At 73.6% G+C, this 108,544-nt stretch carries 95 protein-coding genes, 1 tRNA gene, 2 pseudogenes and 1 riboswitch (1 of these 99 only partly in view); of the genes and pseudogenes, 56 read left to right on the forward strand and 42 right to left on the reverse strand.

From position 1 onward, the window contains the following. On the forward strand, positions 1–393 hold the 3' portion of the coding sequence (locus tag ACFW6A_RS19710) for a TetR/AcrR family transcriptional regulator (protein WP_351844120.1). It extends 387 nt beyond the left edge of the window; the window shows 393 of its 780 coding nt (coding positions 388–780); its start codon lies off the left edge, out of view; it ends in the stop codon at positions 391–393. A 7-nt stretch (positions 394–400) separates the two neighbouring features. Here ACFW6A_RS19710 and ACFW6A_RS19715 read toward each other — a convergent pair whose 3' ends face one another. The 4 genes from ACFW6A_RS19715 to ACFW6A_RS19730 all read right to left on the reverse strand — a co-directional run bounded on the left by ACFW6A_RS19715 (position 401) and on the right by ACFW6A_RS19730 (position 3,575). Then, positions 401–1,837, reverse strand: a complete 1,437-nt coding sequence (locus tag ACFW6A_RS19715; protein ID WP_386641651.1) for an MFS transporter — start codon at positions 1,835–1,837, stop codon at positions 401–403. Between the two features lie 163 nt (positions 1,838–2,000). Then, the gene (locus ACFW6A_RS19720) at positions 2,001–2,486 is read right to left on the reverse strand and encodes a MarR family winged helix-turn-helix transcriptional regulator (protein WP_351844116.1); all 486 of its coding nucleotides are present in this window, start codon (positions 2,484–2,486) and stop codon (positions 2,001–2,003) included. Positions 2,487–2,731: 245 nt separating this feature from the next. Further along, on the reverse strand, positions 2,732–3,145 hold the full coding sequence (locus tag ACFW6A_RS19725; RefSeq protein ID WP_351844114.1) for a VOC family protein: 414 nt from the start codon (positions 3,143–3,145) through the stop codon (positions 2,732–2,734). Between the two features lie 10 nt (positions 3,146–3,155). Continuing rightward, positions 3,156–3,575, reverse strand: coding sequence for a helix-turn-helix transcriptional regulator (locus ACFW6A_RS19730; protein WP_351844232.1), 420 nt, complete (start codon positions 3,573–3,575; stop codon positions 3,156–3,158). A 110-nt stretch (positions 3,576–3,685) separates the two neighbouring features. Here ACFW6A_RS19730 and ACFW6A_RS19735 point away from each other — a divergent pair, with 110 nt between their 5' ends. The 3 genes from ACFW6A_RS19735 to ACFW6A_RS19745 all read left to right on the forward strand — a co-directional run bounded on the left by ACFW6A_RS19735 (position 3,686) and on the right by ACFW6A_RS19745 (position 5,301). Continuing rightward, positions 3,686–4,096, forward strand: coding sequence for a helix-turn-helix domain-containing protein (locus ACFW6A_RS19735; protein ID WP_386477637.1), 411 nt, complete (start codon positions 3,686–3,688; stop codon positions 4,094–4,096). 117 nt (positions 4,097–4,213) lie between these two features. Next, complete coding sequence (locus ACFW6A_RS19740) at positions 4,214–4,858, forward strand: hypothetical protein (RefSeq protein WP_386641654.1); 645 nt, start codon at positions 4,214–4,216, stop codon at positions 4,856–4,858. A gap of 95 nt (positions 4,859–4,953) precedes the next feature. Continuing rightward, positions 4,954–5,301: a DUF2516 family protein gene (locus ACFW6A_RS19745; RefSeq protein ID WP_351844108.1), complete on the forward strand. Its 348-nt coding sequence runs from the start codon at positions 4,954–4,956 to the stop codon at positions 5,299–5,301. A gap of 56 nt (positions 5,302–5,357) precedes the next feature. Here ACFW6A_RS19745 and ACFW6A_RS19750 read toward each other — a convergent pair whose 3' ends face one another. The 3 genes from ACFW6A_RS19750 to ACFW6A_RS19760 form a co-directional block, all read right to left on the reverse strand. Then, positions 5,358–6,641 (reverse strand): PP2C family protein-serine/threonine phosphatase, encoded by a 1,284-nt coding sequence (locus ACFW6A_RS19750; protein ID WP_386641657.1) that lies wholly within the window; start codon positions 6,639–6,641, stop codon positions 5,358–5,360. Positions 6,642–7,051: 410 nt separating this feature from the next. Further along, positions 7,052–8,110, reverse strand: a complete 1,059-nt coding sequence (locus ACFW6A_RS19755) for a C40 family peptidase (protein ID WP_386477632.1) — start codon at positions 8,108–8,110, stop codon at positions 7,052–7,054. 280 nt (positions 8,111–8,390) lie between these two features. Then, the gene (locus tag ACFW6A_RS19760) at positions 8,391–9,194 is read right to left on the reverse strand and encodes a class I SAM-dependent methyltransferase (protein ID WP_386477629.1); all 804 of its coding nucleotides are present in this window, start codon (positions 9,192–9,194) and stop codon (positions 8,391–8,393) included. 823 nt (positions 9,195–10,017) lie between these two features. Here ACFW6A_RS19760 and mshA point away from each other — a divergent pair. Further along, positions 10,018–11,388 (forward strand): D-inositol-3-phosphate glycosyltransferase, encoded by a 1,371-nt coding sequence (gene mshA / locus ACFW6A_RS19765; RefSeq protein WP_351844100.1) that lies wholly within the window; start codon positions 10,018–10,020, stop codon positions 11,386–11,388. Then, positions 11,381–11,947, forward strand: a pseudogene (locus ACFW6A_RS19770) (YbjN domain-containing protein); the annotation flags it as partial. The gene mshA and the pseudogene ACFW6A_RS19770, both read left to right, overlap by 8 nt. On the opposite strand, the gene ACFW6A_RS19775 reads toward ACFW6A_RS19770, so the two are convergent. Next, positions 11,928–13,358 (reverse strand): MDR family MFS transporter, encoded by a 1,431-nt coding sequence (locus ACFW6A_RS19775; protein WP_386641660.1) that lies wholly within the window; start codon positions 13,356–13,358, stop codon positions 11,928–11,930. The pseudogene ACFW6A_RS19770 and the gene ACFW6A_RS19775 sit on opposite strands and share 20 nt — an antisense overlap. Positions 13,359–13,483: 125 nt before the next feature. Between ACFW6A_RS19775 and ACFW6A_RS19780 the strand changes: the two genes are divergently transcribed. After that, positions 13,484–14,242: a phosphoglyceromutase gene (locus ACFW6A_RS19780; RefSeq protein ID WP_351844096.1), complete on the forward strand. Its 759-nt coding sequence runs from the start codon at positions 13,484–13,486 to the stop codon at positions 14,240–14,242. A 67-nt stretch (positions 14,243–14,309) separates the two neighbouring features. Here ACFW6A_RS19780 and ACFW6A_RS19785 read toward each other — a convergent pair whose 3' ends face one another. Both ACFW6A_RS19785 and ACFW6A_RS19790 read right to left on the reverse strand, forming a co-directional pair. Then, positions 14,310–16,589, reverse strand: a complete 2,280-nt coding sequence (locus ACFW6A_RS19785; RefSeq protein ID WP_351844094.1) for a VCBS repeat-containing protein — start codon at positions 16,587–16,589, stop codon at positions 14,310–14,312. A gap of 253 nt (positions 16,590–16,842) precedes the next feature. Beyond that, the gene (locus ACFW6A_RS19790) at positions 16,843–17,376 is read right to left on the reverse strand and encodes a hypothetical protein (RefSeq protein WP_351844092.1); all 534 of its coding nucleotides are present in this window, start codon (positions 17,374–17,376) and stop codon (positions 16,843–16,845) included. 133 nt (positions 17,377–17,509) lie between these two features. Here ACFW6A_RS19790 and ACFW6A_RS19795 point away from each other — a divergent pair, with 133 nt between their 5' ends. Further along, positions 17,510–17,977, forward strand: coding sequence for a GNAT family N-acetyltransferase (locus tag ACFW6A_RS19795; protein WP_351844090.1), 468 nt, complete (start codon positions 17,510–17,512; stop codon positions 17,975–17,977). Positions 17,978–18,049: 72 nt separating this feature from the next. Here ACFW6A_RS19795 and ACFW6A_RS19800 read toward each other — a convergent pair whose 3' ends face one another. Both ACFW6A_RS19800 and phoU read right to left on the reverse strand, forming a co-directional pair. Further along, positions 18,050–18,202, reverse strand: a complete 153-nt coding sequence (locus tag ACFW6A_RS19800; protein WP_351844088.1) for a hypothetical protein — start codon at positions 18,200–18,202, stop codon at positions 18,050–18,052. 183 nt (positions 18,203–18,385) lie between these two features. Further along, positions 18,386–19,066, reverse strand: a complete 681-nt coding sequence (phoU, locus tag ACFW6A_RS19805; protein ID WP_189950981.1) for a phosphate signaling complex protein PhoU — start codon at positions 19,064–19,066, stop codon at positions 18,386–18,388. 287 nt (positions 19,067–19,353) lie between these two features. On the opposite strand from phoU, the gene ACFW6A_RS19810 reads away from it, so the two are divergent. Further along, a complete protein-coding gene (locus ACFW6A_RS19810; protein WP_351844230.1) occupies positions 19,354–20,583 on the forward strand; it encodes an ATP-binding protein in 1,230 nt (409 codons plus the stop codon). Further along, positions 20,580–21,260, forward strand: a complete 681-nt coding sequence (locus ACFW6A_RS19815) for a response regulator transcription factor (protein WP_043226173.1) — start codon at positions 20,580–20,582, stop codon at positions 21,258–21,260. Before ACFW6A_RS19810 ends, ACFW6A_RS19815 begins: the two co-directional genes overlap by 4 nt. Positions 21,261–21,387: 127 nt before the next feature. Here the strand turns inward: ACFW6A_RS19815 and ACFW6A_RS19820 are convergent, their stop codons facing one another. Then, positions 21,388–22,026, reverse strand: a complete 639-nt coding sequence (locus ACFW6A_RS19820; protein ID WP_351844086.1) for a DUF461 domain-containing protein — start codon at positions 22,024–22,026, stop codon at positions 21,388–21,390. Positions 22,027–22,705: 679 nt separating this feature from the next. On the opposite strand from ACFW6A_RS19820, the gene ACFW6A_RS19825 reads away from it, so the two are divergent. The 6 genes from ACFW6A_RS19825 to ACFW6A_RS19850 all read left to right on the forward strand — a co-directional run bounded on the left by ACFW6A_RS19825 (position 22,706) and on the right by ACFW6A_RS19850 (position 28,895). After that, positions 22,706–23,188, forward strand: a complete 483-nt coding sequence (locus ACFW6A_RS19825) for a CarD family transcriptional regulator (RefSeq protein WP_003953493.1) — start codon at positions 22,706–22,708, stop codon at positions 23,186–23,188. Positions 23,189–23,474: 286 nt separating this feature from the next. After that, positions 23,475–24,224: a 2-C-methyl-D-erythritol 4-phosphate cytidylyltransferase gene (gene ispD, locus ACFW6A_RS19830; RefSeq protein ID WP_351844084.1), complete on the forward strand. Its 750-nt coding sequence runs from the start codon at positions 23,475–23,477 to the stop codon at positions 24,222–24,224. Next, on the forward strand, positions 24,214–24,729 hold the full coding sequence (gene ispF, locus ACFW6A_RS19835; RefSeq protein WP_351844082.1) for a 2-C-methyl-D-erythritol 2,4-cyclodiphosphate synthase: 516 nt from the start codon (positions 24,214–24,216) through the stop codon (positions 24,727–24,729). Before ispD ends, ispF begins: the two co-directional genes overlap by 11 nt. Before the next feature lie 73 nt (positions 24,730–24,802). Beyond that, a complete protein-coding gene (gene cysS, locus ACFW6A_RS19840) occupies positions 24,803–26,200 on the forward strand; it encodes a cysteine--tRNA ligase (RefSeq protein ID WP_351844081.1) in 1,398 nt (465 codons plus the stop codon). An 89-nt stretch (positions 26,201–26,289) separates the two neighbouring features. Then, positions 26,290–27,246: a 23S rRNA (guanosine(2251)-2'-O)-methyltransferase RlmB gene (gene rlmB, locus ACFW6A_RS19845; protein WP_351844079.1), complete on the forward strand. Its 957-nt coding sequence runs from the start codon at positions 26,290–26,292 to the stop codon at positions 27,244–27,246. 107 nt (positions 27,247–27,353) lie between these two features. Next, positions 27,354–28,895: a DoxX family membrane protein gene (locus ACFW6A_RS19850; protein WP_351844077.1), complete on the forward strand. Its 1,542-nt coding sequence runs from the start codon at positions 27,354–27,356 to the stop codon at positions 28,893–28,895. An 80-nt stretch (positions 28,896–28,975) separates the two neighbouring features. Here ACFW6A_RS19850 and ACFW6A_RS19855 read toward each other — a convergent pair whose 3' ends face one another. From ACFW6A_RS19855 to ACFW6A_RS19865, 3 genes are all read right to left on the reverse strand, one after another. Further along, entirely contained in the window at positions 28,976–29,692 is a 717-nt protein-coding gene (locus tag ACFW6A_RS19855; RefSeq protein WP_351844075.1) for a nucleotidyltransferase family protein, read from the reverse strand. Positions 29,693–29,738: 46 nt separating this feature from the next. Beyond that, the gene (locus tag ACFW6A_RS19860) at positions 29,739–30,155 is read right to left on the reverse strand and encodes a hypothetical protein (RefSeq protein WP_351844073.1); all 417 of its coding nucleotides are present in this window, start codon (positions 30,153–30,155) and stop codon (positions 29,739–29,741) included. Between the two features lie 213 nt (positions 30,156–30,368). After that, a complete protein-coding gene (locus ACFW6A_RS19865; RefSeq protein ID WP_351844070.1) occupies positions 30,369–31,466 on the reverse strand; it encodes a sn-glycerol-3-phosphate ABC transporter ATP-binding protein UgpC in 1,098 nt (365 codons plus the stop codon). A gap of 266 nt (positions 31,467–31,732) precedes the next feature. On the opposite strand from ACFW6A_RS19865, the gene ACFW6A_RS19870 reads away from it, so the two are divergent. Further along, positions 31,733–31,806, forward strand: a tRNA-Thr gene (locus ACFW6A_RS19870). 107 nt (positions 31,807–31,913) lie between these two features. Beyond that, entirely contained in the window at positions 31,914–33,632 is a 1,719-nt protein-coding gene (locus ACFW6A_RS19875) for a VCBS repeat-containing protein (protein ID WP_351844067.1), read from the forward strand. 66 nt (positions 33,633–33,698) lie between these two features. Here ACFW6A_RS19875 and ACFW6A_RS19880 read toward each other — a convergent pair whose 3' ends face one another. Further along, positions 33,699–35,108: an FAD-binding oxidoreductase gene (locus tag ACFW6A_RS19880; RefSeq protein ID WP_351844064.1), complete on the reverse strand. Its 1,410-nt coding sequence runs from the start codon at positions 35,106–35,108 to the stop codon at positions 33,699–33,701. 141 nt (positions 35,109–35,249) lie between these two features. Between ACFW6A_RS19880 and ACFW6A_RS19885 the strand changes: the two genes are divergently transcribed. Genes ACFW6A_RS19885 through ACFW6A_RS19900 form a run of 4 tightly spaced genes read left to right on the forward strand, consistent with a single transcriptional unit; the run spans position 35,250 to position 37,558 of the window. Next, positions 35,250–35,801, forward strand: a complete 552-nt coding sequence (locus ACFW6A_RS19885) for a hypothetical protein (RefSeq protein WP_351844062.1) — start codon at positions 35,250–35,252, stop codon at positions 35,799–35,801. Positions 35,802–35,811: 10 nt separating this feature from the next. Then, positions 35,812–36,699 carry an aminoglycoside phosphotransferase family protein gene (locus ACFW6A_RS19890; protein WP_351844059.1) on the forward strand — a complete coding sequence of 296 codons (888 nt, stop codon included), beginning with the start codon at positions 35,812–35,814 and terminating at the stop codon, positions 36,697–36,699. Between the two features lie 4 nt (positions 36,700–36,703). After that, entirely contained in the window at positions 36,704–37,186 is a 483-nt protein-coding gene (locus ACFW6A_RS19895; protein WP_351844057.1) for a GNAT family N-acetyltransferase, read from the forward strand. 9 nt (positions 37,187–37,195) lie between these two features. Further along, positions 37,196–37,558: a hypothetical protein gene (locus ACFW6A_RS19900; protein ID WP_351844054.1), complete on the forward strand. Its 363-nt coding sequence runs from the start codon at positions 37,196–37,198 to the stop codon at positions 37,556–37,558. 6 nt (positions 37,559–37,564) lie between these two features. On the opposite strand, the gene ACFW6A_RS19905 is transcribed toward ACFW6A_RS19900, so the two are convergent. Then, positions 37,565–38,563, reverse strand: coding sequence for a zinc-binding dehydrogenase (locus ACFW6A_RS19905; RefSeq protein ID WP_351844051.1), 999 nt, complete (start codon positions 38,561–38,563; stop codon positions 37,565–37,567). A 148-nt stretch (positions 38,564–38,711) separates the two neighbouring features. Here ACFW6A_RS19905 and ACFW6A_RS19910 point away from each other — a divergent pair, with 148 nt between their 5' ends. Continuing rightward, entirely contained in the window at positions 38,712–39,389 is a 678-nt protein-coding gene (locus tag ACFW6A_RS19910) for a pentapeptide repeat-containing protein (RefSeq protein ID WP_351844049.1), read from the forward strand. On the opposite strand, the gene ACFW6A_RS19915 is transcribed toward ACFW6A_RS19910, so the two are convergent. Genes ACFW6A_RS19915 through ACFW6A_RS19930 form a run of 4 tightly spaced genes read right to left on the reverse strand, consistent with a single transcriptional unit; the run spans position 39,382 to position 42,940 of the window. Further along, entirely contained in the window at positions 39,382–39,882 is a 501-nt protein-coding gene (locus tag ACFW6A_RS19915) for a hypothetical protein (protein ID WP_351844047.1), read from the reverse strand. The genes ACFW6A_RS19910 and ACFW6A_RS19915 overlap by 8 nt on opposite strands. A gap of 28 nt (positions 39,883–39,910) precedes the next feature. Further along, the gene (locus ACFW6A_RS19920; protein ID WP_351844228.1) at positions 39,911–41,125 is read right to left on the reverse strand and encodes an FAD-dependent monooxygenase; all 1,215 of its coding nucleotides are present in this window, start codon (positions 41,123–41,125) and stop codon (positions 39,911–39,913) included. A gap of 58 nt (positions 41,126–41,183) precedes the next feature. Then, on the reverse strand, positions 41,184–41,804 hold the full coding sequence (locus ACFW6A_RS19925; protein WP_030495583.1) for a response regulator transcription factor: 621 nt from the start codon (positions 41,802–41,804) through the stop codon (positions 41,184–41,186). Next, on the reverse strand, positions 41,801–42,940 hold the full coding sequence (locus ACFW6A_RS19930; RefSeq protein WP_351844226.1) for a sensor histidine kinase: 1,140 nt from the start codon (positions 42,938–42,940) through the stop codon (positions 41,801–41,803). The genes ACFW6A_RS19925 and ACFW6A_RS19930 overlap by 4 nt, the downstream gene beginning before the upstream one ends. A 393-nt stretch (positions 42,941–43,333) precedes the next feature. On the opposite strand from ACFW6A_RS19930, the gene ACFW6A_RS19935 reads away from it, so the two are divergent. Together ACFW6A_RS19935 and ACFW6A_RS19940 are read left to right on the forward strand one after the other, a co-directional pair. Beyond that, positions 43,334–43,876, forward strand: coding sequence for a heme-binding protein (locus ACFW6A_RS19935; RefSeq protein WP_351844044.1), 543 nt, complete (start codon positions 43,334–43,336; stop codon positions 43,874–43,876). A 98-nt stretch (positions 43,877–43,974) separates the two neighbouring features. Then, complete coding sequence (locus tag ACFW6A_RS19940) at positions 43,975–45,393, forward strand: M1 family metallopeptidase (RefSeq protein ID WP_351844041.1); 1,419 nt, start codon at positions 43,975–43,977, stop codon at positions 45,391–45,393. Here the strand turns inward: ACFW6A_RS19940 and ACFW6A_RS19945 are convergent. Together ACFW6A_RS19945 and ACFW6A_RS19950 are read right to left on the reverse strand one after the other, a co-directional pair. After that, positions 45,390–45,914, reverse strand: a complete 525-nt coding sequence (locus ACFW6A_RS19945) for a GNAT family N-acetyltransferase (protein WP_351844038.1) — start codon at positions 45,912–45,914, stop codon at positions 45,390–45,392. The two genes, ACFW6A_RS19940 and ACFW6A_RS19945, sit on opposite strands and share 4 nt — an antisense overlap. Before the next feature lie 76 nt (positions 45,915–45,990). Then, on the reverse strand, positions 45,991–46,566 hold the full coding sequence (locus tag ACFW6A_RS19950; RefSeq protein ID WP_043226150.1) for a TerD family protein: 576 nt from the start codon (positions 46,564–46,566) through the stop codon (positions 45,991–45,993). Between the two features lie 124 nt (positions 46,567–46,690). Between ACFW6A_RS19950 and arfB the strand changes: the two genes are divergently transcribed. Further along, positions 46,691–47,119, forward strand: coding sequence for an alternative ribosome rescue aminoacyl-tRNA hydrolase ArfB (arfB, locus tag ACFW6A_RS19955; protein ID WP_386641672.1), 429 nt, complete (start codon positions 46,691–46,693; stop codon positions 47,117–47,119). 28 nt (positions 47,120–47,147) lie between these two features. On the opposite strand, the gene ACFW6A_RS19960 is transcribed toward arfB, so the two are convergent. After that, entirely contained in the window at positions 47,148–47,711 is a 564-nt protein-coding gene (locus ACFW6A_RS19960; protein WP_351844033.1) for a flavin reductase family protein, read from the reverse strand. Positions 47,712–48,097: 386 nt separating this feature from the next. Here ACFW6A_RS19960 and cdgB point away from each other — a divergent pair, with 386 nt between their 5' ends. Then, a complete protein-coding gene (gene cdgB, locus ACFW6A_RS19965; RefSeq protein WP_351844031.1) occupies positions 48,098–49,780 on the forward strand; it encodes a diguanylate cyclase CdgB in 1,683 nt (560 codons plus the stop codon). 83 nt (positions 49,781–49,863) lie between these two features. After that, positions 49,864–50,826, forward strand: a complete 963-nt coding sequence (locus ACFW6A_RS19970) for a CBM35 domain-containing protein (RefSeq protein ID WP_351844028.1) — start codon at positions 49,864–49,866, stop codon at positions 50,824–50,826. Between the two features lie 3 nt (positions 50,827–50,829). Here ACFW6A_RS19970 and ACFW6A_RS19975 read toward each other — a convergent pair whose 3' ends face one another. The 3 genes from ACFW6A_RS19975 to ACFW6A_RS19985 form a co-directional block, all read right to left on the reverse strand. Continuing rightward, complete coding sequence (locus ACFW6A_RS19975) at positions 50,830–51,753, reverse strand: 1-phosphofructokinase family hexose kinase (RefSeq protein ID WP_351844026.1); 924 nt, start codon at positions 51,751–51,753, stop codon at positions 50,830–50,832. Between the two features lie 108 nt (positions 51,754–51,861). Further along, positions 51,862–53,031 carry an N-acetylglucosamine-6-phosphate deacetylase gene (gene nagA / locus ACFW6A_RS19980; RefSeq protein WP_351844024.1) on the reverse strand — a complete coding sequence of 390 codons (1,170 nt, stop codon included), beginning with the start codon at positions 53,029–53,031 and terminating at the stop codon, positions 51,862–51,864. Beyond that, complete coding sequence (locus ACFW6A_RS19985) at positions 53,031–53,981, reverse strand: ROK family protein (protein ID WP_351844021.1); 951 nt, start codon at positions 53,979–53,981, stop codon at positions 53,031–53,033. Before ACFW6A_RS19985 ends, nagA begins: the two co-directional genes overlap by 1 nt. A gap of 240 nt (positions 53,982–54,221) precedes the next feature. Here ACFW6A_RS19985 and ACFW6A_RS19990 point away from each other — a divergent pair, with 240 nt between their 5' ends. From ACFW6A_RS19990 to otsB, 3 genes and pseudogenes are all read left to right on the forward strand, one after another. Beyond that, on the forward strand, positions 54,222–55,505 hold the full coding sequence (locus ACFW6A_RS19990; protein WP_351844019.1) for an extracellular solute-binding protein: 1,284 nt from the start codon (positions 54,222–54,224) through the stop codon (positions 55,503–55,505). A 266-nt stretch (positions 55,506–55,771) separates the two neighbouring features. Next, a pseudogene (locus tag ACFW6A_RS19995) lies at positions 55,772–55,993 on the forward strand (DUF3263 domain-containing protein); the annotation flags it as partial. A 74-nt stretch (positions 55,994–56,067) separates the two neighbouring features. After that, positions 56,068–56,910: a trehalose-phosphatase gene (gene otsB / locus ACFW6A_RS20000; RefSeq protein WP_351844014.1), complete on the forward strand. Its 843-nt coding sequence runs from the start codon at positions 56,068–56,070 to the stop codon at positions 56,908–56,910. Positions 56,911–56,948: 38 nt separating this feature from the next. Here otsB and ACFW6A_RS20005 read toward each other — a convergent pair whose 3' ends face one another. Continuing rightward, positions 56,949–59,258 carry an immune inhibitor A domain-containing protein gene (locus ACFW6A_RS20005; RefSeq protein ID WP_386641677.1) on the reverse strand — a complete coding sequence of 770 codons (2,310 nt, stop codon included), beginning with the start codon at positions 59,256–59,258 and terminating at the stop codon, positions 56,949–56,951. A 226-nt stretch (positions 59,259–59,484) separates the two neighbouring features. Here ACFW6A_RS20005 and ACFW6A_RS20010 point away from each other — a divergent pair, with 226 nt between their 5' ends. Further along, the gene (locus ACFW6A_RS20010; protein WP_351844012.1) at positions 59,485–60,063 is read left to right on the forward strand and encodes a Uma2 family endonuclease; all 579 of its coding nucleotides are present in this window, start codon (positions 59,485–59,487) and stop codon (positions 60,061–60,063) included. Positions 60,064–60,178: 115 nt separating this feature from the next. Here ACFW6A_RS20010 and ACFW6A_RS20015 read toward each other — a convergent pair whose 3' ends face one another. After that, positions 60,179–61,063: an NAD(P)-binding domain-containing protein gene (locus tag ACFW6A_RS20015; protein WP_351844009.1), complete on the reverse strand. Its 885-nt coding sequence runs from the start codon at positions 61,061–61,063 to the stop codon at positions 60,179–60,181. A gap of 95 nt (positions 61,064–61,158) precedes the next feature. Between ACFW6A_RS20015 and ACFW6A_RS20020 the strand changes: the two genes are divergently transcribed. Continuing rightward, positions 61,159–61,518 carry a helix-turn-helix domain-containing protein gene (locus ACFW6A_RS20020; protein ID WP_351844007.1) on the forward strand — a complete coding sequence of 120 codons (360 nt, stop codon included), beginning with the start codon at positions 61,159–61,161 and terminating at the stop codon, positions 61,516–61,518. Between the two features lie 34 nt (positions 61,519–61,552). Here ACFW6A_RS20020 and ACFW6A_RS20025 read toward each other — a convergent pair whose 3' ends face one another. The 3 genes from ACFW6A_RS20025 to ACFW6A_RS20035 form a co-directional block, all read right to left on the reverse strand. Then, on the reverse strand, positions 61,553–63,001 hold the full coding sequence (locus tag ACFW6A_RS20025; RefSeq protein WP_351844004.1) for a trehalose-6-phosphate synthase: 1,449 nt from the start codon (positions 62,999–63,001) through the stop codon (positions 61,553–61,555). 95 nt (positions 63,002–63,096) lie between these two features. Continuing rightward, positions 63,097–63,564 (reverse strand): hypothetical protein, encoded by a 468-nt coding sequence (locus ACFW6A_RS20030; protein WP_351844002.1) that lies wholly within the window; start codon positions 63,562–63,564, stop codon positions 63,097–63,099. Between the two features lie 38 nt (positions 63,565–63,602). Next, on the reverse strand, positions 63,603–64,544 hold the full coding sequence (locus tag ACFW6A_RS20035; protein WP_351844222.1) for a glucosyl-3-phosphoglycerate synthase: 942 nt from the start codon (positions 64,542–64,544) through the stop codon (positions 63,603–63,605). 121 nt (positions 64,545–64,665) lie between these two features. Then, positions 64,666–64,810, forward strand: a riboswitch (SAM riboswitch). Positions 64,811–64,827: 17 nt separating this feature from the next. On the opposite strand from ACFW6A_RS20035, the gene thrC reads away from it, so the two are divergent. The 4 genes from thrC to groL all read left to right on the forward strand — a co-directional run bounded on the left by thrC (position 64,828) and on the right by groL (position 69,136). Continuing rightward, positions 64,828–66,138 (forward strand): threonine synthase, encoded by a 1,311-nt coding sequence (thrC, locus tag ACFW6A_RS20040; RefSeq protein WP_351843999.1) that lies wholly within the window; start codon positions 64,828–64,830, stop codon positions 66,136–66,138. 18 nt (positions 66,139–66,156) lie between these two features. Then, a complete protein-coding gene (locus ACFW6A_RS20045; RefSeq protein WP_351843997.1) occupies positions 66,157–66,435 on the forward strand; it encodes a MoaD/ThiS family protein in 279 nt (92 codons plus the stop codon). A gap of 424 nt (positions 66,436–66,859) precedes the next feature. Continuing rightward, positions 66,860–67,063, forward strand: a complete 204-nt coding sequence (locus ACFW6A_RS20050) for a cold-shock protein (protein WP_030498267.1) — start codon at positions 66,860–66,862, stop codon at positions 67,061–67,063. A 450-nt stretch (positions 67,064–67,513) separates the two neighbouring features. Then, positions 67,514–69,136: a chaperonin GroEL gene (groL, locus tag ACFW6A_RS20055; protein ID WP_031012284.1), complete on the forward strand. Its 1,623-nt coding sequence runs from the start codon at positions 67,514–67,516 to the stop codon at positions 69,134–69,136. Positions 69,137–69,251: 115 nt separating this feature from the next. On the opposite strand, the gene ACFW6A_RS20060 is transcribed toward groL, so the two are convergent. Both ACFW6A_RS20060 and ACFW6A_RS20065 read right to left on the reverse strand, forming a co-directional pair. Further along, positions 69,252–69,584 (reverse strand): deoxyxylulose-5-phosphate synthase, encoded by a 333-nt coding sequence (locus ACFW6A_RS20060; RefSeq protein WP_351843993.1) that lies wholly within the window; start codon positions 69,582–69,584, stop codon positions 69,252–69,254. A gap of 62 nt (positions 69,585–69,646) precedes the next feature. Then, positions 69,647–70,390: a class I SAM-dependent methyltransferase gene (locus ACFW6A_RS20065; protein WP_386641682.1), complete on the reverse strand. Its 744-nt coding sequence runs from the start codon at positions 70,388–70,390 to the stop codon at positions 69,647–69,649. Between the two features lie 354 nt (positions 70,391–70,744). On the opposite strand from ACFW6A_RS20065, the gene ACFW6A_RS20070 reads away from it, so the two are divergent. Then, positions 70,745–71,734 (forward strand): oxidoreductase, encoded by a 990-nt coding sequence (locus ACFW6A_RS20070; protein WP_351841261.1) that lies wholly within the window; start codon positions 70,745–70,747, stop codon positions 71,732–71,734. Between the two features lie 102 nt (positions 71,735–71,836). Here ACFW6A_RS20070 and ACFW6A_RS20075 read toward each other — a convergent pair whose 3' ends face one another. The 4 genes from ACFW6A_RS20075 to ACFW6A_RS20090 form a co-directional block, all read right to left on the reverse strand. Next, positions 71,837–72,562 (reverse strand): transporter substrate-binding domain-containing protein, encoded by a 726-nt coding sequence (locus ACFW6A_RS20075; RefSeq protein WP_386641685.1) that lies wholly within the window; start codon positions 72,560–72,562, stop codon positions 71,837–71,839. A 241-nt stretch (positions 72,563–72,803) separates the two neighbouring features. After that, on the reverse strand, positions 72,804–74,375 hold the full coding sequence (locus tag ACFW6A_RS20080; protein ID WP_351841257.1) for a PTS transporter subunit EIIC: 1,572 nt from the start codon (positions 74,373–74,375) through the stop codon (positions 72,804–72,806). A gap of 47 nt (positions 74,376–74,422) precedes the next feature. Beyond that, positions 74,423–75,349 carry an N-acetylmuramic acid 6-phosphate etherase gene (gene murQ, locus ACFW6A_RS20085; RefSeq protein WP_351841255.1) on the reverse strand — a complete coding sequence of 309 codons (927 nt, stop codon included), beginning with the start codon at positions 75,347–75,349 and terminating at the stop codon, positions 74,423–74,425. 38 nt (positions 75,350–75,387) lie between these two features. Then, positions 75,388–76,320, reverse strand: a complete 933-nt coding sequence (locus tag ACFW6A_RS20090; RefSeq protein ID WP_351841253.1) for a MurR/RpiR family transcriptional regulator — start codon at positions 76,318–76,320, stop codon at positions 75,388–75,390. 171 nt (positions 76,321–76,491) lie between these two features. On the opposite strand from ACFW6A_RS20090, the gene ACFW6A_RS20095 reads away from it, so the two are divergent. Continuing rightward, the gene (locus ACFW6A_RS20095; RefSeq protein ID WP_031015735.1) at positions 76,492–76,848 is read left to right on the forward strand and encodes a hypothetical protein; all 357 of its coding nucleotides are present in this window, start codon (positions 76,492–76,494) and stop codon (positions 76,846–76,848) included. 36 nt (positions 76,849–76,884) lie between these two features. Beyond that, entirely contained in the window at positions 76,885–77,157 is a 273-nt protein-coding gene (locus tag ACFW6A_RS20100; protein WP_386641690.1) for a DUF4031 domain-containing protein, read from the forward strand. Between the two features lie 80 nt (positions 77,158–77,237). On the opposite strand, the gene ACFW6A_RS20105 is transcribed toward ACFW6A_RS20100, so the two are convergent. Then, the gene (locus tag ACFW6A_RS20105) at positions 77,238–78,452 is read right to left on the reverse strand and encodes a Cmx/CmrA family chloramphenicol efflux MFS transporter (protein ID WP_351841488.1); all 1,215 of its coding nucleotides are present in this window, start codon (positions 78,450–78,452) and stop codon (positions 77,238–77,240) included. 406 nt (positions 78,453–78,858) lie between these two features. On the opposite strand from ACFW6A_RS20105, the gene ACFW6A_RS20110 reads away from it, so the two are divergent. Then, positions 78,859–86,295, forward strand: a complete 7,437-nt coding sequence (locus tag ACFW6A_RS20110; protein ID WP_386641693.1) for a polymorphic toxin type 27 domain-containing protein — start codon at positions 78,859–78,861, stop codon at positions 86,293–86,295. A 15-nt stretch (positions 86,296–86,310) separates the two neighbouring features. After that, positions 86,311–86,724, forward strand: a complete 414-nt coding sequence (locus ACFW6A_RS20115) for a hypothetical protein (protein WP_351841248.1) — start codon at positions 86,311–86,313, stop codon at positions 86,722–86,724. 77 nt (positions 86,725–86,801) lie between these two features. Here the strand turns inward: ACFW6A_RS20115 and ACFW6A_RS20120 are convergent, their stop codons facing one another. Further along, positions 86,802–87,521, reverse strand: coding sequence for a hypothetical protein (locus ACFW6A_RS20120; protein ID WP_386641696.1), 720 nt, complete (start codon positions 87,519–87,521; stop codon positions 86,802–86,804). Positions 87,522–87,896: 375 nt separating this feature from the next. Between ACFW6A_RS20120 and ACFW6A_RS20125 the strand changes: the two genes are divergently transcribed. Together ACFW6A_RS20125 and ACFW6A_RS20130 are read left to right on the forward strand one after the other, a co-directional pair. Then, entirely contained in the window at positions 87,897–95,132 is a 7,236-nt protein-coding gene (locus ACFW6A_RS20125) for a hypothetical protein (protein WP_386641699.1), read from the forward strand. A 27-nt stretch (positions 95,133–95,159) separates the two neighbouring features. Further along, positions 95,160–95,450, forward strand: a complete 291-nt coding sequence (locus ACFW6A_RS20130; protein ID WP_351841242.1) for a hypothetical protein — start codon at positions 95,160–95,162, stop codon at positions 95,448–95,450. Positions 95,451–95,512: 62 nt separating this feature from the next. Here ACFW6A_RS20130 and ACFW6A_RS20135 read toward each other — a convergent pair whose 3' ends face one another. Next, a complete protein-coding gene (locus ACFW6A_RS20135) occupies positions 95,513–96,193 on the reverse strand; it encodes a hypothetical protein (protein ID WP_351841240.1) in 681 nt (226 codons plus the stop codon). A gap of 164 nt (positions 96,194–96,357) precedes the next feature. Here ACFW6A_RS20135 and ACFW6A_RS20140 point away from each other — a divergent pair, with 164 nt between their 5' ends. From ACFW6A_RS20140 to ACFW6A_RS20195, 12 genes are all read left to right on the forward strand, one after another. Further along, a complete protein-coding gene (locus ACFW6A_RS20140; protein WP_351841238.1) occupies positions 96,358–97,797 on the forward strand; it encodes an MFS transporter in 1,440 nt (479 codons plus the stop codon). Positions 97,798–97,880: 83 nt separating this feature from the next. Beyond that, complete coding sequence (locus ACFW6A_RS20145; protein ID WP_386641702.1) at positions 97,881–99,077, forward strand: trans-sulfuration enzyme family protein; 1,197 nt, start codon at positions 97,881–97,883, stop codon at positions 99,075–99,077. Between the two features lie 73 nt (positions 99,078–99,150). Beyond that, complete coding sequence (locus ACFW6A_RS20150; RefSeq protein ID WP_351841234.1) at positions 99,151–99,693, forward strand: MaoC family dehydratase; 543 nt, start codon at positions 99,151–99,153, stop codon at positions 99,691–99,693. Between the two features lie 117 nt (positions 99,694–99,810). Beyond that, positions 99,811–100,662 (forward strand): SAM-dependent methyltransferase, encoded by an 852-nt coding sequence (locus ACFW6A_RS20155; RefSeq protein WP_351841232.1) that lies wholly within the window; start codon positions 99,811–99,813, stop codon positions 100,660–100,662. Continuing rightward, complete coding sequence (locus ACFW6A_RS20160; RefSeq protein WP_386641706.1) at positions 100,659–101,702, forward strand: class I SAM-dependent methyltransferase; 1,044 nt, start codon at positions 100,659–100,661, stop codon at positions 101,700–101,702. Before ACFW6A_RS20155 ends, ACFW6A_RS20160 begins: the two co-directional genes overlap by 4 nt. Before the next feature lie 23 nt (positions 101,703–101,725). Continuing rightward, positions 101,726–102,619: a diiron oxygenase gene (locus ACFW6A_RS20165; protein WP_351841228.1), complete on the forward strand. Its 894-nt coding sequence runs from the start codon at positions 101,726–101,728 to the stop codon at positions 102,617–102,619. A gap of 37 nt (positions 102,620–102,656) precedes the next feature. Next, entirely contained in the window at positions 102,657–103,511 is an 855-nt protein-coding gene (locus ACFW6A_RS20170) for a hypothetical protein (protein ID WP_351841226.1), read from the forward strand. Between the two features lies 1 nt (position 103,512). Further along, a complete protein-coding gene (gene acpS / locus ACFW6A_RS20175) occupies positions 103,513–103,956 on the forward strand; it encodes a holo-ACP synthase (protein ID WP_051842807.1) in 444 nt (147 codons plus the stop codon). 11 nt (positions 103,957–103,967) lie between these two features. Then, positions 103,968–104,225 carry an acyl carrier protein gene (locus ACFW6A_RS20180; protein WP_351841223.1) on the forward strand — a complete coding sequence of 86 codons (258 nt, stop codon included), beginning with the start codon at positions 103,968–103,970 and terminating at the stop codon, positions 104,223–104,225. Beyond that, entirely contained in the window at positions 104,222–105,430 is a 1,209-nt protein-coding gene (metK, locus tag ACFW6A_RS20185) for a methionine adenosyltransferase (RefSeq protein ID WP_351841221.1), read from the forward strand. The genes ACFW6A_RS20180 and metK overlap by 4 nt, the downstream gene beginning before the upstream one ends. A 5-nt stretch (positions 105,431–105,435) precedes the next feature. Further along, on the forward strand, positions 105,436–106,419 hold the full coding sequence (locus ACFW6A_RS20190) for a carbohydrate kinase family protein (RefSeq protein WP_351841219.1): 984 nt from the start codon (positions 105,436–105,438) through the stop codon (positions 106,417–106,419). 65 nt (positions 106,420–106,484) lie between these two features. Continuing rightward, a partial coding sequence (locus ACFW6A_RS20195) for a homocysteine S-methyltransferase family protein (protein WP_386641711.1) occupies positions 106,485–108,544 on the forward strand: 2,060 nt, incomplete at its 3' end.

A 108,544-nucleotide genomic window follows, 5' to 3' on the forward strand; every position in this document is an offset into this window, starting at 1 on the left:
CTGCTGCGGATCCCCGTCTCCGGCCCGCCCGCCACGCCGAACTCGGTGGCCTGGTGGGAGCGGGCGCTGGTGGCCCTGAGCGGCACCGGCCTCGACGAGGGGGCGAAGCTGGGGGTGGCCATGCTGGTGGGCGGCTTCGTGAAGAACGACGCCCTGATGGCCGTCGAGCTGGGGGAGGCGATGGCGGCCGGCGGGGACGCCCCCGAGGAGGCCATGCGCCGGTACAGCGCCACCCTGCGGCGGCTGGTCGATCCCGGCGTGTACCCGCAGGTGGCGCGGGTGATCGAGTCCGGGGTCATGGACCGGGCCGACGACCCCGGCGAGGAGTTCCGCTTCGGCCTGGCCCGGATCCTGGACGGCGTCGCGGCCCTCGTGGAGGGCCGCGCGTCCTGAGCCCGCGTCAGGCGGCCGCCGCCACCCCGGACTTCGCGGCCCCCGGCCGGGCCGGGGCCTTCGCGCGGAGCACGGTCGCCGCGACCGCGAGGGCGGCGAGCAGCAGCCCCGTGCCGACGGCGAAGGCGAGGCGGTAGCCCCCGGTCAGGGCCTCGGCCGCGCCCGCGCCCGCCGCGCCGAGCGCCTCGGTGCGGGCGGCGGCCAGGGTGGTCAGGACGGCCACGCCGAGCGCCATGCCGATCTGCTGCGTGGTGTTGAAGAGCCCGGAGGCCAGGCCCGCGTCGGCCCCGTCGGCCCCCGACATGCCGAGCGAGGTGAGGGCCGGCAGCGCCAGGCCGAAACCGGCGGCGAGCAGCATCACCGGGAGCAGGTCGGTGGCGTACGAGACGTGCACGGGCAGCCGGGTCAGCAGGCCCAGCACGCCGACCAGCAGCGTGATGCCGGTGAGCAGCACCGCGCGCTCGCCGAAGCGGGTGACGAGGCGGGCCGAGACCCCGAGCGAGACGGCGCCGATGACGAGGGCGGCGGGCAGCATGGCGAGGCCGGTCGCGGTGGCGCCGTACCCCTGGACCTTCTGGAGGTAGAGGGCGACCAGGACCTGGAACGAGAACAGGGCGGCGACCATGAGGAGCTGGACCAGGTTGGCGCCGGCGACCGAGCGGTTGCGGAGGATCCGCAGCGGCATGAGGGGCGTCGCGGCCCGGCGCTGGCGGACCAGGAAGCCGGCCAGCAGGGCGACGGCGAGGGCGCCGAGGCCGAGGGTGTGGGCGGAGCCGGCGCCGTACTCCTCGATCCGCACGACCGCGTAGATGCCGGTCATCAGGCCCGCGGTGACCAGCAGCGCGCCGAGCGCGTCGGCCCCGGCGCGCAGGCCGAGGCCCCGGTCGGCGGGCAGGACGCGGGCGGCGAGGGCGATCGCGGCGGCCCCGACGGGCAGGTTGACGAAGAAGATCCAGTGCCAGGAGAGGGCGTCGGTGAGGAGCCCGCCGAGGACCTGGCCGACGGAGGCGCCGGCGGCGCCGGTGAAGCTGAACACGGCGATGGCGCGGGCGCGTTCGCGCGGTTCGGTGAAGAGCGTGACGAGGATGCCGAGGCTGACGGCGGAGGACATCGCGCTGCCGGCGCCCTGGAGGAAGCGGGCGGCGATCAGGACGGCGGGGGAGGTCGCGACGGCGGCCAGTGCGGAGGCGGCGGTGAAGACGCCGGTTCCGGCGAGGAACATCCGCTTGCGCCCGATCAGGTCGCCGAGCCGGCCGGCGAGCAGCAGGAGCGAGCCGAAGGCGATCAGGTAGGCGTTGACGACCCAGCTCAGCCCGGCGGGGGTGAAGCCGAGGTCAGCCTGGATCGCGGGCATGGCGACGGTGACGATGCTGCCGTCGAGGACGGTCATGAGCATGGCGCTGGCGAGCACGGCGAGCGCGAGGGAGCGGGGGTGGGCACGCATGGGGACCTCTCCTGTCCGTGGAGGCGACAGGAGAGACGTTAGCAGAAGGTTTTGTTGCAGACTATTTTTTACGGACCTTAATGGGTGGGGAGGGGGTGGCCGGGTGTGGGGGAGGAGCGGGGGCGCGTGCGGGTACGGGTGCGGGTGTGGGCCAGTGGCCCCGTCAGTTCTTCTGGCGGGCCCGGCGGGCGGTCGCCGGACCCTCGGCGGGCGTCTTCAGGTGGTCCTCGGCCAGCCGGCCGAGCGCGCGGACCAGTACCTCCCGCTCCTCCTCGGGGAGCGAGCCGAGGGCGCCCGCGTGGACGCCGTCCACGATCCGCCGGCTCTCCGCGGCGACCCGCGCGCCCGCCTCGGTGACCGCGATGATCCGGGCCCGCCGGTCCGTGCTCGACGGCCGCCGCTCGGCGAGCCCGGCCTTCTCCAGGGCGTCCACGGTGACGACCATCGTCGTCTTGTCCATGTCCCCGATCTCGGCCAGCTGCGCCTGGGTCCGCTCCTCCTCCAGGGCGTGGACGAGGACGCAGTGCATCCGGGCGGTGAGCCCGATCTCCGCCAGCTCCGCCGCCATGCGGGTGCGCAGGACGTGGCTCGTGTGGTCGAGGAGGTAGGAGAGGTCGGGCTCGCTGCGGCGGGGCGTCATGGCGGTCATGCCGCCAGGATAGCGAGGGTCGATCCGTCGCGGATTATCGAGAACAGGATGACCCGCGGAGGGTGCCGGCCCGGCGACGGCCCGGTGCGGGCGGGTGGCCGGCGGAGGGCCGGTCGCCGGACCGCGGGGGTCTCCGTCCTGGGGCGGTCGCCGGACCGTGGGGGCTGCCGGTCCGTGGCGGACGACGCCGGTCCGTGGCGGACGACGCCGGTCCGTGGCGGACGTCCGCCCGTGGCGGTCGCCGGTCAGGACAGGGGCTGCTGGAGGACGATCTGGTTGCCCGCCGGGTCGAGGAAGGCGCACTCGCGGACGCCGTACGGCTGGTCCACCGGCTCCCGGAGGACGTCGGCGCCCGCCGCGGTGATCCGCTCGAAGGCCGCGTCGCAGTCGTCCGTGCCGAAGATCGCCGCGCGCAGCAGGCCCTTGCGCATGAGGTCCGCGACCGCCCGGCGGTCGTCCTCGGAGGCGGCCGGGTCGGCGAGCGGCGACTCGAGGACGACCGACACGTCCGGCTGCGCGGGCGACCCCACGGTCACCCAGCGCATGCCCTGGTAGCCCACGTCCTTGCGGACCTCCAGGCCCAGCGCGTCGCGGTAGAAGCCGAGCGCCTTGTCGTGGTCGTCGACGGTGATGAAGGTCTGGGAGAGGTTGATGTCCATGCCCTCCACGCTAGGGAGCCGTGTCGAGCGGCGCTTCTCCGTTCCTGACCGGTCGCGAGGCCACCTTGGCGACGCAGGCGGGCAGGGCGGCGTCGGCCCCGTGCGCGCGGGCCCGGTAGGCGCTCGGCGTCTCGCCGACCAGCTGGGTGAACCGCGAGCTGAACGAGCCCAGCGACGTGCACCCCACCTCCATGCAGACGTCCGTCACCGACAGGTCGCCGCGCCGCAGCAGCGCCTTGGCCCGCTCGATCCGGCGGGTCATGAGGTAGCCGTACGGCGTCTCCCCGAAGGCGCTGCGGAAGCTCCGCGCGAAGTGCCCGGCCGACATCAGTGCCGTCTGGGCCAGCGCCGCCACGTCCAGCGGCTGGGCGTACTCCCGGTCCATCCGGTCCCGTGCCCTGCGCAGGCGCCGGAGGTCGTCGAGCGGTATGCGGGTGTCACGGGTCACACGGCCACCGTACCGGGCGTCGCCGACACGCGGGCACCACTCTTGCAAGCATCTGCTTGCAATAGTTAGCAAGCGGTGGCAGGGTACGGACCATGGCAACGCTCAACGTCGGCAATCTCGGCAGCCTCGGCGACTACCTGCGCGAGCAGCGGCGCACCGCGCAGCTCTCGCTGCGGCAGCTCGCCGACGCGGCCGGGGTGTCGAACCCGTACCTGAGCCAGATCGAGCGCGGGCTGCGCAAGCCCAGCGCCGAGGTGCTCCAGCAGGTCGCCAAGGCCCTGCGGATCTCGGCCGAGACGCTCTACGTGCGGGCCGGGATCCTCGACGAGAAGGACCTGGAGGAGCTGGAGACGCGGGCCGTCATCCTGGCCGACCCCTCGATCAGCGAGCGGCAGAAGCAGGTGCTGCTCCAGATCTACGACTCCTTCCGCAAGGAGAACGCGGCGGAGAGCGCCGCGGAGGCCGCGGCCCGGCCCGCGGCGGAAGCGGAAGCCGCCGGTTAGCGCGTCCACGCCGGGCCCGCCCGCCGGCGCCGGCCCGCGCACCGGCGCCGGCCCGCACGCCCACGTCAGCCCGCACGCCAACGTCAGCTTGTACGACCCACCGGGAGGACCACCAGCATGCCCCTCATCGACGAACTGCGGACCCCCCTCTACTTCGCCGCCGGCACCGCCGACCTCGCCGTGCGCCAGGCCCGCAAGGTGCCCGGCCTGATCGAGCAGCTGGCCGCCGAGGCGCCCGGCCGGATCGAGGCCGTGCGGAACGCCGACCCGAAGGCCGTGCAGGAGAAGGTCCAGGAGAAGGTGCAGGCCACGGTCGCCGAGGTCGTCGGCGTCGTCGGCGGTCTCGACACCGACCTCAAGAAGCTCGGCGAGACCGCGCAGGACCTGGCCCTGCGGGGCGTCGGCGTGGCCGCCGAGTACGCCGTCAAGGCGCGCGAGAAGTACGAGGAGGTCGCCGCCCGCGGCGAGGAGACCGTCCGCGCCTGGCGCGGCGGGACCGCCGGGCCGACGACCGAGATCACGGTCGTGGTCGAGCCGGAGCCGGTCGTCGAGCCGGAGCCGGTCGCCGCCGAGGAGTCCGCCTCCGTGGCCGAGGCCGCGCCGGCCCCCGCCCGCAAGCCCGCCGCCCGCAAGGCCCCCGCCAAGAAGACGGCGGCCGGGACCGGCGCGAAGGCCGACGCCAAGGCCGGTGCGAAGACGGATGCCAAGGCCGGGACGAAGGCCGGAGCCGGGGCCGGCTCCGCCGAGGGCGCGGCCGAATAGCGGAGCCGGGCACCATTCCTGGGGCCCGGAGCGTTGGAACGGGTACCTTGACCGCGAGGCGCACGTACCCCATGACCCCCTAGGCGGTGTTCAGCATGCTGATGGACCGGTTCGACAACACCCTCAACCTGCTGATGTTCCTGGTCTTCACCGGCTTCGCCGTCGTCTCGTTCGTCATCGCGGCGATGGTCCGGGAGGACGCCTACCGGGCCGCGGACAAGCAGACGAAGAAGTTCTGGCTGATCCTCCTCGGGGTCAACCTCGCGCTGAACCTCTTCCTCCCCGGCCTCCTCTTCCTCCTGATCGCCGGCCTGATCGCCGCGATCGTCTTCATGGTGGACGTCCGGCCGGCCCTCAGGCAGGTCATGGGCGGCGGCGGTGGAGGCCGGCGCGGCGGCTCCAGCAGCGACGGCCCCTACGGCCCGTACAACGGCGGGCGGTAGCGGTAGCGGCGGCGGGGACGCGGAACGCGGAAGCGCACGGGCGGGGCCCGGGGACTCTATCCCCGGGCCCCGTCCCGTTCCAGGGCCAGCAGGGCCACGTCGTCCGTCAGCTCGCCGCCGTTCAGCGCCCGGGCCTCGGCCATCGCCGCCTCCAGGAGCGCCTCGCCGCGCAGGCCGCCGGTCAGCTGCCGGTTGATCATGTCGACCATGCCGTCCTGCCCGAGCCGCGGTGAGGCCGGGCCCGCCGTCCGGCCCTCGATCAGACCGTCCGTGTAGAGCAGCAGGCTCCACGCCCCGCCGAGCTCGACCTGCCGGCGCGGCCAGCGGGCGCGCGGCAGCAGTCCGAGGGCCGGGCCGCCGTCCTCGTACGGAAGGAGCCGCGCGGCGCCGCCCCGCTGGGCGACGAGCGGCGCCGGGTGGCCGGCCAGGCACAGGCCGGCGCGGCGGCCGTCGGGCGCGATGTCGACCGTGCAGAGGGTCGCGAAGATCTCCTCGCTCTCCCGCTCGTGTTCCAGGACCTGCTGGAGGGTGGAGAGCAGCTCGTCCCCGCACAGCCCGGCGAAGGTCAGGGCGCGCCAGGCGATCCGCAGCTCGACGCCGAGGGCGGCCTCGTCGGGGCCGTGGCCGCAGACGTCGCCGATCATGGCGTGGACGGTGCCGTCCGGGGTGCGGACGACGTCGTAGAAGTCGCCGCCGAGCAGCGCGCGGGACCGGCCGGGGCGGTAGCTGGCCGCGAAGCGGAGGTCGGAGCCGTCCAGCAGCGGAGTGGGCAGCAGGCCGCGCTCCAGGCGGGCGTTCTCCTGGGCGCGCAGCCGGGACTCGGCGAGCTTCACCTTGGCGGCGTCGTTGCGCTTGCGCTCGACCGCGTACCGGATGGCGCGGCTCAGCAGCCGTCCGTCCAGCTCCTCGCGGAAGAGGTGGTCCTGGGCCCCGACGCGCACCGCCTCGGCGGCCAGTTCCGCGTCGGCGGAGGGCGCGAGGGCGAGGACGGCGTGGCGGGGGGCGAGGCGCAGGATGTGCCGCAGCGGGGCGAGCGGGTCCTCGTCGGCCGCCGTCCGGGGCACGGGCAGCGAGAGGTCGACGAGGACGCAGTGGACGTCGTCGGTGAGGAGCCGCTCGGCCTCGGTGAGGTTGCGGGCGGTACGGATGCGTATCCGGGTGCCGGCGGCGCCCGCGGCGTCGAGCAGTTCGGGCACGGCGAGGGCACCCGCCGGGTCGTCCTCGACGACCAGGAGGGTGAGGTCGGTGCGGTCGCGGTCGGCCGCCGGCGCGGGGGCCGCGGCGGGGCCTGTGCCTGTTCCTGTGCCTGTTCCTGTGTCTGTCACAGCGGTGGCGTCCATGGCGGTGGTCTCGCCTTGCCCCGCAGCAGAGACGATTCTCTGGCGCGGTACGGATACGGGCATCGGTTCGGGTTTCCTTCCCTCCCCCGAGGGTGCGCCGGGCGCCGGGTGGCGTCCCGCCCGTCCGGGACCATAGCGGCAGTGCGGCGCCCGGCGGAATGGCGATCACTCCGCGGGCGCCCGCGGCTTCCTTGGCATATGCCGCGGAAGGGGAGGTAGTTGCGCCTCCGACGGGCGCGGGCGCCCCCCGGCCCCATGAGAAAGGTCACTCGGCCCGGATGTGTCAGGTCGGGACGGGGAGTGGGGGCGGGGGGCGGGCCCGCCGTCCCGCTCCGGGTGGCGGGCCCACCGCCCGGCTTCGGGGGCGAGTGGTGGCGCCGCCGCCCGGGGTGGGCGGTGGGAGGGCGGGGTCAGCGGGGGCGGACGATGCCGAGGATCTCCATCGAGCCGGCGCCGGCGACGGTCACGTTCCGGCCGGGCCGGGGTGCGTGGACCATCTTCCCGTCGCCGATGTACATGCCGATGTGGCTGGCGTCCTTGTAGTAGACGATCAGGTCGCCGGGCCGCATGTCCTTCGGCTGCACGCGGGGGAGGAGCCGCCACTGCTCCTGCGAGGTGCGCGGGATGCGCTTGCCGGCGGCGGCCCAGGCGGACTGGGTCAGGCCGGAGCAGTCGAAGGAGTCGGGGCCCTCGGCCCCCCACACGTACGGCTTGCCGACCTGGGCGAGGGCGGACTCGATCGCCTTGCGGCCCTCGGGGGTGGCCTCGGCGCTGAGTTCGGCGAGGATGCCGGATCCGACCCACTTCGTCTGCGCCCGCTGCCGGGCCAGCTCCTCCAGGCGGCGCAGCCGCTCGCGCTCCTCGGCGGCGAGCTCGCTCTCCAGCTTCTTCGCCGCGTCGATCTTGGCGTTGATCTCCTTCTTCGCCTCGGCCTGCCGGACCCGGTCGGCCTCCAGCTTCGTCCAGTTGTCGCCGGCCTCCGTGGCGTAGGTGTTCAGCTCGGCCTGGGCGCGGGAGAGTTCGCCGATGAGGTCGCTGGTGGCCTTGGCGCCCTCGTGGAGCCGGCCGGCGGTGTCGAGGAAGAGCTGAGGGTCGCCGGTGAGGGCGAGTCGGGCGCTCTCGGGGATGCCGCCGTTGCGGTACTGGGCGCGGGCGGTGGCGCCGGCCTGGGCCTTGAGGGTGTCGATCCGCTCGCGGCCGCTCTCGATCATGCGGGCGAGCCGGACGATCTCGGCGGACTGCGTCTCGGCGCGCTCCTCCGCGAGGTTGTACGCGTCGGTGGCGGCGGCCGCCTGGCGGTACAGCGCGTCGATCTCCGTGCGGACCTGTTCGAGGGTCTTCTTCGGCGGGGGCGGCGGCAGCGGGGCGGCGCCGGCCTGGAGGGTGAGCGCGGGTGAGGCCAGGAGGGCCAGGGCGCAGGCCGCGGTGAGCGCGGCGGCGGCGTACGGACGTCGGCGTCGTCGGTTCACTGGAGTCCCCCTCGTGGCCCGGGCGTCCCTCCCTGGCCACTTTCTGATTTACCGTCAGTAACTTGTGTGGTCCTGGCGATAGTGCCACGTGGAAACGGAAAACGACAGGTACCCCACCAGAGTGACGGTCGGTGAGGTGCTGACGTTCCCGTTCCACGGTGACGGGGGAGAGAGGCGGGCCGCCGGAGTTCCCTCGGAGTCCTCCCGGAGTCCTCCCGGAGTCCTCCCGGACACGCGCCCGTCACCCGCCCCGGGGGCCGGAGCCTTCCGGTCCCGCCCGTCACCCGCCCCGGGGCGCCAGCGCCTCCCAGCGGACCGTGACCTCGCCCTGGCGCCAGCGCTTCGGGCCGTCCGCGACCGGCCAGTCCGCCGCCAGGTCGCGGACGGAACGGATCCAGCGCTGCCGGGCGCTCAGGGAGGCGTACGGGGCGGCGGCCGCCCAGGCGCGGTCGAAGTCCCGGAGGAAGGCGTGGACGGGTTCGCCCGGCACGTTGCGGTGGATCAGCGCCTTCGGGAGGCGCTCGGCCAGGTCGGAGGGGCGGTCGAGGGAGCCGAGCCGGGTCGCGAGGGTCACCGTGCGGGGCCCGTTCCGGTCGAGCGCCACCCAGACGTGCCGCCGCCCGATCTCGTCGCAGGTCCCCTCGACGAGCAGCCCGCCGGGGGCGAGCCGTCCGCACAGCCGCGCCCACACCGCCGCGACCTGCTCCTCGTCGTACTGGCGCAGCACATTCGCCGCCCGGATCAGCGCGGGCGCGCCCGGCACCGGCACCTCGAAGCCGCCGTGCACGAAGGCGAGCCCCTCGTGCCGCTCCTCGTACGGCTTCGCCGCCTCGACCCGGGCGGGCTCGATCTCGATCCCGTACAGCAGCGTGCGGGGCTCGGCGGCGCGCAGCCGGGCGAGGAGCTCCACGGCGGTCCAGGGAGCGGCGCCGTACCCGAGGTCGACGGCGACGGGCGGCTCGGGGGAGCGGCGCAGGGCGGGCCCGTGGACGGCGGCGATCCAGCGGTCCATGCGGCGCAGCCGGTTCGGGTTGGTGGTCCCGCGGGTCGGGGTGCCGACGGGGCGGGTGGTGCGCGGGGCCATGCGAAGAGGATACGGAGGGGCGCGCGGCGGCGGAGGAGGGGAGCGGGCGACTCCCGCCCGGGCCCGCTGCGCCGCCCGGGCCCGCTGCGCCGCCCGGGGCCGGCGGCGCTGCGCGGGGCAGGCGGCGCTGCGCGGGGCGGGCCCTGCGTGAGGCGGGCCCTGCGTGAGGCGGGCCCTGCGTGGGGTGGGCCCTGTATGGGGCGGCTGTCCCGTGTGGGGCGGCCCCTGCGTGAGGCGACCCCTGGCGCGGCCGTCCCCGGCCCGGGAGGACGGGCGGCTCGTGTGCGGCGGGCCCTGCGTGAGGCGGCCCCTGCGTGAGGCGGGACCCGCGTGGGCTCGCGGCTCCGCGTGGGCTCGGGCGACCTCCCGGGCGGGCCCGGCGGTCCTGTGTGCGGTCGGCTGACCCCGAGTGGGCCCCGTGGTCCTGCACGGGCCCGACGGCTCCGCGTAGGGCCGGGGTCCCGTGTGGACCCGACGGCGCCACGCACACCCGGGGCCCGCGTGAGCCCGGTGGCGCCGCGTGCGGCCGGCCGATTCCCGCCCTGGGCCTGGTGGCCTCGCCGTACGCGCCCGCTCCCGCCGTACGCGCCCGCCCGCCCCCCCCCCCCGCACACCCACGCCCCGCCCCACACGCCCCACCCCCCCCCGCACACCCCACCCCCCGTACACCCCCGCGTGGCACTCGCGTAATGAATTGGCAAAGCGCCGGGCGTGGCGGAAATGAAAGGGGGCGTTCCGGTGTTGTGCGGGGTGGAGGACGTGTACCGCGTCCTCCGCCTGTCATGTCCGCACGCCAGGCCCCTCTCGCGGAAGGACCGCCGACGTGAGCCAGTACGTGTCCCGGTTCGCCGGCACCCGGCACCGGCACCCGGCAGCGCCCTCCCGGCTCCGGCTGCCGGGGCGCCACCGGACCCCCCGCCGGGTGGCGATGCTCTCCGTGCACACCTCCCCGCTCCACCAGCCGGGCACCGGCGACGCGGGCGGCATGAACGTCTACATCGTCGAGCTGGCCAAGCGGCTCGCCGCCATCGACATCGAGGTGGAAGTCTTCACCCGGGCCACCACCGGCGGCCTCCCCCCGGTGGTCGAGCTGGCCCCCGGCGTCCTGGTGCGGCACGTCGACGCGGGCCCGTACGAGGGGCTGGCCAAGGAGGAGCTGCCGGCCCAGCTCTGCGCCTTCACCCACGGCGTGATGCAGGCGTGGGCGGGCCACCGCCCCGGCCACTACGACCTCGTCCACTCGCACTACTGGCTCTCCGGCCACGTCGGCTGGCTCGCCGCCCAGCGGTGGGGCGTCCCGCTCGTCCACGCCATGCACACCATGGCCAAGGTCAAGAACGCCTCGCTCGCCGAGGGCGACACCCCCGAGCCCGCCGCCCGCGTGATCGGCGAGACGCAGATCGTCGCCGCCGCCGACCGGCTGATCGCCAACACCACCGAGGAGGCCGACGAGCTGGCCCGCTTCTACGAGGCGGACCCCGGCAAGATCGCCGTCGTCCACCCCGGGGTCAACCTCGACCGCTTCCGGCCGGCCGACGGCCGGGCCGCCGCCCGCGCCCGCCTCGGGCTGCCGCGCGACGCCTTCGTGCCCGTCTTCGCCGGCCGCATCCAGCCCCTCAAGGCCCCCGACGTCCTGCTGCGCGCCGCCGCCCTGATGGTCGACCGCGACCCCTCGCTGCGCTCCCGGATGGTGGTGCCGGTCGTCGGCGGCCCCAGCGGCAGCGGCCTCGCCAAGCCGGAGGGGCTCCAGAAGCTCGCCGCGAAGCTGGGCATCGCCGACCTGGTGCGCTTCCACCCGCCGGTGGGCCAGGAGCGGCTCGCGGACTGGTTCCGGGCCGCGTCGGTCCTCGTCATGCCCTCGTACAGCGAGTCCTTCGGGCTGGTCGCGATCGAGGCGCAGGCGGCCGGCACCCCGGTCGTCGCGGCGGCGGTGGGCGGTCTGCCCGTCGCCGTACGGGACGAGCGGACCGGCTTCCTGGTGCAGGGGCACGACCCCGCCGACTACGCACGCGTGCTGGACCGTTTCGCCGCCGATCCCGAACTCACCGCCCGGATGGGCGCGGCGGCCGCCCGCCACGCCGGGTCCTTCGGCTGGGACACGGCCGCGTCGGCCACCGCCGACGTGTACACGGCCGCCATGCACGACCACCGGCAGCAGGCGCAGCACCGTCGCGTACGCTCCCACCATGGCTGACCCCCAGGACGCTCAGGACGCCCAGAAGGCCCAGCAGGCCCCGACCGCACCCCGGACCGCCGAGGGCACGCCCACCGAGGCGGAGCGGGCCAGGCGGATCGTCGAGGGCACGTTCGACGACGCCGAGCTGGAGTGGGAGAGCCCCGAGCCGGGTTCGTACGTGGTCAAGCTGCCCGGGACGCGCAAGCTGTTCACCACGCTGTCGCTGAAGGTCGGCCGCCACTCCCTCTCCCTCAACGCCTTCGTCGTCCGCCACCCCGACGAGAACGAGGCCGGCGTCCACCGCTGGCTCCTCGAACGGAACCTCAGGCTGTACGGCGTGGGGTACGCGATCGACCCCCTCGGCGACGTCTACCTGGCCGGCAGGCTTCCGCTGGCCGCCGTCACGCCGGAGGAGCTGGACCGGCTGCTCGGCTCGGTCCTGGAGACGGCGGACGGCGACTTCAACACGCTGCTCGAACTCGGCTTCGCGTCGGCCATCCGGCGGGAGTACGCCTGGCGGGTCTCCCGGGGGGAGTCGACGCGGAACCTGGACGCGTTCAGGAGCTTGACGCGGGAGACGGCTTCTCCTGAGCCTGCGCCTGCATCTGATCCTGCATCTGTGCCTGCATCTGGGGCTGCGCCTGCACCTGAGGCCGCGTCGGCGCCTTCGCCGCAACGGGACTGACGTCCTCCCCGGCCCCGACCACGGCCCCCACCACAGCCCCGGCCCCGGTCGTCGTCCCCGCCTCCGCCTTCCTCTCCGTCTCCGGCTCCTCCTCGCCCAGCGCCCTGCGCAGCCGCAGGGTGTAGCCGACGGCGGCGAGGGCGCCGATCGTGAAGGTGCCGGCCCACAGCACGTCCGAGCCGGGCCCGTCGACGATCGCGCCGGCGAGGATCGGCGCGACGAAGCCGGCCACCGCCCACGACATGCCCATCACGCCCTGGTAGCGGCCCCGCGCGTGCTCCGGCGCGAGCCGGGCGGTGGCGGCGGCGTTCGTCGGCACGTGGACCATCTCGCCCACCGTCCACACGACGACGGTCGCGGCGAAGGCGACGGACGAGCCGGCCAGCGCGGTGGCGCCGGTGCCGACGGCGAAGAGCAGCGAGGAGACGGTCAGCAGGACGACCGGCGACCGCCGCTCGGTCACCTTGTTGACCAGCAGCTGGAAGCCGACGATCACGATGCCGTTGACGGCGATCACCATGCCGTACGAGGACGGCGGGAGGCCCTGCTCGGCCATGGTCAGCGGCAGGCCGATCCAGGGAGCCGTGAAGACCACGCAGACCAGCAGGTTGAGCAGGACGAGGGTCCGGAAGGGCGCGTCGCGCAGCACGTCGAGCATCGACACCCGCTCGTCGGCCGGCTTCCCCCCGCCCTTCGCCGCCGCCCGCTCCGGCCGCGTCTCCGGCAGCCGCAGGAAGACGATCACGGCGCACAGGGTGGTGGCGACGGCGTCGACGAGGAAGAGGGTGCGGTAGCCGAGGAAGGCGGCGGCGCCGCCCGCGATGGAGGCGACGGCGAAACCGAGGTTGAGCGCCCAGTAGTTGAGGGCGAAGGCGCGGCGCACGTCGTCGGCGGGCACCATGTCGGAGATCGTCGCGTTGATCGACGGCCGCACGGCCTGCATCGCGACGCCCATCAGCAGCACGACCAGGGCCACGCCCCAGGCGCTGGTGACGAAGGCGAGCGCGGCGGCGCAGGAGGCGGCCGCCAGGTGCATGGTGATCATCGTGGGGCGGCGGCCCCAGCGGTCGGTGAGGACGCCGCCGAGCGGGGAGCCGGCGACGCCGCCGAGACCGTGCAGGGCGACCACGAGGCCGGCGAACCACGCGGAGTGGCCGAGTTCGATCGTCAGGTAGAGGGAGAGGAAGGTCAGGACGAAGGCCCCGGTCCGGTTGACCAGGGTCGACAGCCAGAGCCACCAGAAGCCCTGCGGGAGGCCGGAGACGGTGGCCCGCGCCGATCGTCTGAGCGAAGCGATGGACATGTGTGGCCGGCCCCCTGCGTGTGTAAGTCCCTCTGGCAGCCCTCGAAACTTACGCATCTCGGCTGGCGGACGCCAGCGAATTGACGACGCGCGTCAATCGTCAGCGGTCCATTAGGCTCGTACGCATGGCCGACGCACCGTACAAGCTGATCCTCCTCCGCCACGGCGAGAGCGAGTGGAACGAGAAGAATCTGTTCACCGGATGGGTGGACGTGAACCTCACCGCGAAGGGTGAGAAGGAGGCGACGCGCGGCGGCGAGCTGCTCAAGGACGCCGGCCTGCTCCCCGACGTGCTGCACACCTCCCTCCAGAAGCGCGCCATCCGCACCGCGCAGCTCGCGCTGGAGTCCGCGGACCGCCACTGGATCCCGGTCCACCGCTCCTGGCGCCTGAACGAGCGCCACTACGGTGCCCTCCAGGGCAAGGACAAGGCCCAGACCCTCGCCGAGTTCGGCGAGGAGCAGTTCATGCTGTGGCGCCGCTCGTACGACACCCCGCCGCCGCCGCTCGCCGACGACGCCGAGTACTCCCAGGCCGACGACGCCCGCTACGCGACGATCCCGCCGGAGCTGCGCCCGCGGACCGAGTGCCTCAAGGACGTCGTCGAGCGCATGCTCCCGTACTGGTACGACGGCATCGTCCCGGACCTCCTCGCCGGCCGCACGGTCCTGGTCGCCGCCCACGGCAACAGCCTCCGCGCCCTGGTGAAGCACCTCGACGGCATCTCCGACGCCGACATCGCGGGCCTCAACATCCCCACCGGCATCCCGCTCTCCTACGAGCTGGACGAGAACTTCAAGCCCCTCAACCCCGGCGGCACCTACCTCGACCCGGAGGCCGCCGCGGCCGCCATCGAGGCCGTCAAGAACCAGGGCAAGAAGTAACCCCGACCCACGAAAGGGCCCCCCGCCGGCGGAACGGTCGCTGGTGGGGGGCTCTTTGGGGTTCGGGTCAGGAGATGTGGTTGTAGGCGGGCTGGTCGGTCAGGACGGGGCTGGCGACGCGGGGGCCGAAGGGCTTCCGGTAGTCGCCGGTGCCGGCGTAGAAGTAGGCCGTCTTGTTGGGGCCGTACGCGAACAGGTCGGGCCGGCCGTCCTGGTTGGCGTCACCGATGCCGATGGTGTCGGTGTACGCGCCCCAGCCGCCGCCGATCTGCTTGCGGGCGGTGAAGGTGCCGTCGCCCTTGCCGAGGTAGAGCCAGAGGACGCCGTCCTTGTCGCGGGCGATCAGGTCGCCGCCGGCGGCGCCGCCGATGTCGCCGGTGAGGGTGATCTGGTTGTAGATCCCCCAGCCGCCCGTCCCGATCTTCTTCCGCGCGGCGAAGGGGGTGGAGACGTTCCCGGTGCCCTTGTAGAACCACAGGGCGCCGGCCTTGTCGGTGGCGACCAGGTCGGGGCGGCCGTCGCCGTTCAGGTCGCTGCCGCCGGTGAGCTGGGCGTACGTGTTCCAGCCGCCGCCGATCTGCTTGCGGCCCGCGATCTTCGTCGTGTAGCCGGTGCCGGTGACGTCGTACAGCCACAGGTAGCCGTTCTTGTCCCGGGCGACGAAGTCCGCCGCGCCGCCGCCGACGCCGCCGATGGTCTCGATCCGGTCGTAGATCCCCCAGCCCGGGCCGATCTGGGCCGTCCTGTCGAGCACGAGGGTCTTCCGGTCGGCGGCGTACTCGGTGTCGGCCCGCCACAGCACGCCCGCGGTGTCACGGGCCAGCAGGTCGGGGCTGCCGTCCCAGTCGAGGTCGTGCGGGGAGGAGGCGTTCTTGACGGCGGTGAAGCTGCCGGAGGCCTTCAGGTCCGGGCCGACGCCGTTCTGCGGACGGGCCGTGAACGACCAGTCGTACGCGCCGACTTCCGCGTCCTTGCCCATCGGGGACTCGGCCGCGATCTGCGCCCAGGTGATGCCGAAGGTGTCGTCGCCGTAGTAGTACTCGCTGCCCGCGGACTCGCTGTAGAGGTGCAGCGTCTTCGAGAAGGACTTGCCGGTCGCGCGGTGCGTGATCGTCAGGTCGACGTCGGCGTTCTCCCGGGTCAGCTTCCACTTCAGCGGGACGGGGGAAGCGACGTCGAAGGGCTGCGGGATCTGCGCACCGAGGTAGCCCAGCGCCACCGGGAGCCCGGTGACGGCGACGGCCTCGGCGGCCGGCGTGCCGTCGGCGCCGATCGAGATCCGGAAGAGCCCGTCGCCCTGCTCGACGGTGCCGCCGCGCACGAACACCGTGTTGTCGGGGCCGGGCTGGGCCTCCCCGTAGGCGTAGTCGAGGAGCTTGACCGTCCGGCCCGTGGTGAGGGACTTCGCGGTGAGGGGGACCTGCGGCCTCGAGTCGCCCGTCCCGCTGCCCTCCAGGGTCCCCCAGGTCCCGTACAGCTGCCACGAGTCCAGCAGGCCGACGACCATGCCCCGGTCCTCGTCGAGACCGAAGTCGATCATGGTCTCCGCGCCGGTGGCGCGGTCCCGGGCGTAGACCTTGCCCCCGGCCAGGTCGTGCTCCCAGACCAGGTGCGTGGCGGAGAACGCGGGCTGGCCGGCGTAGTAAGGGAGCCGGTGGACGGGGACGGCCTCGGCGGCGGCGAGGTCCACCATGGCGAGCTCACGTTCCCACGACGTTCCCTCCTTCAGGGAGTACGACAGGAGGACCGATCCGTCGCGGGCCGGGGTGGAGCGGATGCTCTGGGCCCCTGCCGGGACGCCTTCGACCTTCCGCTGGGTGAGGGCACCGCCGGTGCTGGTGACCAGGCGCAGCTCCACGGTGCCGTCCGTCTTCGTCGCCTGCGCCAGGATCGTGTCCTTGGAGACGGCCTTGACGTAGGTGGCGCCGATCGGGCGCAGGTCCATCGTGACGGTCCCGCCGCCGGGGGCCATGTCGTGGAGCTGGATGACCAGGGACCGGGCGGGGGACGTTCCCCGGCCGGTCATGATCACGTCGGTCCCGGTGGAGTCGCCCACCGGCGCGTCGATCGTGGTGACCGATCCGTCCGCGAACCGGGTCCACCGGAGCACGTACTTGCTGTCCACCCTCGCGGAAAGCAGGAAGCCGGTCTTCCCCACGGCGACGGGAAGTCCGGTGCCCGCCGAGTACGCGACGGGCGCCGTCGCCGTCCCCGCCTCGGCCGTCACGGCGGCGGGCAGGGGGGCGGCGGTGGCCGGGACGGTCAGGGCGCCCGCGCCGAGGGTGACGGCGAGGACGGTGGTGATCGCGGCGGAGACACCCCGACGGCTCGTGCTGACGGAGATCAAAGGTTCCTCCTGGAAGATCGGGTCGACGCCCGTCGCAGCAGGCGCCGACCGGTCAGACTCCCGTTCGAATCGAAGGGTTGTACGGGGAGCGAAGAGGAGGGGACGGGGAGGGAACGGGGCGGGGGTGGGTGCGGGGGGAGGAGGGGGAGGGGAGAGGCGGGGGAGGAGCGGCCCGGGGGATGGACGGGCGACGGCCCGGAGACCGCCCGGAGACCGACTGGGGGCGGTGGGGGACCCGGGAAGGGGCCGGGGCTCAGTGCTCCTGGCCGCCGCCCGCCGCCTCGTCGCAGGCGCGGTCGCGGAAGTCGTCCAGGGAGCTGGTGTGGGTCTCGTCGTCCAGGGTGTAGCGCACCTGGCCGGGCTTCAGACGGGCCAGGTCCTCCGGGGTGAAGCGGACGGGGGTGGCCGACCAGGAGCCGTCCTCGGTCCAGCCCGCGAGGCGGTAGCCGCGGCCCTTCTCCAGGCGCTCCGCCTGCGTCTGGGGCGTCCACCGCTCCGCCGCAGGCGCGCCCGCCGTCTGGAGGAGCGGCCAGGAGGTGAAGCCGGTGACCGGGCCGTCGTGCCGCCAGTCGCCGGTGACCTCCCGGGACTCCTTCGGCGCGTCGTCGGGGTAGAGCATCGCGCCGTCGACGTGGTCGTGGCACATCAGGAGCACGCCGAGCGGCGTGCCGTCCTCCGCCACCGAGACCCCCGCGAGCCCCGCGGGCGCGGGCGAGCAGCCCGTGAGCAGCAGCGCGGCCGTCCCGGCCGCCGCCGCTGTCAGGAGGGTCGCTCGCGCGGAGGGCATGGCGGCAATTCTGGCGGGCGGAGACGGCGATGCCCAGGGGTGACCCACGGTAATCCGAGGTGGAGGGGGGCCGGGGGCGTACGGGGGGATATCCGCGCGCGCCGGAGCCGGGCCGCTCGCTACCGTCCCGCACATGACACGATCACCGCGCCTGGAGCCGGTCACCCCCGCCACCGTGGACGCCGCCCTCGCCCTGCGCGTCCACCCCCACCAGGAGAAGAACGTCGCGCCCGTCGTGAAGTCGCTGGCGGAGGCGTACGCGTACGGAGAGACCGCCTGGCCCCGGCTGGTCTTCGACGGTGACCGGCTCGTCGGCTTCCTCATGGCCTTCCTCGACGTCGTCTGGGACGAGGAGGGGGACCCCGCCGACCGGCGCAGCGGGCTGTGGCGGCTGAACATCTCCGCCGACGCCCAGGGCGAGGGGTACGGACGCTTCGCCGTGGACGCCCTCGCGGAGGAGCTGCGCCGGCGCGGGGCCGGACGGATGTACGTGACCTGGGAGCCCGGCGAGGACGGGCCCGGCGACTTCTACCGCCGGCTCGGCTTCCGCACCACCGGCGAGCGGAGCGGCGGTCAGGTCGTCGGCGTGCTCGACCTGTGAGGACGCGCGTGCTGTGAGGGCGCGCGTGAGGGAGGGGAGGGGCCGCCGGCCCCTCCCCTCCCTTCCGCTCCGTCAGCCCGAGCAGCCGCCGCACTGGCACGGCGCGCCCGACTGGCAGCCGCAGCCGCAGCCCGAGCCGCAGCCGCACGCGCCCAGCACCGGAAGGTGCGCCGGCTCGTGCGGGGTCTGCGCCGGGGACTCGTTCGTGGTGGGGGAATCGGCCATGGGGTCCCTCCCTGACGGGACGCGGATCGTCCCTCGTCCCCCATTCCATGCCCACCGGGACCGGCGCATCAACGGCGCACGGGAGCCCCGCGCGCCAAAGCGCCCCCGTGCGCCCTGCGCGCCCCCTCCCGCCGGGGCACCCCGCGACCGCGCCCCCTCGCGCCGGTCCGCCCGGCTCCGCGCCTACGCGCCCTCGACCGGGGCGTCCTGCGGCTGGAGCTCGTCCGCGTGCTCGCCCGTCACCAGGTAGACCACGCGCTTGGCCACCGACACCGCGTGGTCGGCGAACCGCTCGTAGTAGCGGCCCAGCAGCGTCACGTCGACGGCCGTCTCGATGCCGTGCTTCCACCGGTCGTCCATCAGGTGCTGGAAGAGCGCCCGGTGCAGCAGGTCCATCTCGTCGTCGTCCTGCTCCAGCTGCATCGCCAGGTCGACGTCCTTGGTGATGATCACCTCGGCGGCCTTGGCCATCAGGCGCTGCGCGAGCTGGCCCATCTGCAGGATGGTCGCGTGCAGGTCGTTGGGGACCGCGCGGTCCGGGAAGCGCAGCCGGGTCAGCTTGGCCACGTGCTGGGCGAGGTCGCCGGACCGCTCCAGGTCGGCGCTCATGCGCAGCGAGGTGACCACGATCCGCAGGTCCGTCGCCACCGGCTGCTGGCGCGCGAGCAGAGCTATCGCCCGCGCCTCCAGGTCGTGCTGGAGGTCGTCGACCTTCTGGTCCGCGGCGATCACGCTCTCCGCGAGCTTCAGGTCCGCGTCGAGCATCGCCGTGGTGGCGCGCCCGATCGCCGACCCGACCAGGCGGGCCATCTCGACCAGGCCCTCGCCGATCGAATCAAGTTCCTCGTGGTACGCGTCCCGCATGGATGTCCCTCTCTCCGGCAGTGCTCGTCTTCTACACAGGGTTCTTCAACAGGGGATGGCCGCTCTCCGGCCCCCACGCTCCCACGTTCGGCCCCCTGTGCGTCCGGCTCCATCCCCTCGTGTGAACCGCCCCTGGCCTCCAGGTGAACTCTGGGCGACGCGGGCCCCCGCCCCTTCCGGGGCAAGTGAACCGGCCCCGTCCCCAGGGTGAACTCTGAGCGACGAGTGTTCGAGCAGCCACTCGGACGGCTGGGAGAGTGTCCGTGACCACGCATAACCTGGACGGCATGGACGTGAACGCGGCGGTCGCCGCATTGGCAGCGATCGCCGGAGTGTGCACCGGCGTGATCGCCATGCTGGCGTTCCGCTGGAGCGAACGCGACCAGGCGCGACCCACCCGTACCTCCCTGCACACCGACGCCGTGCTGCCGCCCGGCGTCGACACCGTGCTCTCCGTGCTGCGCTCCTCCGCGGTCGTGCTCGACGAGAGCGACTCCGTGGTGAAGGCCAGCTCGGCGGCGTACGCCCTCGGGCTCGTCCGCGGCGGGAAGCTGGCCGTGGAGCCGATGCTCAACATGGCCCGGGACACCCGCAGGGACGGGGAGATACGGCAGGTCGAGCTGGACCTGCCCCGGCGCGGCGGCGGGCGCGGCGAGGCCCTCGCGGTCTCCGCGCGCGTGGCCCCGCTGGGCTCCCGGCTCGTGCTGCTCCTGGTCGAGGACCTGACGGAGGCCCGCCGCATCGAGGCCGTGCGGCGCGACTTCGTCGCGAACGTGAGCCACGAGCTGAAGACGCCGGTCGGGGCGCTCTCCCTGCTCTCCGAGGCCGTCATGGACGCCTCGGACGACCCCGAGGCCGTCATGCGCTTCGCGGGCCGGATGCAGATCGAGGCGACCCGGCTGACCAACCTGGTCCAGGAGCTCATCGACCTCTCGCGGGTGCAGAACGACGACCCGCTGGAGGACTCCGAGCCGGTGTCCGTGGACGAGCTGGTCGCCGAGGCGATCGACCGCTCGCGGCACCCGGCCTCCACCAAGCAGATCACCATGGCCTCCGGGGGCTCGCCCGACCTGTTCGTCTGGGGCAGCCGGGGCCAGCTCGCCGCGGCCCTCGGCAACCTGGTCGAGAACGCCGTCAACTACTCGCCGGCCCGGACCCGCGTGGGCATCGCAGCCCGCCGCGTCGCGGCCCCCGGCGGGGACCTCATCGAGATAGCCGTGACCGACCAGGGCATCGGCATCCCGGAGAAGGACCGCGAGCGGATCTTCGAGCGCTTCTACCGCGTCGACCCGGCACGCTCGCGTGCCACCGGCGGTACGGGGCTCGGGCTCGCGATCGTCAAGCACGTGGCCGCCTCGCACGGCGGAGAGGTCACGGTGTGGAGCACCGAGGGTCAGGGCTCCACCTTCACCCTGCGGCTGCCCGAGGCGGGCTCCGCCAGGGACCGCCGGACCCCCGCCTCCCTCACCCCCGATCTCATGACCGAACCGCTTCCCGCACCGGAGGTCCTTCCGTGACCCGAGTCCTTGTCGTCGAGGATGAGGAATCCTTCAGCGACGCCCTGTCGTACATGCTCCGCAAGGAGGGCTTCGAGGTCGCCGTGGCGGCGACCGGGCCCGACGGCCTCGACGAGTTCGAGCGCAACGGAGCGGACCTCGTCCTCCTCGACCTGATGCTGCCGGGCCTGCCCGGCACGGAGGTCTGCCGGCAGCTGCGCGGGCGCTCCAACGTCCCGGTCATCATGGTGACCGCCAAGGACAGCGAGATCGACAAGGTCGTCGGGCTGGAGATAGGAGCCGACGACTACGTGACGAAGCCCTTCTCCTCCCGCGAGCTGGTCGCCCGCATCCGCGCGGTGCTCCGCCGGCGCGGCGAGCCGGAGGAGGTCACCCCGGCGGCCCTGGAGGCCGGCCCGGTCCGCATGGACGTCGACCGTCACGTGGTGACCGTCGGCGGCGGCAAGATCGACCTCCCCCTGAAGGAGTTCGACCTCCTGGAGATGCTGCTGCGCAACGCGGGCCGCGTCCTCACCCGCATGCAGCTCATCGACCGGGTCTGGGGCGCCGACTACGTCGGCGACACCAAGACCCTCGACGTCCACGTCAAGCGCCTGCGCGCCAAGATCGAGCCGGACCCGGGCGCCCCGCGCTACCTGGTGACGGTCCGCGGCCTGGGCTACAAGTTCGAGCCGTAGAGAGCGGCGGAGAGCCGTGGAGTGCCGTAGAGAGTAGAGAGCGGCCGTATGCGGGAAGGGGCGCCCCCGGGTGGGGGCGCCCCTTCCGGGCGTTTCGGCGGCTCGGCCGCTCGGCGTTCCGGCAGGCTCAGTGGCCGGCCGTCGGGCTCGCCTCGCCGGCCTCGGTGCCGTGCTCGCCGGAGCCCTCCGCGCCGTGCTCGCCGGCCTCGGCCGTGGCCTCGGCGGTGGGGGAGGCGGACGGCGGGAGCGGGATCTCGGACGGGCCGAAGTCCTTGAAGTAGCTCGTGGAGGGGACCACGAAGGCGCTCAGGGCGACGTCGCCGGTCTCGCTCAGCTTGAAGACGACCTTCTGCGCGTCGCCGTTCTTGGCCGCCTCGTGGCCGTTCTCGATGGTGGCGGTGGCGTTGCCCTCGCCGCCGATGACGACGGAGCCGCCGGCGGGGACGACGACCGGGCCGGCGCCCTTCGCGGACTTCAGGACGACCGACGCGTTGCTGCCGGGCAGGCTGATCGACTCCAGCGTCTGCGGGGCGCGGCCGTTGTTGAAGACGGTGGCCGAGACGACGGCCGGGCCCTTGGCGCCGGGCGTGGGCTGGGTGATGACGAGCGCGTTCTGGATCTTGACGTCGTCCACCGTGACGGCGGCGTTGTCCGGCCGGATGCCGAGCGTCTGGGCGTCGTTGCCCGCACCGCAGGCGGACAGCGCGGCGATCGAGAACACGATGGCGGTGGCGGCGAGAGCGCCGCGTCGAAGGCTGCGGCTCACGGCGGCGGCAACTCCTAGGACGTACGGACGGAAGAAGGACTAAGGACCAGCTAAAGGTGCGTCAGCGCGCTTAGGTTACCGAGCCTGACTCTCCGTCCCGCACCCGACCCGCCCCTTAGCGCCCGGCACCCCGCCGGACGCCGCCCCCGGCACCCCGCAGGGAGCCGTGCCGGACGCCGCGCCCGGCACCCCGCCGACCGCCGTGCCCCCGGATCCGTGGGACACGCCCGCGCGCGGTCCGCGCGTGGCCGGAACACATCCCATTGGCCCGGCGTTCACATAACCGACGTGATCAATTCCGGCGGTCGCGTCGCATTCCGCATCGCTTCCCTTACGGAAAAGCACGGACGGGTCGCCCGCTGATCAATTCCGGATTCTTGACGTGATCACTCCGTACGGGTGGTCGATCCTCGAACGGAGTACGTGAAGAGGGCCACTGTGGACCTGACGAACCAGGACATAACGCCCGCTCCGGCAGGTCCCGGATGTGTGTAACGTGCGCGTTTCTCTCCGTCGACGCAGCCGCTCCGACCTGCGAATACCGCCTTCCGGAAGCCCTCCGCAGCACGCGGGCGACGCACTTGTCAAGCCCCGAGATATGCCCTGACCTGCGGAAACGCCATTCAGAAGAAGCAGTTTCCGTGTTACCCTGGATAGCCACGGAAGGGGTACCTGTCACATGACGTTCAAGGTTGGCGACACCGTGGTCTATCCCCATCACGGGGCCGCGCTGATCGAGGCCATCGAAACTCGCCAGATCAAAGGCGTGGACAAGACCTACTTGGTGCTCAAGGTCGCGCAGGGCGACCTGACGGTTCGCGTGCCGGCGGACAACGCGGAGTTCGTAGGCGTGCGCGACGTTGTCGGGCAGGACGGGCTGGACCGGGTCTTCGAGGTGCTGCGCGCGCCGTACGCCGAGGAGCCGACGAACTGGTCCCGCCGCTACAAGGCGAACCTCGAGAAGCTCGCCTCCGGCGATGTCATCAAGGTCGCCGAAGTAGTCCGCGACCTGTGGCGACGCGAGCGTGAGCGCGGTCTCTCCGCAGGTGAGAAGCGCATGCTCGCCAAGGCTCGGCAGATCCTGGTGAGCGAGCTGGCGCTCGCCGAGAACACCAACGAGGACAAGGCCGAGGCCCTCCTCGACGAGGTGCTCGCGTCCTGACGCATGGCACCGGCCATGCCAGCAGCAATGCCGCGGTGCCCGTCGACGCGCTGTGAATCCCGGACCCACGTCCCGGATCCCGCAGTGCCGTCGCCGGGCACCGCGGCATGTCCGTCTCCTCTGTGCTTCCCTCCCCAAGAGCCCCACGAGTCGTGCGACGTACGGCGGCTCGCACGGCGACGCCTCGACCGTCGTCACGGAAAGGGCCCGGTCGAGGCGTCGCGTCTCAGCCTCCTCACGCCATACCCACGTCGCCCGCGGAAACAAACCTGCCGGAGTGCAACCGATGTCAGACGAAGCGCGTCCTAGCCGTACCGCCGTGGTGATCCCGGCCGCCGGGCGGGGCGTACGCCTCGGTCCGGGCGCCCCCAAAGCGCTGCGCGCGCTGAACGGGACCCCCATGCTCGTCCACGCCGTCCGCGCGATGGCCGCCTCCCGCGCGGTCCGGCTCGTCGTCGTGGTCGCCCCCGCCGACGGCGTCGCCGAGGTCAAGCACCTCCTCGACGACCACGCCCTCCCCGAGCGCACCGACTACCTCGTCGTCGCCGGCGGCGACACCCGCCAGGAGTCCGTCCGCCTCGGCCTCCAGGCGGTCCCCGAGGACGTCACCACCGTCCTCGTCCACGACGCCGCCCGCCCCCTCGTGCCCGTCGACACCGTCGACGCCGTCATCGAGGCGGTCCGCGACGGCGCCGTCGCCGTCGTCCCCGCGCTGCCCGTCGCCGACACCGTCAAGGAGGTCGAACCGGCCGGCCGGCCCGGCGACCCCGAGCAGGTCGTCGCCACACCGGTCCGCGCCCGCCTCCGCGCCGTCCAGACCCCCCAGGGTTTCGACCGCGCCACCCTCGTCGACGCCCACGCCACCGTCGCCCTCGCCGGCGAGGGCGCCACCGACGACGCCGGCATGGTCGAGAAGCTCGGCGCCCCCGTCGTCGTCGTCCCCGGCCACGAAGAGGCGTTCAAGGTGACCCGCCCCCTCGACCTCGTCCTCGCCGAGGCCGTACTCGCCCGCAGGAGGGCCAACGATGGCTTCTGACCCGCAGTCCGCCCCCACCGCCCCGCTGCTCCCGCTCGTCGGCGTCGGCACCGACGTCCACGCCTTCGAGCAGGGTCGCGAGCTCTGGTGCGCCGGCCTCCTCTGGGAGGACGAGGAGTACGGCCTCGCCGGCCACTCCGACGGCGACGTCGCCGCCCACGCCGCCTGCGACGCCCTCTTCTCCGCCGCCGGCATCGGCGACCTCGGCGCCCACTTCGGCACCTCCCGCCCCGAGTGGTCCGGCGCCTCCGGCGTCACCCTCCTCGCCGAGGCCGCCCGGATCGTCCGCGCCGAGGGGTACGAGATCGGCAACATCGCCGTCCAGGTCGTCGGCGTGCGCCCCAAGATCGGCAAGCGGCGCGACGAGGCCCAGAAGGCGCTGAGCGAGGCGGCCGGCGCCCGCGTCTCCGTCTCCGGCACCACCACCGACGGGCTCGGCCTGACCGGACGCGCCGAGGGCCTCGCCGCCCTCGCGACCGCCCTGGTCTACCCGGTGGCGCGCTGACACCCGGGAAAAACGTGCCCCGCGACCGGGAATCGGTCGCGGGGCACCACCACGCGCCCACTACCCTGGACCCGTGACTATTCGCCTGTACGACACCAGCGCCCGGCAGATCCGTGACTTCACCCCGCTCACGCCGGGCTCCGTCTCGATCTACCTCTGTGGCGCCACCGTCCAGGCGGCCCCGCACATCGGGCACATCCGGTCGGGGCTGAACTTCGACATCATGCGCCGCTGGTTCGCCTACCGCGGCTACGACGTCACGTTCGTCCGCAACGTCACCGACATCGACGACAAGATCATCGCCAAGGGCCGGGACCAGGACCGCCCCTGGTGGTCGATCGGCTACGAGAACGAGCGCGCGTTCAACGCCGGCTACGACGCCCTGGGCTGCCTGCCGCCCACGTACGAGCCCCGCGCCACCGGCCACGTGCCCGAGATGATCGAGATGATGCGCGGTCTCATCGAGCGCGGTCACGCCTACGAGGCCGACGGCAGCGTCTACTTCGACGTCCGCTCGTTCCCCGGCTACCTGGAGCTCTCCAACCAGGACCTGGACGACCTCCGCCAGCCCGACGAGGGCGTCTCCGGCAAGCGCGACCCCCGCGACTTCGCCATGTGGAAGGCGACCAAGCCGGGCGAGCCCGACTGGGAGACCCCGTGGGGCCGCGGCCGTCCCGGCTGGCACCTGGAGTGCTCGGCCATGGCCCACAAGTACCTCGGCTCCGCCTTCGACATCCACGGCGGCGGCCTCGACCTGATCTTCCCGCACCACGAGAACGAGATCGCCCAGGCCAAGGCCTTCGGCGACGAGTTCGCCCGGTACTGGGTGCACAACGCCTGGGTCACCATGAGCGGCGAGAAGATGTCGAAGTCGCTGGGCAACAGCGTCCTCGTCTCCGAGATGGTGAAGAACTGGCGCCCCATCGTCCTGCGCTACTACCTGGGCACCCCGCACTACCGCTCGATGATCGAGTACAGCGAGGAGTCCCTGCGCGAGGCCGAGGCCGCCTTCGGCCGCATCGAGGGCTTCGTCCAGCGCGCCACCGAGAAGGCCGGCCGGACCGTCGCGCCCGCCGCCGAGGTGCCGCCGGCCTTCGCCGAGGCCATGGACGACGACCTCGGCGTCCCGCACGCGCTGGCGATCATCCACACCACCGTCCGCCAGGGCAACAGCGCGCTGGGCGCCGACGACAAGGACGAGGCCATCGCCCGCCTCGCCGAGGTCCGCGCCATGCTCGGCGTCCTCGGCCTGGACCCGCTCGACCCCCGGTGGGCCGAAGGGTCCGGCGGCGGCGAGGAGCTCCACGGCGTCGTCGACACCCTGGTCCGCCTCGTGCTCCAGCAGCGCGAGGCCGCCCGCGAGCGCAAGGACTGGGGCACGGCGGACGCCATCCGCGACCAGCTCACCCAGTCCGGCCTGTCGATCGAGGACGGCCCCGACGGCCCCCGCTGGACCATCGCCGGCAAGTAGGACACCCCGATGATGTGCCGCCCGGAGCCCCGGGCGGCACACTTCACTTACAGACTTCCGCACGTACGCCAGAGGAACAGGTAGCAGTCATGGCCGGGAACAGCCAGCGCAGGGGACGTCGCACGTCCAACAAGAAGGGCGCGACGATCGGCAGCGGTGGCAAGCGACGCCGCAGCCTGGAGGGCAAGGGCCCGACGCCGAAGGCCGAGGACCGCAAGGGCCACAAGGCGTTCCGCGTCTCCAACGCGATGGCCAGGAACGCGGCCAAGCGCAAGCCCGTCGCCCGCCGCGGCGGCAAGGGCCAGTCCGAGATGGTCGTCGGCCGCAACCCGGTCTTCGAGGCGCTGCGCGACGGCGTGCCCGCCACCACCCTCTACGTCCAGCAGTTCATCGACAACGACGAGCGCGTGCGCGAGGCCCTCAACCTCGCCACCGGCCGCGGCAACATCAACATCATGGAGGCGCCGCGCCCCGAGCTGGACCGGATGACCAACGGCCTCAACCACCAGGGCCTCGTCCTCCAGGTCCCGCCGTACGAGTACGCGCACCCCGAGGACCTCGCCGCGGCCGCCTACGACGACCACGAGGACCCGCTGATCGTGGCCCTCGACGGCGTCACCGACCCGCGCAACCTCGGCGCCGTCGTCCGCTCCGTCTCCGCCTTCGGCGGCCACGGCGTCGTCGTCCCCGAGCGCCGCGCCGCCGGCATGACCGCGGGCGCCTGGAAGACCTCGGCCGGCACCGCCGCCCGCACCCCGGTGGCCCGCGCCACCAACCTGACCCGCTGCCTGCAGGAGTACCAGAAGGCCGGCCTCACCATCGTCGGCCTCTCCGCCGACGGCGACACCGAGGTCCACGAGCTGGAGGCCCTCGAAGGCCCCGTGGTCATCGTGGTCGGCTCCGAGGGCAAGGGCCTCTCCCGCCTCGTCGGCGAGAACTGCGACTTCCTCGTCCGGATCCCGATGCCCGGTGGCGCCGAGTCCCTCAACGCCGGTGTCGCCGCCGGCGTCGTGCTCTACGAGGCGGCCCGCCGCCGCATGGCCTGACCGTCCGCCTGACCCGTACGGGTGAGGCACCCCGGCTGTGATCTTGACGGGTCTCGGACATTCCGAGCCCGTCAAGGCAGTGTCCTAACCCCGCGTCACTCGGTTAGATGAGTGTGGACACCAGAACGCCCCGGCCGGGGTTCGACGATCAGCCGGCGCTGAGCATGGTCAAGGTGGATTCCGATCCCGCCCAGGTGATCGTGAACCACGCCAGCTTCCGGGTGCGGCTCGCGCCGGCCCCGCAGCCGAAGTTCGCCGCGAACCCCCGCGTGGCCGCCCACGCGGGGGCGCCGCGCCGCCGCCCCGTCGTGTGGACCGGGAAGGCCACGCCGGGCGCGACCGGGCTCCTCCAGGCCGTGCGCGAGTCCTCGGCCGCCGCGGTCTCCACGCTGGAGCCGGCCACCCAGACCATCCCGCGCATCGACGACACGATGCCCACCCCCGTCGTGCCCGCCGAGGCGGCCGCCCCGCTCCTGCCGCCGATGCGGCGGGCCGAGGGTGCCTACGACGACGTGTACGAGATGCGGCCGGAGACGGCGGCGTACGACGAGGACCGCCCGGCGCCCCAGCGGCACGGCTCCGACCCCGTCCGGCACGCCTACTACCCGGGGCGCCGGATGAACCTCGGCGTGGTGCTGCTCCCGCTCCGCGTCTTCCTCGGCTTCATCTCCATCTACGCCGGCATGGGCAAGCTCTGCGACCCCGTCTACTTCGACGGCGGCGAGCGCGGCTCCATGGTGAAGTGGCTCACCCAGCTGCACCCGTGGCCGCTCGCCGAGCCACTGCGGGACTTCGCGCTCCAGCACCCGGTCGGCGCCGGACTGACCGTGGCCTTCCTCCAGGTCGTTGTCGGCGTCCTCACCGTCCTCGGCCTCTGGCAGCGGGTCGCCGCCGTCGTCGGCGCCCTGCTGTCCGCCGCGCTCATCCTCACCGTGAGCTGGCGGACCGTCCCCGTCTACGACGCGCCCGACATCATCTACCTGGCCGCCTGGTCGCCGCTGATCATCGCCGGCGCCCCCGTCTACTCCCTCGACGGACGCGTCGCCGGCGAGGCCTGGCGGACCCTCGGGCCGCGCGCCGAGCTGTGGGAGCTGCGCCGCCGGGTGGTGCGCCGCTCGACCCTCTTCGCCTCCGTGGTCGTCGGCCTCACGCTGCTGATCGGCTCGGTCCTCGGCGGCGCCGTCCGCTCCACCGAGATGGTGACCGTCCCGGGCCCGAACGACGACCCGATCAACCACCTGCCGGGCCAGCCGCTGCCGACCGAGCCCGAGAAGCGCCGCACCCCCTCCCAGTCGCCGCGCGGCGAGCGCCCCGAGCCGTCCGCCACGACGACCCGCGAGGCCCGCGGCGAGGAGCCCGAGGAGACCCGCGAGGCGAGCCGCCCGACCGAGACCGGCGCCGGCAGCTCCTCCCCGACGCAGGAGCGGCAGCCGACCGCGCCGCGCACCACCGGCGGCACCACCAGCGGCAGCCGTACGCCGACCCGGTCCGAGCCCGCGCCGCCGCCGTCCACCAGCGACACCCCGAGCACCACCGGCGGCACCACCGGTGACGGCTCCACCGGCTCGACCGGCGAGCAGCCGCCGGCCGAGGAGTCGACGACCGGCGGCGAGGCCCCGAAGAACCCGATCGGCGGCCTGCTGGGCTGAGCCCGGAGCCGTACCCGCACCACAGAGGCGGCACCGTCCCGGCGGGGACGGTGCCGCCTCCGTCGTGTGCGGGCGGCCGGTCAGTGGCCCTGCGCGGCGAGCTCCTTCGCGGCCTCCGTCAGGTCCTTGGCGGTGTCGATGGCCCTCCAGTACGCCCCCTGGGGCAGCGGGAAGCCGGCCAGGCGCTTCTCGCGGGCGAGCCGGGGGAAGGTGGTCCGCTCGTGGTCCCCGAGATCGGGCAGGAGCTCCGTGAAGGAGGGCGAGAAGACGTACACGCCGGCGTTGATGAGGAAGGGCGACGGCGGGGCCTCGACGAAGTCGGTGATGTGCCCGAAGGTGTCGGTCTCGACGGCGCCCCACGGGATGCGGGGGCGGGCCAGGGCGAGGGTGGCGGTGGCGTCCCGCTCGTCGTGGAAGGCGGCCATCTCGCGCAGCGAGAAGCGGGTCCAGATGTCGCCGTTGGTGGCGTACCAGGGGCGGTCCGGCGCGGGCAGGTGCGCGGCGGCGTACTTGAGGCCGCCGCCCCGGCCCAGCGGCTCGGTCTCGACGACCGTGGTGACCTTCAGGGGGAGGTCGGCCTCCTCCAGCCACTCCTGGAGGACCTCGGCGAGGTGGCCGCAGGAGACGACGGCGTCGGTCACGCCCTCGGCGGCCAGCCAGGAAAGCTGATGGCCGATGATCGGGGTCCCGGTGCCCGGGATCTCGACCATCGGCTTGGGGCGGTCGTCGGTGTAGGGGCGCAGCCGTGAGCCCTGGCCGCCCGCCAGGACCACGGCCTGCGTCGGAGTGGTGTGCATACGGGGAACGATAGGTGCCCCGCGGGCGCGGGCGCGGTGACCGCGCTCAGCTCGTCGCGCGCATCACGCCGGTCGCGTACGCGGTGTCGCAGACCGGGCGGGAGAAGGACTGGGCGCGGGAGGGGCCGTAGTGCTCGACGGCGGCGCGGCCGAGGGCGCGGGCGATCGACACGCAGTGCTCGGCGAGCGAGGGGCGGTGCTCGACCTCGCGCTGGAGGTGGGTGAGGGCGACGCCCGGGTCCTTCTCCTGGAGTTCGGCGAGGAGCCGGTCGCGCAGGACGTCCTGCGGGGCGCGCGACTTGGCGCGGGTGGAGACGTCCGCGGAGGAGGCGGTCAGCATCTGGCCGTCGGAGTCCTGGCCGGCCCACGGGACGGCGGACACCGCGAGCGTTCCCGACAGGACCAGGACGACGGGCAGGACGAGGGCGAGGGAGCGGCCGATACGGCGGGCAGTGTGCGTCACGCAGGCGAGCGTAGCGGCCGGTAGTGATATGGCGACATTTAGTCACTCTCGCGAGGGACGGTTCGACGCGGCTTTTCGAATCCGGTGTTGACGCCGGGCTCCGGGGAGGGCCCCGAATGCCGGGGTTTTCCGGGGTAAGCCCGTTTAAACGAACGACCCCGCGTCCGCAAGGGACACGGGGCCGTTCGCCACGGGCCGTTTCCGGCCCCGGACTCACTCGCTGATGCGCTGCTCCGTGGACTTGGAGAAGACGTGCAGCTCGCCGGCGCGCGGGACGACGTGCAGCGTGGAGCCCTTGGCGGGGATCTCGCGGCCGCCGACGCGGATGACGATGTCCTTGTCCTCGCCGCCGACGCGGGTCGAGCCGTAGACGAAGCCGTCGGAGCCCAGCTCCTCGACGACGTTGACGGTCACGGCGACGCCGTCCTTGCTCGTCGGGCCGGAGACGTCGAAGTGCTCCGGGCGGACGCCGACGACGACGGTGGTGTCGCCGTTGGCCGCGGCGGTGGCGAGCGCGTCGCGGGAGACCGGGACGACGCTGTTGCCGAACTTCACGCCGCCCTCGGTGATCGGGACCTCGATCAGGTTCATCGCGGGGGAGCCGATGAAGCCGGCGACGAAGAGGTTGGCGGGCTTGTCGTACATGTTGCGCGGGGTGTCGACCTGCTGGAGCAGACCGTCCTTCAGCACGGCGACGCGGTCGCCCATGGTGAGGGCCTCGGTCTGGTCGTGGGTGACGTAGACCGTGGTGATGCCGAGGCGGCGCTGGAGGCCGGCGATCTGCGTACGGGTCGAGACGCGGAGCTTGGCGTCGAGGTTCGACAGCGGCTCGTCCATGAGGAAGACCTGCGGCTCGCGGACGATGGCGCGGCCCATGGCGACGCGCTGGCGCTGACCGCCGGAGAGCGCCTTCGGCTTGCGGTCGAGGTACTCGGTGAGGTCGAGGATCTTCGCGGCCTCCTCGACCTTGGCGCGGATCTCGGCCTTGTTGACGCCGGCGATCTTGAGCGCGAAGCCCATGTTGTCGGCGACGGTCATGTGCGGGTAGAGCGCGTAGTTCTGGAACACCATGGCGATGTCCCGGTCCTTCGGCGGCAGGTGGGTGACGTCGCGGTCGCCGATGCGGATGGCGCCCGCGTTCACGTCCTCCAGGCCCGCGAGCATGCGGAGCGAGGTCGACTTGCCGCAGCCCGAGGGACCCACGAGGACGAGGAACTCGCCGTCCGCGATCTCGATGTCGAGCTGGTTGACGGAAGGCTTGGTGGCACCCGGGTAGATGCGGGTCGCCTTGTCGAAAGTGACGGAAGCCATGGTGATGTGTCCCTTCACCGGCAGGAACGTGCCGGACGATCCGAGTAAAGGAAGGATTGAGGTCTAGTCCACCAGGGTGAACTCCGCTCGACGCTACCCCGACGCCGTCCGGTCTGTCAGTAGGCGCAGACGAAGAGATTTCCGACGCCCGGTCAGACGCTCCGGCGGCGGACCGGCGGACGGCCGGGAACGGATCCGGAGTTCCTCGTGGGGGGAGGGGGCCGCTGTGTAGAGTGGGCGACGCGCGCGCGGCCCCGTGCGTGCCCGCCGCCTTAGCTCAGTTGGCTAGAGCGCTTGACTTGTAATCTTGAGGTCGTCGGTTCGATTCCGACAGGCGGCTCCGTACGACGAAGGCCCCGCCCCCCCCGTGTGGGGGGCGGGGCCTTCGCGGTACCGTGCGGCGCGCACCCAGGGGGGGGTGCGGATGTGCGACGAAGGACTGATCGCTTGCGCAGAATCATCGCTCTGGGGGGCACGGCCGCGTTGCTGGCGGCCGCCCTGATGACGGGGGCCGGGACGGCCGCGGCCGCCTACGGGGACCCCTGGTTCGACATCGAGGACCGGGTGATCCAGCCCGGCACGTGGCCCGCCGAGGTGAGTCCGACGGGCGTCTCGTACGGCGAGGCGTTCGAGGGCACGCTGGTGTACGCCTTCAGCAAGGCGCCGCTGACGGACGCGACCTGGGCGAAGGGCGGGTTCCCCGCGGGGCTCTCGCTGCAGCACGAGGGCTGCCAGGCGCGGACGGGCGTGACCGGGGTGTACACGTGCTCCGTCTCGGACACGGACCCCTACCCCACCCTGGCGGTCGCGGCCGAGGAGAGCACCGCCGACGACACCACGGTGCACTACGGCTTCGTCTACGTCCCGCGCGGCGGTGACGTCGCGAAGGCCGTGAAGGAGGTGCAGACGGTCGACCTCCAGCTGGAGAGCGGCCAGCACGCGGCCCGCACGGTGACGGTGAAGACGGCGGAGCACGTCGCCCGGAACACCGTCGAGCTGTCGACCCCGCCGGTGTCCGCGGGCTCCACGGTCACCCACACCGCGAAGGTGCACGCGGTGGACGAGGGCACGCTCGACATCAACTTCGAGCCGGGCGAGGGCATGCGCCACTGGGAGGAGGACGAGCTCAAGGTCGGCGTCACCAGCGTCCGCCAGAGCTCGGGCACCACCGAGTGCGACCTCACCAGTGGCTATCTGTCGGCCGGCGGCGTGTCGTGCGAGATCGACCCGGGGGCGGACGGCCCGGTCGACGTCACCGTGTCGTACACGGTGAAGGCCGATCCCACCGCCGCCGCGTGGAAGATCGAGACCTCCGCGGTGTACGGCGTGTTCGACGCCGGGGACAACCCGGAGACCCGGAGCGCGTTCTCGGTGCTGAGCTCCCGTCCGGTGCCCACGCACTACGCGATGGTCTCCCGTGACGCGAGCGGGCGGCTGTACTGGCACCACGGCACCGGCCGGACCTCCCAGCCCTTCGCCGACTGGGCGGAGAACGTCGGGACGGGCTGGCAGACCTACAACGCGGTCACCAAGCTCGCCCCGATCACCACCGAGGCCGCCGGCGGCGGTGTCGTGGGCCGTGACTCCTCCGGTGTGCTCTGGAGCTACCGGACCACCGGCATGCCGTACGCGCCCTTCACCCAGCGGGTGCGGGTCGGCAGCGGCTGGGGGACCTACAAGCAGCTCGCCGGTGTCGGTGACGCGACCGGTGACGGCCGGCCCGACCTGATCGGCCGTGACGGGACCGGCGTGCTGTGGCTGTACAAGGGCACGACGAGCACCACCGCTCCCTTCTCGGCCCGCATCCGGGTCGGCGGCGGCTGGCAGGCGTACAACCAGCTCACCGGCGCCGGTGACCTCACCGGTGACGGCCGTGCCGACCTGATCGCCCGTGACACCACCGGCGTGCTGTGGCTCTACCCGGGCACCGGGCGGGCCGAGGCGCCCTACGGCGCCCGGGTCCGGGTCGGGGCCGGCTGGCAGGGCTACCCGCTGATGTCGTCTCCGGGCGACCTCAACGACGACGGCCGGGCCGACCTGATCGCGCGGGACGGCACGGGGAACACGTACCTGTACCAGGGCACGGGCAAGGCCACGGCCCCGTACCTGGGCCGGGTCAAGATCGCCCTCAGCGAGGAGCCCGCCTCGCCGAACGCCCTGCTCTGAGCCGTACGCGAGAAGGCCCCGCACCCGTGAGGGTGCGGGGCCTTCTCGCGTACCCGGAGGCTGCCGTCAGCGGCCCGCGATCCGGTTCGCCCACACCGCGACGCGGTCCGTCGTCGCCGTGTGGGTGGTGGCCTCGCGGTGGTCGGCGCCCCGGAAGGCGGCGTACATGGTCTGCACGCCGAGCCAGCGGAAGGGCTCCGGCTCCCACTTGCGGACCTTGTGGTTCACCCAGGGGAGGGTGGTGAGGTCGGTGGCGCCGCCCTGGCCGGAGTCCTCCTTGATGAGGTCGCGCAGGGTGCGGGCGGCGAGGTTGGTGGTGGCGACGCCGGAGCCGACGTAGCCGCCGGCCCAGCCGATGCCGGTGGAGCGGTCGAGGGTGGCGGTGGCGCACCAGTCGCGGGGGACGCCGAGGACGCCGGACCAGGCGTGGTCGATCCGGACGCCGGCGAGCTGCGGGAAGAAGCGGACGAGGATCTCGCGGAGGGCCTCGATCGTCTGCGGCTGGGTGCGGCCGTCGTTGTCGGTCTTCGAGCCGTAGCGGTACGGGACGCCCCGGCCGCCGAGGGCGATGCGGCCGTCGGCGGTGCGCTGGGCGTACATGTAGGCGTGGGCCATGTCGCCGAGGGTCTCCAGGCCGTTCCAGCCGATCGACTCCCACTGGGCGTCGGTGAGCGGTTCGGTGGCGATCATGGAGGAGTTCATGGGGAGCCAGGTGCGGCGCTGGCCGGCCAGGGAGGCGGTGAAGCCCTCGGTGCAGCGGAGCACGTACGGCGCGCGGACCGTGCCGTAGGGGGTGACGGCGTGCTTGGGCCTGATCTCGGTGACCGGGGTCGACTCGTGGATCGTGACGCCGAGCGCCTCGACGGCGGCGCGCAGGCCGTGGACCAGCTTCACCGGGTGGAGGCGGGCGCCGTGCGGGGTCCAGGAGGAGCCGACGGCGCCGGCGACGCGGATGCGTTCGGCGGTCTCGCGGGCGCCGTGGATCTCGCGGTCGGTCTCGCCGAAGGCGTGCTCGACGGCGTGGAACTCCTTGAGCCGGGCCAGTTGGGCGGGGGAGAGGGCGACCTCCAGGACGCCGCCGCGGTGCTGGTCGGCCTCGATCTTCTCGGCGTCGAGCACGTCGAGGACCTCGGTGACGGTGGCGTTCATGGCCTGCTGGAGGCGGACGGCGGCGTCGTGGCCGTGGAGCTTGGCGTAGCGGTCGCGGCCGGCGATGCCGTTGTAGAGCCAGCCGCCGTTGCGGCCGGAGGCGCCGTAGCCGCAGAAGCGGGCCTCCAGGACGACGATGTCGAGGAAGGGCACCGCCTTCTTGAGGTAGTAGGCCGTCCACAGGCCGGTGTAGCCGCCGCCTACGACGCAGACGTCGGCGGTGCGGTCGCCGGGCAGCGGCTCGCGGGGTTCGGGCAGGCCCTCCTGCGCGAACCAGAACGAGATGCCGCCGTTGACCGTGCCCGTGCTGCCCGTGCTGCTGTTCATTCCTGTCCCTCTTCCCGGTGCGTGGCGGGAGGGTACCGGGGGCGTCGGTCCTCTGGATACGGGTCTTTCGGCGGGCGGCGGCGGGCGGGCGCGCGCCTGGGTTCGGGAGTGCGGATTCCGTCGCTCCGGAAGGATCCCCCCATGGCTGTGCGCAGGACTCGGCGCGTCCTCGCCGCCGTGGCCGCCGCGGGCCTCATCGGCCTTGCCGCCGTGGGGTGTTCGCCGGACGGCGGAGCGTCGCCGGACGCGACGGGGAAGGCCGCGGCGGCTCCGGCGGCGCACGCGGAGACGCTGAGCGTGCCGCCGTCGGCGGTGGAGGGTACGAAGATCGTCGTCGGTGACGCGGACGCCCCGCACACGGTCACGGCGGACGCGGGCCCGGGGAGGTTCGCGGCGTTCCGGGCGGCGCTGTTCGCCGCGCGGCCGGCCGACGAGTCGGAGGACGCCTCCACCGCCGGCCACCTGCTGCGGATCGCGGACCGGGTGGACGGGCTGCGGGGCGACGCCTTCGACCGGGCGGTGCGCGAGGAGGGGCACCGGGCGTGGGTGGCGGACGCGGAGAAGGCGTTCGAGGACTCGGGCGTCGGCGGCACGCCGTCGGTGCTGGTGGACGGGAGGGCGCTGGACGGCGGGGCCGGGCTGTACGACGCGGGCGCCTTCGGGAGGCTGCTGGACGGCGCGCTGGGGTCGTAGGCTCGGGAGGGTGATCGACGTACCCGAGGAACTCGCGGTCTCCCAGGCGAAGTACAACGGCGAGGCGGGGCGGGCGTTCGTCGCCGCGCTGCCTGGACGGGCCGAGGACTTCCTCGGCCGGTGGGGGCTGCGGCTCGACGGGCCCCCGATGCACGGGGTGGCGTCCCTGGTGCTGCCCGTGGAGCGGTCGGACGGCACGCCCGCCGCGCTCAAGCTCCAGCTGCTCGACGAGGAGAGCGAGGGCGAGCCGGTCGCGCTGCGCGCGTGGGGCGGGGACGGGGTCGTCCACCTGCTGGAGCACGATCCGGAGACGGGCACGATGCTCCTCGAACGGGCCGACCACCGGCGCCACCTGTCCCGGCTCGGGGACGAGCGGGAGGCCGTGCGGATCCTGGCCGGGCTGCTCGCCCGGCTGTCGGAGCGGCCGGCGCCGCCCGGGCTGCGGCGGCTCGGCGCCGTCGCGGACCGGATGCTCGCGCGGGTGCCGGACGCGGCGGCCCGGCTCGGGGCGGAGGACGCGGCGCTGCTCCGCGACTGCGCCGCCGCCGTGCGGGAGGTGGCGGGCGAGCCCGGGGACCGGCTGCTCCACTGGGACCTGCACTACGACAACGTGCTCGGGGCGGAGCGCGAGCCGTGGCTGGTCATCGACCCGAAGCCGCTCGCCGGGGACCCGGGCTTCGAGCTGCTGCCGGCCCTGACCGACTTGTGGAACCCGGACCCGGCCGAGATCCGGTGGCGCTTCGACCTGCTCACCGAGCGGCTCGGGCTCGACCGGGAGCGGGCCCTGGCGTGGACGCTGGGGCGGGTGCTCCAGAACGGGCTGTGGGACGTCAAGGACGGCGAGGGGGCGCTCGACGCCGACCAGGTGGTCATCGCCCGGGCGCTGCTGGCACGCTGACCCCATGATCCGTACCGCCACCCCGGCCGACGTGCCCGTCATCCACGCCCTGATCCGCGACCTCGCGGAGTACGAGAAGGCCCTCGACGAGGCCCGGGCCACCCCGGAGCAGCTCCACGAGGCGCTGTTCGGCGAGCGCCCCGCCGCCTACGCCCACATCGCCGAGGACGGGGACGGCGAGCCGGTCGGCTTCGCGCTCTGGTTCCTCAACTTCTCGACCTGGCGCGGGGTCCACGGCATCTACCTGGAGGACCTGTACGTCCGTCCGGAGGCGCGCGGCGGCGGCCACGGCAAGGCGCTCCTGACCGAGCTGGCCCGGATCTGCGTCGAGCGCGGCTACGAGCGCCTGGAGTGGTCGGTGCTGAACTGGAACCGGCCGTCGATCGACTTCTACGAGGCGCTGGGCGCCCGCCCGCAGGACGAGTGGACGGTCTACCGGCTGACGGACGGGGCCCTGGCGGCGCTCGGCGCACCGGCGACGGTGTAGGAAGTCCTCATGTGCAACGATCACGGCAACCACGGCGACGACATGGGCGTCGAGGCCCGCTTCCGGCGGATCACCGCCTTCATCGAGGACCGTCTGACCCCGCTCTTCGACCCCGCGAACGGCAGTGACCACGGCTTCGGGATGGACGACACCTCCCGTGCCCTGCGGGCGCTGCGCTACACCGTGCAGGCCGCCTCGCAGGTCACCGGCCTGGTGGAGAAGCGGGAGACGGCGCCGGAGCTGCGTCAGGTGGTGGACCAGGCGCTGGAGCACAACTGGGACGCGCTGCGCTCCATCGCCCGGATGTGGGAGGACCACGAGGACTTCCGCAAGGAGTTCAAGGCGCACTCCTGGGACGTGCTCGGCGTCTGAGCCGCCTCACGGGATCAGGACCACCTTGCCCATCGTGCCCCGGGTCTCCAGGGCGCGGTGGGCCTTCGCCGCTTCGGCGAGGGGGAAGCGGTGGACGGCGGGGCGCAGGGTGCCGTCGGAGGCGGCGGCGAGGGCGGCGAGTTCGAGGGTGCGGACGTCGCCGCCGGCCTTCTGGATCATGACGGGGCCGAGGACGGAGCCGGAGGTGATGCCGCGCGCGGCCAGTTCCTCCTCGGTGAAGGTGAGGGCCGCCCCGTCGTGGAGTCCGGCGCCGGACCAGCCGAAGACGAGGTGCTGTCCGCCCTTGCCGAGGAGGCCGACGGCGGCGCGTCCGGTGTCGCCGCCGACGGAGTCGAAGACGACGGTGGCGGTGCGGTCGCCGAGGAAGCCGCGGACCTCGTCGGGCCAGCCGGGTCGGGTGTAGTCGACGGCGAGGTCGGCGCCGTTCTCGCGGACGCGGGCGACCTTGGCGGGGCCGCCGGCGAGACCGATCACGGTGGCGCCCGCGTTCTTCGCGTACTGGACGAGGAGGGTGCCGATGCCTCCGGCGGCGGCGGGCACGACCGCGACCGACTCGGGCCCGAGGTCGGTGAATTGGAGGATGCCGAGGGTGGTGCGGCCGGTGCCGATCATGGCGACGGCCTCGGCCTCGCCGAGGTGGTCGGGGAGTTCGTGGAGCCGGGCGGCGTCGGTGACGGCGAGCGAGGCGTAGCCGCCGGGGTTCATGCCGAGGTGGGCGACGACGCGCTTGCCGAGCCAGGACGGGTCGGTGCCCTCGCCGAGGGCGTCGACGGTGCCGGCGACCTCGCGGCCGGGGATCGTGGGGAGTTCCGCGGGGGCGGGGAAGGGGCCGGGCAGGCCTTCCCTGAGGGCGGTGTCGAGGAGGTGGACGCCGGCGGCGGCGACCGCGACGCGGACCTGGCCGGGGCCGGGCACGGGGTCGGCGACCTCCTCGTGGGTGAGGTTCTCGGCGGGTCCGAAGGCGTGGAGGCGGACGGCGTGCATGGTGGTTCCCCTGTCGTCGTGTGGTCGGCGTGCGGCCGTCGCGTGGCCGGCGTGCGGTGCCCGGCGGGCGGCCGTGCCCCCAGACTCGTACCTCGACCTTGCTTGAGGTCAAGGGCGGGTTGTCGGTGGCGTGGGACACGATGGGGGCATGAAGCGAACGACCAAGGCGCCCCGCCGGGTGGAACTGCGGCTCCCGCCCCTGGAGCCGTACGGGGGCGGGCTGGCGCCCGACGGGGACTACGACGGCCTGGAGCTGGCCGGGCTCGACCTGACGGGCGCCTCGGGGGAGGGCGCCCGCTTCCTGGACTGCGCCGTGCGGGAGTGCGCGCTGGACGGGGCGCGGCTGACCGGCGCCCGGTTCCTGGACTCGCGCCTGGAGGCGGTACGGGGCGTGGGCACCGACCTGTCGCAGGCGCAGCTGCGGGACGCCGAGGTCGTGGAGGCGCGGTTCGGGGGGACGCAGCTGCACGGCTCGGCGTGGGAGCGGGTGCTGGTCCGGGGCGGCAAGTGGGACTACCCGAACCTGCGCTCCGCGACCCTGCGGGACGTGACCTTCGAGGGGTGCGTCCTGGTCGAGCCGGACTTCGGCGGGGCGAGGCTGGAGCGGGTCGCCTTCGTGGACTGCGAGCTGGTCGGGGCGGACTTCTCCGGCGCGAAGCTGGCCGACGCGGACCTGCGGGGGGTGCGCCGGCTGGAGATCGCCCGCGGGGTGGAGTCCCTGGCGGGCGCGGTGATCTCCTCGGCGCAGCTCCTCGACCTGGCGCCGGTCCTCGCGGCGCGGCTGGGGGTGCGGGTGGAGGACCGAGCGTCCCCCGGGGCTACGTGACGCGCGGGAAGCGGGCCTGGAGGTCCCAGACGGCCGGGTTGTCGGCCAGGCCCTCGTGCATGTCGGTGAGGTCGGCGATCAGGTCGTGGAGGAAGTCGCGGGCCTCGCGGCGCAGTTCGGCGTGCGAGAAGGTGAGCGGACGCTCGTCGCCGGGCATCCAGTCGGCCTCGACGTCGACCCAGCCGAAGCGGCGCTCGAAGAGCATCCGGTCCGTGGACTCGGTGAAGTCCAGCTCGGCGTACTGGGGGCGGGCGGCGCGGCTGCCCCGCGGGTCCCGGTCGAGCTGCTCGACGATGTCGCAGAGCGCCCACGCGAAGTCCAGGACCGGCACCCATCCCCAGGCCGTGGACACCTCCCGGTCCTCCTTGGTGTCCGCGAGGTAGACGTCCCCGCAGAAGAGGTCGTGCCGCAGCGCGTGCACGTCCGCCCGCCGGTAGTCGGTCTGCGGGGGGTCGGGGAAGCGCCGGGAGAGGGAGTAGCCGATGTCGAGCACGCCCCGATGGTGTCACGCCCCGCCGCGGTCAGGCGCGGTGGACCGCCCGGGCGACCCGCGGGCCCAGCCAGCGCTTGAGCCGGCGCAGGGCCTCCAGGCGGCCGGCGGCGCGGTCGACGCGGTAGTAGAGCTGCGGCGGCACGTACGGCAGCAGCGGGGAGTGGCGCTGGCCGAGGAGCGCGAACATCCGGTCCGGCTCCAGGCCCATGTAGCGGGGCAGGTTCTCGTACCACCGGGCGCTGAGGCGGGCCGCGCTCTGCGCGGAGACGAGCGCGGCGCGGCGGCGCCTGCCGTAGGCGGTGAGGGCGGCGTCGAGGGCGGCGGGGGTGTCGGGGCGGTCGCGCAGGGCCTCGGCCAGCGCGAGGGCGTCCTCCAGGGCGAGGGTGGTGCCGGCGCCGATCGAGTAGTGCGTGGTGTGGGCGGCGTCGCCGAGCAGGACGGTCCGGCCGCGGTGCCAGACCCGGGTGGTGAGGGTGCGGAAGCGCAGCCACTGGGCGGGCTCGGCGCCCCGGTCGCGGCCGATCAGCCCGTGCCCGTCGAGGAGGTCGTGGAAGAGCTTCTCCAGGAGCGCCAGGCAGTCGCCCTCGGGCATGGTGTCCAGGCCGAGGCCGGTCCAGGTGCCGGGGGCGCACTCGACGACGCAGGTGGAGCGCTCGCCGCTGAAGCCGTAGGCGTAGCACCAGATCCAGCCGTGCTCGGTCTCCTTGAAGGCGAAGCTGAAGGAGTCGAAGACCTTGGTGGTGCCGAGCCAGATGTAGGGGTTGCGGCCGGTGGTGAAGGCGGTGCCGTAGTGGTCGGCGTGGGCCTCGCGCAGGACGCTGTGCACGCCGTCGGCGGCGACGACCAGGTCCGCGTCGGCCAGTTCGGGGGCGTCCGGGCCGTCGACCGGGTGCTCGTACGCGACCTCGACGCCGAGTGCGGCGGCCCGGTCGGCGAGCAGGCCGAGCATCCGGCGGCGGCCGATGCCGAAGCCGGCGTCGCCGCGGTGCACGGTCCGCTCGTCGCGGACGATCGCCAGGCCGTCGGTCCAGGTCACCGAGGCGTCGGCGACGGCGGCGGCGGACTCGGGGTCGCCGGCCCGCAGCTTGTCGAGGAGCCCGGCCCAGTAGGTGACGCCCCAGCCGTAGGTGGAGCCGGCCGCGTTCCGCTCGTAGACGGCGATCTCGTGGGAGGGGTCCTGCCGCTTGAGCAGGATCGAGAGGTAGAGGCCGGCGGGCCCGCCACCGACGACGGCGATCTTCACGTGCGCTCCCACGGGGACATGACGCTGTGCGCTGGAACAGTGGCGCACAGTAGCAGTCTCAGGGGAGCAGGCGCTGTTCCTTCGCGACCGCCACGGCGCCCGCCCGCGTGTCGACGCCGAGCTTGGCGTAGATCCGGCCGAGGTGGGTCTTGACGGTGGCCTCGCTGATGAAGAGCGCCCGGGCGATCTCCTTGTTGCCCAGCCCGTGCGCCAGCTGGCCGAGGATGTCCCGCTCCCGGTCGGTGAGGGACGGCCCCGCGGCGCCGCGCATCCGGTCCATGACCCGGCTGGCGACCGGCGGGGAGAGCGCGGTGCGGCCCTGGGCGGCCGAGTGGATCGCGGCGAACAGCTCCTCCGGCCGCTCGGCCTTCAGGAGGTAGCCGGTCGCGCCCGCCTCGATGGCGCGGGTGATGTCGGCGTCGGTGTCGTAGGTGGTGAGGACGAGGACGTGGACGCCGGTCGGCGCGATCCGGCGGGTCGCCTCCACGCCGTCGATGCCGGCGCCGAGCTGGAGGTCCATGAGGACCACGTCCGGCTTCAGCTTCGCGGCCATCGCCACGGCCTCCTCGCCGCTGCCGGCCTCCCCGACGACCTCGATGTCGGGGGTGCTGCCCAGCAGGGCGAGCAGCCCGGCGCGGACCACGACGTGGTCGTCGCAGAGCAGGATGCGTACGGTCACGGGCCGGCCTCCGTCGGGGGTGCGAGGGGTACGAGCGGGATGGCGGCGGAGAGCACGGTGCCCTCGCCGGGGGACGACTCCACCGTAAGCGTCCCGCCCAGCTGCCGGGCCCGGACCCGCATCGCGGGCAGGCCGTGGCCCCGTACGCCGCCGTCGGCGCGGGACGCGGACGGGTCGAAGCCGCTGCCGTCGTCGGCGACGTCCAGGACCACCTGGTCGTCGAGGTAGGTGAGGGTGAGCGCGGCGGAGGTGGCGGCGGCGTGCTCCCGGATGTTGGCGAGCGCGCCCTGCGCGATCCGCAGCAGCGCCGACTGCGCCCGGTCCGGCAGCGGCACCGGCGTGCCGTCCACCCGGAAGGCCGCCGACTCGCGCTCCGCGAGCCCGCGCAGCGCCTGTTCCAGGCCGCCGCCCTCGGCGAGGTCGGCGGGGGCCAGGTCGTGCACGAAGCGGCGGGCCTCGGCGAGGTTCCGCTCGGCGATCGACTCGGCGGTCCGCACGTGCCGGCGGGCCGCGGCCGGATCGCTCTCCCAGGTCAGGTCGGCGGCCTGGAGCAGCATCTGCTGGCTCGACAGGCCCTGCGCGAGGGTGTCGTGGATCTCCATGGAGAGCCGCTGCCGCTCGGCGAGGGTGCCCTCCCGCCGCTCGATCGCGGCCAGTTCGCGGCGGGTGCGGATCAGGTCGTCGATGAGGGCGCGCTGCCGGGCGGCCTGCCGGTCGGCGTGGACGAAGACGCCGGTGGCGAGGGCGGCGACGGCCGGCGGGGCCACGATCAGGTTGGGGTCCCAGCCGCCGTGCGACAGCTGCACCTGCGCGAAGACCACGAAGGCGGTGAGGAGGGCGACCAGGACGACCGCGGCCTTCGGCGGCAGGGTCCGCAGGCCGGTGTAGAAGAGCGGCACCGCGCACCAGGCGAAGCTGGGGGCGAGGACGACGAGCACCGCCCAGACGGCGACGACCGTGCACAGCCAGGCGATCCGGCGCGGCGTGGCCCGGGTGCCGAGGACCGGCCCCAGCAGGTAGAGCGCGGCGAGCGCGCCGGAGAGCGCGATGATCCAGGGGCTGCGGCCCTCCCACGGGTGGCGCAGCAGGAACCGCGCGAGGGAGGCGCCGAGCAGCAGGAAGAACGCCACGTGCATGACGCGCGCGAGCCAGCCGGCGTCCGGGTCGTGGCCGGCCGGGGAGCCGGGGAGCCGCCCCTGCGCCGCGGGAGCGTGCGGGGCCTGCGGGCTGTGCCGCGCGTGCCGGCCGGTCCGGTCCACCGTCTCGCCTCCTTCGCGGGCTGTGCGCCCGGTGCCGCGCGACCGCTCGCCCGCGCTGACCTGGGTGTACGTATCCATGCTGACCCGCGGGGACCACGCGGGCATCAGCCGATCGGCTGACCCCGGCATCCTCCGGTGCGCGCCGCGGGGCCAGCCGGAACGTCGACCGTGCGGGGCCGGGGGCGGACCCAGGATGGAGGCAGAGCGAAGGAACAGCCCTCCTCCACCCGGACCGGTCAGGTCCGCCCACGACCTCCTCGGGAGCCCGTCATGAAGAAGAAGCTCGTCCTCGGCACCACCGTCGCCGCCGTCCTCGCCGCCGGCACCTTCGGCGCCGTCTCGGCGAACGCCTCCGCCCCGGCCGCCGCTCCCGCCGCCGTCGCCAAGGCCGACGCGGGCAAGGACAACCTGCGCCAGACCACCCACCTCACCGTCGAGGCCGCCACCGACGCCGCGCGGGCCGCCCTGGACGCCGCCGAGAAGGAGAACCAGCGGGTCTCCGTCGCCGTCGTCGACCGCAACGGCAACACGATCGTCACCCTGCGCGGCGACGGCGCCGGCCCGCAGTCCTACGAGTCCGCCGTGAAGAAGGCGTACACCGCCGTCTCCTGGAACGCCCCGACCTCCGAGCTGGCCAAGCGCCTGGAGCAGGCCCCGAACCTCAAGGACATCCCCGGCACCCTCTTCCTCGGCGGCGGCGCCCCGGTGGCCGCCAACGGCGGCCCGATCGCCGGCATCGGCGTCGCGGGCGCCCCCTCCGGCGACCTGGACGAGAAGTTCGCCCAGGCCGGTGTCGCCGAGCTGGCGAAGTAAGCACCCGAGCGACACCCCACCAGCGGGTGAGGGCGCCCGATTCCCCCCGACGGGCGCCCTCACCGTCACCTTCTGTCCGACTTGTCTAGGATCCTCACGTGACCCTCAGCAGCCGGACCGGACGGTCCCCGAGGGCCGCCGCCTCCCTGGCGGCGGCCCTCGCCGTGCTCGGCCTCCTCGCCGGGTGCACCCCGGCGACCGGCGGGGTGCGGGGCACCCCCGGCGCGTCCGGGCTGCGCGACCCGTACTTTCCCAAGCTGGGCAACGGCGGCTACGACGTCGGCCGCTACGCCCTCGACCTCGCCTACGACCCCGGCACCGGCCGCCTCGACGGCACCGCGCGGATCACCGCCCGCGCCACCCAGGACCTCTCCGCCCTCAACCTCGACCTCTCCGGCCTCACGGTCGCGAAGGCGACCGTCGACGGCGCGCCCGCCGCCGTCAGCCGCGCCGGGGGCGAGCTGACGATCCGCCCGCACGACGAGTTGCCCTCGGGCCGCGAGTTCACCGTCACGGTCGACTACTCCGGGGTGCCCGAGCCGCTCACCGACCCCGACGGTTCGACCGAGGGCTGGCTGAGGAGCGCCGACGGGGCCGTCGCGGTCGGCGAACCGGCCGGCTCCACGACCTGGTTCCCCGGCAACCACCACCCCTCCGACAAGGCGGAGTACGAGATCGCGCTGACCGTCCCGAGCGGGCTGACGGCGCTCTCCAACGGCGTCCGCGTCTCCTCCGGGGCCGTGTCCGGCGGCCGCACCCGCACGGTCTGGCGCCAGACCGAGCCGATGGCGAGCTACCTCGCCACCGTGACGATCGGCCGGTACGCGACCACCACCGGCACCGCGCTCGGCTCGGTCCCCGTCGTCACCGCCGTCGAGCCCTCGCTGGTCTCCGCCACGGCCGCGCTCCGCGCCGAGCTGCCCGGCATCCTCGCCCGCCAGGAGGAGCGCTTCGGCCCCTACCCCTTCGGTGCCGCCGGGGCCGTCGTCACCGCCGACGGCCTCCTCGGCTACGCCCTGGAGACCCAGACCCGGCCCGTCTTCCCGGCCGCCTCCTTCGACCGCCCGACGCTCGTCCACGAACTGGCCCACCAGTGGTTCGGGAACTCCGTCACCCCCGAGAGCTGGCGGGACATCTGGCTCAACGAGGGCTTCGCCACCTACGCCGAATGGCTGTACGCGGAGGACCACGGCTCCGTGCCCGCCGCCGACAGCTTCGCGGCGGCCTTCGCCGAGGACGCCAACTGGGCCTTCCCGCCCGCCGATCCGCCCGCCGCGGAGAACCTCTTCGACCCGCCCGTCTACCAGCGCGGCGCCATGGTCCTCCACAAGCTCCGCGAGGCCGTCGGCGACGGGGTCTTCGACCGGCTGCTGCGGGGCTGGGCGGACGGGCACCGGCACGCCAACGCCTCCACCGAGGACTTCACGGCCCACGCGGAGGAGGTCGCGGGCCGCGACCTCGACGAAGAGGTGTGGAAGGTCTGGCTGTACGGCGACGACCGGCCGGCGAAGCCCTAGACCAGGGACTTCCGCAGGACCACGCACGGGCGGCCGTGCGCCCGGTCGGGGCGGCGGTCGGTCTCCTCGTACCCGAGGGCGGTCCAGAAGGCGAGGGCCGCCGGGTTGTTCTCCAGGACGGCGAGCCTGAGGCCCGTACGGCCCGAGGCGCGGAAGCCGTCCTCGACGTGGCCGGCGAGGCGGCGGCCGAAGCCCGCGCGGTGTTCGTCGGAGTGGACCATCAGCAGGCCCAGCCACGGGTCGGGGTCGGCCGGGTCGGGGTGGCGGGCCAGGGTGACGGCGACGGCCACGAGCCGGCCCTCGGAGCGGGCCAGCAGCACCTCGACGGACGGCTCGGCGAGCTCGGCGGCGAGGGCGGCGGCCACCTGCTCGGGCCGCACGTCGTCGGGGTCCGGGAAGTCGCCGCTGAGCTGTTGGAACTCACGGTTCGACGCGTACAGCGCGGTGAGTTCGGTGAGCAGCGGCCCGGGCAGCGCGGCGCCGTCCTCCAGGGCCTTGGGCGCGAGGGTCTCGACGATCACGCGGCCAGGGTAGCGAGACGGCCGGGCCCCGGCGGGCGGATGCCCGGCCGGGGCCCGGCCGTCGGGGCGGGGACCGTCAGAGGTTCACGCCGAAGTCGCGGGCGATGCCCTCCAGGCCGGAGGCGTAGCCCTGGCCGACCGCGCGGAACTTCCACTCGGCGCCGTTGCGGTACAGCTCGCCGAAGACCATGGCGGTCTCGACGGCGGCGTCCTCGGAGAGGTCGTAGCGGGCGATCTCGGCGCCGCCGGCCTGGTTCACGATGCGGATGTACGCGTTGCGGACCTGGCCGAAGTTCTGCGAGCGGGAGACCGCGTCGTAGATGGAGACCGGGAAGACGATCTTGTCGACGGTGGCCGGGAGGCCCGCCAGGTTGACGTTGATCTGCTCGTCGTCGCCGCCGCCCTCGCCGGTGCGGTTGTCACCCGTGTGGACGATGGTCTGGTCCGGCGTCGACTTGTTGTTGAAGAAGACGAAGTGGGCGTCCGAGGCCACCTTGCCGGCGGCGTCGACGCCGATCGCGGAGGCGTCGAGGTCGAAGTCGGTGCCGGTCGTCGTGCGGACGTCCCAGCCGAGGCCCACGGTGACGGCGGTCAGGCCCGGCGCCTCCTTGGTCAGGGAGACGTTGCCGCCCTTGGAGAGGCTCACTGCCATGGGAAGTCCCTTTCATCGTGGTTCACACGCTGTCTTCGCCCGGAGAAACGCGCAGCGGCGCCCGGCGGTTCCCGACCGCGAAAACAGGGTGACGGTCCGTGCCCGTCCCGGGGAACATGGAGGCATGTCAGGTCCGTATCAGATCCGCGGCTCCGTCTCGCTCCCCGAGGCCGAGCTCCAGTGGCGATTCTCGCGCTCCTCGGGTCCCGGCGGCCAGCATGTGAACACTTCCGATTCGCGCGTCGAGCTCCTCTTCGACCTCGCCGCGACCGAGGCCCTGCCCGAGGTGTGGAAGGCCCGCGCCCTGGAGCGGCTCGCCTCCCGGCTGGTGGACAGCGTGCTGACCGTACGGGCCTCGGAGCACCGCTCCCAGTGGCGCAACCGCGAGACGGCCGCCGTCCGGCTCGCCGCGCTCCTCGCCGAGGCGACGGCCCCGCCGCCGAAGCCCCGCAAGGCCACCCGCATCCCGCGCGGCATCAACGAACGCCGCCTCCGCGAGAAGAAGCAGCGGGCCGAGACCAAGCGCGGCCGCCAGGGCCGCGACTGGGGCTGAGCCCCCGGATCCGCGGGCCCTCCGGCCCTCAGCCCAGGCGGCGGTACCGGCCGCGGAAGTACGTGAGGGGGGCGTCGTCCGGGGCGGGGAGGGCGACCTTCAGGACGCGGCCGACGACCAGGGTGTGGTCGCCCGCCACCACGCGGCTCTCCGTGCGGCACTCCAGGGTGGCGAGCGTGCCGTCGAGCAGCGGGGCCCCGCTCTCCTCGCCGCGGGTGAACGGCAGGTCGGCGAAGAGGAGGCGGTCGGAGACGCGGCCCTTCATGGCGAAGCGGCCGGCGACGTGCCGCTGGTTCTCGGCCAGCACCGACACCGCCCAGACCGGCACCTCCTCCAGGAGGTCGTCCATGCGCGAGCCGTTGCGCAGGCTCACCAGCACCAGCGGCGGGTCCAGCGAGACGGAGAGGAACGCGGTGGCCGTCATGCCGACGTCCTCGCCGCGCGGGCCGTCGTCGGGATCGTGCGCGGTCACCAGGACCACACCGGCCGCGAGGCGGGACATGGCCGCCCGGAACTCGTCGTCGCTCACCCCCTCAGCATGAGGGATGGCGAGGTCCGTGACGGGAGGCGGGAGCGGGGTCTTCTGGAGCACACCGGCACGCTAGCCCCGGGCCCTCGCGGGCCGCATCGGGCCCGGGGACCAGACCGGCGCCCGGCGCGGGACCTAGGACCGCCGCCCGGATCCGCGCCCCCCGCCGGGCTTCCGCCGAGTCTTCGCCGGGCTTCCGTTGCGGTCCCGCCGCGCCTCCGCCGGGCCTTCGCCGGGCTCCCGTCGGTGCCGGAGCGCGGTCGTTCCGGCGGTCACCGTCGACCCGCCGGATTCCGCCACCTTATGCTGTGACTTGAGTCACAGAGGGCACTATTTGCTGACCCTGTGTACCGGGTGCGCAGCTCGCTGTGATTCAGTTGCGGGGACAGTGCGGTACGAAGCCGATGAGAATCCTGGAGTTGCTGTCGAGGTCTCGGGGAGAGCGAGCGATGGAGACCGAGTCGGAGCCCTACGTCCGTCTCTCGACCCTGCGGCAGCTGCATCAGGTCGTGGCGGACCTCAACACCGCCCGCAGCCTCGCGGACACCGTGCAGACCGTCGCCGACGGCGTCGTCGCCGGCCTCAACTACCAGCTGGCCTGCGTGAACCTGGTCCGGCCCGACGGTGACCTGGTCGTCGCCGCCTTCTCCGGAGACCCCGCCGCCGAAGCCCTCATCACCGGCCGCGTCGGCTCCCGCGACGCCTGGGAGCGCCGCCTCGCCATGGCCCTCCCCTGGGGCGACCTGCGGTTCATACCGCACACCGAGGGCTGGGTCCTGATGGACGACGACGTCCCCCAGTGGCACACCGACGGCCCCGCCCCCCGCTTCGAGGACGAGTGGCACCCCCACGACCGCCTCTACGCCCCCATGTACGCGTCGGGGACGGGACGCGAACTCCTCGGCGTCATATCCGTCGACCGCCCGCGCAACGGCCGGCACCCGGGCCCCTGGGGGCAGGAAGCCCTCCAGATGTACGCCTCCCAGTCCGCCATCGCGATCAGCAACGCCCGGCTCCGCTCCAACATGCAGCGCGCCCTGATACGCCTGGAGCGCGAGCAGCAGGCCCTGCGCGCCAGCGAGGAATCCTTCCGGCAGGCCTTCGAGTACGCCCCCTCCGGCATGGCCATCGCCGAACTCGGCGGCGACCAGCACGGCCGGCTCCTCCGCACCAACGACGCCCTCTGCCGCCTCCTCGGCCGCCCCGCCTCCGTGATGCGCCGCTACTCCTTCGCCGACCTCGTCCACCCCGAGGACATCGGCACCCTGCTCCGCACCTCCGCCGAGGGCGGCCGGGCCGAGCTGCGGCTCGGCCGGCGCGACGGCACCTACGTCTGGGTCTCGCTGCGGAACTCGGTGGTCGCCGACACCGCCGACGGCCCCCGCTTCCTCCTCACCCACGTCGAGGACATCGAGGAGCGCAAGCGGCACGAGCTCCAGCTCGCCCACCGCGCCTCCCACGACGCCCTCACCGGCCTGCCCAACAGCGCCGAGCTGCGCTCCCGGCTCTCCGCCCGGCTCTGCGAGCGCCCCGCGCGCACCGGCGCCTACCAGGGCCCCGGCCCCGACGCCGGCTTCGCCTACGACCCCGACCCGCTGCCCGCCGTCCACGACGGGGGCTACGAGTACGAGCACGAGCACGAGCACGGCTTCGGCTTCGAACCGGCCGGCGGCGGGGCGTACGACCACCACGTCCACACGGTCGCGCCGACCGGCGGCGACACCGACGACGGCACCAAGGGGCTCGCCGTCCTCTTCTGCGACCTCGACGGCTTCAAGTCGATCAACGACCGCTTCGGCCACCACACCGGCGACGCCGTCCTCATCGAGGTGGCCCGCCGGCTCACCACCGGCGTCCGCGACGGCGACACCGTCGCCCGTCTGGGCGGTGACGAGTTCGTCGTCCTCGCCGACGGACTCGGCGCCGCCGACGCCGCCGACCTCGCCGTCCGGCTGCGGAACGCGATCATCCCGCCCATCCGGGTGGACGGCCGGGCGGTCCGCGTCGGGGCCAGTTTCGGCATCGGCTGGGCCGAATGCGGGATGACCGTCGAAGAGGTCCTCAACTCCGCCGACCAGCGGATGTACGTGGAGAAACGGTCCCGTGCCAAGGTGCACCGCCGGGCCGGGTGATCGTTCCCGGCGCGGCGGCTTCATTCGTTCGGGGTAGGCTCGCCGGGTCGGCGACGGCTGGCGAGCATGGAGAGGTGACCCGGATGGCTGCCGGTAACGACGGCGCGAACAAGCCCGAGGACGACGATCCGTTCGGCTATCTGTACGCCGACGGACAGGCAGCGGCTGGCCGCGCCCCCCAGGGCGGAGGCTACGGCTACCCGGGTCCCGCACCCGCGCAGCCGGGTGTGCCGCGCACCTCGTACAACCAGGTCAGGACGGTCGGCGAGCGCCAGTACGGCCAGCCGCCGGCCCAGCCCTACGTGCCGCCGCAGCAGCAGGCGCCGTACGGCCAGCCGCACCCGCAGTACGCGGCGCCGGAGACGTACCCCGGCAACGAGCGGACCCGGCAGGCCCCGATGCCGCCCCAGCGCGGGCGCGGCCCCAACACCAAGGGCCTGCTGATCGGCGCGGTCGCGGTCGTCGCGGTCGTCGTCGCCGGCATCACGGCGGCGATCATCGGCAACCAGGGCGAGAAGAACGGCCCGACCGCCGGCGGCACCCCGACCTCCTCGGCCCCGGCCACCCCCAGCCAGGAGCCCTCCGGCTCCGCCGAACCCTCCACCGAGCCGACCAAGGCCGAGCTGCCCAAGCAGGACGCGGCGACGCTCACGCTCGGCGGCAGCGCCACGCTCGCCAAGGACGTCAAGGGCGCGGAGGGCGCGGACGGCGCCTACGTGGCGGGATTCAACGCCCAGGGCTCCTCGGTGACCTGGAAGGCGAACATGCCCGACGGCGGCAACTACGCCCTGACCGTCCGGTACGCGATCCCCGCCGTCGACGCCTTCGCCACGCTGACGGTCAACGGCAAGCCGAACAGCCAGCCGATCGGTCTGAAGAACTTCATCAAGTCGACCGACCCGAACCTGGAGAAGAACTGGCAGACCACCTGGGCGCCGGTCGAACTCCAGAAGGGCGAGAACGAGATCAAGATCTCCTGCGAGGCCGGCAACCAGTGCGACGTGCTCCTCGACTGGGTCGAGGTCACCCCGCCGAAGGGCTCCTAGCCCTCAGGGCCTCTCCTCCGTGACCGTCACCTTCGGGAGCAGGTCCGCGAGGACCCCGGGGTCGTACTCGCCGGCCACGGGGGCGGCGACCGTGGCGGCCGAGAGGGCCACGGCGCGGGCCAGGCGCTCCGGCCAGGGGTCGGACCCGACCAGGCCGGCCAGGAGGGCGGCGACCACGGAGTCGCCGGCTCCGGTCGGGTTGCCGTGGACCGGTGCCGGGGGCGCCGCCCGCCAGAGGCCCTCCGGGGTGGCGGCCAGCAGGCCGTCCGGGCCCAGGGACGTGACGACCGCGTGGGCGCCCCTGCGGCGGGCGTCCTGGGTCGCGCGGCGCGGGTCGCGGGAGCCGGTCAGGCCCGCCAGCTCGTCCGCGTTCGGCTTCACCAGGTCGGGGCGGGCGGCGATGCCCCGCCGGAGCGGTTCGCCGCCGGTGTCGAGGAGGACCGGGACGCCCGCCGCCCGGGCCGTACGGACCAGGTCCGCGTAGGCGCCGACGTGGACGCCCGGCGGGAGGCTGCCGCACAGGGCGACGGCCGCGGCGCCGGCCAGCAGCTCCGCGTACCGGGCCCGGAAGGCCGACCACTCGTCCGGGGCGACGGCTGCGCCGGCCTCGTTGAGCTGGGTGGTGTCGCCCGCGCCGGTGTCGACGACGGCGACCGTGCGGCGGGTGGCCGCCTCGGTGCGCACGAGCGCGTCGGTCAGCCGGGGGACCGGGGCGAGGAGTTCGCGGAGCCGGTCCCCGGTGGGGCCGCCTGCGAAGCCGGTGACGACCGTCTCGTGACCGAGTGCGGCGAGCACCCGGGCCACGTTGACGCCCTTGCCGCCGGGGCGCTCGGCGCTGCGCGCGACCCGGTGGCTGGTGTGCGGGACCAGGGCGGGGACCTCGTAGGTGAGGTCCAGCGCCGTGTTGAGGGTGACCGTGAGAATCACCTGTCCACCCCCCGTACCTCCGGTAAGACCTGTGGGACAGGCGCGATCATGCCAAAGGAACGGCGATCGGCCCAGCCCCCGGGCGGTCCGCCGTCCCTTTCGCCCCGATCAGGCGTTCTGCGGCACCCGGGTGGGGACGCCCTGCGGGGCGACGATCCACTCGCCCTTGCGCATGACGCCCTTCACGTCGAAGGCGGCGTCGAGGACGACCATGTCGGCGTCCTTGCCGGGCTCCAGGGAGCCGACCCGGTCGTAGACGCCGAGGAGGCGGGCCGGGTTGGCGGAGATGGCCTGCACGACGGACTCGACGGGGAGGCCGTCGACCGTGGCGGCGCGCTTGAAGGCGCGGTCCAGGGTGAGGGTGGAGCCGGCGATGGAGCCGCCCTCGACGAGGCGGGCCACGCTGTCCTTCACCTCGACCTCCAGCGGGCCGAGCATGTAGCGGCCGTCGCCGAAGCCGGCGGCGTCCATGGCGTCGGTGATGAAGGCGACCCGCTCGGGGCCCGCGTGGTGGAAGGCCAGCTCCAGGGCGGCCGGGTGGAGGTGGGTGCCGTCGTTGATCAGCTCGACGGTGATCCGCTCGTCCTCCAGGAGGGCGGCGATCGGGCCGGGCGCGCGGTGGCCGAGACCGGGCATCGCGTTGTAGAGGTGGGTGGCGACGGTGGCGCCGGCGTCGATGGCCTCGACGGTCTGCTCGTAGCTGGCGTCGGTGTGGCCGATGGCGGCGATGACGCCGTGCTCGGCGAGGAGGCGCACGGAGTCGATGCCGCCGGGCAGCTCGGTGGCGAGGGTGACCATGCGGGCCTGGCCGCGGGCGGCATCGATCAGCTTGAGGACGTCGGCCGGGTGCGGATCGCGCAGCAGCGTCTCGTCGTGGGCGCCCTTGCGGCAGGGGGAGATGAACGGGCCCTCGAAGTGGAGGCCGGCGATCTCGCCCTGCTCGGCCAGCTCGGAGAGCAGGCCGGCCCGCGCGGTGAGGAAGTCCATGTCGCCGGTGACGAAGGAGGCGACGACCGTGGTGGTGCCGTGCAGCCGGTGGGTGTGGACGCCCTTGAGGACGTCCTCGACGGTGCCGGAGGTGAAGGAGGCGCCGCCACCGCCGTGGTTGTGCATGTCGACGAAGCCGGGCACCAGCCAGTGGCCGGTGAGGTCGAGCACGGGGGCGTCCTCGGGCGCGCTGCCGGCGATGCGGCCGCCGTCGACGATCACGCGTCCGTTCTCGACGATCCCGGTGGGCAGCACGACGCGTGCGCCGGCGAGAACCTTGTGATCGGACATCAGGCGGAAACCTCCGAGTCGGTGGGGCGCTGGTCGGCGAGCAGGTCCCAGGCGAGGAGGCCCGCGCCCAGGCATCCGGCGGTGTCCCCGAGGGCCGCCGGGACGATGACGGGCAGCTTCTGGAAGGTCACGCGTGCCTCCACCGCGGCCCGAAGGGGTGTGAACAAGGTTTCCCCGGCCTCGGCCAGTCCGCCACCGATGATGAGCGTGCGGGGGTCCAGCAGGGTGAGGGCGGTGACCAGCCCGTCGGCGAGGGCGTCGACCGCCTCCTGCCAGACGCGGACGGCGACCGGGTCGCCGGACTCGACCGCCTTGGCGCAGTCGGCGGCGTCCGCGTCGGGGTCGCCGGAGGCCTCGGCCCAGGCGAGGGAGACGGCGGAGGCCGAGGCGTACCGCTCCAGGCAGCCGCGCTGGCCGCAGCCGCAGTCGGTGCCGCCGGGGCGGACGACGATGTGGCCGATCTCGCCGGCGTAGCCGTGGGCGCCGGCCTCGATGCGGTCGCCGATGCCGATGGCGCCGGCGATGCCGGTGCCGAGCGGCACGAAGAGGAAGCGGTCGGCGCCGTGGCCGGCGCCGATGCGGCCCTCGGCGAGGCCGCCGGTGCGCACGTCGTGGCCGAGGGCGACGGGGAGGCCGCCGAGGCGCTCGCTGAGGAGGGCGCGCAGCGGGACGTCGCGCCAGCCGAGGTTGGCGGCGTAGACGGCGATGCCGCGGTCGGCGTCGACGATGCCGGGGACGGCGACCCCGGCGGCTGCGGCGGGCTCGCCGTACCGCTCCTCGCCAAGGGCGCGCAGCTCCTCGGCGAAGGCGAGGATCGTCTCGACGACAGCTTCCGCGCCGCGGTCGCGCCCGGTGGCGCGGCGGGCCTCGTGGAGCAGGGTGCCGTCCGCCCCGACGAGGGCGGCCTTCATGCCGGTGCCGCCCACATCCAGGGCGATGACGTGTCTCACGGGGGACATCCTCGCGCGAGACCGCCCTAAAGGTCTAGTCCACTGCCGAGGATTGTTGCGCTCGGATACAAATTCGGACCCCCGGTGTGGGGGGTTTGTGGCGAAGCTCCCCCCGGAGTTGCGGAAGTGATACCCGAGTGGTGTAGACCTCTTGTCCGGGGGCGGGGCAGACTTTCGGCCCCTGCCCGGATGTATCCCGGATGTACGTGCAGCTCACTGCTGCTCAATGACGAGCAAAAGGTGGATGAAGCCGTGGAGCGGCGACGATTCCTTGGACTGACCGCGGCCGCCGCCGCCCTGGGCCTGACCGCCACGGTCGCCGGCTGCGGCACCCTCGGCGGCGACGGCGGCGACGTGACCCTCCGCCTGGTCGCCGCCGACTACGACCTCACCGGCGGCAACACCACCAAGAAGTACTGGGACGACCTCGTCGCCGCCTTCCAGGCCGGCCACCCGGGCATCAAGGTCCAGGTCCAGGTCGAGTCCTGGGACGACGTCGATCGCAAGGTCGCCGAGATGGTGAAGGCCGGCCAGGCCCCCGACGTCGCCCAGATCGGCGCCTACGCCGACTACGCGGCCGCCGGACAGCTCTACGCGGCCGACGACCTCCTCACCATCCCCGTGCAGGCCAACTTCCTCCCGGCGCTCGCCGAGGCCGGCGAGAACGACCGCACCCAGTACGGCCTGCCCTTCGTCGCCTCCACCCGCCCGCTCTTCTACAACGCCGACCTGTTCGACAAGGCCGGGATCGAGCCCCCGACCACCTGGGACGAGCTGGCCCAGGCCGCGAAGAAGCTCAAGGCGGAGGGCGTCCGCACCCCCTTCGCGCTCCCCCTCGGGCCGGAGGAGGCCCAGGCCGAGTCCCTGATGTGGCTGCTCGCCGGCGGCGGCGGCTGGACCGACGACTCCGACCGGTACGCCATCGCCTCCGAGGCCAACACCGCCACCTTCACCTGGCTCAAGGACGAGCTGGTCGGCCGGGGCCTCACCGGGCCCATCGCCCCCGGCAAGCTCAACCGCAAGGCCGCCTTCGCCGCCTTCGCGCGCGGCGAGGTCGGCATGCTCAACGGCCACCCGTCCCTCGTGCAGGAGGCCGCCAAGCAGGGCGTCAAGGTCGGCCAGGCGCCGCTGCCCGGCGTCGACGGCCCGGCCAAGGCGTCCATGGGCGTCGCCGACTGGATCATGGGCTTCAAGCAGAACGGGCACCGCGAGGAGATAGGCACCTTCCTCGACTTCGTCTTCAGCGACGAGAACGTGCTGAAGTTCGCCGGCGACAACGACCTGCTGCCCGTCACCGTCAGCGCCTCCACCCGCATGGAGACCGCGGCCGAGCACGCCGGCCTGCGCGAGTTCCTCAAGGCGCTGCCCACCGCCCAGCTGCCGCCGGTCGGCAAGACCTCCTGGGCCAAGGTCAGCGAGACCATCAAGCAGGACATCGGCAAGGCGGTCACCCCCGCCGGCCGCCCGGCCGACGTCCTCGGCGCCATCGCCCGCACGGCGACGGCGGCGGAGGCGGCGGAGTAGACCGCGGCGGTCCGCCGGCGGCGGAGTGGACCGCCGGGTAATAGGTTGGTCGTATGACCGAAGAGACGCCGGAGGAGCCCGGGACGCCGGAGCCCTCGGAAGGGCCGGAGAAGCCGGAGCCTTCGGAGGGGTCCGGGGCGGCGAAGGGGCCGGAGGGGCCCACCGCGCCGGAGGCGCCCACCGCGCCTGAGGGGTCCGGGGCTGCGGAGGCGCCGGAGGCGCCCGGTGCGGCGGACGGCGACGGCGGGGACGCCGGCGACGGCGGCGGGCTCGGGGAGCGGGAGCGGGCCGTCCTCGCGGTCGAGCGGCGCTCCTGGCCCGGCCCCGGCGCCAAGGAGCGGGCCGTCCGGGAGGGCCTCGGCCTCTCGCCGACCCGCTACTACCAGCTCCTCAACGCCCTCCTCGACGATCCCCGCGCCCTCGCCCACGACCCCGTCACGGTCAACCGCCTGCGACGGGTGCGGGAGGAGAGGGAGCGCCGGAGGTAAACCCTCCGCGAAGCAGCCGCGGGGTGAGTCCGGCCACGCTGACGCGGCGCGCCCGCATGGGTAGGGTCGGTCCCATGGTCAGCAGCCTTCCGCACCCGGCCACACCCGCCGGCCGCGACGGCCTGGACGCGCTCCTCGCGCGTCCTTCCGAGGCCGTCGTCGCCCTCGACTTCGACGGGACGCTCGCCGAGATCGTCCCGGACCCCGAGCAGGCCCGCGCCCATCCCGGCGCCGTCCCCGCGCTCGCCGCCCTCGCCCCGCACCTGGCCGCCGTCGTCGTCGTGACCGGCCGGCCCGCCGGGGTCGCCGTCCGCCACGGCGGCCTCGCCGGGGTGCCCGGCCTGGAGCACCTCACCGTCCTCGGCCACTACGGCGCCGAGCGCTGGGACGCGGCCACCGGCACCGTCACCGCCGCCGCCCCGCACCCGGGGGTCGCCTCCGTCCGCGCCGAACTCCCCGGCTTCCTCGACCGGCACGGCGCCTGGACCGGCGTCTGGATCGAGGAGAAGGGCCGGGCGGTCGCCGTCCACACCCGCCGCGCCCGCGACCCGCAGGGCGCCTTCGAGGCGCTGAAGGGCCCGCTCGGCGACCTGGCCGCCGCCCACGGCCTGGTCCTGGAGCCGGGCCGGATGGTCCTGGAGCTGCGGCCGCCGGGCATGGACAAGGGCGTGGCGCTGGCGCAGTTCGTACGGGAGAAGGGCGCGGGTTCCGTCCTCTACGCGGGCGACGACCTCGGCGACCTGCCGGCCTTCGCCGCCGTCGAGAAGCTGCGCGGCGACGGCCTGCCGGGCCTCCTGGTCTGCTCCGGCTCCACCGAGGTCCCGGAACTCGCCGACCGCGCCGACCTCGCGGTGGCGGGCCCGTCCGGGGTGGTCGCGCTGCTCGCGGAACTGGCGGGGGCGGTGCGGGAGGGCTGAGGGCCCTCCCGCACCGCCCCCGGGGGACGTGCGGACGGTCAGTGCGCGGCCGGGTTGGCCACGGTGATCGTCAGGTCGTCGCCGGCGTCGCCGGTGACGGTGATCTTCACGCCGTGGCCGGCGACCTTGACGCTGGCCTGCGGCGCCGAGGCGTCGTAGTAGGCGTTCGGGTCGGTGTCGTCGAAGACCGGGATGCCCGGCACCGACGGGGCGCAGGCGGCCAGGGTCTGGACGGTCTGCTGCTTGCCCTTGCCGGCCAGGACCTCGGTGTGGAGGCAGGTGGCGTCGGTGGCCTCCAGGCCGAAGGTGGCGTCGAAGGGCTGGCGGCGGTTGCTGGGCGCGGCGCCGTTGGGGTACGTGAACGGCGTCGGGCGGGCGTCGACGGCCATGGCCGAGCCGCCGCCGGGGTGGTTGCTGACGTTGTTGTCGTCGTAGGACCGGTCGACGTACCAGACGAGCATGCCGTTCTGGTAGCGGAAGTACTCGACCCAGTCGGGGGCGGTCAGCGGCTTGCTGAACTGGTACGGGCCCTCGGCGAGGAGCGCGTCGGCGCCGACGTACTCGCGGTTCTCCACCAGGTAGTACCGCGGGTAGGAGGCCGACTCGGTGCCGGTGGAGACCTTCCAGCGGCCCTGCGCGGTCCAGCCGCCGGCGCCCTGCTCGACGTCGTCCGTCGCCAGCGTCGTGCCGCCGCTGGACAGCGAGATGTCGTCCAGGAACGCGCCGGCGAGGTGCACGCCGCCGTCCGTCTGGTAGCGGAAGCGGAAGAGGGACGGCTGTCCGGCGGCGTCGTACGAGAACCGCAGGGTCGTCCACTTGCCGGCCGAGGAGCCGTCGACGGCCTCGCCGGCGCGGGACCAGGTGGCGCCGCCGTCGAGGGAGTACTCGGCGAAGAGGTAGTCGAAGTCCGCCTCGATCTCGTACCAGGCGCTCGCCTTCACGGTGACGCGCGGGGCGGCCGGGACGGAGCGGGTGAGCGACTGGTTGAGGCCGTCGGCCGACCCGGTCCACCAGGCGTGCGCGCCGGAGGTCGGGGTGGCGTAGGTGGTGCCGGCGGTCTTGTCCGGGAGCGCGACGCGGACGGCCTGCGCCTTGCCGGCCTGCTGGAGGGCGGCGGGGCTCAGGGTGTGGCTGCCGGTGGTGCCGAGCGGGGCGTCGACGTAGTCGAGCCAGCCGAGGAAGAGCTTCTCCTCCGCGCCCATCAGCCCCGGGTGGGTGCCGATGCCCGCGTTGGCGGCGGCGCCGTGGCCGAGCCAGGAGCCGGAGCTCATCAGCGTCCAGAAGGCGGTGGAGTTCTCGCCGCCGTCGGTGTCGTAGTAGTCCGGCAGGCCGAGGTCGTGGCCGAACTCGTGGCAGAAGACGCCGAGTCCGCCGTTCTCGCCCTCGGTGGTGTAGTCGCCGAGCCAGTACTTCGACTGGCCGATGCGGGCGCCGCCGGCCTTGTTCTGCGTCCCGGCGACGTCCGGGCCGGTCAGCCCGTAGTCGTCGCCGTTGACGTACCAGCGGTGGGACCAGATGGCGTCCTCGCCCTGGGCGCCGCCGCCGGCGTCCTCGCCCATGCCGGCGTGGACGGCCTGGAAGTGGTCGATGTAGCCGTCGGCCTCGTCGAAGTTCCCGTCGTGGTCCCAGTCGTTGCGGTCCCAGACGTCGAACTGCGCGAGGTACGCGTCGATCTCGGCCGGCGACTTCCCGGCGGCGATCTGCGCGTCCCACCAGGCGTTGCCGGTGTCCTGGATGAACGCCCACGAACCGCCGTTGTCCTCCACGGCGTTGTCGCCGTAGGTGGAGGCGTTGCCGGGGACCTTGACCCAGTCCTCGACGACGTTGGAGACGGAGTAGGCGCCGTTCGACAGCTTCTCGTAGTACGTCTTCATCGACTCGCCGGGGCCGTTGAAGAGGTTCTCGTAGTAGGCCTTGTCGAAGTCGGCGGTCCAGGCGTTGGAGTTGTCCGTGGCCCGGTCCGGCTGGGCGATCTGGTTGTGCAGCGGCCCGGGCGTGGTGCCGAGCTTTCCGGACCCCTGGTCGCCGAACTCGGAGAGGATCGTGAGGATCTTCTCCTGCCGCACGGCGGTGGTCGTCTCGGTCTCGGCGAACTTCCCGGGCGCGACCTCGACGACGCCCCGGGCGTTCGCCTTGGCCTTGCCCTTGGCGACCAGGTCGATCGCCTTCTCGCGCAGTTCGGTGCGCTGCTTGGTGAGCGGCCCGGGCCGGTTGTCCGCCCGGTGCGCGCCACTGGTGCCGGCCGGGGCGGAGCCCCCGGCTTCCTGCGCGACGGCGGGGACGAGCCCCGTCGCGAGGAGTGCGGTGAGCGCCGACCCGAGGGTCATGCTCACGACAATCTTCTTCACGTAGTGCGATCCCTTCGCTCGCATGCGGGGGGTGTGCCGCATGGTTCGCGTGGTTCCGTTGAGGGTGTACGGACCGCCTGGGGGAACGATCGCCGCGAGTGTGCCACGGGAACACCCCTCAGGAGGAGGGGTCGTCACCGATTAACGGAACCGAAACACCGGGTCCGGGCCGACACCGACCCCTTGTGCTCCGGATACGCCTAGACTCGATGGCGGGAGGTGTGTGGTGACCGCCATTGAGGACAGGCCGCAGATGTTGGCCGAGGAGTTCGAGCGCATCGCCGCCGCCGCCGAGCGCGAAGGCGTCCGGATGGAATTCATCCACGGCAGGCTGGGAGTCAAGGCGGTGCCGGACGGCGACCACGACGAGATCATCCGCTGGCTCATGGAACGTTGCATGCAGCACCGCCCCGATCTCTGGCTCTACCCCGAACGCGGCCTGCGTGTCGAGCGCTACCGCAAGGGTCACGCCAAACCTGACGGCGCCCTCGCCCCCAAGGGCTCCTTCGCCGGTCAGGGGGAATGGGCCGACCCCGGACAGGTGGTCATGATCGTCGAGGTCACCTCCTACGACAGCGACACCGACAAGCGCGACCGCGAGGAGAAGCCGAGCGCGTACGCCCAGACCGGCATCCCTGTGTACCTGCTCATCGACCGGGACACCTGCGAGACCCTGGTCTACACCGAGCCGGACGGCGACACCTACGCCAACCTCGCCCGCCGCCCCTTCGGCCGCACCGTCCACCTCCCCGCCCCCGTCGACATCACCCTCGACACCGAACCCCTCAAGGACTGGGTGCGCTGACCGCTCCCTGACGGCGGGAGCGGCGGGAGCGGCACGGGGTGAACCGGAGGCCGTACGCAACGGGCCGGCATCCCCGTGCGCGCCCGCTCACCGCGCCCCCTCCGCGTCCGTCCCCTCACCGGAGCAGGAGGTCCACCACGCCCGTCAGGTCCTCCTTGGGGTCGCCTTCCGCCAGGCGGCGGCGCATGAGGGCGAAGTAGGGGGTGAGGAGTTCGGGGCTGACGCCCTGGTCGGCGGCGGTGGTGAGGAAGGTGGGGGTGCCCGCGGTCTGCATGCCGAGGTTGCTGACGACGTCCGTCGTGTAGTCGCCGGATGTGAGCCGGTCGGCGGTCTGGGCGATGTGGGGGGCGGCCATGGCGGTGAGCCATTCGGTGAGGAGGGGGGCCAGGGCGGCCGGGTCGACGTCCTCCTCGCGGATCAGGGCGAAGGCGTGGGCCGTGCCGGCGAACATGCCGTACATGGCGCTGAGCAGGGCCACGTCGTGGAGGGCCGCGTGGCCCGGGTCCGTGCCCACATAGCGGGTGGCGGCGGGGACGGCGAGGGCCGGGGCGTGCGTGTCGAAGAGGGCCTGGTCGCCGCTGTAGAAGACGTAGCCGCCGGCCTCCGGGACGCCGATCGTCGGCGGGACGGCCATGATGCCGCCGTCCAGGTAGCGGGCCCCACGGGCCTCGGCCCAGGCGGCCCGGGCGCGGGCCTGGGACGGGGTCGTCGTGGTCAGGTTGACCACGTCCTTGCCGGTGAGGCCGGCGGTGTCGAGCACGGCCTCGACCGAGGCGTCGTCCAGGAGGCAGACGACCACGAGGGGGCTCGCGGCGACGGCCTCGGCGGCGGTCGCCGCGACCGCCGCGCCCTCGGCCGCGAGCGGTTCGGCGCGGGCGGCGGTGCGGTTCCAGACGGTGAGGGGGTGGCCGGCGGCCAGCCAGGTGCGGGCGAGGGCGGTGCCCATGGCGCCGAGGCCGAGGAGGGTGACGGGGGTCTTGGGGAGGGAGTGCGCTGCCATGGGCCAAGGCTGTGGCAGGGCTGCGAGCCGCTCAAGTACCCACTTCGGAGTGGGTGGTTACCCTGGGGTGAGCGAGCAGGTCGGAGGGGGCGGACATGGCGACGGTGAACCGGCCGGAGTGCGACGGCGGACACGTCTGCGGCATCGACATCGCGATGGAGGTGATCGGCGGCAAGTGGAAGGTGCTCATCCTGTGGGCGCTCCACGAGGTGCCGGAGCGGCGCTTCGGGGAGCTGCGGCGGATGGTGCCGGGCATCACCGAGAAGGTCCTCGCGTCGCACCTGCGGGAGATGGAGGCGGACGGGATCGTCCGCCGCGTCTCGTACGAGGAGGTCCCGCCGCGGGTCGAGTACGGGCTCACCAAGGCCGGCCTCCGGCTCAACGACGCCCTGGAGCCGCTCGCGGCCTGGGGCAGGGAGCGGCGGGAGGGCGACGCCGCGGGGGACGAGGGCTGAGGGGTCTTCGCCGCCCGGTGTCCGGACCGCCGGGTCAGTCCGAGGGGGCGCGCAGGGCTTCGAGCTGGTCGAGGAACCAGCGCTGCGGGGGGAGGGCGGTGGCGGCTTCGGCCAGGCGCTTGGTGCGTTCGGCGCGCTCGGCGGGCGGCATGGTGAGGGCCGCGTGGAGGGCCTCGGCCGTGCCCGAGACGTCGAAGGGGTCGACGGTGAGGGCGTCCTTGCCCAGCTCGCGGTGGGCGCCCGCGCCGGTGGACAGGACCAGGGCGCAGCCCTCGTCGGAGACCACGGGTATCTCCTTCGCCACCAGGTTCATGCCGTCGCGGACCGGGTTGACCAGGGCCACGTCGGCGAGGCGGTAGGCGGCGAGGGAGCGGGTGAAGTCGTCCTCGACGGAGACGAGGACGGGCTGCCAGTCCGCGGTGCCGAACTCGGCGTTGATCTCCTCGGCCAGCTCGACCACCGACGCCGTGTAGGCGCGGTAGGACTCCAGGTCCTGGCGGGAGGGGTAGGCGGAGGCGAGGTGGACGACCCGGTCGTGCCACTCGGGGTGGGTGGTGAGGAGCTCCCGGTAGGCCAGGAGGCCGCGGAGGATGTTCTTCGAGAGTTCGGTGCGGTCGACGCGGACGATGGTCTTCCGGCCGCCGACCTCCTCGCGCAGCCGGGCCAGCCGGTCGTCGACCTGGGGGCGGTGGGCGAGGGCCCGCAGGTCGTCGCCGTCGACGCCGAGCGCGTACACCCGGACCCGGGTGCGGCCCTTCCCGGTGTCGTGGCGGCGCCACCGCACCCCGTGCCAGGGGTCGCCGCTCGGCCGGACGCCCTCGGAGGTGCCGGTGGAGTCGTCCCGCCCGGAGCAGCAGCCGATGAAGTGGTCGGCCCATCCCCAGGTGTGGAAACCCAGCTCGTCCGCGCCGAGCATGCCCCACAGCAGCTCCTCGACGATGTCGTCCGGCACCATCCGCAGGTACTCGGAGGACGCCCACGGCGTGTGCGTGAAGTGCCCGATCCTGAGGTCGGGCCGCAGCTCGCGGAGCATGCCGGGGACGAGGGCCAGGTGGTAGTCCTGCACCAGGACCGCCGCGCCCTCCGAGGCCTCGGCCGCCAGGGTCTCGGCGAAGGCGCGGTTGTAGGCGCGGTAGGAGGCCCAGCGGCGGCGGAAGGCGGCGTCGAAGACGGGCTCGCGCGGGATGTCGTACAGGTGGTGGTGGAGGAACCACAGCACCGAGTTCGCGATGCCGTTGTACGCGTCGGCGTACACCTCCGGGTCGATGTCGAGCATCCGGACCCCCGGCTCGGCGACCCCGCGCCGGACGGCCTCCCGGTCGCCGTCGCCGAGCGCCGCGCACACCCAGAGGCTGTCCTGGGAGTCCACGGCGCTCAGGCCGGAGACGAGGCCGCCGCCGCCCCTGCGGGAGGAGAGGGTGCCGTCGTCACCGAGCGTGTACGAGACGGGCCCTCGGTTCGATGCCACGAGTACGGAAGCCATGTGGCGAACCTAGCCCGTCCCGTAAACGCTCAAACGTACGTATACGGTCAGCGGTCGGCCGGATACGGACGGCCCGCGCGCCCGGCGCCGGCCGCCTAGCGGATCCGGCGGCCGCGCATCGCCGCCTTCGCGACCAGGCCCGTCGCCGCGAGGACGACCGCCAGCGCGCCGAGCAGCCACAGCCGCTCGCCGTGGGAGCCGGTTCCGGCCATCGAGCCGCCTGCGCCGCCGCCGGTGGTGCCGGGGCCGGGGCCGGGTGCCGGCACCGCGGTGGTGGCCACGGAGGGCGAGGGGGTCGGGCCGGCGGTGGTGGCCACGGAGGGGGTCGGGTCGGCGGTGGTGACGTCGTCGTACCGGGGCTGCTGGTACCGCTGCCCGACGGGTTCGACGACGGGTTCGACGACGGGTTCGACGACGGCATCGGCGGCATCGGCGACGGCGGCGGCCGGACCGGCCGCCGCCGCCGACGGCGAGAGCGTGCCCGCGGCGAGCAGGACCGCCCCGAACAGGCGGGCGGGGCCCGCCCCGCGCCGGCGGACGGGGTGAGATCGTACGAAGCGCATAAAAGGGCAATGTAGGCAAAGCCCATCATCTGCGGACGTTACGCCACGCGACGGTGCGCGTACTCCGTGATCTCGGCCATCGGCGGGCGCTCCTCCGTGTCCACCGCGTACGTCCGCGGCTCGAAGCCGCTCTCGCCCCGCTCGAACTGGGTCAGCCGGGGGCGGACGAGGTGCCCCCGGGACAGCCGCAGCTGCGCCGTCCGGTAGATCGCCGCCGCCATCCGGCCCAGCGCCTGCCCGTCCTGGTGCCGGTGCTTGCGCACCCCCACGTCGACCTGCGCGAGCGCGTCCAGGCCCACCGTGTGCAGCGCGTCGACGAGGAGGCCCAGCTCCACTCCGTAACCGACCGGGAAGGGGAGCCGTTCGAGCAGCGAGCGGCGGGCCGCGTACTCGCCGCCCAGCGGCTGCACGAAGCCGGCCAGGCGCGGCCAGTGCAGATTGAGCAGCGGGCGGGCCACCAGCTCCGTCACGCGACCGCCCTGACCTGGGGCGTCGCCGAAGGGGCGGTCGTACATCGCCTTGACGAACTCCACGTCCGGGTCGGTGAGCAGCGGGCCCACGATGCCGGTGACGAAGTCCGCCGAGAAGTCCCTGAGGTCCGCGTCGACGAAGCAGACCACCTCCCCGGTCGTCACCATGAGTGACCGCCACAGGACCTCGCCCTTGCCGGGCACCGCCGGGATCCGGGGGAGCACGTCGTCGCGGGCGACCACGCGCGCGCCGGCCGCCGCCGCGGCCTTCGCCGTGCCGTCCGTGGAGCCCGAGTCGATCACCACGAGCTCGTCCACGAGCGGGGCGGCCGGGCCCATCAGCTCGCGCCGGATCACGCCGACGATGTCCCCGACGGTCGCCTCCTCGTTCAGCGCGGGCAGCACCACGCTGACCGTCGTCCCCCGCTTGGCGGCGAGGACCCGCTCCAGGGGCCGGTCGGACACGGACCAGGACCGCCGGTCCAGCCAGCGCTCCACTTCTTCCAGCAACGTGATCTCCATCTCGCGGATCGGACGACCGTCTCCACCTTCGAAGCCTTCGGTTACAGTCTTGAACAACGCGGATGCCCGATGCATGTCGGGGTCCCACCCGCGTCTCACAATCGAATACCGCTCATCCAGAGGGGCAGAGGGATACGGCCCGTTGAAGCCCCGGCAACCCTCCAGTCGGTTCGTCTTGCACCCGCGAGGCCCCCGGCTAGGGAAGGTGCCAAATCCGTCTCATGGCGAACAATTCGTCATGGGAAAGATGAGGAGAAAGGGCCTCGCCTCCATGGCTGTAAACACCGTCGCACCCGCAACCGCCGCTGCCGACACCACCGCCTCCACCATCGATCTCGGCCCCGCGTCCGGCCTTTCCTGTCGCGAATGCGGCCAGGTCTTCGCCCTCGGCCCGATCTTCGCCTGCGAACTCTGCTTCGGCCCCCTCGAAGTCGCCTACGAGCTGCCGCTCGGCGACCCCGAGGCGCTGCGCAAGCGGATCGAGGCCGGCCCCGCGAACATCTGGCGGTACGCGCCCCTGCTGCCCGTCCCCGCCGACGTCGCCGAGAAGCCGAACCTGAACCCCGGCTGGACCCCGCTCGTCAAGGCCGACAACCTCGCCCGCGAGATCGGCGTCGCCCCCGGCAGGCTCTTCGTCAAGGACGACTCCGGCAACCCGACCCACTCCTTCAAGGACCGGGTCGTCGCCCAGGCCATCGAGGCCGCCCGCGCCTTCGGCTTCACCACCCTCTCCTGCTCCTCCACCGGCAACCTGGCCGGCGCCGTCGGCGCCGCCGCCGCCCGCGCCGGCTTCCGCTCCTGCGTGTTCATCCCGCACGACCTGGAGCAGGGCAAGGTCGTCATGGCCGGTGTCTACGGCGGCGACCTCGTCGCCATCGAGGGCAACTACGACGACGTGAACCGCTTCTGCTCGGAGCTCATCGGCGACCCGCTCGGCGAGGGCTGGGGCTTCGTGAACGTCAACCTGCGCCCGTACTACGGCGAGGGCTCCAAGACGCTCGCGTACGAGATCTGCGAGCAGCTCGGCTGGGTCCTCCCCGACCAGCTCGTCATCCCGATCGCCTCCGGCTCCCAGCTCACCAAGATCGACAAGGGTCTCCAGGAGCTCGTCAAGCTGGGCCTGGTCGAGGACAAGCCGTACAAGATCTTCGGCGCCCAGGCCGAGGGCTGCTCCCCGGTCTCCACCGCCTTCAAGGCCGGCCACGACGTGGTCCGCCCGCAGAAGCCGAACACCATCGCCAAGTCCCTCGCGATCGGCAACCCGGCCGACGGCCCCTACGTCCTCGACATCGCCCGCCGCACCGGCGGCGCCGTGGAGGACGTGAACGACGAGCAGGTCGTCGACGCGATCAAGCTGCTCGCCCGCACCGAGGGCATCTTCGCCGAGACCGCGGGCGGCGTGACCGTCGGCGTGACCCGCAAGCTCGTCGAGGCCGGCCTCATCGACCCGGAGCTCACCACCGTCGTCCTCAACACCGGCGACGGGCTCAAGACCCTGGACGCCGTGGCCGACAGTTCTCAGGCGACCGCCACCATCCGCCCGAGCCTGGACGCGTTCCGCGACGCGGGCCTGGCCCACTGAAAGGTCCGTGAAGCCACCATGGCCGTGAACGTCCGCATCCCCACCATCCTCCGCACCTACACCGGCGGGCAGTCCGAGGTCCCCGCCGAGGGCGCGACCCTCGCCGAGGTCATCGCCGACCTGGAGAAGAACCACACGGGCATCGCCGCCCGCGTCCTGGACGACCAGGGCAAGCTGCGCCGCTTCGTGAACGTCTACGTGAACGACGACGACGTCCGCTTCGAGCAGGGCCTGGAGACCGCGACGCCGGACGGCGCGGGCGTCTCCATCATCCCGGCGGTCGCCGGCGGCTGCTGATCACCCCGCACGGCCCGGCCGCCTTACCGGTCGGTACTGAATTGCCCCTTCCGCGAGAGAAAGCGGAGGGGGCAATTCTGCATGGTTGAGCGCGGTAGAGTTGGGGAAGTGCCCTCGGCCGCTCATGCCGGACGCATATGAGCGCGGGTCCGGACCTGACGAGAATGCGACAACCGGCGGCCGGAAAGCGCGCACACTCTGCCCCTTATGCGCCTTTCGCCCGGCCCGAGTTGCCCCGCAATTCAGGGATTTCTTCCCGATTCCCCTTTCCGTGCCGCCCAGAATTCCCGGCGGATTGCCCTGTTGCAGAGGGCAGTTGGACAGATACATTCAGCGGCGGTCGACGCGTTCCGGCGCAGGTTCTGACCCGGGTCCGTGAAGTGCGGGTCCGCGCAAGGGCCAGTAAGTAATAGGGGAGTTAGGCATGGCTCAGGGCACCGTCAAGTGGTTCAACGCGGAGAAGGGCTACGGCTTCATCGCGGTCGACGGTGGTGCGGATGTTTTCGTCCACTACAGCGCCATCCAGATGGATGGGTACCGCAGCCTCGAAGAGGGCCAGCGAGTCGAGTTCGAGATCTCGCAGGGCCAGAAGGGTCCGCAGGCGGACATGGTCAAGGTGACCGCCTGAGCGCGACGCGATCGGCCACCGACGCCAACGCCGTCGAGGGGCCCGCATCCTCAGGGATGCGGGCCCCTCGACGCGTTCCGGGGCGTTCGCGGGCGGTGCGGAGGCGTCCGGAGCCGTCCGGAGGCGGTTCGGGGGAGTTCGGAGGAGTTCCGGCGCGTTCCGGGGCACGGGGCGGGGCCGCCGGCCGCGGGGTGCGGGCGCGCGCCCCGGGGGCGCCCCGGGGAGGTGGCGTGGAGGTGCCCGATCCACGAGAGTCGCTTGCACTCGCATGGGTCGAGTGCTAATCATTGGCGTTAGCACTCGGAAGGTGAGAGTGCTACGAGGATCGGGCAGACGAGGCCGCCGACCCGGGTGGGGCAAGGAACCACGCGGAGCGCGGAGGCCGTCCGTCGCGGGCGTCGGCGCGGTCCTGGAGCGTTATCCACCCCATGTCCGGGAGGACCACTTCACATGGCCAAGATCATCGCGTTCGACGAGGAGGCCCGGCGCGGTCTCGAGCGCGGCATGAACCAGCTCGCTGACGCCGTCAAGGTCACCCTCGGCCCCAAGGGCCGCAACGTCGTCCTCGAGAAGAAGTGGGGCGCCCCCACGATCACCAACGATGGTGTCTCCATCGCCAAGGAGATCGAGCTCGAGGACCCGTACGAGAAGATCGGCGCCGAGCTGGTCAAGGAAGTCGCCAAGAAGACGGACGACGTCGCCGGCGACGGCACGACCACCGCCACCGTCCTCGCCCAGGCGCTCGTCCGCGAGGGCCTCCGCAACGTCGCCGCCGGTGCCAACCCGATGGCCCTCAAGCGCGGCATCGAGAAGGCCGTCGAGGCCGTCTCCGGCGCCCTGCTCGACCAGGCGAAGGAGGTCGAGACGAAGGAGCAGATCGCCTCCACCGCCTCCATCTCCGCCGCCGACACCCAGATCGGCGAGCTCATCGCCGAGGCGATGGACAAGGTCGGCAAGGAAGGCGTCATCACGGTCGAGGAGTCCCAGACCTTCGGTCTGGAGCTGGAGCTCACCGAGGGCATGCGCTTCGACAAGGGCTACATCTCGGCGTACTTCGCGACCGACATGGAGCGCATGGAGGCCGCGCTCGAGGACCCGTACATCCTCATCGTCAACTCCAAGATCTCCTCCGTGAAGGACCTCCTCCCGCTCCTGGAGAAGGTCATGCAGTCGGGCAAGCCGCTGCTGATCATCGCCGAGGACGTCGAGGGCGAGGCCCTGTCGACCCTGGTCGTCAACAAGATCCGCGGCACCTTCCGCTCCGTCGCGGTCAAGGCCCCGGGCTTCGGCGACCGCCGCAAGGCCATGCTCCAGGACATCGCCATCCTCACCGGCGGCACGGTCATCTCCGAGGAGGTCGGCCTCAAGCTGGAGTCGGCCGGTCTCGACCTGCTGGGCCGCGCCCGCAAGGTCGTCATCACCAAGGACGAAACCACCATCGTCGACGGTGCCGGTGACAGCGAGCAGGTCGCGGGCCGCGTGAACCAGATCCGCGCCGAGATCGAGAACAGCGACTCCGACTACGACCGCGAGAAGCTCCAGGAGCGCCTCGCGAAGCTCGCCGGCGGCGTGGCGGTCATCAAGGCCGGTGCCGCGACCGAGGTCGAGCTCAAGGAGCGCAAGCACCGCATCGAGGACGCCGTGCGCAACGCCAAGGCGGCCGTCGAGGAGGGCATCGTCGCCGGCGGTGGCGTGGCCCTGCTCCAGGCCTCCAGCGTCTTCGAGAAGCTGGAGCTGGACGGCGACGAGGCCACCGGTGCCGCGATCGTCAAGCTCGCCCTGGAGGCCCCGATCAAGCAGATCGCGGTCAACGCCGGCCTCGAGGGCGGCGTCGTGGTCGAGAAGGTGCGCAACCTGACCCCGGGCCACGGCCTCAACGCCGCGACCGGCGAGTACGTCGACCTGGTCGCCGAGGGCATCATCGACCCGGCCAAGGTGACGCGCTCCGCGCTGCAGAACGCCGCGTCGATCGCCGCGCTCTTCCTCACCACCGAGGCCGTCATCGCCGACAAGCCGGAGAAGGCCGCGGCCCCGGCCGGCGGCGGCATGCCGGGCGGTGACATGGACTTCTGATCCTCCGGGATCGGCAGTTCACCGCTGACGCGAGTCGAACGCGAACGCCGAGGGCGGTACTCCCCACGCGGGGGGTGCCGCCCTCGGCGCGTTCCCGGACGGGCCGGGGCCGGACTCAGACCACCGGCCGGACGAGCGCCTTCGCGAGCGGCTCCCCGGTCCGGCGCGCGTACGCCACCCGCGCCTTCACCTCGGCGAGGGTGCGGGGGCGGTAGCCCGGGCCGCAGCCCTGGCAGCAGCTGGTGTGGAACCGTACGCCCGCGTGCAGCAGGACGGACAGCACGCGCCACCCCTCGGTGTCCCGCCGCTTCGGCGGCCGGAACGCCGACCCGACCCCGGTCATCGGCTGCGCGCACCGCGGGCAGCGGCGCTCGGGCCCATGGTCGTCGCCCTGCTTGTAGGAGGCCCGGCAGGGGAGGCACACGTACGAGGTGCGGCGGATTCCCATGGGGGCAGCGTAGGGAGCGGCGCGGGCCGGGCCCACCGGTTTACCCCCGCCCGCGCGTGGTGCTACGGGCGGCGGAAGAGGGCCGTCCAGAGGAAGCCCTCGCCGAAGTGCGGCGAGTCCGGGGGCTGGGGGCTCATGCGGCGGACCTCGACCGGTTCGTACGCCGCGAAGATCGCGCGGAGGGACGTGTCCGTGTAGGCGAGGCCGCCTTCCAGGGTGCCCTCGCGGTAGAAGTCGGCGTCGGGGCGCTCCGAGCCCATGCCGCCCTCCCCGGCCGCGAACGCCGTCAGGGCGAAGTGGCCGCCGGGGGCCAGGACGCGGTCCAGGAGGGCCAGGTAGCTGACGCGGCGGTGCGGCGGCAGGTGGTGGAAGCAGCCGGAGTCGTACACGAGGTCGTACGGGCCCTCGACCGTGCCGGGCGCGAAGGCGTCGCCGTGGTGGAAGCGGACCCCGGACACGCCCGCCTCCCCGACCCGTTCCTCCGCCCAGTGGATCGCGGTCGCGGAGAGGTCGACGGCGTCCACCTCGTAGCCGCGCGCGGCGAGGCGGAGGGAGTTGCGGCCGGGGCCGCAGCCGAGGTCGAGTGCCCGGCCGCCGCCCGTGAGCAGTCCCCGGTCCAGGTACGACACCAGGTTCTCGTCCGGCTTCGGGACGAAGAACGGCACCGGCCGGTCCCGGTCCGCGTAGAAGCCGTCCCACCAGTCCGCCCCGCCTTCCGACCAGCGGTCGGCGGTGGGCGCGAACAGCCCGTCCAGCAGTGCCAGTACGTCCTCGACCGTACGGATCCCGCGGTCCGTCCCTGCCATGTGGATCTCCCCTCGACGTGACCTCCAGGATAGGGGTGGTGAGGGTAAATGCCCAGGTCAAAGGGGATGTTGGGGGTGCCGGGGAGGGGGAGGGGAAGGCTTGGGCGGGGGCGTGACGGAGGTGCGGGAGGCGGGGCCACCGGGGGTGCCGGGGCGGCGGCGGAGGGGACTTCACGGGGGTGTGACGGGCCGGGAAGGGGGCTTTCAGGGCCGGGCCGGGGTGGGTTTCCGGAGTGTGTCGGGAGGAGTTCTCGGGGTGGGGCTCCGGGTGGGGCGGGGCAGCCGGAGCGGGGTTTCGGCGGGGGCGGCGAACTTCTTTCCCGGGGCGGGGGGTTCGGTGGTCGACTGGGCGGCATGGAGATTCTGGTTCTCGGTGGGACCGCATGGGTAGGCCGCGAGGTGTCGCGGCGGGCGCTGGAGCGAGGGCACGCGGTGACGTGTCTCGCGCGGGGGGAGAGCGGGGGCGTGGCGGAGGGGGCCGTACTGGTGGCGGCCGACCGGCGGGAGCCGGGGGCGTACGACGCGCCGGCCGGGCGGGACTGGGACGCGGTGGTCGAGGTGTCCTGGCAGCCGGGGTTCGTGAAGGGGGCGCTGGCGGCGCTCGGCGGGCGGGCCCGGCACTGGACGTACGTGTCGTCCGGGAACGTGTACGCCTCGCAGGCGGAGGTCGGGGCGGACGAGTCGGCGCCGCTCATGGAGCCGACCGCACTCGACGAGGTCGGGCGGGAGCTGTACGGGGAGGCCAAGGCCGCGTGCGAGCTGGCGTCCGTCGCCGCCGTCGGGGACCGGCTGCTCGTCGCGCGGGCGGGGCTCATCGGCGGGCCCGGGGACGTCAGCGGCCGGACCGGGTACTGGGCGGCGCGGGCCGCCCGGGACCCTGGGGCGCCGATGCTCGTGCCGGACGAGCCCGCGCTGCCGACCCGGGTCGTCGACGTCCGGGACCTCGTCGACTGGATCCTCGACTCGGCGGAGAAGGGGACGACGGGCACGTACGACGCCGTGGGGCCGAACGTGCCGCTCGGCGAGTGGATCGAGCTGTCCCGCGCCGCCGCCGGGCACCGCGGCGCGGTGGTGCCGGCCGGGTCGGCGTGGCTGCTGGAGCAGGGCGTCGAGGAGTTCATGGGGCCCGAGTCGCTGCCGCTGTGGATCGTGGCCGAGGACTGGCGCGGCTTCCAGGCGCGTTCGGGCGCCGCCGCGGCCGCCGCCGGGCTGCGCCAGCGCCCGCGCGCCGAGCTGATCGCCGACACCCTGGCCTGGGAGCGGGAGCAGGGCCTCGACCGGGAGCGGAGGGCGGGGCTGAGCCCGGCGCGGGAGGCGGAGCTGCTGGCGCTGCTGGGGGCGTAGCCCCCTCCGGGGCGCCGCCGGTGCCGGGTGTCCGGTGCTGCCGGGTGCTCGCCGCTGCCGGGCGCCCGGTGCTCGGGGGCGCGGTGCTCGGGGGCGGGGCCCTCAGGGCGCCACCAGGGCCGGGTCCTGGTGGGAGCGGCGCAGGGCGTCGGTGACGAAGCCGTTCCTCTTCAGGTCCTCGACGAGGTCGCGGAGGTAGGCGACCGTCTCCGGCGCCCTGGTCGTCGTGGTGCCGACCGCCTGGCGGATCTCCATGAAGCGGCCGTCGATCAGGCGGACCTCGGGGTGGGCGGCGACGTAGGCGGCCATCGGCTGGCGGATGCCCGCGCCGGCCTCCAGGTCCAGGGCGCGGAAGACCTCGACGCCCTCCGCGCCCCGCACGACGGCGGCGTGGGCGAGGGTGCGGGTGAGGTGGAGGTCGTACGCCGAGCCCTGCTTGACGCCGACGCGGACGCCGGGCGCGTCCACGTCCTCGACGGTGACGAGCGGCGAGTCGCGGGGGACCGCGTACACGCCCTCGATGACGACGTACGGGGACGTGAACGCGACCTCCTTCTCGCGGGCGGGGTCGACGGCGAGGAAGCACAGGTCGGCGCGGCCGTCCGCCATCGCCTCGAACGACTTGCGCGCCGCGTCGAAGCAGAGCGTCTCGACGGGCAGTCCGAGCCGGCGGCCGATCTCCCGTGCCAGGTCGACCGTGATGCCGGCGGGCTCCTCCGAGGTGCCCTGGGCGAGCACCGGGTTCCCGAGGTTGATGGACGCCCGCAGGACCCCGGTGGGGGCGAGGTCGGCGGCGATCGCGGCGATGTCGTGGTGCGTGGTCGTCATGGTTGCGGAGTCTAGGCACCGTCAGGCGAGCCAGAGGGAGTTGCGGCGGTGCCGGGCGGGCGGGATGTCGACCGCGCCGGCGGCGGCGAGCCCCAGGCCGCCGGTGCCGGTGTCGGGGCCTCGTCCTTCGGGGGCGTGTGCGGAAGGGGGCGTACGGGAGGGGCGTACGGGCGGTTCGTGCGGAGGAGCCGTATGCCGGAGCCGTATGCCGGAGCCGTGCGCACGAGGTGTATCGCTCCGGTCAGACCTTCACCGGCTCCGGTTCCGGGTTCGGCTTGGGGGTGGGGCCGGTCGTCGGGGTGGCGGTGGCGGGGGCCGGGGCGGGCGTCGCCTCCGGGTCCACGTTGAACTCCTCGATCATCGTGCGGCTGAAGCCCCAGAAGTAGGTGGCGACGAAGCCGACGAGGTAGCCGACGAGCAGGCCGCCCGCGTAGATCGCGATCGTCGGGCCGAGGCCCTTGTTGCCGTCGAGGAGCGGGAAGAGCGCCCAGCCGGACGGGCCGATCGCGGTCGAGCCGACCTTGTCGCCGAGCATCGAGAAGAGGCCGATGAAGGCGCCGCCGGCCGCGCCGCCGACGCAGGCGGTGACGAAGGGGCGGCCGAGCGGGAGCGAGACGCCGTAGATCAGCGGTTCGCCGACGCCGAGGAAGCCGGCCGGGAGTGCGGACTTGATGGTGCGGCGGATCGAGCCGTTGCGGGGGAGCTTGAGGTAGACGGCCATGGCCGCGCCGACCTGGCCCGCGCCCGCCATCGCCAGGATGGGGAGGAGGACGGTGTAGCCCTGCTGTTCGATGAGCGTGGTGTGGATGGGGATGAGGGCCTGGTGCAGGCCGAGCATCACCAGCGGCAGGAAGAGGCCGCCGAGGACGAGGCCGGCGCCGGCGCCCGCGTGCTCCAGGAGCCAGTTGGCGAAGTCGCCGATGCCCTGCGAGACCTCGCCGGCGACGAACATCAGGCCGAAGACGGTGACCAGGCCGGAGATCAGCACGGTGAGGGTGGGGGTGACGAGGACGTCGAGGGACTCGGGCACCCACCTGCGGCACCACTTCTCCACGTACACGGCGAGGACGGCCGCGCCGAGCGCGCCGAGGACACCGCCCTGGCCGGGGGAGAGGGTCTGGCCGAAGACCTCGATCTTGGCCACGCCCGCGTAGACGATGATGGCGGCGACCGCGCCGCCGAGGATCGCCGTGCCGCCGAACTCCTTGGCCGTGTTGTAGCCGACGAAGACCGCGATGAGGGCCATGAAGCCGCTGGCGATGGCGGCGAGGGCCGGGGTGACGCCGGGCAGCCAGCCGAGGTTGACGAGCAGGCCGTTGAGGCCGGCGATGATGCCGCAGCCGATGAGGGCGGGGATCAGCGGGACGAAGATGTTCGCGATCCTGCGGAGGAAGAGCTTGAAGGGGGTGGAGTTCTTCGCCTTCCGGGCCGCCTTGATCGCGGCGCCCTGGGCGGCCAGGTCGTCGGCGGTGGGGGCGGAGGGGCCGTCGGCGGCGCCCCGGGCGGCCGGGCCGTCGGCGGCGGGGGCCGGGGCGGTCTCCGGGGCGGCCGCCTGCTCGGCCACCAGGGCCTCGAACGCGGGGGTCACGCGGGCGACCGTGCCGGGGCCCAGGACGATCTGGTACGTGTCGTCCTCCACCACACCCATCACGGACGGCAGGGCCTTCAGGGCCTCGTCCCGGACGAGCGAGCGGTCGCGCAGGCCCAGCCGGAGGCGGGTCATGCAGTGGGCCACGGAGCCGATGTTCCCGGCGCCGCCGACGAGGGGGAGGATCGCGGCGGCGATGGCGCGGTTCTTGTCGTCTGTGCTCATGGTGCGGTGGTGCCTTCGGTGCGGGGGTGGGGGGAGGTGCGGGCGGCTCAGGCGGTGGCGTGCAGCGCTGCGCGCAGGTGGCCGCGGGAGTCCTTCAGGCGCTGCGCCGCGGTGGCGGCGTCGACGTCGGCGAGGATGATCAGGATGGCGTTCTTCACCTCTCCCTCGGCGGCGGTGAGGGCGGCCTCGATCTGCTCGTCGGGGGCGCCGGTCGCGAGCGCGACGATGCGGCGCGAGCGGGCCCGGAGCTTCTCGTTGGAGGCGCGGACGTCGACCATGAGGTTCCCGTAGGTCTTGCCGAGCCGGATCATGGTGATCGTCGAGATCATGTTGAGGACGAGCTTCTGGGCCGTGCCGGCCTTCAGCCGGGTGGAGCCGGTGAGGAGTTCGGGGCCGGGGACGACCTCGATGCCGTGTTCGGCGGCGGCCGCGAGGGCGCTGTCCGCGTTGCAGGACAGCCCGATGGTGAGCGCGCCGAGGGCGCGGGCGTGCTCGACGGCGCCGATGGCGTACGGGGTGCGGCCGGAGGCGGAGATGCCGACGACGGTGTCGTCGGGGCCGACGCCGAGCGCGTCCAGGTCGGCGGCGGCCAGCTCCTTGGAGTCCTCGGCGCCCTCGACGGCCCGGACCATGGCGGAGGGGCCGCCCGCGATCAGGCCGACGACCTGGGAGGGGTCGGTGTTGAAGGTCGGCGGGCACTCGCTGGCGTCGAGGACGCCGAGCCGCCCGGCGGTGCCGGCGCCCAGGTAGATCAGGCGCCCGCCGCGGGCCATCCGCTCGGCGGTGGCGTCGATGGCGGCGGCGATCGCGGGGAGTTCGCGGGCGACGGCGGCGGGGACGGACTGGTCCTCGCCGTTCATGGTGCGGGCGATCTCCAGGGTGGACAGCCGGTCGATCTCGGCCAGTTCGGGGCGGAAGGCCTCGGTGGTGAGGGTGGCCAGCTGGGCGCGGAGTTCGGAGTACGTGGTGGACACGGCGCGTCTGCTTTCTTCCCGGATCGGCGGGGTCGGGGTCAGCGGGTGGTGGTGCGGGGGGAGTGGCGGTGGGCGAGTGCTTCGTACGAGGCCGCGAGGGCAGGGGCCGCGGTCTCGTACGTGCGCTGGGTGACGCAGGTGAACAGGCAGTCCACGACCAGGAGTTGGCTGGTGCGGGACGACATGGCGGCCGGTCTCAGCTCGCTCTCGCGGGCGGTGGAGGTGGTCAGCACGTGGTCGGCGTACTGGCTGACCGGGCCGTCGGGGCGGCCGGTGATCGCGACGGTGGTGGCGCCGTGCTCGAAGGCGACCCGGAGCGGTTCTATGACGTCGCCGGTGGAGCCGGAGTGGGTGATCGCGAGGGCGACGTCGCCGGAGCGGAGCTGCACGGCGTTGGTGACGGCGAGGTGCGGGTCGCCGTGCGCGTGGGCGATCAGGCCGATCCGCAGCAGCTTCTGCACGAGGTCCTGGGCGACGAGGCCGGAGGCGCCGACGCCGTACACGTCGATCCGGCGGGCGGTCGCGCAGGCGGCGGCGACCGCGCCGAGCTGCACGGTGTCGAGGCCGGCGGCGGTGTCGGCGAGGGTCTGCCGCTCGTCGTGCGCGAGCTTGGCGACGACGTCGGCGACCGGGTCGTCGACGGCGATGTCGGCGGTGACGGAAGGGGCCCGCCCCGACTGCTGCTGGGCGGCGAGCCCGGCGAGCGCGAGCCGCAGGTCCCGGTAGCCCGGGTAGCCGAGGATCCGCGCGGTGCGCACGACGGTGGCCTCGCTGGTGCCGGTCAGCTCGGCGAGTCCGGTGACCGTGAGGGCGGCGCACCCGGCGGGGTCCCCGGCGACGGCCTCGGCGACCCGCTGCATGGAACGGGTCATGGAGGGGGAGAGGGTCCTCACCTTGGCGGCGAGGGCGGCGGGTGCGGGGGGCGCGGTGGCCGTCTCGCCGCTGAAAGTTTCCTTCACGTCATGGGTCACGCTTGAAAGATACTTTCAGGAACGGGGGGTGGACAAGACCCCGTACGTCCCGGGTGGCGGGGGGACCTTCGTCCCGGGCGCTTCCGGCGGCGGGAAGGGCCTTCGTCCCGGGCGCTTCCGGCGGCGGGGAGGGCCTTCGTCGTTCCCGCCCCGCCGGGGGACAATGGCCCCATGGACGACATCGACCCCGTGGAGCAGGCGCTGCACGCCGCTCGCGCACTGGTGCTGGCCGACCTCGCTGCCCGTGACGTGGCCGCCGCCCAGGTCGTGTCGATGGTGGAGGACGCGGTGACGCACCGCCGCTGGTGGGTCGAGCAGTGGCCGGAGGGCGTCGAGTACGTCGCCGGCCTCGTCGCCCAGGACGTCCAGGACGCCCTCCTGGAGGCGTACGGTCGCTGGCCCCTCTGCCCCGTCTGCTCCTCCGGAGACCCCCACGCCCTCGACGTCGAGCCCGAACTCGGCCCCGACCCCCACTGGGTCTGCGGCAAGCAGGGCGTGGTGGTGGCGCGGGTGGGCGGGCTGACGTGAGGGGCCCCGCCGTGCGGGCCGGGGCGGGAGCCTGACGTGGCCCTCTACATCGACCCCCCGACCTGGCCCGGCCACGGCCGCATGTGGTCCCACCTGGTCAGCGACGACTCCTTCGACGAGCTGCACGCCTTCGCCGCCGCCCTCGGCGCCCCCGCCCGCGGCTTCGACCGCGACCACTACGACATCCCCTCCGACTGGTACGGGAAGGCGGTCGCGGCCGGCGCGGTCGAGGTCGGCTCCAAGGAACTCCTCCGCCGCCTCACGGAAGCGGGCCTGCGGTGCCCGAAGGGGCGGGCGGCGGAGAAGTAGGGCCCCGCCCCCGGGCGGTCGACGTGCCGCCCCGGGCGGCCTCGGCCCCGCTCCGGGCGGCCGGGACCCCGCCCCGGGTGTCAGTCCTGGTGGTCGTACGTCTTCCGGCGGGCCGGGGACCCCTGGGCGCCGATCACCACGCGGGACCCGGCCGGGCGGGTGAGGCGGAGGGCGAGGGCCGCGGCGGCGAGGGCCAGGAGGGTCATGGCGGCGCCGGCCCAGGCGGGGGAGGCGTAGCCGAGGTCCGCGTCGATGACGGTGCCGCCCAGCCAGGGGCCGGCGGTGTTGCCGAGGTTGAAGGCGGCGGTGGTGGTGGCGCCGGCGAGGGTGGGGGCGGCGCCGGCGACGTTGAACATGCGGGCGTTGAGGGCGGGGGCGGTGTAGAACGCGGAGACGCCGAGGAGGAAGGCCAGGAGGACCGTCGCCACCGCGGAGGAGGCGAGGAGGGCCAGGGCCGCGAGGAAGACCGTCGAGGCGGTGATGCCGGTGAGGAGGACGCCGAAGAGGTGGGCGTCGGCCACCCGGCCGCCGATGGCCGTGCCGATCAGGGCGCCGATGCCGAAGAGGGCCAGGACGGCCGAGACCCAGCCCTTGTCCAGGCCCGAGACGTCGGTGAGGAGCGGGCCCAGGTAGGAGAAGGCGCAGAAGACGCCCCCGGCGGCGAGGGCGGTGATCACCACGGAGAGGAGGACCTGGCGGTCGCGGTAGATCGTGAGCTCGTCGCGGAGGCGGGGCTTCGTTTCGGGGAGGGGGATGCGGGGGATCCGGGTCACCACGCCCACCAGGGCGATCGCGGACGCGGCGGCCACCGCCCAGAAGGCGGAGCGCCAGCCGAGGTGCTCGCCGAGGAAGGAGCCGGCGGGGACGCCGAGGACGTTGGCGATGGAGAGGCCGCCGATCATGACGGCCATGGCGCGGGCGCGGGAGCCGACCGGGACCATGGCGATGGCGACCGCCGCGCCGACGGCCCAGAAGCCGGCGCAGGCGAGGGCGCTGATCACGCGGGACGCGAAGAGGACCGCGTAGTTCGGGGCGAGCGCGCCGGCTATCTGGCCGAGGCCGAAGACGGTGATCAGGGCGACCAGGGTGGTCTTGCGGGGGAGGCGCAGGGTGGCCACCGCGAGGAGCGGGGCGCCGACCACCATGCCGATGGCGAAGGCCGAGATGAGGAGGCCGGCCTGCGGGATGGAGACGGCCATGTCGTCCGCGATGGACTGCAGGAGGCCGGAGAGCATGAACTCGCTCGTGCCGAGCGCGAAGACGGAGAGGCCGAGGATGTAGACGGCCAGGGGCATCCGGGGGGTGGCGGGGGACGGCGAGGGAGCGGTCCGGTCGGGCTGGGCGGGCTCGGCGGAGGAAGACGGCATGACATGCGTCAACCGGTGATTCGTGCCTGTCATTCCGGAGGCGCGGGGGTTCTCGCGATGCGAGACGCGGGCCCCGGCGGCCCGCCTCCGCGCGAGCCGGCTTACGTCCGGTAACAAGATGATCAAGGTCCGCGGAGGTGTCCCTTTTCGATCTTCCGGCGACCCGATGCGGCGTGGGATCGTCGCCGCGTCAGCGGCAGCGCCGGCTCGCGGGGTGGGGTGAGGACGCCGGCGCGCGTCGTGCTGTCTGCGTTTCTCTGTCATGCCCATGACGCGACCTGTCTCGTGGGGCGGTGCTGCCCGTAGCGATCACGAGAAACGCAGAGGCATCCCCATGTCATTGCTCGGAGACGTCGGCAGACGCCGGCGTCGGCTCCGTACGGCCCTCACCCGGGCCACCAGTACGACGGCGCTGCTCACCGCGTCCGCCGTGCTCACCGGACTCGTCCAGGCGCCCCCCGCCGTCGCGGAGACCGCCCCGGAGGAGGACACCGGCTACATCCGCAACAGCATCGGCGAGGACCGGCGGCTCGACCGCTGTCTCACCGGCGTCGCCCTCCACATCGGCGGCGGACAGCTCAAGGCCAAGGCCATCGAGGGCCTCACCGGCACCGATGAGCAGCTCCGCACCGTCGTCGGCGACATCGGCTGGATCGGCTTCGGCCCGCTCGGCCAGGCCCGCGACGCCGACGAGGAGGCCGGCGGCGACTACTCCGAAGCCGTCCGCAACCGCAACACCGCCCTCGAAACAGCCAACAAGCCCTACGTCGAATCCGCCTGGGCCAGCGACGACATGGACTGGCACGTCCCCGAATTCGGCGAGGACGTACGTCAGTTCACCCTCGTCACCCAGAAGGAGCTGGCCTGGCGACTCGGCTGGGACGGGCACACCAACGCCGGCGAGGAGGCCATCGCCCGCGCCCGTGCCGTCGCCGAGGAGAACCGCGGCAAGGACGACTGGCACGACTGGGCCGCCGACTCCATGCTGTCGGACAGCGAGGTCCACAACACCCGGTACACCAACGGGACGACCGCCAGCGACATCGCCGCCTACCTCCGGCGCGGCGGCTTCGCCACCGAGGCCCCCGCCAAGGACTCGCCCGCCTACCGGGTCGAGGTCGAGGACCTGAAGCAGGCGTGGTCCGCCTGCGACAGCCAGAACCCCGTCGACCCGCGCCGGATGCTCAACGCACCCGTCATGACCGCCATGGTCGAGTGGGAGCAGGAGTACGCCGGGCAGGCCCCGCAGCGCGCCGTCATCATCCAGGCCGAGGCCGACGCCGCCGCGGCGACCCGCGAGGCCGCCGACGACATGATCGAGGCCATCGGTCTCGCCTGGCGCGCCGAGCAGATCCTCACCTGGCGGAAGTACTGGCAGGACACGCTCGCCGCCGACCCCGACACCATCCTGGGCAAGCCCGACCAGGCGATGTACGACAAGGCGGCGGCCGACCTCGCGCAGCTCCGCGCCGACGCCGCGGCCCTGGTCGTCTCCGCGAACGCGCAGGCCGCCAAGGCCGCCGCCGCCGCCGGGAAGGCCGCGACCGCCCAGCAGGAGGCGTGGGCCGTCGCCGACACGGCGAAGCTGCCGCGCGGCCGGGGCCTGATGTACGCCCAGCAGTCGGTGCAGGTCGCCCGTGCGTCCTCGGCCGCCGCCGCCGCTGCCGCGAAGGCCACCGCCACCGCCAAGGCCGCCGCCGACGCCACGCTCGCCGACGCGGACGCGCTGCTCGCGAAGGCGCAGACCGAGTCGAAGGCCATCAGCACCGAGTTCCGGCGGGTGGCCGCCGAGGAGGCCGCCGCGCAGGCGAAGGCCGCCGCGGACAGCGCGGTCGCCAACGCGACGGCCGCCGCCGAGGCTGCCGACACGGCCGTCTCCGCGCGGACCACCGCCGAGCAGAAGCGGGACAAGGCGAAGGCCGCCGCGGCGACCGCCGCGACCGAGCGGGCCAAGGCGCAGACGGAGAAGGCCACCGCCGTCGCCGAGCGCGCCAAGGCCGCCGCCGAGCGGGCCAAGGCCGTCGAGGCGGAGGGCAGGGCCGGTACGCAGAAGACCGCCGCCCAGTCCGCCGACACCGCCGCCGGCACCGCGGGCGCCGACGCCACGGCCAAGCGGAAGACCGCCGACGAGAAGGCGAAGGCCGCCCGGGCCGCCCGCGAGAAGGCGGTCGCCGCCCTCCAGGGCAAGCTCGCCGCCGCCGCCCGCGCCGCCGCCCTGGAGGCCGCCGCCGCCGCGGCGGAGGGCACGGCGACGGCCGCCGAGACGCGGGCCGCCGCCACCGCCGCCCGTACCGCCGCCACCCAGGCGGCTCAGGCCGCGACGGCCGCGCAGACCGCCGCCGACCAGGCCACCGCCGCCGCCGTGTCGGCACGGTCCGCCGCCACGACCGCCGAGGGCGCCGCCCGGCGTGCCGAGGCGAACGCGAGCAAGGCGTGGGAGGCGTACTACACCTCCCTCGGGGCCGCCTCCACGGCCCGTGCCGCCGCCGCGACCGCCCTCGACGCCTCCCAGGACGCCGCCTTCCGCGCCGACCTCGCCGCCACCGCCTCGCAGAACGCGACCGCGCTGGCGGAGAAGGCCCGGCAGGAGTCCGCCGCCGCGCAGACCGACGCCGCCGACGCGGTGACCTCCGCCGGTGTCGTCGTCGGCCGCGCCTACGCCGCGGGCCAGGCCGCCCTGGCCGCCCGCGACGTGGCCCGGCAGGCCGTCGCCGCCGCCGGTGAGGCCGTCTCCGTGGGCACGCCGTACCAGGAGAAGGACTCCTCCGCCGCGTTCGCCGTGCTCGTCGGCCAGGCGTCCAAGACGATCGCCGAGCAGCAGGCCGCCGCGGCCGAGGCCAAGGCCGCCGAGGCGGAGCGGGCCGCCGCCGACGCGCAGGCCGCCGCCGCGCAGGCGCAGGGCGACGCGAAGCTCGCGGCCGAGGCCGCCGCCCGCGCCGCAGCCGACTCGGTCCGCGCGACCGAAGCCGTCGCCCGCGCCCAGGCGTCCGCCGCCCGCGCGACGGACGCCCAGGCCGGGGCCAAGACCGCCGCCGACGCCGCCTCCGGCCACGCCCAGCAGGCCGGGAACGACGCCGCCAGCGCCCGTACCACCGCCGACGAGGCGAACTCCGCAGCCCTGGAGGCCGACCGCGAGGCCACCGACGCCGAACGGCACGCCGCCGAGGCGCAGGAGAAGGCCGGCCGGGCCGGCGAGGCCGCCGCCGACGCCGCGAAGAAGGCCACCGACTCCGAACAGGCGGCCAAGGACGCCGAGTCGAAGGCCTCCGACGCGACCGGCGACTCCACCGCCGCCGAGGAGGCGGCGAGGAAGGCCGAGGAGGAGCAGCGGGCGAAGAACGAAGCCGCGCACAAGGAGGCGCTGGCCGAGGGCGTCACGCCGATCGAGGGCGGCGCGAACAACTGGCCGGTGCTGGGCGAGCGGGAGGAGAAGATCCTCCTCGACGCCTGCGGCCAGACCTGTGTGGACGACTACCGTGAGGGCCTCGACGCCGTCTCCGTCGACATCGTCCAGTGGGCGACCGACAACGGCGGGCGGATCCTCTTCGAGCAGCTGGACGCGGCGAAGGTCAAGCAGTGCCTGGCCGGTTCGGACGTCGAGGAGTGCCTCTGGGACCTCGTCGACATCGCGTCGAACGCGGCGATCGTGGGTCGGATTCCCGCCCTGTCGCAGGCCGTCGAGCAGGTGTCCACCGGCGTCCGGCAGATCTTCGTCGACGCCGACAACGCCCTGCGCCGCCTCCACGAGCTGACAGCCGTCATCCGGGACGCGCGGGAGACCCCGCGCCTCGACCGCTGCCTCACCGGCGTCGCCCTGCACGCCGGCGGCGCGAAGACCAAGGCCAAGGCCATGGAGGGCCTGACCGGTACGAACGAGCAGCTGCGCGCCGTCGTCGGCGACATCGGCTGGATCAAGCTCATGCCGCTGGGCGTCGCCGGTGACCAGGACAAGCAGGCCGGGTACGCGTACCTGGACACCATCGCGGCCCGCAAGGCGCTCCTGGAGGACGCCAACCGGCCGTACGCGATGAGCTCGTTCGACGACGGCATCACCCTGCACGCACCGGAGTTCGGCGCCGACATCCTCGGCTTCACCCACTCCACGCTGGCGAGGCTCATCGACCGCATCGGCTGGGACGGGCACACCAACGCCGGTCCCGAAGCCCTCGCCAAGGCGCGGGAGATCACCGAGCAGAACCGCGGCAAGGACGCCTGGCACGACTTCGCGGCCGACTCCATGCTGCGGGACACCAGCGTCGCCAACACCCGCTGGGCGGGCGGCACCACGGCCGCCGACATCGCCGCGTACCTGCGGCACGGCGGCTTCCCGGCCGGCAAGGTGACGCCGGACAGCCCGAACTTCCGCGCCGAGGTCGAGCACCTCAAGCAGGCGTGGGCCACGTGCAACCACGCCGAGCCGGTCGACCCGCGCAACGCCCTCTCCGAGGCCGCCTCGCAGGCGTCCGCCGAATGGGAGGCCGAGTACGCCGGGCAGGCCGCGCCCCGCGCGATCATCATGCAGGCCGAGGCGGACGCCGCCGCCGCCACCCGCGCCGCCACCGACAACATGGTGGAGGCCATCGGGCAGGCGTGGCTCGCCGACCAGATCCTGCGCTGGCAGAAGTACTGGCACGACGAACTGGAGCGCGACCCGGACCACATCCTCAAGCCGAAGAAGGCGCTCTTCGACCGCGCGAACACGGACCTCGCCAAGGCCCGGGGCCGCGTCCAGGCGCTGAAGACGGCCGCCGCCGAGCAGGCCGGCGCCGCCCGGGCCGCCGCCGCGCGCGCGGTCACCGCCCAGCAGCAGGCGTGGACGATCGCGGACGCGGCCCAGGTGCCGCGCGGCCGGGGTCTGATGTACGCCCAGCAGTCGGTGCAGGTCGCCCGCGCGTCGGGCGCCGCCGCCACCGCCGCCGCCAAGGCGACGGAGACGGCCCTGAACGCCGCCAACGCCACGGTCTCCACCTCCCAGGCCCTGCTGGCCCTGGCGAAGACCGAGGCGCACGCGGTCAACACCGAGTTCCGCCGGATCGCCGCCCAGGAGGCCGCCGCCCAGGCGAAGGCCGCCGCGGACAGCGCCGATGCCTACGCGACCTCTGCCGCGAACAACGCGGCCATCGCCAAGAAGGCGAAGGAGGACGCCGCCGCCGCGGAGGAGCGGGCCCGCCGGGCCGCCGCCGACGCGCAGCGCACCCGGAGCATCGCCGAGATGGAGCGCGCGAACGCGGCGGCCTACCGGGCCACCGCCGAGCGCGAGCGGGACATCGCCTCGGGCCACGAGGCCGACGCCGTCGCCCAGGGCCGGATCGCGAGCGACGCCCGCGCCTCCGCCGAGGCGTCCGGCGTGGTCGCGTCCGACAAGCGGAAGGTCGCCGAACAGGCCGAGCGGGACGCGGTCGCCGCGCGCGACAACGCCCTGGAGGCCGAGCAGCGGCGCGACTCGCTGATCGCGAAGGCGGAGGCCCTGGAGGCCAACGCCGCCGCCGACGAGGGGACGGAGGCGGCCGAGGCGTCCCGCGCCGCCGCCACCGACGCCCGGGCGGCGGCGAACACCGCCACCACCGCCGCGACCAACGCGCGCGCGTCGGCGAACGCGGCCACGGCCGCCGCCGTCAACGCCCGCGAGGCCGCGACCAAGGCGCAGGGCGCCGCGTCCCGGGCCCGGGCCGCGGCCGACGCCACCTGGGCGTCGTACCTGGTCGCCGTCGGCGCCGCCGCCACCGCGCACGCGAAGGCCGCCGAGGCCATCGACGCCGCCGACGCCGCCGCGGCCGACGCGGCCGGCGCCAAGGCGGAGTCGGAGAAGGCGAACGCGGCGGCCAAGACCGCCAAGACCGAGGCGGCCGGTGCCGTCGCCGAGGCGAAGCAGACCGCGCACTGGGCGGCGGTGACCGCCGGCAAGGCCCAGGCGGCCGTCGCGTCCTCGCTCGCGGCCCGCGACTCCGCCGCCGCCGCGACCCGGCCGGCGAACGAGGCCATCGCGCTCGGCACGCCCTACCAGGAGGAGGACAGCTCCGCCGCCTTCGCGGTCCTGACGGGACAGTCGTCCCTGACGGTCGCGCAGCAGCAGGCGGCGATCGCCGCCGCCACCGCCGGTCTCGCGGAGGAGTTCTCCGCCGAGGCGAAGGCCCTCGCGGCGCAGGCCGCGGCGGACATGAAGCTGGCCCTGGAGGCGTCGGCCGCGGCCGCCGCCGACGCGCTGCGCGCCGCCAAGGCGTACCAGCGGGCGCAGGCGTCGGCCAGCCAGGCCGCCGCCGACGCCAAGGCCGCACAGGGCTCGGCGGCCCGTGCCGACGGCTACGCGCAGGCGGCGGGCGTCGACGCGATGGCGGCGAACTGGGCGGCGAACGACGCCGAACGGGACGCCGCCGCGGCCGACGCCGCGGCGACGGAGGCGGAGAAGGACGCCGCCCACGCCCGCGAGGTCGCCACCCAGGCGGAGACCGACGCGTCCGCCGCCCGCACCGCCGCCGACAAGGCGGAGATCGACGCGGCCGCCGCCGAGAAGGCCGCGGCGGGCGCCCGGGAGGCCGCGGAGGACGCCCAGGCGGCGGCCGACCGGACCGAGTCCGCCGGCAGCGGTGAGCAGATCCAGCAGGGCATCACCACCGGCATCGGCGGGGTGTGGGCGATCCTCGACCACATCGAGTACGTCGGCGACCCGAAGAACGTCGACAAGGACAACTGCAACCCGATCATCCACATCGGGGACTGCACGATCACGGCGGACGTCTCGTACAAGTCGCACGTCGAGCTGTACATGTGCCTGTCGGAGTCGTTCTCGGGCACCTGCCCGGCCGCCGACACGCTCTACCTCGGCCCCGAGGTGTCGGAGCTCCAGACGAAGCGGCTCAGCTACACGCTGACGATGACCGAGTTCAACTCGGGCATCGACCCGATCGACATCCTCCTCGGGGACTTCATCGGCTGCGCCAAACTGCTCACCCCGGGCATCTCGGGCGGCAGCTGGGGCGACTGCGCCTGGGCGGCCAGCTGGTTCGTCGCGGGCGTGATCTTCCGGTCGGCGAAGGCCGCGGTGCAGGCGATGGACGCGGCGATCAAGACCGGCATCGGCTTCATGGACGCCTTCCGGCAGCTCCGCACCATCGGTCTGACCGAGGCCGCGGTGCAGGGCATCATCCGCCGGATCTTCCAGCGGGTCGGCGCGGCGTGCGAGGCGATGGAGCCGGCGACCTTCAAGGTCGCGACGTTCTCCGTCATGGCGTCGTCGTCCGACGAGATCGTCAAGAAGTGCCAGGGGATCCTCAAGGACCTGGTGCGGGACGGCGACCACATCGTGCTCGGTGTGAACGGCGGCCCCGACCGGCCCGGCTCGAACCACCTGGCCAAGTCCATCGGCGGCAACACCTTCAACCACAAGGAGTACGCCATCGAGCTGCCCGAGAGCATGGGCCTCGGGAAGCGCGCCATATGGACGGTCGGCGTCGAGCGCGCGGTGTCCAACCCGAACGTGCGGCTCACGGTCTCCCTGGACGGCGTCCCGGGTGCCAAGAACGCCGACGACGCGCTGCGCCTGCTGCTGGAGCGGGGCGAGACGATCAAGCCCGGTGACTGGGGGACCGTCCAGTCCAGCGGTTACGGAACCGCGTGGGAGATGACCAAGCTGCGGACGGCCGTCCGGCGGGAGGAGCGCGCCTGGAACACCATCGAGTGGCGCATGTACAACCCCGAGACCCGTCAGTACGAGGAGGTCTTCCCCTCCCGTTTCACCTACCCTGACGGCACGCCCGTGCCCGATCATTTCTGACAGGAGAGGGAGGTCATGACGGATTTCGTCCGGAAGGGACGCCTTTTCAGGGTGAGTGGTTTCAACCCCTCGCACCGGCAGCTCTTCCTGACCAGTGAACCCCTGCGCGAAGACCGGACCACGACGAGAATCGAGGTCTATGTCGGGCACGTGGAGCTGATGTTCCTCAAGCCGATCTACGGCGACGGGCTCCACATCCGCAGGGCGACGGACGCCGAGTTCGCCGTGCTCGGCGAACGGCACGGCATCCCGGCGGACGACGCCGAATACACCTGGATGCTGGAGCCGGACGGCGACAGCTTCGTCGTCGGCGGCCACCCGTCCTGGCGGGAGGCCGAGTACGAGCTGATGGGCGAGCGGACGACGCTGTACGACGCGAGCCTGCCCTGGCCGCCGGACTTCCCGGTGGAGTCGGGCCACGTCGGCTGACAGGAAAAGGGAGGGGGCCTCCCCGGTGCGTCGCGCACCGGGGAGGCCCCCTTCGTCCTTCCGGTCCCGCCGGTCCGTCAGAGCCGGTCGAGCTGGGCCTTCACGACGGCCTCCGGGATGGCCGCCTTCGCGGGGTCGAGCATGTTGACGCCGTAGAAGGCGGCGACGATGCCGCCGCTGCGGACGACGGTGTACGTCATGGGCATCTTCTGCTTGCCGATGTCGCCGGTGATCCGGTACGCGACGGCCTGGTCGCCCAGCTTCGGCGCGGGCAGCTTCTCGACCTTGCCGTAGGTGAGGCCGAGGGTCTTGAAGCCCTTGGGGCAGGCGGTGACGGCCGTGCCCAGCTCGTCCATGACCCGGGTGGCGTTCTCCTCGGAGTGGGAGGCCAGCCACATGGAGCCCACGGTCGCGTTGGCCGCCTCGGTGGCCTGGAGCGAGCGGTGCGCGGTGGCGACCGGGGCGAGGTGCGTGAAGCCGCCGATCATGCTGGCCAGCGGCTGGCACTTCTTCTGGTCGGCCTCCATGTCGCGGCCTGCCTCGACGTCCGCCTTGGAGATCTTCTTGGCCTCGTAGCCGGCGGCCTTGCCGGTGACGATCGCCTTCTCCAGGGCGGGGGTGTCGAGGGTGCCGAGCCGCTTCGCCTCGGCGGCCTCCTTCTCGGCGGGGCTCTGCGCGGCCTTTCCGGTGGCCTTCGGCTGCTTCTCGCCGGCGTTCGGGGATTCGTCGCTGCACGCGGACGCGAGGAGGAGCGCCGGCATCACGGCGGCGATCGGAAGGACGCTGCGCAGTCTCATGTTCTTCGTTCTTTCCGGGCGTTCACTCGCGTGCGGATCACAGGCGAAATGATCTTACGGGCGGCCGCCGGGCGGGACCGTCACGTTTTGGCGTCGATGCGGTGGCCTGCTCCCATCGACGTTTCATCCCTTTTGTGAATTCGGTGGCGGAGTGCGTTACGTCCAGTAACAACATGATCAAGAAGGGCTTCGTTTCGCCCGCTTATGGGGCCCCGTGCACCCGGGGCGAAGATTATTTGATCTTCACCTGAGAGGGTCCGCGTGACATCGTCGCGGCGTAAGCGGCAGCGGAGTTCAGGGGTGGGGGCAGCCGCTCCTTTGGCATGCCCATGAGCAATGTTGCCTCGCGATCGACAGACAGATTGTCAGGCACACATGTCCATGTTCCGAGACGTCGGCAGACGCCGGCGTCGCATCCGAACGGCCCTCGCACGGGCCACCGGGGTCACGGCGATCGCCACGGCGACCGCCGTCCTGGCCGGAGTCGTCCAGGGCGCGCCCGCCCTGGCCGACACCCCGCCGGAAGAAGACACCGGCCTCTACCGCAACAGCATCGGAGAGGCCCGCCGCCTCGACCGCTGCCTCACCGGGGTCGCCCTCCACTTCGGCGGCGGACAGCTGAAGGCCAAGTCCATCGAGGGCCTCACCGGCACCGACGAGCAGCTCCGCGCCGTCGTCGGCGACCTCGGCTGGCTCGGCTACGGGCCCCTCGGACTGGCGCGTGACGCCGACGAGGAGGCCGGCGGCGCCTACGCCACCGCCGTCCACGAACGCAACCAGGCCCTCGAAACCGCCAACAAGCCCTACGTCGAATCCGCCTGGGCCAGCGAGGACATGGAGTGGCACGTCCCCGAATTCGGCGAGGACGTCACCCACTTCACCCTCGTCACCCAGAAGGAACTCGCCTGGCGGCTCGGCTGGGACGGCCACAGCAACGCCGGCGCCGAGTCCGTCGCCCGCGCCCGCGCCGTCGCCGCCGAGAACAACGGCAAGGACGACTGGCACGACTGGGCCGCCGACTCCATGCTGCGCGACAGCGAGGTCAACAACACCCAGTACACGCGCGGCACCACCGGCAGCGACGTCGCCTCCTACCTGCGGCGCGGCGGCTTCGCCACCGAGGCCCCCGCGAAGGACTCGCCCGCCTACCGGGTCGAGGTCGAGGACCTGAAGCACGCCTGGTCCGTCTGCGACGTCCAGAACCCCGTCGACCCCCGCCGCATGCTCAACGGCCCCGTGATGACCGCCATGGTCGAGTGGGAGCAGGAGTACGCCGGGCAGGCCCCGCAGCGGGCCGTCATCATCCAGGCCGAGGCCGACGCCGCCGCCGCGACCCGCGAGGCCGCCGACGACATGATCGAGGCCATCGGCCTCGCCTGGCGCGCCGAGCAGATCCTCTCCTGGCGCAAGTACTGGCAGGACACCCTCGCCGCCGACCCGGACACCATCCTGGACAAGCCCGACCAGGCGATGTACGACAAGGCGACGGCCGACCTCACCGCGGCCCGCACCGCGGCGGCCGCCCTGGTGGCCTCGGCCGAGGGCCACGCCGCCGACGCGGCGGAGGCGGTGCGCCGCGCCGCCACCGCCCAGCAGGAGGCGTGGGCCGTCGCCGACGCCGCCGGGCTGCCGCGGGGCCGTGGCCTGATGTACGCCCAGCAGTCGGTGCAGGTGGCCCGCGCTTCCGCCGCGGCCGCCCAGGCCGCCGCCAAGGCGACCGGGACCGCCCGGTCGGCCGCCAACGCCACCGTCGCCGACGCGGAGGCCCTGCTCGCGAAGGCGCAGACCGAGTCCCACGCGCTGAACACCGAGTTCCGCCGGGTCGCCGCCGAGGAGGCCGCCTCCCAGGCGAAGGCCGCCGCCGACAGCGCCGCGGCCGACGCCACGGCCGCCGCCGAGGCCGCCGCGACCGCGAAGTCGGCCCGTACGACGGCCGAGCAGAAGCGGGACAAGGCCCAGACGGCCGCCGCCACCGCCGCGAGCGAGCGGGCGAAGGCGCAGGCCGAGAAGGCCACCGCCGTCGCCGCCCGTGCCAAGGCCGCCACCGAGCGGGCCAAGGCCGTCGAGGCCGAGGGCAGGGCCGGTACGCAGAAGACCGCCGCGCAGACCGCCGAGACGGCCGCCGGCGCGGCCACCACCGACGCGAAGGCGAAGCGCACCACCGCCGACACGAAGGCGAAGGCCGCGCAGGCCGCCCGCGAGAAGGCCTTCGCTGCGCTGCGGGACAAGCAGGCCACCGCGGCCCGCGCCGCCGCCCTGGAGGCCGCGGCCGCCGCCGCCGAGGGCCGGGACACGGCCGCGGAGACGCGCGCCGCCGCCACCGCCGCCCGCACGGCCGCCACCCAGGCCGCCGAGGCCGCGACCGCCGCCCAGGCCGCCGCCGACCAGGCGACCGCCGCCGCGGTGTCCGCCCGGTCCGCCGCCACCACCGCCGAGGGCGCCGCCGAGCGCGCCGAGGCGAACGCGAGCAAGGCGTGGGAGGCGTACTACACCTCGGTCGGCGCGGCCTCGTCCGCGCACGCCGCCGCCGCCACCGCCCTCGACGCCTCGCAGGACGCGGCGATCCGCGCGGACAACGCGGCCACCGCGTCGGAGAACGCGACCGCCCTGGCCGCCAAGGCGCAGGAGGAGGCCGCCGCCGCGCGGACGGGCGCCGACGAGGCGGTGAAGTCGGCCGCGGTCGTCGTCGGCCGCGCCTACGCCGCCGGCCAGGCCGCGCTCGCCGCCCGGGACAGCGCCAAGGAGGCCATCGCCGCCTCCGCGGAGGCCATCACCACGGGCAGCCCGTACCAGGAGAAGGACTCGTCCGCCGCGTTCGCGGTCCTGGTCGGCCAGTCGTCGAAGACGATCGCCGAGCAGCAGGCCGCGGCCGCCGAGGCCAAGGCGGCGGAGGCCAACCAGGCCGCCGCCGACGCCCAGGCCGCCGCCGGCCAGGCGCAGGGCGACGCGAAGCTCGCGGCCGAGGCCGCCGCCCGCGCCGCCGCCGACTCGGCCCGTGCCGCCGAGGCCGTCTCCCGCGCCCAGGCGTCCGCCGCCGAGGCGGCGGCCGCGCAGGCCGCCGCGAAGACCGCGGCCGCGGCCGCGTCGACCCACGCCCAGCAGGCGGGGAACGACGCGCTCAGCGCCCGCAACACCGCCACCGAGGTCGCCGGGGAGGCCGCCGAGGCCGACCGCGAGGCCACCGACGCCGAGCGGCACGCCGCCGAGGCCCAGGAGAAGGCCGGGCGCTCGACCGAGGCCGCCGCCGAGGCCGCGCGCAAGGCCGCCGAGGCCGAACAGGCCGCCAAGGACGCCGAGTCCAAGGCGTCCGACGCCACCGGCGACTCCACCGCCGCCGAGGAGGCCGCGAAGAAGGCCGAGGAGGAGCAGCGGGCGAAGAACGAGGCCGCGCACAAGGACGCGCTGGCCGAGGGCGTCACCCCGATCGAGGGCGGCGCCAACAACTGGCCGGTGCTCGGCGAGCGCGAGGAGAAGATCCTCCTCGACTCCTGCGGCCAGAGCTGCGTCGACGACTACCGGGAGGGCATCGCCGCCGTCTCCGTCGACATCGTGAAGTGGGCCGGCGACAACGGCGGCACGATCCTCTTCGAGCAGCTCGACGCCGCGAAGGTCAAGCAGTGCCTGGCCGGCTCGGACGTCGAGGACTGCCTCTGGGACCTCGTCGACATCGCGTCGAACGCCGTGATCGTCGGCCGCATGCCGGCGCTCTCGCAGGCGATCGAGCAGGTCTCCACCGGGGTCCGGCGGATCTTCGTGGACGCCGACAACGCCCTGCGCCGCCTCAACGAGCTGACGGCCGTCATCAAGGACGTCCGCTCCACCCCGCGCCTCAACCGGTGCCTCGCGGGCGTCGCCCTGCACGCCGGCGGCGCCAAGATGAAGGCCAAGGCCATCGAGGGCCTGACCGGCACGGACGTCCAGCTCGGCGCCGTCGTCGGCGACGTCGGCTGGATCGGGTTCATGCCGCTGGGGCAGGCCCGCGACCAGGACCGGGACGCCGGATACGCGTACATGGACGCCATGGCGGCCCGTGAGGCGGTCCTGGAGGACGCCAACAGGCCGTACGCGATGAGCTCGTTCGACGAGGGCATCACGCTGCACGCGCCGGAGTTCGGCGCCGACATCCTCGGCTTCACCCTCTCCTCCCAGGCGAAGGTGTCCGAGCGGCTGGGCTGGGACGACCACACCAACCCGAGCGCCGAGTCGGTGGCCAGGGCCCGGGAGATCACCGAGCAGAACCGCGGCAAGGACACCTGGCACGACTTCGCGGCCGACGTGATGCTGCGGGACTCGAACGTGTCGCAGACCCGCTACTCCGGCGGCACCACCGCCACGGACGTCGCCACCTACCTGCGGCACGGCGGTTTCGTCGACGGCAAGGTCGCCGAGGGCACGCCCGAGTTCCGCATCGAGGTCGAGAACCTCAAGCAGGCGTGGGCCGCGTGCGACCACGCCGAGCCGGTCGACCCGCGCAACGGCCTGTCCGAGGTCTCCTCGCAGGCCGCGGCCGAGTGGGAGGCGGAGTACGCCGGCCAGGCCGCGCCCCGCGCCCTGATCATGCGCGCGGAGGCGGACGCCGCCGCCGCGACCCGTGCCGCCGCCGACAACATGGTGGAGGCGATCGGGCAGGCGTGGCTCGCGGACCAGATCCTGCGCTGGCAGAAGTACTGGCACGACCAGCTGGAGCGCGACCCGCAGCACATCCTGAAGCCGAAGCAGGCCCTCTTCGACCGGGCGAACACGGACCTCGCGAAGGCCCGCGGCCGGATCCAGGCCCTGGTCACCGCGGCGAAGGAGCAGGCCGCGGCGGCGAACGCCGCGTCGGCCCGCGCGGTCGCGGCGCAGCAGGACGCCTGGGCCATCGCGGACGCCGCCGAGGTGCCGCGCGGCCGTGGCCTGATGTACGCCCAGCAGTCGGTGCAGGTGGCCCGTGCCTCGGGCGCCGCCGCCACCGCCGCCGCCAAGGCGACGGAGACGGCGTTCAACGCGGCGAAGGCCACGGTCTCGACCTCCCAGACGCTGCTGGCGCTGGCGCAGACCGAGTCCCACGCGCTGAAGACCGAGTTCCACCGGATCGCCGCCCAGGAGGCCGCCGCGCAGGCGAAGGCCGCCGCGGACAGCGCCGACCGGGAGGCGGCCGAGGCCGAGGCGAACCTGAAGATCGCCAAGGAGGCCCAGGCCACCGCGGAGCGCGAGGAGCAGGAGGCCAAGGCCGCGGCCGGCACGGCGCAGGCCAAGCGGGCCGAGGCCGAGCTGGAGCGGGCCGTCGCCGCCGCCGAGCGGGCGACCGCCGAGTCCGAGCGGGACAAGGCCTCCGCGGCCGAGGCCCGTGCGGTGGAGGAGCAGGGCAAGGCCAGCTCCGCCGCCACCTCGGCCAGGAGCTCCGGTGCCACGGCCGCGTCCAAGCGGGACGACGCGGCGGAGGCGGAGCAGGAGGCGAGGCTCGCGCGTGACCGCGCGGTCGTCGCCGAGCGCGAGCAGAAGGCCGCCGAGTCGAGGGCCGCGGCGACCGAGGCGGCCGCCCAGGCCGCGATCGGCACCGACGCGGCGGAGGAGACCCGGGCCGCGGCGAACGACGCCCGCGCGGCGGCGAACGCGGCGACCACCGCGGCCGTCAACGCCCGGGCGGCGGCCGACGAGGCCACCACCGCGGCGGTCAGCTCCCGCGCGGCGGCGACCCGGGCCAACGGCGCCGCCCGCCGGGCCGGCGCGGCCGCCGACGGTGCCTGGTCGGCGTACTACACCGCGGTCGGTTCCGCGGCGGCGGCCCACGCGGCCGCGGCCACGGCGATCGACGCCTCCGAGGCGGCCGCGCAGAACGCGCGGAACGCCGAGGCGGAGTCGAAGAAGGCCTCGGCCGCCGCGGTCGTCGCGAAGAAGGAGTCGGTCGCGGCGCACGCCGAGGCGCTGAAGACCGCCCAGTGGGCGGCCAAGGCGGCCGGTTACGCCTATGCCACCGCCCAGGCGGCGAGCGCGGCGCGGGACACCGCGACGCAGGCCGCGAAGCCGGCGAAGGAGGCCATCGCGCTCGGTACTCCGTACCAGGAGACCGACGCGTCGGCGGCGTTCGCCGTGCTGACAGGGCAGGGCGCGCTGACCCTCTCGGAGCAGCAGGCCAAGGCCGCCGAGGCCAAGGCCGTCCAGGCGGCGGAGTACGCGGCGGAGGCCAAGCTCCTCGCCGAGCAGGCCGCGGCCGACGACAAGCTGGCCGCCCAGGCGGCCGCGGCCGCCGCGGCCGACGCGGAGCGCGCGGCCAGGGCCGTGAAGCGGGCCCAGGTGGCCGCGGCCGAGGCGCAGAAGGCGGCCAAGGCGGCGCAGGCGGCGGCCGAACGGGCCGACGTGTGGGCCATGCAGGCCGGTAACGACGCCATGCGCGCGACGTTCGCGGCCAACGACGCCCTGGCCGACGCGGCGGCGGCGGACAACGCCGCGACCGAGGCGGAGCGGGACGCGGCCTCGGCGCGCGCGGCGGCCACGACCGCCGAGAACGACGCGGCGGACGCGCGGGCCACGGCCACCCGGGCCGAGTCCGACGCCGACGCGGCGGAGACCTCGGCGGCGAACGCCCAGACCCTCGCGGAGGAGGCCGACGCGGCCGCCAAGCGGGCGGAGGAGGCGGAGCGCAAGCGCCTGGAGGAGGAGCGGCGCCGGCACGTCGAGGCCGGTTCCCTCTACACCGGCGGGCCGCTCGGCGCCGACGACGAGGAGCTGCTGCGGAAGCTCTGCGGCCAGCAGTGCGTCGACGAGTACAAGGCGGCCAGGGACCTGGCCTCCGGTGACGTCGAGGCGTGGGTCCGGGCCAACGGCGGTGCGATCCTGATCGAGCTGTTCGGTCTGGACAACATCAAGGAGTGCCTGTCCACCTGGGACTTCGAGGCGTGCGTCTGGGCGCTCATCGACGTGGCGGGGTACCTCGTGCCCGTCACGAAGATCCCGGCGGTCGCCAAGGCGCTGCTCGCGATCGGCAAGGCGATCGACAAGTTCTTCGAGGCGTCGAAGCTCGCCAAGAAGCTCCTCGACAAGTACAACGCCCTGCTGAAGAAGACCAAGAGCCTTCCCTCGTGCCTGGTGCCCGACGGGAAGAGCAGTTCGTCGTACAGCGCGACCTCGTTCTCGTTCGCGGCGTTCAGCGCGTCGGGGGGTGCCAGTTCCAGCAACAACTACGGCTGGCCGGACGACTGGGACGACGGCCAGTCCAGCTCCTCCTCGGACTACGGCTGGCCGGACGACTGGCCGAACCCGGGCGAGGAGGTGGAGGACCTCGGGGGCTGGGCGTCGATCGGCGCCGACCTGTGCCGGAAGATCGAGATCTCCGGCTGGTTCCTCGGGGACATCCGCGACGTCCACTTCGACGGCGGCAAGCGGGTCGAGCCGGGCAAGGGCATCTGGAAGGCCAACACGTCCGACGCCATGCTCACGCGGATCTTCAACCTGGCGGAGCACAAGTGCACCAACTGGACCCAGGCGTCGCAGCCGCGTTACCGCTCCTGCGTCTTCGACCCCGGGCTCGGCATCGTCGGCCGGAAGCGGCACGACGGGGACGACGACACGTCGCTGGTGGAGCTGATCGTCTCCATCGACGGCGATGCCATCACGATGTACCCGAAGTAGCCGGACCGGACGGGAGTCGGTGAGGGGATGAGCATCGCGGTGCGCGTGCTGAACGGTGGCAAGGAGCTCCAGGGGGTGTTCGAGGACGACGAGGAGCGCAGTCTCTTCACGTACTGCTGCCTGGCGCCGGACACCACCGTGCGCTGGGGGGTGAACGAGTACCGGGAGACGGTCTTCAACTCGAAGCAGGCGTTCCAGCTGCTGCGCGAGCTGGAGGAGCTTCCCGAGGAGGAGTTCACCCCCGTCCTGAGGCAGCTCAGGTCGGCGGCGCGGTACGTCCACCACCGCAGCGGTTACCTGTACTTCATCGGCGACTGAGAAGCGAAGGACGCGACGCCCGGCCGGGGATCCCCCGGCCGGGCGTTTCGCGTGTGCGGGGGTCAGCCGGCGGCCGTCAGCCCGGCGAGTTCCCGCTCCACGTTCTCGCGGGCCCTTTCCTCCCAGACCGCCGCGCCGTACGGGGTGCGGAAGAGGCGGGGGAGGCCGAGGAGCTGGCGGAGGACGGCGGCGCGGCCCTCGCGGAAGGCGTCGTCGGGGACGAAGGCGTACTCCTCGCGGACGGCCGCCGCATACCCCCGGTAGGTGTCGGGGTCGGTGGCGAGGATCGCGAGGTCGGCGTCGCAGAGGGTCTCGCCGTTGAGGTCGCCGGGGGCCGGGTCGTGAGTGGTGGTGAGGCGGACCAGGCGGGCCACCTCCGTCACCTCGTGGTCGGTCAACCCGGCTTCTTTGAGGGCGAGTTCGGCGAGGGCTGCGGACCTCTCCTCGTTCTCGGAGCGGTCGGGGCGGTAGACGGCGTCGTGGAACCAGGCGGCGAGGCGGACGAGTTCGAGTTCCCCGCCCTCGCCGCCCTGGTCGGCGAGTTCGTCGATGCGGTCGAGGACCGCCCGGAGGTGGGCGGTGGTGTGGTAGCGCCGCTGGGGTTCGGCCCAGCGGGCCAGCAGGTTGAGGCCGTACGGGGCGGGGTCGGGGCCCTCGCGGCCGGCGCGGGCGGCGAGCAGGGTGGCGTTCCAGCGCCGGAGGAGTTCACCGGTCTCGGTCGCTCTGTCCTCGGTTGCGGTCATGGGCGCATTCTGCCCGCCGGGGCGGCCGGATCCCCGGCGGAAGCGCGCGCTCATCTCACTCTTACATACCCCCCATGGGTATGCTACGGTGCTCCGCGAAGGTACCCCCCAGGGGTATGCGAACGGCCCAGGCCACCGGTCGGCCGCGAGTGAAGGGCAGTGCGATGTCAAACGTCAACCCCCGGCGCTGGTGGGCACTCCTCGTGCTCGCCACCGCCCAGTTCATGGTCATCATGGACACCTCGATCATCGGGGTGGCGCTCCCCGAGATGCAGAAGGACCTGGGCTTCTCCCAGGGCGAGCTCCAGTGGGTGTTCAACGCCTACGTGATCGTCTTCGGCGGCCTGCTGCTCCTCGGCGGACGCCTCTCCGACCTCGTCGGGGCCCGGAAGATCTTCGTCACCGGCTGGGCCGTCATGATCGCCGGCTCGGTGCTCGCCGCCGCCGCGCAGACCGCCTGGGTCGAGATCGCCGGCCGCGCCGTGCAGGGCGTCGGCGGCGCGCTCATCGCGCCCTCCGCGATGACCCTCCTGATGATGCTCTTCATGCACGACCCGAAGGAGCTCGGCAAGGCGATGGCGCTGTACGGCGCCGCGGCCCCGGCCGGCGGCACCGCGGGCGTCTTCCTCGGCGGCGTCTTCACCGAGTGGGCCGCCTGGCAGTGGGTGTTCATCATCTACGTCCCGATCGGCCTGGCCACCCTCGCCGCCACCAGGCTGCTCCCCGAGGTCGGCTCCCGCCGCGGCTCCGTCGACGTCCTCGGCGCCGCCGCCGTCACCGCCGGTCTCGCGCTCGCCGTCTTCGCCGTGGTCCGCGCCCCCGAGGTCGGCTGGGGCTCCACCGGCACGATCCTCCAGCTGGCCGGCGCCGCCGCCCTCCTGGTCCTGTTCTTCGTGATCCAGAAGTCGGTCCGCGAGCCCCTCATGCCGCTCGGCGTCTGGCGGGTCCCGCGCCTCGGCTCGGCCAACCTGGCGATGACGCTGCTCGGCGCCGCGTGGATCCCGATGTGGTACTTCCTCAACCTGTACCTCCAGCAGGTCCTCGGCTACGGGGCCTTCGCCTCCGGCGCCGCGCTGCTCCCGATGACCGTGCTCCTCATGATCTTCATGACGGCCATCACCTCCCGCCTGATGATGAAGGTCGGCGCCAAGCCGCTGATCGGCGGCGGTCTGCTGGTCCTCGCCGCCGGCCTGGTCTGGCTCGCGGCCGTCGAGCCCACCGGCTCCTTCCTCGTCGACGTCCTGCCGGCCTCGCTGGTCGCCGCGCTCGGCATGTCCCTCGCCTACATCCCGGCGATGATCGCCGCGATGTCCGGCGCCCCGCAGGAGCAGGCCGGTCTCGCCTCCGGCATCGTCAACACCACCTACAACGTCGGCTCCGCGCTCGGCCTCGCCGCCCTCACCGCGGTCGCCATGTCGCAGGGCGCCGACCAGCTCGGCAACCTGCCCAAGCTCACCGAGGGCTTCTCGGCCGCCTTCATCGGCGCCGCGGTCGTCGCCGCCGTCGGCGGCGTCGTCACCCTCCTGGTGATGAAGGGCGACAAGGCCGTGGCCGCCGAGGCCGCCGCCGCCCCCGCCGCCCAGGGGGAGAAGGTCGCCGCCTGAGCGCCGCTCCGCAGGGGCCGCCCGATGTCCGTCCCGGACGTCGGGCGGCCCCTTTCCCGTACCCCCTCCCGGAAAGGAACGTCATGGAGCTGAACACCCGGGCCGTGCACGTCGTCAACGAGCCCTTCGACGAGGGCGGCCGGCCGCTGTCCGTGCCGCTCGTGCAGTCCTCCGCCTTCGCCTTCGACTCGGCCGCCGAGCTGGCCGACGCGATGGCCGGGCCCGACGGCCGGTACGTCTACGGCCGCCGCGGCAACCCGACCGTCCGCGCCCTGGAGCGGACCCTCGCCGGCCTGGAGGGGGGCGAGGGGGCCCTCGCCTTCGCCTCCGGGATGGGCGCGATCAGCGGCGTGCTGCTCGCGCTGCTGCGGCCCGGCGACCGGGTGGTCGCCCAGCGCTGCCTGTACGGCGGCACGCACGCCGTCCTGGCGGACCTGGCCGAGCGGTACGAGATCGAGGTCGTCCGGATATCCGGCGACAACCCGGCCGAGCTGGAGGCCGCCGCCGCGCACCCCGCCACCCGGCTCCTCGTCCTGGAGACGATCGCCAACCCCACCGGCCTGGTCCCCGACCTCCCCGGTCTGCTCGCCGCCGCCCGCGCCCTCGGGGTGACGAGCCTGGTCGACAACTCGCTGGCCTCGCCCGTGCTGTGCCGCCCGCTGGAGCTCGGCGCCGACGTCGTCGTCCACTCCACCACCAAGTACCTCTCCGGCCACTCCGACGTGCTGGGCGGCGCCGCCGTCTTCGCGGACGAGGCGCTGCGCCGCCGGATCTGGCCCCGCACGGTCGAACTCGGGGCCTGCGCGGATCCGTTCGCGGCCTGGCTCACCCTGCGGGGGCTGCCCACGCTGCCGCTGCGGATGCGCGAGCACTGCGCCAACGCCGCCGCCCTCGCCGAGCTGCTCGCCGCCCGCCCCGACGTGGTGGCCGTGCACCATCCGTGGCGCCCGGACCACCCCTCGTACGACACCGCCCGGAAGGTGCTGGCCGGCGGCGGCGGGCTGCTCTCCTTCGAGCTCGCCGGGGGCCGGGAGGCGGGGCGGGCCTTCATCGAGCGGGTGCGGCTCGCGAAGCTCGCGCTCTCGCTCGGCGGCGTGGAGACGCTCGTGACCCATCCGGCGTCCACCTCCCACCGCGAGCTGGACGCGGACGCCCTCCGGGCCGCGGGGATCGCTCCCGGGCTCGTGCGGATGTCCGTCGGCATCGAGGACGCCGGGGACCTCTGGGCCGATGTCGAACAGGCCCTCGCCCGAAGGGAGTCGACGCTTCTTTTGGGTTGACAAAATAAATGGTCGATTCGTAGATTGGGTGATGCCAGGAAACGTAGAACTCCTAGGTCAAGGGGGGCGTCCGATGCGCTACTTCGAGGATTTCCGGCCCGGCGACGTGCATGAACTGGGCACCGTCACCGTCACGGCGGAGGAGGTGCTGGACTTCGGCAGGCGCTTCGACCCGCAGCCCTTCCACACGGACCCGGAGCGGGCGAAGGACTCGCCGTTCGGCGGCCTGATCGCGAGCGGCTTCCACACCCAGGCGCTCTTCATGCGGCGGTACGTCGACGGCCTGCTCGCCTACAGCGACTGCATGGGCTCGCCCGGCATCGACGAGGTCCGCTACCTGCGCCCGGTCCGCCCGGGCGACGTCCTCACCGCCCGCGTCGAGGTCCTCGGCGCCACCCCGTCGCCGTTCAACCCCGCCACCGGCACCGTCAAGCCGCGGTGCACGCTCGTGGCCGCCGACGGGACGGCCGTGTTCAGCATGATCCTGCACAGCATCTTCCGCCGGCGCCCCGCCGACTCCGAGGCCGCGCATCCGTCGTCGATGCCCGCGGCCGAGGACCCCGTCGGCTGCACGGGCGCCCGGGCCGAGGCCTGTGTCCCGGTCATGACCGCCTGACGGGTCCGTGTGCCCGACCCGACGGGTCCGTATGCCCGTCGGCGGGCGCCGCCCGCCCGGCCCCCGAACACGGCCGTCCGCACCTCTCCTGACCACCGACCCGAAGGGGGACCTCCCGTGGAGGCCGTATCCCGCACCGCCCAGTGGACCGCCGCCGCGCGGGCCCTGGAGACCGAGCGCGAGGACCGGCTGTTCGCCGATCCCTACGCGCGCACCGTCGCCGACGAGACCGGCTTCGAGCTGCTGAAGCGCTACGACGGCGGCGGCATCGTGCCGTTCCTCGCCATCCGCACCACCTACCTCGACCGGGCGATCGTCCGGGCGGTCCGGGAGCGCGGCATCCGCCAGGTCGTCCTCCTCGCCGCCGGCATGGACACCCGCTTCTACCGGCTGCCGTGGCCCGACGGCGTCACCGTCTACGAGCTCGACCGACCGGCGCTCCTGGAGGCCAAGGCCGGGATGCTGGAGGACGAGCCGCAGCCGGCCGGCCGCACCCGCGTCCCCGTCCCCGTCGACCTCACCCGGGACTGGACCGGCCCGCTCGAGGAGGCCGGCTGGAAGAGCGACGAGCCGGTCCTCTGGGTCGTCGAGGGCCTGCTCTTCTTCCTCCCCGAGCAGGCCGTCCGCACCCTGATCGCGACCCTCTCCGCCCACGCCGCGCCCGGCTCCGTGCTGCTCGGCGACGTCATCTCACGCGCCGCCCTCGTCAACCCGCTCGCCCGCTCCTTCATGAAGGCGCTGGAGGAGGACGGCAACCCCTGGCTCTTCGGCACCGAGGAGCCCGAGGCGCTGCTCGCCGAGTGCGGCTGGTCCGTCCGCGAGGTGAAGCAGCCCGGCGAGGCCGGCGCCGACTTCGACCGCTGGCCCTACCCGGTCCCGGCCCGCACCGTCCCGGGCGTGCCGCGGTCCTTCCTGTTCACGTGCGACCTGCCGGGCGCGCCCGGACACGACGAGGAGGTGGCCGCGTGAGCGCCCACGAGTTCCACCAGAGGGTCATCACCGACGCCGGGGCCGCCGTCCGCGGCCTGACCGTCGCGCTCGGCGAGCGCCTCGGCCTCTACAGGGCCCTCGCCGCCGGGGGCCCGCTCACCGCCGCCGCGCTCGCGGAGCGGACCGGCACGGACGAGCGGTACGTGGAGGAGTGGCTGCACGCCCAGCTCTCCGCCGGGTACGTCGAGCGGCACCCCAGCTCGCTCACGTACACGCTGCCCGCCGACCACGCGGAGGTGCTGGCCGACCCGAAGGCCGTCACCTACGCCGCAGGCTTCTTCACCGCCCTCAAGGCGCTGTACGCCACCGAGGACCTGCTGGTGGAGGCGTACCGCACCGGCGACGGCGTCGGCTGGGCCGAGCACGACGCGGCCCTCGACACCGGCATGGGCTCCTTCTTCCAGCCGACGTACGAGCACAAGCTCGTCCCCGACTGGCTGCCCGCGCTCCACGGGGTCACGGACAAGCTCGCCGCCGGCGGCACCGTCGCGGACGTCGGCTGCGGCGTCGGGCACACCACCCTGCTCATCGCGAAGGCCTTCCCGAACGCCACCGTCCACGGCTTCGACTACTCCGAGGAGGCCATCGCGATCGCCCGCGAGCTGGCGGAGGAGGCGGGCCTGTCCGGCCGGGTCGCCTTCGAGGTCGCCTCCGCCGACGACTACCCCGGCACCGGCTACGACCTGGTCTGCTTCTTCAACGCCCTGCACGACATGGGCGACCCGGTCGCCGCCGCCCAGCACGTCCACAAGTCGCTGGACGCGGACGGCACCTGGATGCTCGTCGAGTCCAACGTCTCGCCGCGGGACGTCGACACCCAGACGCCCGCCGCCCGCATGTTCATGGCCCTGTCCGCCGTGATGTGCCTGCCGGTCGCGGTCGCCCAGCGCGGCCCGCACGCGCTCGGCAACCACTCCGGCGAGAAGGCCTTCCGGGCGATCGCCGGGGAGGCCGGCTTCACCCGCTGGCGGCGCGCCGCCGAGACCCCGGTCAACGCGGTCTACGAAGTCCGCCCGTAACCGAACTCCGAAGGAGCGAGACCATGGGCGTCGCCGCCCCCCTCCCCGTCACCGACCGCTTCATGGAGGTCCTGAGCCGCCTCAGCGAGCGCTCGGTCGAGGACTACTACAACCCGTACCAGACCTTCCAGTGGCCCGAGACCCTGGAGGAGAACCGTTTCTGGATGACACCGGAGCTGCTCACCGTCTTCGGCACCGAGCACTACGACCGGCTCGGTGAGGAAACGCTTCAGCGCCTCTCGAAGTGGGAGTCGGTCAACTTCTACAGCCTCAACGTGCACGGCATCCGCGAACTCCTCATCGAGGTCGTCGGCCGCATCCACATGCCGGGCTTCGAGGTCCCCTCGGACTTCTTCCACCACTTCATCGGCGAGGAGAACGAGCACATGTGGTTCTTCTCCGAGTTCTGCCGGCGCTACGGCCACAAGATCTACGGCTCCACCGCCATGCGCGCCGACGCCGCCTGGGAGCCCGAGGTCGAGAACTTCCTCGTCTTCACCCGCATCCTCTTCTTCGAGGAGCTGGTCGACCACTACAACTCCCGGATGGCGAAGGACGAGTCCCTCTGCCACACCATCCGCGAGGTCAACCGCATCCACCACCAGGACGAGTCCCGCCACATCGCCTTCGGCCGCGAACTCGTCTCCCTGCTGCACCGCCGCATGTGCGAGGCCGTGCCCGCCGCCCGCGTCCGGGAGGTGGAGGCGTACCTCAAGCGGTACGTCGTCTACAGCGTCAACTCCCTCTACAACCCCCACGTGTACAAGGACGCCGGCATCCCCGACCCGCTCGGCCTGCGGAACGCCCTCATCGCCGACCCGGCCCGCCGCGCCCACGAACGCAGGGCGATCCGCAAGCCGCTCGCCTTCTTCCTGAAGACCGGGATCTTCTCCGACGACACCCTGCCCGTCCTCTGAGACCGTCCGAGAGCCCTCACCGAGAGGTGCACCGACCATGACCGTCACCACCCCCGAGACCGTCGGGGCGACCAGGGGCCTGCCCTCCCTGGGGCCGGAGGGGACCCGCCTGCTGCGGCTCCTCGACGACACCTTCGAGAGCTGGGGCGTCGCCGCGGGCGCCCGCCCGATGACCATGCCCCCGCTGCTGCCCGCCACCGACCTCGCGCGGCTCGACTACTACGACAACTTCCCCCACCAGGCCGTCCTCGCCGCCCCCCTCGACCTGGAGAAGCGGCTCACCACCCCCTTCGACGGCGAGCGCGGCCACTGGCCCGCCGCCTCCCTCGAACCGGCCGGCCTCGGCCTGCCCTCCGCCTCCTGCTACGCCGTCTACCTGGACCACCGGGGCCGGCGGGTCGCCGACGACACCCTCGTCACCGTCTGCTCGTGGTGCTTCCGCAAGGAGACCCACTACGAGGGCATGCGCCGCCAGCTCGGCTTCCGCATGCGGGAGGTCGTCGCCCTCGGCACCCGCGCGCACGCCGAGGACCACCTCACCGCCTTCACCGCCCGCGTCGACGCCTTCGCCGAGGCCGTGGGCCTCTCCCTGCGCAAGGAGGCCGCCTGCGACCCCTTCTTCGACAAGGGCGGCTCCAAGGCGCTCCTCCAGCGCCTCACCCCGGTGAAGTACGAGTTCCTGTACGAGGACCTGGCGATCGCCTCGGTCAACACCCACCGGAACTTCTTCGGCGAACGCTGCGACATCACGCTCGCCTCGACCGGCGGCCCGGCCTTCACCAGCTGCGTCGCCTTCGGCCTCGAACGCTGGCTGTCCGCGCTGACCCGCCGCCACGGCGGCTGGGAGGCGGCGACCCGGGCGGTCCTGGACGCGGCCGGGCCGGTGACCTGACGTGCCGGCCCGACCCGTCGCCCCGCCGGCGGGCGGCCTGGGCTGGGCGAACCTCGGCATGGACATCGTGTCCGTCAACCGTGTCCGCCGGCTCCTCGACCAGTACGGGGAGCGCTTCTTCGAGCGGATGCTCACCCCCGGCGAACTCGCCGACTGCCGCACCTCCACCGGGCTCGACGTGCTGAGCCTGTGCGGACGGATCGCGGCCAAGGAAGCGGCCTTCAAGACCTTACGGGTCAGGGGCAGGTTCCTGCCCTGGCCGGAGATCGTGGTGCGGCGCTCCGACGGCGGCTGGCCGCTCGTCGAACTCCACGGCGCCGCGGCCGAGATGGCCGCCGGATCCGGCATCGCCGAGATCACCGTGTCCATCAGCCACGACGTGGACTACGCGGTGGCGGTCGCCGCCCCGATCATCGCCCACACCCCACCCACGCACACGAGTTGAGGAGATCCATCATGGCCGACGGCCTGCAGCAGGTGAAGAACTGGATCCTGGAGCGCCACCCCGAGCGCCAGGACATCGCCCCCGACCTCGACCTCATCGAGAACCGGCTCATCGACTCCCTCTCCTTCGTCGAGTTCGTCTTCCTGCTGGAGCAGGAGAGCGGCGTCTCCATCCAGATGGAGACCCTGGAGGTCGACGCCATCCGCACCCTCGGCGCCATCGAGCGGCACTTCTTCGCCACCGCGGGGGCGGAGGCGGTCCAGGCATGAGCGGCCGCCTCTTCACCTCGGAGTCCGTGACCGAGGGACACCCCGACAAGATCGCCGACCGGATCAGCGACACCGTCCTGGACGCGCTCCTCGCCCAGGACCCGGAGGCCCGTGTGGCCGTCGAGACGCTGATCACCACCGGCCAGGTCCACATCGCCGGCGAGGTCACCACCACCGCCTACGCCCCGATCGCGCAGCTGGTCCGGGACGCCATCCTGGACATCGGCTACGACTCCTCCGCCAAGGGCTTCGACGGCGCCTCCTGCGGCGTCTCCGTCTCCATCGGAGCCCAGTCCCCGGACATCGCGCAGGGCGTCGACACCGCCTACGAGTCCCGCGTCGAGGGGGAGGACGACGCGCTCGCCGCGCAGGGCGCCGGCGACCAGGGCCTCATGTTCGGCTACGCCTGCGACGACACCGCCGAGCTGATGCCGCTGCCCATCGCGCTGGCGCACCGGCTCTCCCGCCGCCTCACCGAGGTCCGCAAGGACGGCACCGTGCCGTACCTGCGGCCCGACGGCAAGACGCAGGTCACCATCGAGTACGACGGCGACCGTCCGGTCCGCCTCGACACGGTCGTCGTCTCCTCGCAGCACGCCGCCGACATCTCCGTCGAGGGCCTGCTCACCCCCGACGTCCGCGAGTACGTCGTCGAGCACGTCCTCAAGGAGCTGGCCGAGGAGGGCGTCGCCCTGGCCTCCGACGGCTACCGGCTGCTGGTCAACCCGACCGGGCGCTTCGAGGTCGGCGGCCCGATGGGCGACGCCGGCCTCACCGGCCGCAAGATCATCATCGACACGTACGGCGGCATGGCCCGCCACGGCGGCGGCGCCTTCTCCGGCAAGGACCCGTCCAAGGTCGACCGCTCGGCCGCCTACGCCATGCGCTGGGTCGCCAAGAACGTGGTCGCCGCCGGGCTCGCCCGCCGCTGCGAGGTCCAGGTCGCCTACGCGATCGGCAAGGCCGAGCCCGTCGGTCTCTTCGTCGAGACCTTCGGCACCGAGACCGTCCCCGTGGAGCGCATCCAGGACGCCGTGCGCGAGGTCTTCGACCTGCGGCCGGCGGCGGTCATCCGCGACCTGGACCTCAAGCGGCCCGTCTACGCGGCGACCGCCGCCTACGGCCACTTCGGCCGCGAGCTGCCGGACTTCACCTGGGAGCGGACCGACCGCGTCGACGCCCTCAAGACGGCGGCGGGGGTCTGACGGTCATGCGCGTCGCCGTCACGGGTTCCATCGCGACCGACCACCTGATGACCTTCCCCGGCCTGTTCGGCGAGCAGCTGCTCGCCGGACGGCTGGACCGGGTCTCCCTGTCGTTCCTCGCCGACGACCTGGAGGTCAGGCGCGGCGGAGTGGCAGCGAACATCGCCTTCGGGCTCGGTGTACTCGGCCTGCGCCCCGTCCTCGTGGGCGCGGTCGGCGCCGACTTCGAGCCGTACCGGGTGTGGCTCAAGGACCACGGCGTGGACACCGACTCGGTGCGCGTCAGCGGCTCCCTGCACACCGCCCGCTTCGTCTGTACCACCGACCGGGCGCAGAACCAGATCGCCACCTTCTACGCGGGGGCGATGGCCGAGGCGCGGGAGATCGACCTCCGCGAGGCCGTCCGCCGCACCGGCCGGCTGGACCTCGTCCTGGTCTCCCCGGACGACCCCGAGGCCATGCTCCGGCACACCCGCACCTGCCGCGAGCTGGGGATCCCCTTCGCCGCCGACCCCTCGCAGCAGCTCGCACGGCTCGACGGGGACGCGGTGCGGGAGCTGGTGGACGGCGCCCGGTTCCTCTTCACCAACGAGTACGAGACCGCGCTCCTCCTGGAGAAGACCGGCTGGACGGAGGCGGAGGTGCTCCGCCGGGCCGCCACCTGGGTCACCACCCACGGCGAGGCGGGCGTCCGGATCCGGGGCGAGGGCCGCGCCCCCCTCGCGGTGCCCGCCGTCCCGGTGGACGCCGTGACCGACCCGACCGGCGTCGGCGACGCCTTCCGGGCCGGCTTCCTCGCCGGCACCCTGTGGGGCGTCCCCGAGCGGTGCGCCGCCCGGCTGGGCTGCGCCGTGGCCGCGGCCGTCCTCGGCTCCGTCGGCACCCAGGAGTACCGGCTCCGCCGGGAGCCGCTGCTCGAACGGCTCCGCACCGCGTACGGGGCCGGCTGCACGGCCGCCCTCGTCCCGCACCTGAGGGGGCTGACGTGAGCCGTTCCCCGAGGCCGTCGCTGCGGGACGAGTTCGCCCGCCGGGTGGTCGTGGCCGACGGCGCCATGGGCACCATGCTCCAGGCCGCCGACCCGACCCTGGACGACTTCACGGGCCTCGAAGGCTGCAACGAGATCCTCAACGTCACCCGCCCCGACCTCGTCGCCTCCGTCCACGACGCCTACTTCGCGGTGGGCGTGGACTGCGTCGAGACCAACACCTTCGGGGCGAACCTCGCCGCGCTCGCCGAGTACGGCGTCGAGGACCGGGTGTACGAGCTGTCCGAGGCGGGCGCCCGGATCGCCCGCGCGTCGGCGGACGCCCACACGGCCGCCGACGGGCGCCCCCGCTGGGTCCTCGGCTCCATGGGACCCGGCACCAAGCTGCCGACCCTCGGGCACGTCGCGTACGGACCCCTGCGGGACGCCTTCCAGCAGAACGCGGAGGGCCTGGCCAGGGGCGGCGCGGACGCCCTCCTGATCGAGACCTCCCAGGACCTGCTCCAGACGAAGGCGGCCGTCGTCGGCGCCCGCCGGGCCCTGGAGTGGGTGGGCCTGGACCTGCCGGTCCTCGTGCAGGTCACGGTCGAGACGACCGGCACGATGCTGCTGGGGTCCGAGATCGGCGCCGCCCTGACGGCGCTCGAACCGCTGGGCATCGACATGATCGGCCTCAACTGCGCCACGGGCCCGGCCGAGATGAGCGAGCACCTGCGCCACCTCGCCCGGCACGCGCGCATCCCGCTGTCGGTGATGCCCAACGCGGGCCTGCCCGTCCTCACCTCCGACGGCGCCCACTACCCGCTGACCCCGGAGGAACTGGCCGACGCCCACGAGGAGTTCCTGCGGACCTGCGGACCCTCGCTGGTCGGCGGCTGCTGCGGCACGACCCCCGAGCACCTGCGGGCGATCGTGGACCGGGTGCGGGGCGCGGCCGTCGGGGAGCGCCGGCCGGTGCCCGAGCCGGGGGCCGCCTCCCTCTACCAGACCGTGCCGTTCCGGCAGGACACCTCGTACCTGGCGATCGGCGAGCGGACGAACGCGAACGGGTCGAAGAAGTTCCGCGAGGCCATGCTGGACGGTCGCTGGGACGACTGCGTGGAGATGGCGCGGGACCAGATCCGCGAGGGCGCGCACATGCTGGACCTGTGCGTGGACTACGTGGGCCGGGACGGCGTGGCGGACATGGAGGAGCTGGCCGGCCGCTTCGCCACCGCCTCCACGCTGCCGATCGTGCTGGACTCCACCGAGGTGGAGGTGATTCGGGCCGGCCTGGAGAAGCTCGGCGGCCGCGCGGTCGTCAACTCGGTCAACTACGAGGACGGCGACGGCCCCGAGTCCCGCTTCGCGAAGGTCGCGGCCCTGGCGCGGGAGCACGGCGCCGCGCTGATGGCGCTGACCATCGACGAGGAGGGCCAGGCCCGGACGGCGGAGAAGAAGGTCGCGATCGCGGAGCGCCTGATCGCGGACCTCACCGGCAACTGGGGGATCCGCGAGTCCGACATCCTCATCGACACCCTGACCTTCACCATCTGCACCGGTCAGGAGGAGTCCCGCAAGGACGGCATCGCCACCATCGAGGCGATCCGCGAGCTCAAGCGCCGCCACCCGGACGTGCAGACCACGCTCGGTCTGTCGAACATCTCCTTCGGCCTCAACCCGGCCGCCCGGCTGGTCCTCAACTCGGTCTTCCTGGACGAGTGCGTGAAGGCCGGCCTGGACTCGGCCATCGTCCACGCCTCGAAGATCCTCCCCATCGCCCGGCTCGCACCCGAGCAGGTCGAGGTGGCGCTCGACCTCATCCACGACCGGCGGCGGGAGGGCTACGACCCCCTCCAGCGGCTCCTGGAGCTGTTCGAGGGCGCCACCGCCACGTCCCTCAGGGCCGGCAAGGCCGAGGAGCTGGCCGCGCTGCCGCTGGAGGAGCGCCTCAAGCGGCGGATCATCGACGGCGAGAAGAACGGCCTGGAGGCCGACCTCGACCAGGCCCTCGCCGGGCGCCCGGCCCTGGAGATCGTCAACGACGTGCTGCTCGACGGCATGAAGACGGTCGGCGAGCTGTTCGGCTCGGGGCAGATGCAGCTGCCGTTCGTGCTCCAGTCGGCCGAGGTCATGAAGACCGCGGT

Source organism: Streptomyces sp. NPDC058758, from assembly GCF_042746075.1.
In the GTDB taxonomy this organism is placed as follows: domain Bacteria; phylum Actinomycetota; class Actinomycetes; order Streptomycetales; family Streptomycetaceae; genus Streptomyces.

Excerpts from the sequence above, each read along its gene's own strand:
- ACFW6A_RS19900 (WP_351844054.1), top strand. The coding sequence starts at position 37,196 with ATGTGCAACGATCACGGCAACCACGGCGACGACATGGGCGTCGAGGCC.
- ACFW6A_RS19825 (WP_003953493.1), top strand. The coding sequence starts at position 22,706 with ATGACGTTCAAGGTTGGCGACACCGTGGTCTATCCCCATCACGGGGCC.
- ACFW6A_RS20140 (WP_351841238.1), top strand. The coding sequence starts at position 96,358 with ATGTCAAACGTCAACCCCCGGCGCTGGTGGGCACTCCTCGTGCTCGCC.
- ACFW6A_RS19795 (WP_351844090.1), top strand. The coding sequence starts at position 17,510 with ATGACACGATCACCGCGCCTGGAGCCGGTCACCCCCGCCACCGTGGAC.
- ACFW6A_RS20050 (WP_030498267.1), top strand. The coding sequence starts at position 66,860 with ATGGCTCAGGGCACCGTCAAGTGGTTCAACGCGGAGAAGGGCTACGGC.
- ACFW6A_RS19720 (WP_351844116.1), bottom strand. The coding sequence starts at position 2,486 with ATGACCGCCATGACGCCCCGCCGCAGCGAGCCCGACCTCTCCTACCTC.
- ACFW6A_RS19760 (WP_386477629.1), bottom strand. The coding sequence starts at position 9,194 with ATGGCCCCGCGCACCACCCGCCCCGTCGGCACCCCGACCCGCGGGACC.
- thrC (WP_351843999.1), top strand. The coding sequence starts at position 64,828 with ATGGCTGTAAACACCGTCGCACCCGCAACCGCCGCTGCCGACACCACC.
- ACFW6A_RS19750 (WP_386641657.1), bottom strand. The coding sequence starts at position 6,641 with ATGGACGCCACCGCTGTGACAGACACAGGAACAGGCACAGGAACAGGC.
- ACFW6A_RS19850 (WP_351844077.1), top strand. The coding sequence starts at position 27,354 with ATGAGTGTGGACACCAGAACGCCCCGGCCGGGGTTCGACGATCAGCCG.
- ACFW6A_RS19780 (WP_351844096.1), top strand. The coding sequence starts at position 13,484 with ATGGCCGACGCACCGTACAAGCTGATCCTCCTCCGCCACGGCGAGAGC.
- ACFW6A_RS20065 (WP_386641682.1), bottom strand. The coding sequence starts at position 70,390 with ATGGCAGGGACGGACCGCGGGATCCGTACGGTCGAGGACGTACTGGCA.
- groL (WP_031012284.1), top strand. The coding sequence starts at position 67,514 with ATGGCCAAGATCATCGCGTTCGACGAGGAGGCCCGGCGCGGTCTCGAG.
- nagA (WP_351844024.1), bottom strand. The coding sequence starts at position 53,031 with ATGTCCGATCACAAGGTTCTCGCCGGCGCACGCGTCGTGCTGCCCACC.
- ACFW6A_RS19725 (WP_351844114.1), bottom strand. The coding sequence starts at position 3,145 with ATGGACATCAACCTCTCCCAGACCTTCATCACCGTCGACGACCACGAC.
- phoU (WP_189950981.1), bottom strand. The coding sequence starts at position 19,066 with ATGCGGGACGCGTACCACGAGGAACTTGATTCGATCGGCGAGGGCCTG.
- ACFW6A_RS19950 (WP_043226150.1), bottom strand. The coding sequence starts at position 46,566 with ATGGCAGTGAGCCTCTCCAAGGGCGGCAACGTCTCCCTGACCAAGGAG.
- ACFW6A_RS19800 (WP_351844088.1), bottom strand. The coding sequence starts at position 18,202 with ATGGCCGATTCCCCCACCACGAACGAGTCCCCGGCGCAGACCCCGCAC.
- ACFW6A_RS19935 (WP_351844044.1), top strand. The coding sequence starts at position 43,334 with ATGAAGAAGAAGCTCGTCCTCGGCACCACCGTCGCCGCCGTCCTCGCC.
- ACFW6A_RS19910 (WP_351844049.1), top strand. The coding sequence starts at position 38,712 with ATGAAGCGAACGACCAAGGCGCCCCGCCGGGTGGAACTGCGGCTCCCG.
- ACFW6A_RS19865 (WP_351844070.1), bottom strand. The coding sequence starts at position 31,466 with ATGGCTTCCGTCACTTTCGACAAGGCGACCCGCATCTACCCGGGTGCC.
- ACFW6A_RS20105 (WP_351841488.1), bottom strand. The coding sequence starts at position 78,452 with ATGCCCCTGGCCGTCTACATCCTCGGCCTCTCCGTCTTCGCGCTCGGC.
- ACFW6A_RS20125 (WP_386641699.1), top strand. The coding sequence starts at position 87,897 with ATGTCCATGTTCCGAGACGTCGGCAGACGCCGGCGTCGCATCCGAACG.
- ispD (WP_351844084.1), top strand. The coding sequence starts at position 23,475 with ATGTCAGACGAAGCGCGTCCTAGCCGTACCGCCGTGGTGATCCCGGCC.
- ACFW6A_RS20145 (WP_386641702.1), top strand. The coding sequence starts at position 97,881 with ATGGAGCTGAACACCCGGGCCGTGCACGTCGTCAACGAGCCCTTCGAC.
- ACFW6A_RS19715 (WP_386641651.1), bottom strand. The coding sequence starts at position 1,837 with ATGCGTGCCCACCCCCGCTCCCTCGCGCTCGCCGTGCTCGCCAGCGCC.
- ACFW6A_RS20080 (WP_351841257.1), bottom strand. The coding sequence starts at position 74,375 with ATGAGCACAGACGACAAGAACCGCGCCATCGCCGCCGCGATCCTCCCC.
- ACFW6A_RS20130 (WP_351841242.1), top strand. The coding sequence starts at position 95,160 with ATGAGCATCGCGGTGCGCGTGCTGAACGGTGGCAAGGAGCTCCAGGGG.
- ACFW6A_RS19895 (WP_351844057.1), top strand. The coding sequence starts at position 36,704 with ATGATCCGTACCGCCACCCCGGCCGACGTGCCCGTCATCCACGCCCTG.
- ACFW6A_RS20020 (WP_351844007.1), top strand. The coding sequence starts at position 61,159 with ATGGCGACGGTGAACCGGCCGGAGTGCGACGGCGGACACGTCTGCGGC.
- ACFW6A_RS19810 (WP_351844230.1), top strand. The coding sequence starts at position 19,354 with ATGGACGTGAACGCGGCGGTCGCCGCATTGGCAGCGATCGCCGGAGTG.
- metK (WP_351841221.1), top strand. The coding sequence starts at position 104,222 with ATGAGCGGCCGCCTCTTCACCTCGGAGTCCGTGACCGAGGGACACCCC.
- ACFW6A_RS20075 (WP_386641685.1), bottom strand. The coding sequence starts at position 72,562 with ATGACGACCACGCACCACGACATCGCCGCGATCGCCGCCGACCTCGCC.
- ACFW6A_RS20015 (WP_351844009.1), bottom strand. The coding sequence starts at position 61,063 with ATGGCAGCGCACTCCCTCCCCAAGACCCCCGTCACCCTCCTCGGCCTC.
- ACFW6A_RS20165 (WP_351841228.1), top strand. The coding sequence starts at position 101,726 with ATGGGCGTCGCCGCCCCCCTCCCCGTCACCGACCGCTTCATGGAGGTC.
- ACFW6A_RS20070 (WP_351841261.1), top strand. The coding sequence starts at position 70,745 with ATGGAGATTCTGGTTCTCGGTGGGACCGCATGGGTAGGCCGCGAGGTG.
- ACFW6A_RS20045 (WP_351843997.1), top strand. The coding sequence starts at position 66,157 with ATGGCCGTGAACGTCCGCATCCCCACCATCCTCCGCACCTACACCGGC.
- ACFW6A_RS19790 (WP_351844092.1), bottom strand. The coding sequence starts at position 17,376 with ATGCCCTCCGCGCGAGCGACCCTCCTGACAGCGGCGGCGGCCGGGACG.
- ACFW6A_RS20095 (WP_031015735.1), top strand. The coding sequence starts at position 76,492 with ATGGACGACATCGACCCCGTGGAGCAGGCGCTGCACGCCGCTCGCGCA.
- ACFW6A_RS19880 (WP_351844064.1), bottom strand. The coding sequence starts at position 35,108 with ATGAACAGCAGCACGGGCAGCACGGGCACGGTCAACGGCGGCATCTCG.
- ACFW6A_RS19970 (WP_351844028.1), top strand. The coding sequence starts at position 49,864 with ATGGCTGCCGGTAACGACGGCGCGAACAAGCCCGAGGACGACGATCCG.
- ACFW6A_RS20120 (WP_386641696.1), bottom strand. The coding sequence starts at position 87,521 with ATGAGACTGCGCAGCGTCCTTCCGATCGCCGCCGTGATGCCGGCGCTC.
- ACFW6A_RS19855 (WP_351844075.1), bottom strand. The coding sequence starts at position 29,692 with ATGCACACCACTCCGACGCAGGCCGTGGTCCTGGCGGGCGGCCAGGGC.
- ACFW6A_RS19930 (WP_351844226.1), bottom strand. The coding sequence starts at position 42,940 with ATGCACGTGGCGTTCTTCCTGCTGCTCGGCGCCTCCCTCGCGCGGTTC.
- ACFW6A_RS19745 (WP_351844108.1), top strand. The coding sequence starts at position 4,954 with ATGCTGATGGACCGGTTCGACAACACCCTCAACCTGCTGATGTTCCTG.
- ACFW6A_RS20025 (WP_351844004.1), bottom strand. The coding sequence starts at position 63,001 with ATGGCTTCCGTACTCGTGGCATCGAACCGAGGGCCCGTCTCGTACACG.
- ACFW6A_RS20135 (WP_351841240.1), bottom strand. The coding sequence starts at position 96,193 with ATGACCGCAACCGAGGACAGAGCGACCGAGACCGGTGAACTCCTCCGG.
- cdgB (WP_351844031.1), top strand. The coding sequence starts at position 48,098 with ATGGAGACCGAGTCGGAGCCCTACGTCCGTCTCTCGACCCTGCGGCAG.
- ACFW6A_RS19735 (WP_386477637.1), top strand. The coding sequence starts at position 3,686 with ATGGCAACGCTCAACGTCGGCAATCTCGGCAGCCTCGGCGACTACCTG.
- ACFW6A_RS20030 (WP_351844002.1), bottom strand. The coding sequence starts at position 63,564 with ATGCGCTTCGTACGATCTCACCCCGTCCGCCGGCGCGGGGCGGGCCCC.
- ACFW6A_RS20115 (WP_351841248.1), top strand. The coding sequence starts at position 86,311 with ATGACGGATTTCGTCCGGAAGGGACGCCTTTTCAGGGTGAGTGGTTTC.
- ACFW6A_RS20180 (WP_351841223.1), top strand. The coding sequence starts at position 103,968 with ATGGCCGACGGCCTGCAGCAGGTGAAGAACTGGATCCTGGAGCGCCAC.
- ACFW6A_RS19905 (WP_351844051.1), bottom strand. The coding sequence starts at position 38,563 with ATGCACGCCGTCCGCCTCCACGCCTTCGGACCCGCCGAGAACCTCACC.
- rlmB (WP_351844079.1), top strand. The coding sequence starts at position 26,290 with ATGGCCGGGAACAGCCAGCGCAGGGGACGTCGCACGTCCAACAAGAAG.
- otsB (WP_351844014.1), top strand. The coding sequence starts at position 56,068 with ATGGTCAGCAGCCTTCCGCACCCGGCCACACCCGCCGGCCGCGACGGC.
- ACFW6A_RS20190 (WP_351841219.1), top strand. The coding sequence starts at position 105,436 with ATGCGCGTCGCCGTCACGGGTTCCATCGCGACCGACCACCTGATGACC.
- arfB (WP_386641672.1), top strand. The coding sequence starts at position 46,691 with ATGTCAGGTCCGTATCAGATCCGCGGCTCCGTCTCGCTCCCCGAGGCC.
- ACFW6A_RS19885 (WP_351844062.1), top strand. The coding sequence starts at position 35,250 with ATGGCTGTGCGCAGGACTCGGCGCGTCCTCGCCGCCGTGGCCGCCGCG.
- ACFW6A_RS20150 (WP_351841234.1), top strand. The coding sequence starts at position 99,151 with ATGCGCTACTTCGAGGATTTCCGGCCCGGCGACGTGCATGAACTGGGC.
- ACFW6A_RS20060 (WP_351843993.1), bottom strand. The coding sequence starts at position 69,584 with ATGGGAATCCGCCGCACCTCGTACGTGTGCCTCCCCTGCCGGGCCTCC.
- ACFW6A_RS19740 (WP_386641654.1), top strand. The coding sequence starts at position 4,214 with ATGCCCCTCATCGACGAACTGCGGACCCCCCTCTACTTCGCCGCCGGC.
- ACFW6A_RS20170 (WP_351841226.1), top strand. The coding sequence starts at position 102,657 with ATGACCGTCACCACCCCCGAGACCGTCGGGGCGACCAGGGGCCTGCCC.
- ACFW6A_RS19775 (WP_386641660.1), bottom strand. The coding sequence starts at position 13,358 with ATGTCCATCGCTTCGCTCAGACGATCGGCGCGGGCCACCGTCTCCGGC.
- ACFW6A_RS20110 (WP_386641693.1), top strand. The coding sequence starts at position 78,859 with ATGTCATTGCTCGGAGACGTCGGCAGACGCCGGCGTCGGCTCCGTACG.
- ispF (WP_351844082.1), top strand. The coding sequence starts at position 24,214 with ATGGCTTCTGACCCGCAGTCCGCCCCCACCGCCCCGCTGCTCCCGCTC.